The sequence below is a fragment of the Oceanimonas sp. CAM02 genome (assembly GCF_032842915.1).
GTDB lineage: Bacteria > Pseudomonadota > Gammaproteobacteria > Enterobacterales > Aeromonadaceae > Oceanimonas > Oceanimonas smirnovii.
The window spans coordinates 57,672-171,707 of sequence record NZ_JAWJBK010000021.1 but is presented as its reverse complement, the minus strand read 5'-3'; the positions used below and the strand labels follow the sequence as shown (position 1 = coordinate 171,707).

Here is a 114,036-nt window from a genome sequence, read left to right as displayed (position 1 = left end):
GCCCCGGCCGCCCTGATATTACGGCGGCCTTTCTGGCCTTTATGGAAACGGAAGCATCGAAGGCCGATGCCCTTTATGTGCTGGGGGATCTGTTTGAATTCTGGGTGGGCGACGACGAACCCAGCGAGCTGAACCGGCAAGTGGCGGCGGCGTTCAGGGCCTGCCGTGCTCCTGTGTATTACATTCACGGCAACCGGGACTTTATGATAGGCCGGCGCTTTGCCGCCGAGGCCAACATGACGCTGCTGCCCGAGCACAAGGTGATTGATCTCTACGGCACGGCCACCCTGATTATGCACGGCGACACCCTGTGCATTGATGACGCCGGCTATCAGCGTTACCGCCGCATTACCCGGCTTCGCTGGCTGCAATGGCTGTTTTTGCGCCTGCCGCTGACAAAGCGACTGGGCATTGCCGACGGCATTCGCGGCAAAAGTGCCGAGGCCAAGCAGGATAAAAGCATCACCATTATGGATGTGAACCAGGGCGAGGTGGAGCGGCAAATGCGCAAGGCCGGGGTGCAGCGGCTGATCCACGGTCATACCCACAGGCCCGCCATTCACAATCTTGAGCTGAACGGCCGGCCGGCCCGGCGCATTGTGCTGGGCGACTGGTATACCCAGGGCAGCGTGCTGCGGGTAACGCCCGAGCGTGTTGAGCTGCAGAGCCGTGAGCTGGAGGAAAGCAAATGACAGTTCCGTTCCAACCTTTTGAGCAGGATATTATTGCCTTAATCAGTCAGGCCAGGCAACGTGCCGCTGTTGCCGTGAATAGCGAACTTACCTTGCTCTATTGGCATGTGGGTAAGCGTATTAACCAAGAGGTTCTGGAAGGCGAGCGTGCCGAATATGGCAAGCAGGTGATAAGTCAGCTGGCCAAACGGTTGACCACACAATTTGGCAGAGGCTGGAGCAAGCAACAACTTCGTCATTGCATGAAGTTTGCCGACAGCATCAAGGATGCCGATATTGTCTCTGCACTGCGGAGACAATTGAGCTGGACCCATATTAAGGCATTGATTTATATAGATGATCCCTTGAAGCGTGACTTTTACGCTCAAATGGCCATTACCGAAGGTTGGTCAACCCGCACTTTGGATCAGCGTATTGGCTCCATGTTGTTTGAGCGTACCGCCATTTCAAAGAAGCCAGATGAAACTATCAGGGCTGAGCTGAGCACCTTACGTGGTCAAGGTAAGCTCAACGAAAGCTTGTTATTGAAAGACCCCTATTTACTTGATTTTCTTGATCTGAACGATCGCTATCTGGAAAAAGATCTTGAAGATGCGATTTTAAGAGACATTGAAAACTTTTTGCTGGAAATGGGGGCTGGTTTCACTTTTGTTGCCAGGCAAAAGCGTATTCAGATTGATGAAGATGACTTTTACATTGACCTGCTTTTTTATAACCGCAAATTGAAACGGCTGGTTGCCATCGACTTGAAAACAGAAAAGTTCAAACATGCCCACAAAAGCCAAATGGAGCTTTACCTTCGCTGGCTGCAGAAATACGAGCAGGAAGAAGGTGAGCTGCCACCACTTGGCATTATCCTTTGCAGCAGCAAGAAGCAGGAGCAAATTGAACTATTGGAGCTGGATAAGTCGGGCATTCATGTGGCTGAATATCTCACAGTGTTACCACCGCTTGAAGTACTAAAGCAGAAACTACATCAGGCTACCGAAGTAGCAAGGCTGCGACTGGCTCAGGATTCCTAAGGAAATGATATGAAACCGGGCAAAACCGGATTGACACGGATCATCGCGGCCCTGGGCTATTCCCGCCAGGGGCTGGTGAGTGCTTATAAAAACGAGGCGGCCTTTCGTCAGGAAGTGTGGATTGCGCTGGTGCTGGTGCCCTTTGCCTTCTGGCTGGAGCTGCCGCTGGCTCATACCCTCTGGCTGGTAGCAAGCCTTGCCATGGTGTTGGTGGTGGAGCTGCTCAATTCTGCCATTGAGGCCGTGGTCGACCGCATCGGCCCCGAGCATCACGAGCTGTCCGGCCGGGCCAAGGATACCGCCTCGGCGGCGGTGCTGATCACATTGTTGCTGGCCATATTGGTGTGGATCTTGGTGCTGACTCATCATTTTTTGTGAGGAAGATCGGGTTTAGCGGTATTGGTAGTGGCACACCGGTAAAATTAATAACAAAGCATTAACAATGCAAATGGCCGGATTTGAACTATTCATTTCTGTTATGGCCGCTTTCTTTCTAGCATCAGGGTCATGCGCTCATCAGCCAGTTTCGGTGCGCAGTTAACCACTCTGTTACCAAGCCAGAAGGAAGGAACCTTATCATGCAGATGCCCAACACCCTGACCATTCCCAACGGTGAAAAAGTCCGCGGCATGTTTTCCGAGGCGGAAATGCGTTCCCGCCAGCAAAAGTTGCGCCAGTACATGGCCGGCAACGATGTAGACGCCGTACTGTTCACCTCTTATCACAACATCAACTATTTCAGTGATTTTGTGTACTGCCGGTTTGGCCGGGACTATGGTCTGGCGGTGACCCAGGACATTCACACCACCATTACCGCTAACATAGACGGCGGTCAGCCTTACCGGCGCAACGCCCTGGGTGACAACCTGGTATATACCGACTGGCAGAAAGACAACTTCTTTCGTGGTGTGCAACAGTTGATTGGCGGTGCCCGCCGGGTGGGGGTGGAATTTGACCACCTGAGCCTGCAGAACCTCGACAAGCTCAAGGCCGCCATGCCGGACGCCGAGTTCGTGGACATTGGCCTGCCCACCATGAAGATGCGCATGATCAAGTCGGCGGAAGAAATTGCGCTTATCAAGCAGGGTGCCCGGGTAGCCGATGTGGGCGGTGCCGCCATTCGTGACGCCATTGGCGTGGGCGTGCCGGAATACGAAGTGGCGCTGGCCGGCACTCAGGCCATGGTGCGCGAAATTGCCCGCACCTTCCCCCATGCCGAGCTGATGGACACCTGGGTGTGGTTCCAGTCAGGCATTAACACAGACGGTGCCCACAACCCGGTGACCAGCCGCAGAATTGAAGCCGGCGATATTCTCAGCCTGAACACCTTCCCCATGATCGGTGGCTACTACACGGCGCTGGAGCGGACCCTGTTCAGCGAGCACGTTTCCGACCGTCATCTGGAGCTGTGGGAAATCAACTGCAAGGTGCACCGTCGCGGGTTAGAGCTGATCAAGGCCGGCAACCGCTGCTGCGACATTGCCGCCGAGCTGAACGAAATCTTTGCCGAGCACGATGTGCTGCAGTACCGCACCTTTGGTTACGGCCACTCTTTTGGCACCCTGAGTCACTACTACGGCCGCGAGGCAGGCCTGGAGCTGCGTGAAGACATTGAAACCGTGCTGGAGCCGGGGCATGTGGTCTCCATGGAGCCGATGATCATGCTGCCGGAAGGCCTGCCCGGTGCCGGTGGCTATCGTGAACACGATATTCTGGTGATCAGTGAAAGCGGAGTAGAGAACATCACTCGTTTCCCCTTCGGCCCCGAACACAACATCATCAAGGGCTGATGAACAGCAGGCTCGCTCGCAAGGGTGGGCCTGCTTTGTTTTAGGAGGTAGAAATTATGTTGATTGAATCCTGGACCATGGAGTGGTTTGCCTTTCTTAACGCCATCATTCTTGCCTGGGCCGCCCTGGCCTATGTCTACCGGGAATATGTGCGCAAGCCCTGCCGCTAATCCGTAAAACATCAAAGGGAATTTGTGATGGAAAACTATTCATTTTTAAACTGGGCCCTGTTGCTGGGCTCATTCGGTGTTTTGATCCTGATCGGCTGGCTGTCCAGCCGGGTAGTTAAAGACAGCGATGAAACCGGCTTTCTGGTGGCTGGCCGCAGCCTGGGCCCCTTTGTGGGGGCGGGCACCATAGTGGCCACCGGCTTCAGTGGCTGGGGCTTTATGGGATCGCCCGGCGTGGCCTATGAGTTTGGCTCGGTGGAAGTGCTGGGCAATTTCTTTTTTGCGCCGGCCATGGTGATTGCCGTGCTCTATTTTGCTCATTTTCTGCGCCGGCGCGCCGATGAGCTGGGCAGCTGCACCATTCCGGAATATGTGTCTCAGGTGCATGGCGGCGGCCAGAAACTGGAGCGGCTGGTAAAAGGTGTGGCTGCGGTGATCACCATAGTGCTGCTGCTGGTGTTTCTTACCAGTCAGATCAAGGCGGTAGGGCTGCTGGGGGCGTCCTGGCTGGGCATTACCCTGACCGAAAGCGCATTGCTGATGATCTCGGTGATCATCCTTTACACCATGCTCGGTGGCCTGGCTGCCGTGGCCTGGACCGACACCCTGATGGTGGCGGGCATGGGCATAGGTGCCCTGGTGATGATGGTGCAGATTTTTACCGACATCAGCCTTACCGACATGATAGACAGGCTCAATGCCATTGATCCGGAGCTGCTCAACCCCACCACCTCGGATCCCTACGGCGACAGCAAGGGCTCGGTATTTCTGGTGCTGCCCTATGCCTTCCTGTTTACCGCCGTGCTGCCTTACATGGCGGTGCGTTTTCTGGCGTTCAAGCCGACGGTAAAAATGCACCATGTGGCCATTTGGGTGGCACCCATGGGTTGCTTGCTGAGTCTGGTGCCCATAGTGGGTATGTATGTGCGGGTGGCGCATCCTGAGCTGGCGGAAGCGGATCAGGCCATGCCGGTGTATCTGGCCAAGTTTCTGCATCCGGCGCTGGCGGGCATTATTACCCTGTTTATTCTGTTCGCCATGAAGTCCACCGCCAACTCGCTGCTGCACACCGTATCGAGTGCGGCGTCTCACGATCTGCGCACTGCGCTGTTTCCCGAGAGCAAGGCCTCCGGTGCCCGTATTTTGTGGATAAACCGCATCTGGGTGGCCATTCTGGGCTTGGTGGGCTTTTTAATGATGCTGTATGCACCGCCCTTTATGCTGTCCTGGCTGGGCATTCTCGGCTCCGGCACCCTGCTGGCGGTGATGATAGGCCCAGTGTTTATCTCGTCCTTCTGGCAGGGCAACGGCTATGGTGCCCTGGCGGCCATGTTCACCGGCCTGGTCACCAGCGGCAGCTTTTTGCTGTTTACCGAGGTGGGCTGGGTGGAAGGGCCGCTTTATGGTTGTCTGGCGTCTTCTGTCATCTATATCACAGTGAGCAAGCTGACCCAGTCTGCCCCGGCAGGAGCCATGGCCCGCAGTTGCTGAGTGGTTTGCAGGCCGGGGTTATTCCCGGCCTACAAGGTGTTCAGCCCCTGCTTCAGATAATCCAGCAGCATTTGGCCTGCCGGGCTGAGGCTGCTGTTGTTATAGCAAAAACCGATGGAAACCGTGCCCAGATCCGGGCAGTGAGCAAAGCGGGATGAGGCTTCCAGCCCCTCGGGCACGGTACTTTTAGACAGCACACTAATGCCAAGACCTGCCTTTATGGCCGACTGAATGCCCAGCAAGCTGGACGAGCTGTATACCACCCGCCAGGGCAGGTTGGCTTTGTTCAGTGCATTAATAATGGTACGCCGGTACAAACACCCCTTTGGGTAAAGAATAAGGGGCAGTGGCTGGTCAGCCGAGAGCAGGATATTGCTGTTGCGCACCCATACCAGCGGCTCGGTAATGTAGTCGGTCAGCTGATGCTGCTCGGGCCGGCTTTCTTCAATGGCCATGACCAGGTCATAGGCCCCTTTTTTATAATCACTGAGCAGGTTGGCACTGATATCACTGCTTACATCCAGCGTTACCCCCGGATAAGACTGCGCAAAGCGCCCAAGGGTGGTAGCCAGAAACGACACCTCAAAATCATTGGGAATGCCAAGGCGCACGGCACCACTGACTCTGGGCGTGCTCAGGCGGGAAATCAGCGTATCATTCAAATCCAGCATACGCTGAGCACAGGTCAGCAGCAGTTGGCCTTCTTCGGTCAGTTGCAGGCCCTGACCACGGTTGAACAGTTTTACGCCCAGCAGCTCTTCCAGCCTCTTCATCTGCAGACTGACTGCCGGCTGAGAGCGGCCCAGCCGTTCACCGGCGGGAGTAAAGCCGCCCAGCTGATTAATGGTAACAAAGGTGCGCAGCAAATCCGTTGGCAGGTTCTTCATGCTTGAAGTTACGCGATTAAGAAAACTAATAACGCTGTTTTTAACATTTATTTAATAAATAAAAAAGGGCCGGCACTTGTTAACGTACCGGCCCGTTTAGCTGTTAGCCTGAGTTATTCCTGTTCAGGTTTTGCTTTCTTGCGCTTGAGCGGTGCTGTGCCATCAGCAGATCCCAGGCCTTCGCCACCAATAAAGCCGGCCGGGCGCTTGGGGGTAGCCGGCTTGGCCGGTCCTTTACCTTTTTTACCTTTATAGGGAGCCGGCGTTTTATTGCCGGGCTTGCTCTGTGCCTTGCGTACCGGCCGCAGCCCCTTGAACTTGCCTTGCAGGCCTTCAATGTGGCTGAAGCTGATATTCCGCTGCAAAAAGGCTTCTACCCGTTTAAAGGCGTCCCAGTCGCGGGGGCCCACCAGCGAGATGGCAGCGCCGCTGGCGCCGGCCCGGCCGGTGCGGCCGATGCGGTGCACATATTCTTCCGGCTGCTTGGGCATATCGAAGTTAATCACCAGCGATACCTGCAGCAAGTCCAGTCCGCGAGAGGCCACGTCTGTGGTGATCAGCAGCTTGTACTGGCCCTTGGCAAAGGCATCCATAATGCGGTTGCGCTCGGCCTGGCTCATCTCACCGTGCAGCGCCGCCGTGGCCAGCTCCTGTTGTTGCAGGCGTTCGGCCAGCCGCTCGGTATCGGCCCGGGTGGCGGTAAAGATAATGGCCTGCTGATAGGTCTCGCTGGCCAGCAGGTGATCCAGCAGTGCCTGCTTGTGATCCAGATGATCGCCCAGCATAAAACGCTGCTCTATGTCTTTGTGTTCGGCATGAGCCTCACCAATGGCCACCCGTTTGGGCGCGTTCAGCAGCTTGGCAGCCATGGCGTTGGTCTCGGCATGGTCCAGGGTGGCGGAAAACATCAGGGTCTGGCGGCGGCGGTGATCCGCGGCCTGATGAATACGCTCCAGTTCAGGCGCAAAGCCCAGATCCAGCATGCGGTCGGCTTCGTCCAGGATCAGCAGCTCCAGGCCGTTCAGCATCAGCGAGCGGGCGTTCAGATGATTGGCCAGCCGCCCCGGGGTGGCCACAATCACATCGGGCTGGCGGCGCAGTGCCTTGAGCTGATCATTGAAGTTTTCACCGCCCAGCAGCAGGGCAATATTGAAATGGCTGCCGCACAGGGAGCGCAGCTGCACATATACCTGACGGGCCAGCTCCCGGGTGGGTGCCAGAATAAGTGCGCGCGGATCGCGCTTGCTCAGAGCCCGGCTTTTCATCAGCCGCTGCAGTGCCGGCAGCAAATAGGCCAGGGTTTTGCCCGAGCCGGTTTTGGAAGAGGCCAGCAGATCAAATCCGGCCATTACCACCGGCATGGCCTCTTGCTGAATGTCGGTGGGGTGTTCCAGCCCCTGATGGTCCAGTGCCCGGATCAGTCGAATATCCAGTCCAAAATCACGAAAAGTGTCGTTATGTTGCGCCAAGTAGCTGCTCCGCAAAGTTCGGGAAAAGTTCGGAAAAAGAAGTGTCCGGCAGGCGGCCGGCATGATTGCCGCATATTGTATAAGAAAGCGGAGCGCTTGTATTGTTGATGCGCCCACACAGCCAGCGCATACACTGAAAGGAGTATGCTGACTGAGCAGGAGTCGTTAATGGAGCAGAACCAGATATTATGGACACCGCCGGCACCGCTGCTGCAGCACAGCCAGATGGCCAAATACATGCGCTGGCTGAGCGGCCGGGGGCTGGGCAAATTTACTGACTATCAGGCTCTGCATGCCTGGTCGGTGCGCGAGCCCGAGGCCTTCTGGCAGTCGGTGTGGGACTTTTGCGGCCTGCGTTATGATCAGCCGGCCGAGCGGGTGCTGGGCCGGCGCAGCATGCCTGGGGCCGAATGGTTTGCGGGCATGCGCATGAACTTTGCCGGCAATCTGCTGCGCCATGGTACGGGGGCGCTGGCTAATGAAGAGGCCGTGGTATGCCACCGCGAACACGGCCCGCCGCAGCGTTATGACTTTGCCGATTTGCGCCGTGACACGGGCGCACTGGAAGCCTGGCTGCGGGCCCGGGGCGTAAAGCCCGGCGACAGAGTGGCCGGCGTGGTCACTCACGGTTACGAGGCACTGGTGACCATGCTGGCAGCTACCAGTATGGGAGCAATATGGAGCTCGGCCTCGCCGGACTTTGGTGCCGACGCCATTATCGACCGCTTTGGTCAGATAGAGCCGGCGGTGCTGCTGCTGGTAAACGGCTATCACTACAACGGCAAGCAGTATGACCGGCGGGACGAATTTGCCCGTGTGGTGCAGGGGCTGCCCAGTGTAAAGGCGGTGCTTGGCATTAACAGCCTGCCGAACACCGGCAGCCTGAATGTGCCCAACCTGACCAACTGGTCTGTGGCGCTGGCCGAAGGGCAGGGCAGTGAGCCTTCTTTCACGTCGCTGCCGGCGGATCATCCTGTTTATATTCTTTATTCCTCGGGCACCACCGGCAAACCCAAATGCATAGTGCACGGCGCGGCGGGCATGCTGGTAAACCACGCCAAGGAGCTGGTACTGCACGGCGACATGAGTGCCGGCGACCGGCTGATGTATTACACCACCTGCGGCTGGATGATGTGGAACTGGCAGGCCTCGGCGCTGCTGGCCGGGGTCACGCTTGTTACCGTGGACGGAGCCGCCGCCCACCCGGACATGAACCGGCTGTGGGCGCTGGCAGAGCAGGAGCGGGTCACTCACTTCGGCACCAGTGCGCGCTTTCTGGCGGAATGCCGCAAGGCGCAGCTGCAACCCGGTGAGCGTTTTGATTTAACAGCGATGCGAGTGTTGTTTTCCACCGGCTCGCCGCTGCTGCCGGAAGACTACGACTGGGTGTACAGTACACTGCCCGGACAGGTGCTGCTGGGCTCCATTGCCGGCGGCACCGATATTTGCGGCTGCTTTGTGGGTTGCTGCCCTCTGTTGCCGTTGCGCCGGGGAGAAATTCAGTGCCGCTTTCTGGGCGTGGACGTGGTGGCCATGAACGAGCAGGGCGAGGTGACCGACGGCCGGGGCGAGCTGGTATGCCGCCAGCCGCTGCCCTGCATGCCGGTAGGCTTCTGGCAGGATAACAACAACGAGCGCTACCGCGCCGCCTATTTTGACACCTTTCCCGGAGTATGGGCCCACGGTGACTTTGTGGCCTTTACCGAACAGGGCGGGGCTGTGATTTACGGCCGCTCCGACGCCACCCTTAATCCGGGCGGCGTGCGCATCGGCACCGCCGAAATTTACCGTCAGGTAGAGCTGGCCCCCAACATTAAAGACAGCCTGGTGGCGGGCCGGCAGATAAACGGTGACGTGGAAGTGGTGCTGCTGGTGGTGGCGGATCACAGGCTCTCGGAAGAAGAATGCAAGCTGCTGTGCCAGCGCATTCGCACCGGTGCCAGCCCCCGGCACATGCCCCGCCACATAGTGCAGGTGCCGGACATTCCCTACACCCGCAGCGGCAAAAAGGTAGAGCTGGCAGTGGCTCGCATGCTCAATGGCGGCAGCAGCAGCGACAACCGCGACGCCCTGGCCAATCCGGGTGCCCTGGATGCCATTCGCCAATGCCTGCAACAGGCCGGCCTGCTGGCCTGAGCTTGTCCGGCAAGCTCGGTGCTGACTGGCAGCGAGCAGACAACGCCGATGTTGCATGAAGCAGCAGTGGGAATTGCCGGAGCCGACCGTCAAATGCCATGGATGGCATTTGCCGAGCGCCCCATGGATGGGCTCGAAGCATGTCGGCGGAGTGCAACCGCACTGATGCTTCACGCTGCTACCTCAGCTGGCTGTCTTTACTGGCGCGGCGGTTAATGCCGCTGCTGCTACGATGCTTTTCCTGCTTGCTCTGGCACTCAATGCACAGCCGCACACCGGGCACCGCCTTGCGCCTGGCCTCGGGAATGGGCGCATCGCACTCTTCACAATGGCTCAGGCTGTCGCCGGCATTCAGCCGGCTGCGCGCATCCTGCACCGCGTCTTCCACACAGGCGTCTATCTGATCCTGCACGGCTCCATCCCGTGACCATCCACCTGCCATGATGACCTCCTGTGATGTAGTTATGCTCACCATAACCATAATGGCACCGAACACGAAATCGCGCCGTGCGCCGGGCGGCAAAACGCTTGGCTCAATATGGCATGCAGAGCAGGCCACTCCGGCTGCGACATAAGGTGTCCGTATGAAACCGTTTTACATGGCAAACAGCTGGTGTGCAGTTGCTTAATGGCTGCCCTAAGGCTTAACTTGAAAAGCTAATCAAAGGAGGCCACATGGATCTGATTCGAATTCTTATTGCCATTTTACTGCCGCCACTGGGCGTGTTTCTGCAGGTAGGGTTGGGCAAGCACTTCTGGATTAACATACTGCTGACCCTGCTCGGCTACATTCCCGGCATAGTGCATGCGGTGTGGGTGATTGCCAAAAAATAATGGGCGGGAACACCCAGCAAACCCGCGCAAAACTAGACCGCTGGCCTGGCTGCTGGACAGCACCATACGCCTGCCCGGCGGTTTTCGAATTGGCCTGGACGGCATTATCGGCCTGGTGCCCGGGGTAGGGGACCAGGCCGGAGCGGCTTTCTCGGGCTACATATTGCTGAAGGCTGCCCGCATGAAACTGCCATTCACCCTGCTGGCGCGCATGGGCTTTAACATACTGCTGGAAGTGCTGATCGGCAGCATTCCCCTGCTGGGGGATCTGTTCGACTTTGCCTTTAAAGCCAACAAGCGTAATGTGCGGCTGATAAGAAAGCACTTTGAGTCTATCTGAATATACTTAAATTGAGCTCAACCGCATCACCCAGCCAGTAAGCATGAGTCGTATGATCCGCCAGATCATCGCCGGTATCCGCATGCACCAGCACGCTCAGCTCGCCCCGGTGCTGATCCAGCCAAGGAATAAACCGATCAAAGTCGGCATGAGTGAACTTCACTTGACAGCTCCACAGAGTGTGCGGCCCCACCGGCTTTTGATGAATGCGGCCCACTTCCAGTGAAAACTCCTTGGCAATACGCTGGCACAGGGCAGTGGCAAACGCCAGTGTGCTTGCATCGAAATAGATATGGGCGTGGTAGGCGTCGTGATTATTTATTGGGCGTTTGGGGTTGATCATATGAGTTTCACTCTGGCAGGCTTATCCTCTTATTGAGGAAGGAGTAACGCCTCAAACACCGGCATGGTAAAGTTGGCGACTTTTTTGGAACAAAAAAGGTGACCGCTTTACCATGTCCGAGTGCTTTGACTTGTTACATTTATCATTTCTTAGGGGCCGAATCCCAGTCATCGATTAGACCAATTGGAAGCCCATTGATACCGTTAGATCTATAGTGGGCTATTTCAAAACCTTTGTTTTCGTACGCAACATCCCGAGGCATGTCATTATCTACCAATATAATCTGACAGAGCTTACCTTTATCATCGAACTCTTCAGCAACTGCTACTAATGCATTGAATAGATTTCTGTATTTCTCTGGATCTGCCACACCATCAACATCAATTTCGCTGTCGATTTGACTGTCATCGGAATCTTCAGGGGTTTTCCCCAGAAATTTTCCTACGGTATCGATCATTAATAATCCCGGAATATTAGTATCTTTACGCAGCTTCTGCAGTAAGATCGATGCCAAGTATCCGATAGAAACAATTGTTCTAAGTCCGCCTGAGTTGATTTTTCTGTATTCAATATTTCTGACTTTTGGGAAAAATGTTTTTTCGTCTATTCCTACGCCGTGATGGTTTTTAATCTTTACCTGCTGAATAAATTTGTTGATATCAGCTCCTAGATCCTTCAAAACATTATCAAGTGACGGGGCGTCCTTTTTGAGTTCATCGAGTTTAATCTTTAGCTTCTCGATTGTTCCTTCTAGGCGGCCTATTTGGTCAGCAAGTGCGGCCTGCTTGTTCCTTACTCGCAGGGAGTGAACTGCCTTTTCTCGACGTTCGTCAAGTTGCGCTAATTCTTTGACAATTGCGTCTCGCTCGGCTAGATACGGTGAAATAGAATTTGAAAGCTCTTCGTCCATTATTTCTCTGGCTTTAGTTTTCTCCAGATAGAGTTCTGCCAGGATGGAGTTGGCGGAATTTAAATCTAATCTGTTATCAGATATCAACTGTTTGAGATCTTTTGACCTCCTTTTGATCGATGTCAGCTCGCTTTTTAAGCGTGTGTCACTTGGGATGTCAAATTTATCGGATATATCACCAATTTCGATAATGGTTTCGCAGATAGGGCAGCTTGTTTTCTCCTGAATATCTCTACCTATAAACTCTTTGGCTGACAGGCTGGATTCAATTTTATCAATATCATTTTGGTAATCGTTGAGGAGTCGGCTAAATCTTTCAATGCTTCGCAAAGATTTGCTCTTTGTTTCTTCTTGCTGCGCTATGTTCAAATTAATTGTGTTTAGGGCATCTTTGAGGCCTTCATATAGTTCATTGTCGCTCGTCATTCGCTTGTTTAAATCTGAAAGCCGAGAGTTCACTTCAATTTTTATGTTGTCTATGTTGCTTATTTCTTCGTCTAAATCTTCAGCGCTTTTAAATTCAGTCTGAGCCAAAAAATGGCTTATAGCGGAGTACTGGTTTGAAAGCTGTGTCTTCTCTTGTGTTTTACTTGAAATATCTACCTCTATCTCCGATATTCCAGTGTCGAGAACATTAAATATGTACTTAAAGACTTCCCTGTTTTTTGTTTCAAGCACATGGTTTCCAATGTTTAGCATGTGAGTGCTGCCAACATCGTCTTGATCCAAGTAAATAAATTTGAACAAGTCTAGGAAACTAAGCCTGGCTGTTTCGGATGAATCTTTTGTTGGGGCCTGCTTTAGTCGAACAGCGGGAAGTTCTAGCGCCTCAAGAATAAATTCGGAAAGACTCTTATTTTGATCGTCTCCTTTGGTAATGCTGGATTTGTACTTTTCAGGAAAGGAGTTTGATATTTCAGAGTACTTACAAGAATATACGTCAATATCTCTGGCTGGATTGAAAATATCTCTGCTGATGCAGTAGGGTGTTCCATTTACGGCTATTTCAAGGACTGCATACTTCACTGATGAAGAAATTTCTTCGTCTATTTTGATTTGCTTCCCGCCAAGAAGATAGTAAACAAGTCTGAGTATGCTTGACTTTCCTGTATCGGCATCGCCATAAATTATGTTTATTCCGGGATGAAATTTAACTCGATAATCTTTTCGATGCCCGTGCAGTATTAAATTTTTTATAAGTAAACCTTGAGAGAGATCCATTATATTCCCTGTTTTAATACCGTGTTTATATACCCATTAAGTTTGCTAGGGCTCTGCGATTGAAGTGATGAAAGTTGTTCGATAAACAGTTTGATTTTTCGGAAGTAGCCGCTCTCCAACTTGTTTGCGATAGATTTTCCAGCATCTGTCAGGTCAAACAAGAAGCCTTCTGAGTTGGAATATTCAGGCGACAAGTATTTTTTAGATGAAAGTATTTTTATCATGGTCAAAAGTCGATCTCGATCAAAGAGCTCGTCGACATTTATAGAAAGTGTGTCCACCGTGTAGTAGTCGACATCATCAATGGCGATTTGACGCTTGTTTGCCAGCATTAGAACTTTATTCAAGAAGGCTGGCTTAGTGACGAGAAAGTAGAACGATTGTATCTTGTCAATAGTTAGTACTTTCTTTTTCCTGGAAGTTTGTGCAAGGCTCCCGAGTATCAAGAGAAGTATGCCTAAGCTATAGTGCAGCTCGCGTTCTGGCTGGATATATGGAAGTTTATTCACCTTTACCCTCCGCCAAGAGGCCTCTCAGTGAATCTATTGTCCCATCTTTTACCCACCAAATATTTTCATCTTTTGAATTAGCGAGTTGGTGGAGCATTCCCTGCTTGTGGATGGCGTTTATAAACAGAATAAACGTTTCTAAAAATTTCTTATCTTCTTTGATGATTGTTTCATGTACATCCGCTAACAGTAATCCAGAATTTGGGATGCCATCATGAATATACTTTGTGTAGCTGTTCTGATAAACCTTGCGTATTTTTGCATATAATTCAGCTAGCCGCTTTTGATCCGAAGAGCTACTGAATATTTTTCTTATATACTCTGCATTTAAAAATGCTTCTTTGGCCTCTCTTATTGTCGTGTTGTGTATATCGGCAGTGATTAATTTTAAGACAAACAGCTCATCATCAAATTCCGTTTCATCTTCAAGCTGTTTGAGTTCGAGCGTTGATATGCCGGGATCATTCTTTTCAAAATCTAAGATTATTTTTTTGACAGCCATGACTATTGTGCTGTCGGGGTTCTCGGGTTTCGTAATGCTGGTGTGATCTTCATCTACTGATATTGCATCAGATTTTTCCTTATCTATCGGGACGGCGCTTGTTTTTTTGACAACCGAATCATGCACACCGTAAAAATACTTTGTGGCTGGTCTTAAGCTGGTTTTTAGCCATTCATCATTTATCTTGTGAATAAAATCATTGAGTGGTGAAAGTCCTTCTATCTGAAGGTTGTCACTTATCAACTTTCCGAAAGTTGCCGCTTCTGCTCCTTGATGAGGTACAGCCAAAGAGATAAAGAGCTTAATCTTTGATGGTGCCTTCTCTTCAATATCTTTTGTAATAGCACTTTTGGTTACCAATCCGCCCATACTATGAGCAACAACGATAATATTGTCGTATGTTTGCAGTTTGAATCGGATTTCAGTTCTAAGTAAGTTTCCGATTTCCTCAATGCTTATATTGTTGGCCAGTTTTCCGTGTGAAGTTCCGAACATACGCTTAACAAGCGTAGAAACCTTACCCGCCTTGGCGAAAAGGTTAAGTAACTTGGTGAAGTATGAAAAGTGGGCTATGTCATAATTTTCTGATATTTCTAAATCATCGGAAAATAATTCAGGGAAGGAGCGTGCCTCCCCATTCCGCCAGGTCGCCTCTCCTCCGCAAAATCCATGAACAAATAGGATTAGGTTCTTTTTATTTTGCTGAGAAATGAATTCAATCATTTGGCTTTCCCTTTATATGAACCACTAACATCTTTTCGCCTTACTCCCTTTGGAAACTCTGCCAAAACCTACAGTGAAATGTAACGTCAGCCAGCATGCGCGGCTGCGAAATGGAGGCGAAGCCGCAATGTAGTAGGCGTCGCGTGCCTGGCCTTGTTAAATAATCTCGAACTCATGATCGCCATAGGCGCCCAAGAGAACGTCCTCTTTAGTCTCTTCCATTTCGTTATCGAAGTAGCCCCAATGGGTGAAGCCCAGCTTCCCAGCAATCGATAAGACTTCTCGTACAGCCTGGCGGGAGACTCTCCGATCAATTGCAACGCTTCTGCGCTCGGGGACATTGTCTGACCCGAAACTTGTGCATGCAATCACTCCGAGACTGGCGAGTTCACTCGTAATTCTTCCATAGTCCCCAAAATTCTTGTTAACGCCGAATGCTAACTCTGGAAGCAAATCTCCTTTGCTCTCTGTGTCAGCCGGCAACACTTTATTCTCTAGTTCGTTGAGCTTTTGAAAAACCTCAGCGAGTTGCGCTTCACTCTTGAGGACTTTGACCTTTTCGTTAGTCTTCTGACTCAGGTAGGTTGAATAGTAGTGGTCTTCCTGAAGTTCTGGTCTGAACTTTGTCTGGAGTAGGAAAACTGAAAAAAGAAACACCGGAACATTCACAATTGCCGCTACAACAAGAGCGATTGACTCAAAAGATCCGCGCTCCATGTTCGTCGCTGCAATGAGAAACCCGCCGTTGACAGTGAAAAGGCCCGCCAGCCAGGCGCCTAGCAGATGAATTGGCTTTTTTATTTTCTCTGGCACTATTTTCGAGCCCGACATACGATCCCTTATTTAACGCTTCACATCACCTGCAACCAAAAGCAGAGCGAGGAACGAGCGGCGCTTTTGGTTGTCCGAGTGTATGTGATTGTTATGTGATATTCATGATTCCTCTGCATTGAGGAAACATTGTACAACCCCAGAATTTCTTACCGATATTTTGACCTTTCTTGGTTTCTCGCAGAACCATTTCACTACCGCATTTTGGGCAACTCGGGACATTTCTATTTTCTTTTTCGGACACGATATTCTTTACGTGTCTAACATGCTCGCGATTTGTTCTAAATGATGGAGTAAGCCTTCCCTGTTCTATTTGTTTCACGATTTCTATTACTTGTGATTCGCTTAGAACTGGCGTTTTCTTTGATTTGATATACCTCGCATAGCCTCCGCCATAGGTCACATTTTCAGGCATTTCTGTTTTAAATGTGCTGTCACCTACAAAAACAATCACCGAATGTACTTGCTGCTCATTTAGGCCCAACAATGACTCAAGGGTTTTTACATGCTTATAGTTCTGACGCAATGGATTCTGAAATTTGTTTGAATGTTTATAAATCTTCTGAGTCCATGTTTTCTGGTTGGGGCCCCCAAATATCCAGCCTTTCATATTTTTTGTTTCAACAACGAAAACGCCAAATTCAGAAACGATGATGTGATCTATCTGTGTGCTTCCATCTTCTGTTGGCAGGGTTACGTTCTTGATCAGTTGGTATTTTTCTTTATCCAGTAAAAACTTTGCTGATAAATTGACGATAAACTCGCCAACAACGCCTTTGAACCAAGGTGATTTAAGAACTCCAGCGAGAATCGCAATTGGTATAAGATACCAAAGCGCACTGACTATTTGATTGACGATTGGTGAAAAATCCATTCTACGATCTCGCTTTATTCACATAACATTTTAATAACGAGCATGCTCATATTTGTTCTTTGATGATTTAGTGAGCATGCACTTCAAGTAACTGATTTTATTACTTAAATAACGAATTTTAAACTTTATAGGAGTGTGAAAAATGAGCATGCTCATTTACGCTCAGGCGTTGCTCACTATCTCCGAATGTGAAACGAATAACCTTTTGATCTAACATGTATTTTTATCGAGCAGCCGTTATTTTTGAGCATGCTGGCGCAGCAATATGAGCATGACTGGCTGGATGTGAAAAATGCACTGTACAAAAATCAGGCTTTTTACCAGAGCCGGCCAACGCTACCGCCCATCACTGTTGCTGAGGCGTAAGCGCATGCCTGAAACCCTTGTTGAAGCTTGGTATTTTGTCGTATGAGTCTGAAAAAGCAATGCGGGAATGCTGTTTTGCGAAAGGTGGGCGTGAAATGATGGCTTTTCTGAGTGTTTGCCTGGGTTTTTGCCTTTACAGGAGTGACTGGCAGGGTAGTAAAAAGCCGGCCAATGTGGCCGGCTCTGATATTGCTTAGCGGGAGAACCGCTCGGCGCGTTTGCCGCGCAGTTTCTTTTTCTTGGGGCCGGCTTTTTGCTGGCCGGTTTTTTTCAGCAGCACCTGGCTGGGGTTGCGTTTTTTGCTGCTGTCGGTGCGGTTGCTTTTGGGCGTGTTGTGGCCGTCGTTACTGCCTTCCAGCTCTATGGTAGTGGCGGTGCTTTTGTTGGCGCGGCCGGAGAGTACTTTGCGGGAGATCTTTTTCAGCAGCACGTCCCGGTTGGAGACTTCATAGCCGGCTTTGTTAATGCGCTTGATGGGCGCGCCAATGAGTTTTTCAATGCGGGCCAGGGTTTGTTCTTCTTCCCGGCTTACAAAGGAAATGGCTTTGCCCGGTGCGCCGGCACGGCCGGTGCGGCCAATGCGGTGCACATAGTCTTCCGGCAGGTAGGGCAGGTTAAAGTTCACCACCTGCTCCAGGCCCTGAATGTCCAGGCCGCGGGCGGCCACTTCAGTGGCAATCAGCACCTGCAGCTTGCCGGATTTAAAGTCGGCAATGGCGCGGCGGCGGCTGCCCTGGCTTTTGTCGCCATGGCATACGGCGGCTTCCACCTTGCGTTTTTTCAGGCCGGCCTGCAGGCGGTCGGCCTGCTCCCGGGTACTGGTAAACACCAGCACCTGAAACCAGTTCTGCTCGTCCAGCAGCTGTTCAAACAGCTCAATTTTGCGGTTTTCTTCCACCGGATATACCGCATGGCGCACGGTATCGGCGGTGCTGTTTACCCGGGTTACGCGAATTTGCTGGTGGTTGTGCAGCACCTTGTGGGCCAGCTCGTTTACCGCCGGCGAGGTGGTGGCGGAAAACAGCAAAGTTTGGCGCTTGGGTGCGGTCAGCTGCATCAGCTTGAGCACATCGGTAATAAAGCCCATGTCGAGCATGCGGTCGGCTTCGTCCAGCACCACAAACTCCACGTCGGTCAGGGCCACGTTGCCCAGGGTAATGTGCTCCATGAGCCGGCCAGGGGTGGAGATCACCACATCGGTACCGGCGCGCAGCTTGTTGGCCTGGCCGCCCATTTTTACGCCGCCATACAGCGCAGTCACGCTCAGAGGCAGATATTTGGCATAGGCGGTAATGTTGTCTGCCAGCTGCTCGGCCAGCTCCCGGGTGGGAGTAAGGATCAGCGCGCGGGGGCGGCGCTCCACTGTAGCCCTGGGGTTGTCTGTCATGCGCTGCAGCACGGGCAGGGCAAAAGCGGCGGTTTTGCCGGTGCCGGTTTGCGCCGTTACCTGCAGATCCTTGCCGCGGCGGGCGGGCACCACGGCCTGGGTTTGAACCGGAGTCATTTCGCTGTAGCCACAGTCTGCGAGTGCCTGTTGCAGCTCGGGGGCCAGATCCAGAGATGAAAATTGCATAAGAGTTCCTCTGTAGTGTCGCTACAGTCAAAAAATCGAGGCTGGAATATACGTTATTTTGCCCTCGGGGGAGAGGGTTAATTGTGATCTTTGCTTGTTTTTTGCGCTTTTTGACTGTTCGTGAGCGGTGAACTGCATTTGGAGTGAAGCAGAAATGGTAACCAGTTCAATGATGAGGGCTTTTGCAGGAAAGATATCCCGGTTTGCCGGGTCTTCTCGTCGGCACACCGGCCAGCTGCTTCACGCTTGTTTTTCAGGCATTAACGCCAGTTTTTGATGTTTATCAATGGCACCTGCCTTTGACAGCGGATAAGCTTACCCGGTTTCGGCACATTTGAATCCATTGGTGCTGTACACGGAAAACGACCGAACAGTGATGAGGTATAGGGTGTCGGGCATGATAGTAAGCACGGAAGCAGGTTACCTGGTCAGTCCGTATCTGGCCTGGAGTGCAGTGGTCGCACTGCTGGTGCTGGCCGGGGGCTGTGCGTGGTCTCTTTGGCGTCATCGGCGGGCGGCAAGCCGTCATGATGGCGTGGAGCAGAATGTACGCGAGCGGGCAGACTCCTTTCGCTACCTGGTAGAAACCGCCCATGAGGGCATAGTGGTGGTGCAGAGCCGGCGGCTGGTTTACCTGAACCCGCGCATGTGCGAGATGACCGGCTACAGCGAGGCCGAGTTGCGTGCGCTGCCCACCTTTATGCCGCTGATCGACCCTTCGGCCCGTGAGGTGATGCTGGCAAACCACCTGCGCCGGCTGGCGGGCGAGCCATCCCCCCAGCGCTACGAAAGCCTGTTTCTGAAAAAGGATGGCACCAGTTATCCCATTGAGCTGAGCGGGGTCGCCATTGTCTGGCAGGGCGAGCCGGCCACCCTGAACATGGTGACCGATATTTCGGGGCGCAAGGCGGCCGAAGAGAAAATGCAGTATCTGGCCCATCACGACAGCCTCACCGGCCTGCCCAACCGCTATATGCTGCACGAACGCCTGAAACAGGCCATAGCCCTGGCACAACGCACCGGGGTGCCGCTGGCCGTGCTGTTTATCGAGCTTAATGGCTTCAAGAAGGTCAACGACGACCATGGCCACGAGGCGGGAGACTGCCTGCTGCAGCAGGTGGCCGGGCGCATTCAGCCCCTGTTGCGGGATTCAGACACCCTGGCGCGCATGGGCGGAGACGAGTTTGTGATTTTGCTGACCCAGATAGCGCAGCCGAAGGATGTGGCGCAAGCCACTGCGCGCATTGAGGCGGCCATGGCACCTGCGTTTGCAATTAACGACCAGGCGCTGCGCTGCGGCTTCAGCATGGGGGCGGCGCTGTACCCGCAAGACGGCACCACGGCGCAGGCTCTGCTGAACCTGGCCGATCACCAGATGTACGCCCACAAGCACCGCCATTATCAGCGCGAGGCGCTACCCCAGAGCTGAAGTCGGAAGCACGCTTGCGGGCATAGTGGCTGTCGCGCTATTCGCCATTCCAATAAATTCCATAACGCCGGGGTGCAGATTGAAAGCCGGGACGACAACGGCCGCCGCTGATAGCTATGTCGGGGGTTCCCTCATTACCCTGCTGCCGTTTCTGCTGATGGGAGTGGGGGCTTTTATTTCTCCGCAGTTACTCAACTTCGGGTCAGATAAGTGTCGGTTGAGACGACGGTGGCGTAGCCGAACTCGAACGCCGCCATCATGGCGGCGTGAACCTGGGCCGCAGGCACGGTCACGCCATTGAATTCCAGGTCAAGCGTGGCGCAGGCATCGTGCACCACGGTGACCGGGTAGCCCATGTCGGCTGCGGCGCGCACGCCGGCATCCACGCACATGTGGCTCATGGCACCAATAATGACCACCTCTTCAATCTCACGGGCCTCGAGCTGTTGCTTGAGATCGGTGTCGCGGAACGAATTGACGTAATTCTTGACGATAACCGGTTCGTTTTCGGCCGGTGTTACGTCAGACATGATGTTCACGCCGTCGGTGCCGGGCACGAAAACAGGGGCTTCGCCGTTGGCGAACTCATGCCGAATATGAAACACCGGTATGCCTTGCTCGCGGGCATCGGCAATTACCCTGACGGCATTCGCCGCTGCCGCTTCAATCCCGGTCAGGGGCAGCTTGCCGGTGGGCAGGTATTCATTTTGCAGATCGATCACGATCAGTCCGCGTTGCTTCATGGTGCAGTCTCCTGATGAATGGAGAGGTTATTGTGCTTGTCTGCGGATGAGGAGGACAGTGTCGCTGGCGACAATTTGCGGGGTGATAACGACATTCAGTCAATCAGTGCCGTCTTGTTTCCCGCAGGCCTGCCCGGTACCAAAACGGCGGCGATATTCGCCGGGGGCCAGGCCCACGAGACGGGTGAACACCTTGCGAAAGGCACCGGTGTCGCCGTAGCCTACTTCCCAAGCCACCCGCTCTATGGTGGTACCGCCAACCTGTAGCAACTCCCGTGCCCGGCCTACCCGCAGGCGCTGGCAATATTCGGTGGTGGTCATGCCGGTGGCTTTCTGAAACCGGCGTAACAGGGTGCGCTCTCCCAGCCCGGCCCGGGCGGCCAGGGTTGTCAGGGCCATATCTTTGGCACCGGTGGCCTGCAGCCAGTGTTGTAGTTTGAGCACGGCGGCATCGCCATGAGTGAGACGAGGAGAAAATACGCTGTAGTAACGTTGTTCGCGGCCGGGCGGGTCTACCAGCAGCATGCGGGCCGTTTCCAGCATCACGCCGGGGCCGAGCAGGCGATCCACCAGCCGCAGGCCCAGATCGGTCCAGGACATCAGGCCCCCGGCGGTAAGGATATCGCCGTCGTCGATGAGCATTTGGTCGGCATCTACCCGCACCTTTGGAAAGCGCTGTTGCAGTGTCTCGGCATAGGTCCAGTGGGTGGTGATCCGTCGGCCGTCCACTCGGCCGGTGGCGGCCAGCACAAAGGCCCCGGCGCACACCGAGCCGAGGATAGCTCCCCCGGCATGCTGGTCGCGCAGCCAGCGTGCCAGTGGGGCGGATGTTTCCGCGGTCATCGGCTCGCCCAAGGTCGGCGGCAGGATCAGCGCCGTCGGGGTGACCGGCAGTGTACCCGGGCTGCTGTCAAACACTCGGTGCGGCGCGGCGGCTGCGGCCTCCGCCTGCCAGTGGCTGATACGCAATATCGGCGCATTGTTTTGGCCGTGGCCGGTGGCTATGCGGTTGGCCATGCCGAACAAATCGGTCAGCCCCAGCACGGCCGACAGCTGAGCCCCTGAATACAGAATGAGTCCAATCTCGGTCTGGTGTGTTTTGCTCATGGGTGACGGGATTGCTGATGGCCGGCCTGCCGGCGCAGGCAAAACGTGCGCCGGTAATCCGACGGAGAGGTGCCCAGCTGAGCACTGAATTGCTGGCGCAAAGACAGGGGCGTGCCAAAGCCGACTTCCGCGGCAATGCATTCGATGGGCAGTTCGGTGGTTTCCAGCAGTTGTTGCGCCTGGGCCACCCGCTCAGTGTTGAGCCACTTGACGACGGTGGTGCCGGTGGCTTCCCGAAAACGCCGGGTAAAGGTGCGCCGGCTCATCATGGCCACCCCGGCCAGCTGGTCGACCGAAAGCGGCTCGGCCAGATGTGCGCGGGCCCATTCCAGTACGCCGGGCAGGCGGTTTTCGCTGTGGAGCTGGGGAATCGGCCGTTCAATGTATTGTGCCTGGCCGCCCTGACGGTGCGGCGGGGTGACCAGCAGCCGGGCCATGCGGTTGGCCGCGTCGGCACCATGGCGCTCACGCACCAGTTGCAGGCAGCAGTCGATGGCGGCCACAGTACCTGCCGAGGTCACTACATTAGCGTCCGCAACATACAGCACGTCTGGCCGGAACAGGGTGTGGGGAAAACGCTGGGCAAACAGCTCTCTCGTCATCCAGTGGGTGGTGGCTTCGCGGCCGTCGAGCAGTCCGGCATCGCCGAGTACAAAGGCACCCAGGCAAAGCCCCACTATCAGGGCACCCCGCTGGTGGGCCCGCCGCAAGGCCAGCGTCAGCTCGGCCGGGGCCGGGGTTTCCGGCTGGTCCCAGGCGGGCACTATGATGATGTCGGCCTCGTCCATTGCCTCCAGCCCGTCCGGCACCTGGACAACCAGCCCCTGATCACTGCGGACCGCGCCGGGCTGCCGAGCACAGTAGCGCACCTCATAACGGGGAAAGTCTTCCGGCCCGTTGACGGCACCGAAGGCCATTGCCGGGATGGAGAGCTGAAACAGGCTGACCCCTTCAAAGGCGAGCACGGCAATGCGGGTGGCAGGCATGGATTTCCTCGTGGGGGGCGAATGGCCCAAAAATATCTCACATTGTCATTCAGGTCAATGGTGCGCCCTGGCGTCTCCCGGCACACTGGCTGTGTTCAAATTGCTTCCCGGTACCGCCGGGAGCAAATCACCATTACAGGAGTCGTATCATGCACATCAAAACGTTAGTCACATCTATCGCCCTGGCCCTGGGGCTTGCCGGCCAGGGTGCCTTTGCCCATGAATCCGTCGCCATGAGGGCACAAGACGGTGAGGTAAAGGTACAGCTCATTCGCAACGCCACGGTGAAAATCACCTATGCCGACACGATCTTTCTGATCGATCCCATGCTGGCGAAAAAGGGAGCCTACCCGGGGTTTGAAGGCACCTATCGCAGCCACCTGCGCAATCCGCTGGTTGAGTTGCCGATGCCGGCGGAAGCGGTCTTTGGCGACGTGGACGCCATCATCGTGACCCACACCCATCTGGATCACTGGGATGACGCGGCTCAGGCGCTGTTGCCCAAGAATATTCCGTTGTTTACTCAGCATGAGGCCGATGCCGAGCTAATCCGCTCCCAGGGATTTACCGACGTACGCATTCTTGCTGACACCGCCGAGTTCGGTGGCGTGACCCTCAGCCGGACCGGTGGCCAGCACGGCACCGATGAGATGTTTGCCAGCCCCGAGCTGGCCGGTTTCCTTGGCGATGCCATGGGGGTGGTCTTTGAAGCACCGGAGCACGAAACACTGTATCTGGTGGGGGATACCATCTGGCGTAATGAGGTCGGCCAGGCACTGGCCGAGTACCACCCGCAGGTGGTGGTGGCGAATGCCGGCTATGCGCGTCTTAACGGCTATGACGGTGCCATTATCATGGGCAAGGAAGACGTGGTGCGTCTGGCCGAGCAAGCGCCCGAGGCGACCGTGGTGGCGGTGCATATGGATGCCATCAACCATATGGGCCAGTCCCGCGACGAGCTTAGCGGTTATGTTCGGGAGCAGGAGCTGGAGCAGCGGATTGAGATCCCGACAGACGGCGAAACGCTGATATTTTAATCTGAAGGGAGCCGCCCACTTGATTGCTATTGCCGGCTCTGCAGAGCAGTGTTGTGTATTAGCTTGTCATATGCACTGAGTGCCCGCCTTCGCGGGCATAACGTTATGGGTATCCATTGGTAACTATTTACTTACGCTCCAGCCGCTGGCACAGCACCACCAGGGTTTTGCGGGTGTCCCGAATCACCCGCTCCAGGGCGGTGATCGGCAGCTGCTGGAAGGGTATCTGGGCTTTGGCGGCCTGCTCCAGCTCATTCAGGGCCTGGGCCAGCCGGTCTTGCGCCAGCATGCCGGCGGTGCCGCCGAGGCGGTGGGCCAGCCGGGCCAGCTCGTGATGATCTTCGTCTTCTATGGCGCGGTGCAGCTCGGCGGTTCTGGCGGGCAGCTCGCTTGAGAAGCTTTTTACCATGGCCAGCAGCCGGCCCCGGCCCAGCACCCGCAGGTGCTCCTGCAGCAGGGGCTGATCCAGCGCCAGCTCCGGCTGCAGTTTTATGTCCATGGCCCTGGCCAGCGCCTGAGTGAGCCGTGGCCATTGTACCGGCTTGGCCACCACGGCTTTCAGGCCCGCATCCAGATAGCGGCGTATGTCTTCCGGAGTCACGCTGGCGGTGAGGGCAATTACGGGCGTGTCCTGATTCAGGCCGGTAATTTGTTCCCGCAGCTGACGGCTGGTTTCCAGGCCATCCATGCCCGGCAGGTGCATGTCCATTAAAATGGCATCAAAGGCCTGCATGCGCGCCATTTCCAGCGCCTGCTCGCCGCTTTCTGCCTGGCTGACAATATGGTGATGCTGCTCCAGCAGCGCAGTGAGAATGCCTCTGTTAATGGCCACGTCTTCCACCAGCAGCAGGCTGAGGCTGGGCAGGGCAGCCAGCTCGGTGTGCTGGGCTTGTGACAGGGGAGCCACCCTGGTGAGCGGCAGGGTAAAGCTGAACCGGCTGCCCTGACCGGGCGCGCTGTCCAGGTTCAGAGTGCCGCCCATGGCTTCAATCAGCCGGCGGGAAATGGCCAGCCCCAGGCCAGTGCCGCCATAGCGCCGGCTGATGCTCTCATCGGCCTGAGTAAAGCGGTCAAAAATGCGGTGTTGCTGTTCGCTGGCAATGCCAATGCCGTTGTCTTCCACCACAAACTGCCAGCCCTTGCCTACCGGGCGCACCGCCAGCCGTACCTGGCCGCCTTCTTCGGTAAACTTGATGGCGTTGGAGAGCAGGTTAATCAGCACCTGACGTACCCGGCCGGCATGGCCCAGGAGCCAGGGCAAGGAATCGGGGGCATTGAGCCGCAGCCGAATTTGTTTGGCACCGGCATAGCCCTGCATCATGGCAATGGTACTTTCCAGCAGCTCGCTCAGGGCAAAGGGCGCAGGATCTTCCTGCAGCGGGCCTTGTTCCAGTGCGGCATAGTCGAGCACGTCGTTCAGCAGCATCAGCAGGTGATCTGCCGAGTGTTGCAGCGTATCTATCAGGCCTTTTTCGGCGCGGTGTTCCATGGCCGGCTTAAGCAGGGTAAGGGTGCCCAGAATGCCGTTCATGGGGGTGCGAAGCTCGTGAGTCATATTGGCAATAAAGCGGGATTTGGCACTGTCGGCGGCTTCTGCCTCTTCCTTGGCCTGACGCAGGTTCTGTGTGCGTTTGTCGACCAGGGCTTCGAGTTTTTTCTTGTCGTGTTGCAGCTCGCTCTGGCGACGCTCCACCGACTGGCGCATGGTGTTGATGGCACCGACCAGGGTGTCGAGTTCATCGGGCAGCTCCCCCCGGCTGCGGGCCAGGTTAAGGGGCGCGGCATCGGGGCGGCCCTCACCAATCTGCTCCACATAGCGGGCCATGCGCTCCAGATGACGGGTGACCCGCCGGCGAAATACCAGCATCAGGCTCAGTGCAATCAGCAGCACGGTTAACGACTGACCCAGCAAAATGGTACGGGCCCGCAAAAACAGCTGATGACGAATGCTTTGCTTGCTGAATGCCACTTCCAGCTGGCCCACCTGCTGCGGCCCAAGGGCCGGGCTGGGATAAATCAGCTCAAAGCGGTGGCGGTTAACACTGTCATTACTCAGGCGCTGGCCAAGCGTAAGCGGCTGCGCCAGACCATCTCCGGTCACGGTAAGGCTGGCCATATGAGGCATGTCGAGCATACTGTCGAGCTGCAGCATGGCCTGAGGCAAATTGAGATCCCACAGGCTCTGAGACAGTCCTTCCAGATAGCTGTCTTCAATCAGTGCCAGGCGCTCGTTCATGTCCTGGCTGATTTTACGGTGATCCAGCCATACCTGAACCGTGGTGGAGAGCAGGGTAAAGCACAGGCTCACTCCTATCACCAGCCAGAACAGGCGAAAACTCAAGGTGCGCCGGCGGGAGCGGGGCAGCATGCTCAGCAAGGTACTCATCAGGGGGCATCCAGGTATTTGCGTTCATAAAAAGGCGTAATACGCGCTATATAGTGTTCTTCGGCCAGTTCCTGCAGCCGGGCCGACAGCACCGGCAACAAGGGCTCAAGCACTGAGCCTTTGGGCACGGCCAGATGATAATACTCCAGTGTGAGCAACGCCGGCAGGGGCTGCACTCTGTCTGCCAGCGCCAGCTTTTGTGCCTGCAACCGGCCGGTAATCAGGCCAATGGGCATGTAGTCGATACGGCCCATCGCCAGCTTGTGAAAATTTTGCTTGCCGGTAGACACCCGTTCCACATGAGGATGACGGCGGACTTTTTGATCAAAGTCGTCGCCAAAGCTGTCACCGAATAACATGCCTAGGGTGTTGCTGCCGAGATCCCAAGGGCTGCGGCTGCCGTTGCCGAAATGAGTAAACAGTACCACAGGATCCGCCACTATGGGGGTGTGGCTGAAGACAAAGTTGCGCTCCCGGGCGTGCGTTTTATAGGCAGCAACCAGCAGGTCTACCTGGCCCCGGCGGGCTGCCAGCTGGCAGCGCTTCCAGTTGCCAAATACACGCATATTAAGGTGATAGCCCTGCTCTGAGAGCAGCTTGCGAACCAGGTGAGGAGCAATGCCGGTCAGCTCGTTGTCTTGCTCCCAGGAAACGGGTGGTGTTTCCGGGTGGCCGCAGGCGGTGATCACCGCGGGTTGGGCAAGGGCCAGTGCCGGAATAAACAGTAACAGCGAGAAAAACATCAACATCACAATACCGCTCTGACACAGCCGTTCACGTCATATCCTTTCCTGTTTTGCATACTGATATTCATTTATCTTTCCGTGGTGATGACAGGGGTCAGGCCCGGTGGCGTAATTGTCTGGCCTGGCTGGGCGACACGCCAAAAAAGTCCTTGAAGCAATGGCTGAAGTGAGTGGAGCTGACAAAGCCGCAGGCCACCGCTATGTTGGCAATGCTGGCATCGCTTTGCAGCAGCAGCCGCCGCGCCTGGGTAATGCGCAGCTCCAGATAATAACGGGACGGGGTGGTTTGCAGGTGAGTCTGAAACAGCCGCTCCACCCGACGGCGCGACAGCTGCACATAACCCGCCAGCTCCGCTATGCCAAGTGGCTCTTCTATGTTGCTGTTCATCAGTCGCAGCAAATTACGTAATACCTCGGGCAGGGCAGTGTCATGCTCGGCCAGCGCCAGCCGGGTTTCACTGCTGTCTGCAAGGCGGTCACTGCTTAATATTTCATGAATGGCACGCACCGTATCCCGGCCATGCAGCCGCTCTATCAGCATCAGCATCATTTCCAGGGCGCTGCTGGGGCCGGCGCTGGTCAGAATGCGTTCATCCACCACCATGGCCTGACTGGATACCTTCACCTGCGGAAAGCGCTCTCTGGCGTAGCTGTGGTTGTCCGGGTGAATGGCGCAGCTGTGCTGATTAAGGGTGCCGGCATGGGCCAGGGCCACGGCACCGTTCCACAGGCCTGCCAGTACTTTTTCCCGCCGGTTGGCCAGCTTCAGCTTGCGGGTCAGCAGCAGTTGTTCCGACAGGTCGCAACGAAAACCGCCACATACCACCAGCACGTCCAGCGCCTCGTCACCGTCCAGAGGCAGATCGGCCAGGGCGTGGCTGGTGGCAATATCAATGGCCAGATCACTGGTAACGGCGGTGCCATGCAGGCCATAGCTGGATACGCTGAACAGGGGGGTGGACTGCACCAGGTTGGCAGTAACCAGTGCATCCACGGCGGCAGTAAAGGCCATCATGGAAAAATGTGGCTGCAGCACAAAACCCACCCGCACCGGTGCGCTGCCCGGCGAACGAGCCGGCAGAAAGGCGCTGTTGGTATCACGCAGCCGATGGCTGAAGTGACGTTTTTCACTGGCTTGAGACATGTTTTTATTTGATTGCGCGCTTCGGTGGCAAGCGTCTGCGTATTTTTAACTGCGTATTAACCGAATATTACCCCGCCGGGGCGGCCATTGCACCTTTTAGCCTCGCCATGGTAGCAAAGCGGAGCTGTATCACGATTGTTGCGGAAGTGTGTCTTTTTGTCGCAAATACACAGCTTTGCGCCGCAGGCAGGCAGCTTCGGTTTATTGGCGGGCAGTAGTATGTCGTTAACGCAACAGCTGCAGGTACAAGGAGGTTTTAACATGTTCAGCAAACATACCCGCATTCAGGAGATGGACCCGGCACTGTGGGCCGCCATGGAAGAAGAAGCCAACCGTCAGGAGCAGCACATTGAGCTGATTGCCTCGGAAAACTATACCAGCCCGGCGGTAATGGAAGCGCAAGGCTCTGTGCTCACCAACAAATATGCGGAAGGCTATCCGGGCAAGCGCTATTACGGCGGTTGTGAAGCGGTAGACAAGGTGGAGCTGCTGGCCATAGACAGAGCCAAACAGCTGTTTGGGGCAGGTTATGCCAACGTACAGCCCCATTCCGGCTCTCAGGCCAACGCCGCCGTTTACATGGCGCTGTGCAAGCCCGGCGACACTATTCTGGGCATGAGCCTGGCCCACGGCGGCCACCTGACTCACGGTGCCAGTGTCAGCTTTTCCGGCAAAATCTATAACGCCGTTCAGTATGGCCTGAACGAGGCCACCGGCGAGGTGGATTACGACCAGGTTGAGCAGCTGGCGCTGGAGCACAAGCCCACCATGATTGTGGCCGGTTTCTCCGCTTATTCTCAGGTCATGGATTGGGCCCGGTTCCGTGCCATTGCCGACAAGGTGGGTGCGTATCTGTTTGTGGACATGGCCCACGTGGCCGGCTTGGTGGCCGCTGGTGTTTATCCCAACCCGGTACCTTTTGCCGATGTGGTGACCACCACCACGCATAAAACCCTGCGCGGCCCTCGTGGCGGCCTGATCCTGGCCCGGGAAAATCCCGAGCTGGAAAAGAAGCTGAACAGCGCCGTGTTCCCCGGTGGCCAGGGCGGCCCGCTGATGCATGCCATTGCTGCAAAGGCGGTGGCCTTTGCCGAGGCGCTCCAACCGGAATTTCGCGAATACCAGCAGGCGGTGGTGGAAAACGCCCAGGCCATGGTGGACGTGTTTCAGAGCCGCGGTTTTGATGTGGTGTCGAACGGCACTGAAAATCACCTGTTCCTGCTGGATTTGTCTGCCCAGGGCATTACCGGCAAAGACGCAGACCGGGTGCTGGGTGAAGCCAACATTACCGTGAACAAGAATGCCGTGCCCAACGATCCCCAGCCACCTTTTGTTACTTCGGGTTTGCGTATCGGCACGCCGGCGGTTACCACTCGCGGCTTCAAGGCTGAGCACTGCCGCCAGCTGGCAGGCTGGATCTGCGACATTCTGGAGCACATGGATGACCCGGATGTGATCATTTCGGTGAAGGATCAGGTGGCCAGCCTGTGCAGTTATTTTCCGGTATATCGCTCATTCAACTAACAGGTGAACCCCATGCAGAAATATTCAGGATTTGGCCTGCTCAAGCACGCTCTTACTCACCACGAGAACTGGCAGAAGGTATGGCAGAACCCCACGCCCAAGCACGAAGGTTACGATGTCATCATCGTAGGCGGCGGCGGCCACGGCCTGGCCACGGCCTATTATCTGGCCAAGGAGCACGGCATTACCAATGTGGCGGTAATTGAAAAAGGGTATCTGGGTGGCGGCAACACCGCCCGCAACACCACCATAGTGCGCTCCAACTACCTGTGGGACGAAGCGTCCTGGCTCTATGAGCACTCCATGAAGCTGTGGGAAGGGCTGGCTCAGGAGCTTAACTATAACCTGATGTTCAGCCAGCGGGGCGTGCTCAACCTGGGGCATACCCTGCAGGACATGCGCGACATCGAGCGCCGAGTGAACGCCAACCGGCTGAACGGCATCGACAGTGAAGTGCTCTATACCAAGGATGTGCAGGATCTGGTGCCGATTCTGGATTGCTCCAAAAATGCCCGTTACCCGGTACTGGGTGCGTCCTGGCAGCCCCGTGGCGGCACCGCCCGGCACGACGCCGTGGCCTGGGGCTTTGCCCGCGCCGCCGACGCCATGGGCGTGCATCTGATCCAGCAGACCGAAGTCACCGGCATTCGCCGGGAAAACGGTGCCGTCACCGGCGTAGACACCAGCCGCGGCTTTATTCGGGCACCCAAGGTGGCCTGCGTGACCGCCGGCAACTCAGGCGTGATGGCCAATATGGTGGGCATGAAGCTGCCGCTGGAGTCTCACCCGCTGCAGGCCATGGTCTCCGAGCCGGTGAAACCCATTCTCGACACAGTAGTGATGTCCAACCACGTGCACGGCTATGTGTCTCAGTCCGACAAGGGGGATCTGGTGATCGGTGCCGGCATCGACAGCTACCTGGGTTACGGCCAGCGCGGCTCCTTCCCGGTGGTGGAAGAAACCATGGCGGCCATTGTGGAAATGTTCCCCATTTTCAGCCGGGTACGTCTGAACCGCACCTGGGGCGGCATTGTGGACACCTGCCCCGATGCCTGTCCGATTATTTCCAAGACCCATATCAAGGGCCTCTATTTCAACTGCGGCTGGGGCACGGGCGGCTTCAAGGCCACCCCGGGCTCGGGCAACGTGTTCGCTCACACCATTGCCAATGACGAGCCCCACGAACTGGCCAAACCCTTTAACGTGGACCGTTTTACCACCGGCCATCTGATTGACGAACACGGCGCAGCCGGCGTTGCCCACTAGTTGCCGAACATAGGAGAGAGACAATGTTCAATATTTATTGTCCGCACTGCGGCGAACACCGGGAAGAAGCCGAGTTTCACTACGGCGGCGAGGCGCATATTGCCCGCCCCGCGGATCCCAATGCGCTGAATGACAAAGAATGGGCCGAGTATCTGTTTTTGCGCAAGAACCCCCGTGGCCTGCATCAGGAGATGTGGTACCACGCCGCCGGTTGCCGCAAATTCTTTAACGCCACCCGGCATACCGTGACCTATGAATTCAAGGAAACCTACAAGATAGGTGAGCAAGGAGGCCAGTCATGAGCCAGCAAAACCGCATTCAGGGCAGAGGCCGGGTAGATGCCGGCAAGCCGTTCCACTTTATTTTCAACGGCAAGCGCTATGAAGGCCTGGCCGGAGACACCATTGCCTCGGCCCTGCTGGCCAACGGCGTTGACGTGGTAGGCCGTTCGTTCAAATATTCCCGCCCGCGGGGCATTATGGCGGCCGGCTCCGATGAGCCGAACTGCATTTTGCAGGTGGGCAGCAGTGAAGCCACCATGATCCCCAACGTGCGCGGCACGCAGGCTGAACTCTACGACGGCCTGACTGCCGCCAGCACCAACGGCTGGCCCAATGTGGAAAAGGATCTGATGGGCATGGTGGGCAAGCTCGGCGGCAGCATGATGCCCCCCGGCTTCTATTACAAAACCTTTATGTATCCCCAGTCCATGTGGCCCAAATATGAGCACCTGATCCGCAAGGCCGCGGGCCTGGGCCGGGTGCCGAAAGAGCGGGATCCGGACACCTACGACAAGCTCAACCATCACTGCAATGTGCTGGTGGTGGGCGGCGGTGCCGCCGGCCTGACCGCGGCCCTGGCGGCCGGTCGCCGAGGGGCGCGGGTGATTCTGGTAGACGAGCAGAACGAATTCGGCGGCCACCTGCTGCACAGCACGCAGCAAATTAACGGTCAGGCTCCGGCGGCCTGGGCAGAAGCGGCGGTAAAGGAGCTGGAAAATCTGCCCGATGTGACCCTGCTGCCCCGCGGCACCGCTGCCGGTTATTACGATCAGAACTTTGTGACCGTGATGGAGCGGCGCACCGATCATCTGGGTGAGCGGGTATCCGGCAAGACCCGTCAGCGACTGCACCGCATTCGTGCCGGCCGCGTTATTCTGGCCACCGGTGCCCAGGAGCGGCCGCTGGTGTTTGCCAACAACGATCTGCCCGGCTGCTATGTGGCCAGCGCGTTGTCCACTTATGTCAACCGCTACGGCGTGGCACCGGGCAAGCAACTGGTGCTGATGACCTGTAACGATTACGGCTATCAGGCCGCCCTCGACTGGCTGGACGCCGGCCGTGAGCTGGTGGCGGTGGTAGACAGCCGCGCCAACCCGAGCGGCGACCGCTATCAGCAGCTCAAGGCCCGGGGTGTAAAGATTTATACCGGCCATGGTCTGATTGAAGCCACCGGCAAAAAGCGGGTGAACGGGGCCAAAGTCGCGCCCATCACCAGCGACGGCAGCCGCGTTGCCGGCAGTGCCTTGCAGCTTAATTGTGACACCATTGCCACTTCCGGCGGCTGGAGCCCGGTGGTGCACCTGACGGCTCACACCGGATCCCGTCCGGTGTGGAACGCCGATATTATTGGCTTTGTGCCCGGCGACACCGTGCAGAAGCAACTGCTGGCAGGGGGCGTGCAGGGTACTTATGGTTTGTCTGCCGTGCTGGCCGAGGGCCTGAAGGCAGGCCGTGAGGCCGCCGTGGCCACTGGTTACGGTGAGATTTCTGCCAAGGTGACCGATGCTGATATTAACACCACGGATCCCCGGGAAGACAGGGCTCAGGCGCTGTTCCTGGTGCCTCACAGCCGTGCTAACAGCCGTGCGCCCAAGCAGTTTGTGGATTATCAGAACGACGTGACCGCCGCCGGCATTGAGCTTGCTGTGCGCGAAGGCTTTGAGTCCATCGAGCATATCAAGCGTTACACCGCCATGGGTTTTGGTACCGATCAGGGCAAGCTGGGCAATATCAACGGCATGGCCATTGCCGCCAATGCTATGGGCAAGAGCATTCCGGAAACCGGCACCACCGTATTCCGTCCCAACTACACCCCGATCACCATGGGGGCCTTTGCCGGACGCAATGCGGGTCACCTGTTCGATCCGGCCCGGTTCAGCGCCATGCATGCCTGGCATGTGAAAAACGGTGCCGAGTTTGAGGATGTGGGCCAGTGGAAGCGCCCCTGGTACTTCCCCAGGGCGGGCGAAGACATGCACCAGGCGGTGAACCGCGAGTGTGTGGCCACCCGGACCAGCGTGGGCATTCTCGATGCCTCCACCCTGGGCAAGATCGACATTCAGGGCAAGGACGCGCGGGAGTTTCTGCAGCGCATCTACACCAACGCCTGGGCCAAGCTCAATCCCGGTTTCTGCCGCTATGGTCTGATGTGTAAAGAAGACGGCATGGTGTTTGACGATGGGGTGACCTCCTGCATCAGCGATGAGCACTTTGTGATGACCACCACCACCGGCGGTGCCGCTGGTGTGCTGCAGTGGCTGGAGCTGTGGCACCAGACCGAATGGCCGGAGCTGGAAGTGTATTTCACCTCGGTCACCGATCACTGGGCCACCATGACGGTATCCGGCCCCAACAGCCGCAGAGTGCTGGAAAAGGTGTGTGAAGACGTGGATTTGAGCCGCGACGCCTTTCCCTTTATGACCTGGCGCGATGCCACCATTGCCGGCGTGAAAGGACGTATTTTCCGCATCTCCTTTACCGGTGAGCTGAGCTTTGAGGTGAACGTGCAGGCCAACTACGGCATGCATGTGTGGGAGGCGCTGATGGAGGCGGGGGCCGAGTTCAATATTACCCCTTACGGCACCGAAACCATGCACGTGCTGCGGGCCGAAAAGGGCTTCATTATCGTGGGGCAGGACACCGACGGATCGGTCACGCCGCAGGATCTGAACATGGACTGGTGCGTGGGCAAGAACAAGCCATTCCCCTTTATCGGCCAGCGTTCCTGGGCGCGGGAAGACACGGCCCGCACCGATCGCAAGCAGCTGGTGGGCCTGAAGTGTAAGGAAGCCAGCATAGTAATTCCGGAAGGTGCCCAGATAGTGCTGGACCCCAACCATGCCATTCCCATGCCCATGGTGGGCCATGTGTCATCCAGTTATTACAGTGCCAATCTGGGCCACAACATTGCCATGGGCGTGGTCAAGGACGGCCTGAACCGAATGGGCGACACCGTATATTGCCCGTTGGCGGACGGCCGCGTGCTGGAAGCCGAAATCACCAGCACTGTTTTCTATGATCCCAAAGGAGAGCGTCAGCATGTTGAATAACACCGCCAAAATCACTGATACCCAACAGCAGGTGCGGGTAGAGTCCCCGCTGTATCATGCCAATCTCGACGCCCTGGCCAGTCAGGATCAGCAAGGCGAGGTGGTGCTGCGTGAAAAGGCCTTTATGGGACACCTGGTATTGCGGGGCAATGCAGGCAACGAGCTGTTTGCCCGCACCGTGGAAAAAGTGCTGGGTGTGGCGCTGCCCACTCAGGCCTGCCAGTCTGCCGAGAGCAGCAAGGCACTGGTGCAGTGGCTGTCGCCCGACGAATGGTTGATCATCACCGAAGGCGGGCAGGAAGGCCCGCTGCAGCAGGCGCTGCGTGAGCAACTGTCGGGTCACTATGCCATTACCGACGTCAGCGGCGGCCAGACCGTGATAGCGCTGTCCGGCCCCAAGGCGGAAATGGTGATTCGCAAGTCGTGCCCCTACGACATTCATCCGTCCAGGTTCCCCACCGGCAAGTGCGTGGGCACGGTATTTGCCAAGAGCTCGGCGCTGCTGCGCCGCACCGGCGCCGACAGCTTTGAGCTGGTGATCCGCCGCAGTTTTGCTGATTATGTGTGGATGTGGTTGCAGGATGCCAGCCGGGAATACGGCCTGGTGATCGAGAAGTAACTGTTCTGACTCAGGGAGGAGCAAGATGAAGCAGCACGACACGCTTATTCTTACTGCCAGCTGTGAAAGCCGGCTGGGCACAGTGGATGCGGTAACCGGTTATCTGTATGAGCAACAATGTTATGTGGCGGACATGCAGACCTTTGACGATGCCCGCGCCGGTTACTTTTTTATTCGGGTGGAGTTTCGCAGGCCCGAGCAGGGCGAGTTTAATGAAGCCGCCTTTCGCGACGGCTTTGCCGTCCGAGCACAAAAGTATGCCATGGACTGGGAACTGAGCGAGCGCAGCCACAGGCCCAATGTGGTGATCATGGTGTCGAAATTTGATCACTGCCTGAACGACTTGCTCTATCGCTATCGTACCGGGCAGCTGGCCATTGAAATTCCGGCGATCATTTCCAATCATCCGGATCTGCAGCGGCTGGCCGACTGGCATCATATTCCCTATTACCACCTGCCCATTACGCCTGATACCAAGGCGGAACAGGAGGCGCAGCTGTGGAGAATTGTGCAGGAGTCCAATGCCGAGCTGGTGGTGCTGGCACGCTACATGCAGGTATTAAGCCCGGATTTGTGTAACAAGCTGGCGGGCCGCGCCATCAATATTCATCACTCTCTGCTGCCCGGCTTCAAGGGCGCTCAGCCTTATCATCAGGCCTATGCCAAGGGAGTGAAGCTGGTAGGGGCCACGGCCCATTACATCAATAACGAGCTGGATGAAGGCCCCATTATTACTCAGGGGGTGCAGGCGGTGGATCACAGCCACTATCCGGAAGAGCTGGTAGCCAAGGGCCGCGACATAGAATGCGTGACCCTGGCCCGGGCCATTCAGTATCACATCGAAAAACGGGTGTTTATGTACCGGGGCAAGACGGTGGTACTGGGCAGCTGACACTAACCGGCCTGCATCAGCAGGCCGGTTTGCTTATTGTGCTATTACACACGTCATTTCCGGAGCCTTGTATCCCCAGCGGACGGTGGCTTCCCCCTGATGCTCCCAGAAGCTTTCGTTACGGCCTTCATAGCGGCTGCCGCTGGCGCTGGGCTGCACATACATGAGTGATACGCTGTCGCCGTATTCTGCGATGAGTGTCGCGGGCTCGGTGTCAAAATGGGTGATAACCACCTCATTGGCCGGATTGCCGTTGCAACTGAAGGCAAAAGGCCCGCGGGCCGGTACCAGCCGGTAGCGGGCCTGCAGCTCAGCAGTGCGCAGCTGATATTGCTCCCGCACACAGGTACGCTGGTCTGCACTTTTCCAGCATTCATTGCGGCCCTTGATCCAGCCGCGCTGGCTGGCTTTCAGGGTAGGCGGGTGTTCATCGGCCGCCTTGGCCTGCGCCTGCTCATAGACCTCTGCCAGCTGCCGGTCCTGCGTTGCCAGGCCGGCGTCGTTGCAGATCATTTCTTCCGTGCTGCCGGGCGTAACCGCCTCACAGGAGAAGGACGGTCCTTGTTTAACTATGTCGTCAATATATTCACACCAGGCCTGAGTATCGCGCCCGGGCACACTGGCCTTGCCACGAATATTCAGCCGGAATTCCACCACCGACTTCCATTCATCGGAGCCGATATCCGGGCCATGGCCCTGACCGTCGCTGGTCTGCACTCGTTGCTCCACCCATTGAGCCCATTCGGGCGAGCACAATGGGGCTGCAGGCCGGGCTGCCTGCTGGGCGCAGGCCGACAGGGCCGGTATCGCCAGTAGTAATAAAATGAATTTCATCATGACTCCGTGAACCGTTATTTTTTATGCTTGCCTATTCCATAGTCTCTGAGCTTGTTGGCCACTGCAGTATGGGAGATGCCCAGGCGTTTGGCCAGCAGCCTGCTGGACGGATATTCCGGATACAGCCGCTCCAGCAGCAGGCGCTCAAACCCTTTCATGGCGTCATCCAGGGAGCCGTCACAAAGGGCATGCAGCTCCGGCAGGCTGTTATGCTCGGGCAGGGACAAGTCGCCCACATCCAGCTCGTCTCCTTCCAGCAGGCAAATGGCCCGGTACAAACAGTTACCCAGCTGACGCACGTTGCCGGGCCAGGGATAGTGCTGCAGATAGTCGGCCAGCTTTGGGGTTATTCTGGGCTGAGAACGCTCCAGTGCGGCGGCATAGCGGGTGCACAGGTGCCGGGCCATGGGCAATATGTCTTTTTGCCGCTCCCGCAGTGAGGGCACCCGCAGGTTGAGCACGTTGAGCCGGTAGAACAGATCCTGACGGAACTGACCGTTTTCCACCAGAGCCGCCAGGTCCTGCTGGCTGGTGCAGATCACTCGAATATCCACCTTCACTTCCTGCTCATCGCCCAGCCGCCGGAATACGCCGTCCTGCAGCACACGCAGCAGCTTGCGTTGCTGTAACGGTGACATTTCACCAATCTCATCCAGCAGCAGAGTACCGCCGTTGGCCTGCTCCAGCACACCACGCTTGCCTTTGGTGTTATTGCCAAAGGCACCGGGCGCATAACCGAACAGCTCGTTTTCGGCAGCGTCATCGGGAATGGCAGCACAGTTGAGCAAAATAAAGGGGCCCTCGCCGCGCAGGCTGGCCTTGTGGCAGGCGCGGGCCAGCTGCTCCTTGCCGGTGCCGGTTTCCCCCAAGATCAGCAGGGGGGCGTCCAGCACCGCCAGCCGGCGGGCTTCGTTTAACAGTTCACTCATGGCCGGGCTGTGCGCAATAAAATCGTCAAAGTGACCGGTTTCACGGTGGCGCATGGCCTTGAAGTGCTGACCGATGCGCCAGGCAGATTTGAACACCACCACAGCACCGGCCAGACTTTGCCCGCCAGATTCTTCCTTCACCCAAATGGGCAGAAAATCTGCCAGCCAGGGTTCACCGTCAATGGTGACCCGCTCACTCAGGGGCAGAGGCTTGTCCTGCTCCAGCCAGCGGCTGACAAAAACGCCTTTCAGACGCGGCCCCAGGGGTTGCTGCAACAGCTCGGCCTGGGGGGCGTTGAGCAAAGTGCAGGCGGCGTCGTTGGCCAGGGTAATACGACCCTTGATATCCACCGCCACCACGGCATCGGGCAGCACTTTAAGCAGGGCAGAAATGGCATTGTGCTCCTGCTCTGAAGGCATGCAGGTAATGGTCTGCACATCGTGCACCCCGGGCAGACGCCGAATGGCCGGCATCAAATGTTGCAGCTCGGCAAAGTCGAGAGCGGGAAAGTTAAGATAGATGATGCCACTGATGTCTATTTCGATGCCGCGCAAATCAATGCGGTGCTCCACCAGAATATTCAGCAGCTCCCGGGTCAGGCCCAGGCGGTCTTCACAGTTTACTTTCAGGCGCATGCGTTATACCGGTAAAGAGGCAATAGGTGTAAATAATACCTTACACTTGTTGTTGCAAGCGACTAAAGTCGTAGTAAAACGTGATTAATCCGTTTTTTAGCGGCTTGTGTGGTTTACCTGAGGGGCTGGCTCGTCCATGCTTGCCATCCTGCGCGCCGGTGGCACGTATTCTTAATAAAAAACAGTCAGTATGTCAGGTGAAGTAATGAGTGAAGCGGTTTTTTCTACGGTCAAGTCGTCCCAGGTGATCCTCAAGGAGTTGATGGTGCCTTCTTACGCCAACTTTGGCGGCAAGGTTCACGGAGGCATTATTCTGTCACTGATGGACAAAATCGCCTATACCTGTGCTGCCAGCCATGCCAAGGGCTATTGCGTGACGGCCTCGGTCGACTCGGTGGACTTTTTAAATCCGGTGGAAGTGGGCGAGTTACTGACGCTGTATGCCTCGGTTAACTATGTGGGCAAAAGCTCGATGGAAGTGGGCATCAAGGTCGTATCGGAAGACTTTAAGCAGGGTATCGTCAAGCATACCAACACCTCTTATTTCACCATGGTGGCGCTGGATGAAAAGACCCGCAAGCCCAGTGCTGTGCCGGGCCTGGTGCTGGAAGACGAGCAGGAAATACGTCGCTTTGTGATGGGTAAACTGCGTAAAAAACTGCGCCGTGCCCATCAGCAGGAAGTGGCTGATTTGCGCCAGTCGCTAAGTCTGGATCAGGAAATGGCTGAGCTGGAAGGTGAAAACTGCCGGCTGGCGCTGTGAAGTGACCAGCAAGTACCGCCGTCTTGCCCGGCAGTTGCAGGGACAGATTGAAAACGGCGTCTGGCAGCCCGGTGATAAGCTGCCGTCGCTCAGGGAGACAGTGAAGCAATCCGGCTTCAGTCTGATGACGGTATTAAATGCGTATCAGCTGCTGGAAAGTCAGGGCTGGATCCTGGCGCAGCCCCAGTCCGGTTACCGGGTTGCTCCGTGCCAGCACAGCCCTGCCAACCTGGCCCGTCCGGCGCTGCATGCCGCCGAGGCGGTGGATGTTAATGCTTTCATTTTCAATGTCTTACAATCCGGCCAACGACCGGACTGTGTGGCCTTTGGTTCGGCGTTTCCCGATGCGTCACTGTTTCCTCAGGAGCAGCTGGCCCGCTCTCTCGGCCGGGTTGCCCGGCATCTGACACCGGATCAGCAATTGGTGCTGCCGCCGGGTTGTGCTGAACTGCGCCGGGCCATTGCGCGCCGCTATGCCGCCCGTGGCATGGAGGTAACGCCGGAAGAGATAGTGATTACGTCCGGTGCGCTGGAAGCGCTGAACCTCAGCCTGCAGACACTCACCCGGCCGGGAGACTGGGTGGTGGTAGAAGCACCGGCCTTTTATGGTGCTCTGCAGGCCATTGAGCGTTTGCAGCTGAAGGCGCTGGCGGTGCCGGCAGACGTGACTGCCGGCCTGGATCTTGATGCCCTTGCCGATGCCCTTGGCCGTTATCCGGTAAAAGCCTGCTGGCTGATGAGCCATTGTCAGAATCCGCTGGGTGTCAGTCTGGGGGTACAATCCCGCTCCCGGCTGCTGGCACTGCTGCGTGAGCATCAGGTGCCGCTGATTGAAGATGATGTATATATGGAGCTCTATGATGGCGAGCGAGCACCATTACCCCTGCGGGCGCAGGACCCGGGTGTGCTGCACTGCTCTTCGTTTTCCAAGACCCTTGCCACGGGGCTGCGTATTGGCTGGGTATCGGCAGGAAAACGGGCTCCGGATATTCAGCGGCTGCAACTGATGAGTACCCTGTCTACCAGCGCGCCCATGCAGCTGGCTCTGGCTGACTATCTTGCATCCCACCATTACGACCGGCATCTGCGTACGTTACGCAGAGTGCTGCAACAGCGTAAGCAACGGTTTTATGAGGCCCTGTGTCAGCTGCTGCCGGCGCAGGTCAGAGTAGATCCCGGCACTGGCGGCTACTTTTTATGGCTGAGCCTGCCGGAGAGTATGGATGCAACCCGTCTTTATCACCTTGCCCTGGCGGAAGGGATTACCATTGCTCCCGGCCGTATGTTCGCCGCCGGTGAGCAGTTCCGGCATTGTTTCAGGCTGAATGTGTCGCTGCCCTGGAACTCCCGTACAGAAGCGGCCGTTGGCCGTTTGTCTGTCTTGATCAGAGCGCTTATTTCAGGCTGCTGACCGCATACTGTTATGGTTTTGGCCGGTTGCCCGGCATGAACTGTTATCGTTTTTGTGGCTGTGACTGTTTATGTCAGGCATCTGTCAGCCATGTTTTACTGCGTTATTGACCGGCCGCATCAGGGCCGTAAACCACAACGCAAGTGAGCTTTATGAACGACACTTCCTCTTCCCGCATTGACGTCAGAGTATGTACCGAAACGCCTCGTCCTCGTCCTCGTGATCAGGGCCATATTTATGTGCGCGCGCAGCAGGGCCGCTGGCAGCGATTGCGGCGTCGGCTTGGCTGGGGCCTGATGTTACTGTTTTTGCTCGGCCCCTGGTTACAATGGAATGGTCAGCAGGCCATATTGCTTGACTGGGAAGCCCAGCGTTTTTATCTGTTCGCCATGACCATCTGGCCACAGGATCTGACATTGCTGGCGCTGCTGCTGATGGTGGCAGCCTTTGCCTTATTTTTTGTGACGGCCTGGCTGGGCCGGGTATGGTGTGGTTTCCTGTGCCCGCAAACGGTCTGGACGTTCTGGTTTATATGGGTGGAAGAAAAACTGGAAGGCAGTGCCAATCAGCGCCGGCACCGGGATCAGCAGCCGGCCACGCTTGATTCATGTTTGCGTAAAGGCAGCAAACATCTTGTCTGGCTGCTGATTGCATTTCTGAGTGGTTTTACCTTTGTGGCGTACTTCACGCCTGCCGGTGAACTCGCAAAAGGGCTGCTGACGCTGTCAGCCGCGCCCTGGCCGGTATTCTGGGTGACCTTGTTTGCGCTCTGTACTTACCTTAATGCAGGGTGGATGCGAACCATAATGTGCACTCATATGTGCCCTTATTCGCGCTTTCAGTCTGCCATGTTCGATGCCGATACGCTGACGGCAAGCTATCACGCTGCGCGGGGAGAGCAGCGGGGACCCCGTGCGCGCAAAAGTGATCACCGGGCGCAGGGGCTGGGTGACTGCATTGATTGCGGCTTGTGTGTGCAGGTGTGTCCGGCCGGTATCGATATTCGTGACGGCCTGCAATATGAGTGTATTAATTGCGGTGCCTGTATTGATGCCTGCGATCAGACCATGACCAGAATGGGGTATGAACCCGGACTGGTCGGATATGCCAGCGAGAATGAGCTGGCAGGACGCAAAGCCGCACGCTCCCGGCTCAAAATACTGGGATATGGTGCGTTTACGGTGGCATTACTGGCGCTGCTGGTACTGACAGTGGCCAGCCGCACGCCCCTGGCTCTGGAGGTGGTTCGTGACCGGCAGCAGCTCTATCGTGAAGCACTGGATGGCCGTATTGAAAATACCTTTACGCTGAAACTTGCCAACAAGAGTCAGTATGAGCAGCAGGTGGTACTGGCGGTGGAAGGGCTGAATAATCCGGTCTGGCACGGCCCCCAGCGGGTGACTCTGGTTCCGGGAAACGTCATGGAAATCCCGATCACCCTGTCTCTGGCGGCACCTGTGCCGAGTATACCTGCACGCACTCTGGTGTTTGTGGCTTCCACTGAGCGGTATCAGGTGCGTACCGACAGCCGCTTTCTTGCTCCCTGAGGCAGCAGCTCAGACGGTTCTTAATCTGGGGCGTGTGCCGGCCGGGTGCCGGGTGTGGCTTGCAGGTGTTAATGCCCGCTCCAGCTCAGTGTTCAGCTGCTGGCACAACTGACACAGTTGCTGAAGCTGCTCTGATGCCTGCTGCGTATGACCGGCCTGATGAGTTGCATGCAGCCGGCCGGCCAGTTCGTGCACTTGTTGGTGCAGCTCCTCAAGGTAACTCAGCGGCTGCTGCTCTGCCGCTGAGCATTGCCGGTACCAGGCTGCAAAACGACATTGCTCTGCTGACAGCGTTGGCCATGGAGTACCTGGCTGGTGTAATGCGATACGAATATTTTCAATCCATGCGGTGTGTTCAATGCTGGCGTAGAGCAGAGGCAGCCGGTTTCTGTCGGTTCCGGGAAGGTTAGCCCAGTGTGAAGGCGGCTGCCAGCTGTTTACCCAGGCGGCAAGTCCGGCGGCAGGCATGGGACGGGCAATACCATAGCCCTGTGCCAGATCACAGCCAATGCGCAATAACATGTCGCCATGTTGTATGGTTTCCACGCCCTCGGCAATCACGTCGCGATTAAAGGCCCGGGCCAGACTGATAACACCATCGAGAATGGTCAGGTCTTCCGGATCTTCAAGAATATCACGTACAAAACTCTGATCTATTTTGACCATGCCCGCCGGCAGCTGTTTGAGGTAGGTCAGTGAAGAGTAACCGGTCCCAAAGTCATCCAGTGATATACCAATGCCAAGCCGGCGGCACTGATGCAGCCGTTCCGATATCTGTGCCAGATCGCCCAGGGCACTGGTTTCCAGTATCTCCAGCTCCAGCAAGGCCGGATTTATATCGGGATAGTGTCCCAGCAGATTTTGCAGTTGATCTACAAAGTGGCTTTGTCGCAGCTGACGGGCGCTGATATTAACACTGACAGGCAGAGTCAGCCCCTGATTAATCCATTCCCTGATTTGCTGCAACGCGGCATCAATGACCCAGTTGCCCAGTTCAATGGCCAGCGGATGTTCTTCAATGGCTGGCAAAAAGTGTGCCGGAGACAAGAGCCCTCTGGCAGGATGCTGCCAGCGAATCAGGGCTTCAACGCCCACTACGGTACCATTGCGCATGTTGACCTTGGGCTGGTAATAGAGCACAAACTCGCCATGGTGAAGTGCATGGCGCACATGATCCAGGTTTTCGTGATGGGTGCGCATGTCTCTGTCTTGTTCGGTATCAAAGAGATAATAGCGGTTTTTACCCGACAGCTTGGCCTGATACATGGCCTGGTCAGCCTGACGTAACAGTTGCTCTGGTTCCAGCTCCTCAGGTTGTGGATAAAAAGTGACCCCCAGACTGGCGGTGACGTTCAGCTCCAGCCCGTTCATGTTGACGGGTGTGGCTGCCGCCTGCAGCAGGCGGTTAAGCTGGGGCTTGCAGTGGTGAGAGTCCTTGAGATCGAGCAGAATGGCCACAAACTCATCACCTCCAACCCGGGCCAGCGTGTCGCCTTCCCGAATTACCTCTTTCATACGCGCCGCCACTGTCATCAGCAGATGGTCGCCGGCATCGTGGCCATGGGTATCATTAATGGCCTTGAAACCATCGAGATCCAGGTAGGCAATGGCCAGGCATTGCTGATGCCGGCGTGCCTGGCTCATGGCCTGACTCAGCCGGTCCGACAGCAATACGCGGTTGTGCAGTTTGGTGAGCGGATCAAAGTGGGCCAGCTGTCGCAGCTGTTGCTCGCTGTTTTTCAGCAGGGTGATATCGGTGCGAATGCCAATAAGGCCAATGATCTCTTTTTGGTTTATATCGTCATAGATGGGCGTTTTGACGTCCATATACACAATGTGCCGGCCATCTTTACCGGTGACTTCTACTTCTTCCGAGATCGACTCACCGGCCAGCACCCGGTTGTCGGACTCACGCAGCAGCTGTGCCATCTCAGCCGAAAAGAACTGATCATCCTGACCGCCAAGCAGCGTGTTATTGTTGCAGCCAAACTGCTCCAGCGCCGCTCGGTTGGCATAAATATAGCGAAAGCGGCTGTCTTTCATATAGATAAATGAAGAGACATGCTCCAGCGCCTCACGAAAGTGGCGGCTTTGATTGTTAGCAGCCTTAAGTGCCAGCTCTGCTTCTTTGCGATAACTGATATCGGTGATCACGCCACACCAACTGGTGCCACCGTTTGCTTCACGCTGGGGCAGGGCGTCACCCTGTAACCAGCGGATGCGTCCGTCCTTGTTTTTAATTCTGAATTCGTGACGCCAGGGAGTGAGTGTGCTGGCAGACGCATGCATGCTGCTGGCCATTTTTTCAACATCATCAGGGTGAATGGCATCAAAGACAGGGCCGGCATTCTTTTCTGCTTGTTCAGGGTGCACCCCGAAGAGCTCGCGAATACCATCGCTGGCATAGGGAAAACGGGTATGGCCGTTGTGCAGGCTGAACTCAAAGATCATGCCGGGAACACGGCTGGCAATGGTGTTAAGGCGGTTTTCCAGTTTGCTGAACCTGACTTCGCGATGCCGAATATCCTTTGACAGCTGCTCTGCCAGCTCGGTGGCCTGCAAGCGGCTGTTGAGCGAAGAGCGCAGCAACAGGACCAGTAGCAGGGTTAATGTCAGGCCGGCAGCCAGTGTGATGATGGCTGCAAGATAGTTGCCGGCAGCCACTGGCCCTTGCTGCTCCAGTATCAACAGCCACTGATGTCCGTGCAGGTCGATAACGCGCTGTTGCTGTAACAAAGCCTCAGGTGCTGATACTTCACCTTGCTGATAAATCAGCGATGCAGGGGATGCCGAGTTGCCATCATACAGCTGCAGCCTTAACCATCGGGTGTCTTCAGCGGTCAGGGAATCCATGATGTTGCTGATCAAACTACTGATATTAATGGTCGCAAAAGCCCAGCCATACAAACCTGCAGCGGGAGAGGATGCTTTATTAAAAACCGCATCGGTCAGCATAATGGCGGCATTGTTGCCAAACGGGCTGGAAAGAATGGTTTTTCCCGTATCTGCTGCCCGCTCCATGGCCAGCCGCAGCGGCACCTTAGTCAGCAGATCCTGGCCTGCCCTGAACTGCTGCAGGTTATCCAGCTGACTTTGATAGAGCACATAGCCATAGTGATTTCGCCTGCCAGCGGGTGTGATGGAGACGTTGGTAATATCAGGATCTTTATCCTGAATAAAGCGTGCAAACCCCAGTGTATTGATGCCATCAAGTGACTTGCCAGATTGTAACCGGCTGGTAAATTGCTGCCAGTCTGCAGGTGTTACCCTGGTTGAGGCGTGAAACAGAGCCGCGCTGCTGCGGGTTACGACAGCAACGCTTTCTATGCGTTTTTGCAGCTCCAGGGTAATGTGACCGGCCAGTGCGGAAAATGCCTGTCTGGTATTTTCATCCTGATGCTGTTTCAGGTTAAGGGCCACGACAGAGGTAAAAGCCAGCCCTGCGGCCAGTACAAGCCATGAAAGGGAATGCAGTGCAAAGGTGCTGAGTCGTGACATGGTCGCTGCTGGTGATTGATTTATGAATGTTTCTAAAGATTAGCAAGCGGCAGCAAAAGAGGCGCAGGGCGGGCGTAATAATTTTATGCCGGCAGGTGGCCTCAGGTTACCTGCCGGTCTGATGGCTCAGGGGGCCGGATTGGGGTATTGCTGATGAATATCGGCAATGCCCTGTCGCAACTCATCGGTAAGCTCGACGTGAACGCTGTCGATATTTTCCTTGAGCTGCTCCAGGCTGGTGGCACCAATCAGATTGCTGGTAACAAAGGGCCGGGTATTCACAAAAGCCTGAGCCAGCTGTGTGGGGGTAAGGCCATGTTCTTTGGCCAGGGCCACATAGGCACTGGTGGCGGCCCGTGAGCTGGCACCGTTGTAGCGCTGAAAGCGGCTGTAACGGGTCAGCCGGGCTCCTTCGGGCTGAGCACCGTGTTCATATTTTCCGGTGAGCATGCCAAAGGCCAGCGGCGAGTAAGCCAGCAGTCCTACCTGCTCACGCAGGGAAAACTCCGACAGGCCCACTTCATAGGTGCGGTTAAGCAGGTTGTAGGGATTCTGAATGCCCTGAATGCGCGGATAACCGTGGCGCTCGGCTTCCAGCAGAAACCGATGCACGCCCCAGGGCGTTTCGTTAGAGAGGCCGATATGGCGGATTTTGCCCGCTTTTACCAGCTCATCCAGCACCGCCAGAGTCTCGGCAATGGGCACGGTATCGGCATCACTTTCACTCAGCTGCTCAAAGCCGAGCTGACCAAACATATTGGTCTGACGGTCGGGCCAGTGCAGCTGATAGAAGTCGATATAATCGGTTTGCAGCCGGCGCAGGCTGTCGTCTAGGGCACTGACAATATTGGCCCGGTCAAGCATGGGCTTGCCGTCACGAAAGTAGGATGGGCGCTTGGGATCGTGGGCCCGGCCCACCACCTTGGTGGCCAGCACCACCTTGTCGCGGTTGCCCCGGGCGGCCAGCCAGTTTCCTATCATGGTTTCGGTGGCGCCCTGGGTGTGTTCACGGGGCGGAATGGGATAGAGCTCGGCGGTGTCGATAAGATTGACGCCATGATCCAGTGCCATGTCGAGCTGAGCATGCGCCTCGGGCTCATTGTTCTGTTCGCCCCAGGTCATGGTGCCCAGGCCAATCAGGCTGACATCAATATCGGTGTTACCCAGTTTTCTGTACTGCATTGCGCTCCCCACAGTTTGCTTCTGTTTTGGCAACAGGATACCAGCAAAATGTGCGGAAGATCACGGCCCCCCTTCGGGGAGCGAATTGCCCGGGATAAACCCGGGCCTGCAAACTACCTGCTTTCAGACGGTACCAGTGTTGCTCGAAGCAGCAGTGGGGATTGCCGGAGCCGACCGTCAAATGTCATGGATGACATTTGCCGAGCGTCACATGGATGTGCTTGAAGCGTGTCGGCGGAGTGCAACCGCACTGATGCTTCCTGCTTCCCAGTCCCTATTCCCTTGCTCTTAAGCCCCAATAACACCGCCGTCTTCGCGGGTGATGACCATCACGCTGGAGCGGGGAGTGCGGTTACCGCCAAAGGGGAAGTGCGATTTGGCCAGCTTTTCACCCGGGTGCTGTACGCCCACAAACAGGGTGCGCTGATCCGGAGTAAAGGCCAGGCCGGTGATCTCGCAGGCCACCGGGCCGGTAAGAAAGCGCCGGATTTCGCCGGTGTCGGGGTCGGCGCACAGCATCTGGTTATTGCCCTGACCGGCAAAATCACCGCTGTTGGAGTAGTTGCCGTCTGTCTGGATCCACAGCCGGCCGCCTTTATCAAAGCCGATGCCGTCTGGGCTGTTGAACATATTGTCGGCGGTAATATTGGCCGAGCCGGCATAGAGGTTGCCCTGGTGTACTGTGGGATTGCCCGCCAGCACAAACAGATCCCAGTCAAAGCCGGCAGCGGTGTGCTGGCCGTTTTCCGGACGCCAGCGCACTATCTGGCCATAGTGGTTTTCGGCACGGGGGTTGGGGCCGTCAACCGGCTGATTGTCTTTGATACCGCGGTTCTTGTTGTTGGTCAGAGTACAGAACACCACCGGCTCGCTGGGGTGAGCAGCCACCCACCTGAGTGGCAGCCAGGCGGGCATGGATCAGCACCTCGGCCTGGCTGGCAAAGCCGTTTTCCGGCGTCAGACCGTTTTTGCCAAAGCTCAGCTCAAGCCACTCGCCTTTGCCCTTGAGCTCACCGCCTTCACCTTCATGAAATTTGGCCACATACAGGGTGCCTTCATCCAGCAGATTGCGGTTGGCCGCCATATCGTCAGGGTTATATTTGCCTTTGCTGACAAAACGGTACAGGTGCTCGCCGCGCTCATCATCGCCCATATACACCACCAGGTGGCCGCTGTCGGCCACCACCAGCTCGGCGTTTTCGTGCTTGAAACGGCCCAGAGCGGTGCGCTTCACCGGCATGGATTCGGGATTGTGCGGATCAATTTCCACTATCCAGCCAAAGCGGTTGGGCTCATTGGGATTTTCGGCCAGATCAAAGCGGGCATCGTGCTGATGCCACTGCCAGCGGCCACCCTCGGCACTGATGCCGTAGCGGGCCATGGCGGCCGGAATCTCGCCGTTGCCGGTATGGCCGAAATAGCCGTGAAAGTTTTCTTCACAGGTGAGGTAGGTGCCCCAGGGGGTCATGCCGTTGGCACAGTTGTTAAAGGTGCCCAGAGCCTGCTTGCCCTTGGCATCGGCGGCGGTTTTCAGCAGCGCGTGGCCGCTGGCAGGGCCACTGATGGCCATGGGCGTGTTGGCATCGATACGGCGGTTGTATTTGCCGTCTTTTACCAGCTGCCAGCGGCCGTCTTCTTTTTTCAGGGTCAGCACAGACACGCCATGGGCCGCCTGAGCATACTTAACATCTTCGGCGCTCATGTTGTCGCCCTGATGGGGGAACATGATTTCGTAATTACAGTATTCGTTATTTACCGCCAGAATGGCGTTGTTATCGTCGATGGCAAAGAAGCTCATGCCGTCGTTGTTGTCACCAAACTGACCGGTCTGGGCCTGAGCGTTATTATCGCTATCGCTGAACTCGGGCACAGAGCCAAACAGGGTGTCACCCCAGGAGATCAGTCGTTCTGCCTTATAGCCTTTGGGCACAATAAAGGCGTCTTCGGTGCTGGCGGCAACCGGCTCAAAGCCCATCAGGGGGCTGCTTTGAGTAGCGGCGGCGACCGCCCGGGACAAGGGCGAGACGGTAAAGAAGGCGGCGGCACTCAACGCCGCGGCACCGCCCAGAAAGCGACGGCGGCTCAGGCTTTTTTCTACCAGTTGAGTAAATTCGGGTGTTTGCTCACGGGAGTGACTCGACATTGTATTTTTCCTTTGCTCACAGCAGGTTAATAATATTACCGAGTATGCTGACGAGCCGTGGTGACAGTGTGATAACAATAATATGACAGTGTGGTGACGTGTAATGCAAAAAGGGCTGCCGAATGGCAGCCCTTTGCGTGTGCTTAATCGTCCCAGTCATCGTCATCCCAGTCACGGCGGTGCTTGCGCTTATGCTTATAGTAGTGCTTGCGCTTGCCATGATAGTGATGATGCACCTCGCGGTGGCCGTCACCGGAGCGGGCACCCAGAGCCGAGCCTGCCGCACCGCCTACACCGGCACCGATCAGCTGGCCGCTGTCACCACCGACATTTTTACCAAGAGCGGCACCACCAAGGGCACCCACGGCACCGCCCAGGGCGGCTTCGTTCTTGTTGCCCCGGTTGGCAGTGGCGGCACCGCCGGCAGCCCCACCCAATGCAGCACCCACCAGGGCACCGGTGTCACCACCCATCTGTTTGCCCAGCAGGGCACCAGCTACACCGCCGGCACCACCACCAATAATGGTATTGAGCGACTCGCCGGCCGTGGCCGTATTGATGCCAATCAGCATCGGCAACATCATGATTGCACAGGTCTTTTTAAGCATGGCTGTCTCACTCAGCAGTTAAAACTGATAAGCAAGATAGCGGCTTTTTGTAGGAAGGGAAGGTGTGCCGGCAAGACCGGGGCTGGTATCGTTTGAGTTTTATTTCTGTTTAAGTATTTGTATTTATTAGCTATTTTTGTATTTTTCTGCTGAGGTGGCGACCAAAGCTGACCGACAGGTCCTGACCCATGCTTACCGGTTGGCTACCCACACCAGGGCGCGCAGGGCGTTCTGACCGTAGCGGGCCAGCCTGTCAAAGCGGGTGCGGGCAATGGGCAGATATTGTTTGTCTACCGGACTTTCACCGGCGGATTCGTCAATATCCGGGTCGTGAATATAAACAAACTCTTTGTCCATGTCGCACACCAGCACCCAGTGCGGTGCCTTGCGCCCGTCCAGATGATAGGTGCTGATCAGCACCAGCGGCAGCCGGCCCTCACTCAGGCCCTGCTCCAGCTGCTCAATAGTAAAGTGCTCATAGCGGGGCGCAATGCCTGCTTCGGCCAGATTGGCCAGAAACTGCCGGTGCACCCGCTCCAGCACCTGTTTTTTCTCGAGGCTGCGCACACTGTTGACGAACAGGGGGCCGTCCTGGTTCAGCATCAGCTCCACCGCAAAGCCACGTTTGTGGGCCGCCAGCGCCAGACCGTGAGGGCCGCAGCCGCCGTGACCCTGAGTCATGAAAATGGTGGTGGCCTCGCGCCACAGTTGTAACTCCAGATCCGGCTCTGCCTTATGGCTCGGATCCAGACTGCTCAGTGCCATCATCAGGGAGGCGGGCCCGCAGGTGAATTCCGTGGTCTGGCGGTAATAGGGCACGGTGCGGCTGCCCGTCAGCGGGTGGTAATGGTGAATGCGCTTCTGGTAACGCAGAGCGCTTTCATGATCTTCGTAATAGTCGTGATAAATGCCGAACTGCCGGTAGCCCAGCTGCTGATAGAGGTTCTGCGCTGCTGTGTTGTCGGTACGCACTTCCAGCCGCATAAAGACGGCCCTGTGTTCACGGGCAGCAACTTCGGCAGCGTCAAGCAGGGCACGGCCCAGCCCCATGCCTCTGGCATCGGGAGAGACGGCAATGGAGTAGATGCGCGCCAGCTGAGTGTTGCGGCGAAACAGCACCAGTACATAGCCCAGCAGGGCAGTGTCTTGCTCGGCGACCAGCAGCACATCTTGCGGGTGGTCGATAAAGCGTAAAAAGCTGCGCCGGCTCACTTTGTCCTGCTCAAAACAACGGGATTCAAGAGCCAGCAGAGCGGTGAGATCGGAACGCAGGGCAGGGCGAATAACAGGCGCAGACATAAGGCACTCGGAGCAGGAGAGGCGTGCTTCAACATACGATAATTTTTGGCTCGCGGCGAGAAAATTTCACTGCATTCACGGCCGATTGAACTTAGAGTAGGACGCATAACAACGGTTTGTAGAGCAAGGGAATTTTCAATGACACAACTGGTTCTGGTGGTAGACGAACTGAGCGCCTGGGCACCTTATTTTCCCAGTGAAAACCTGGTGGATTTTCAGACCTACCTGAAACAGCCGCCGGTAAAAAATGCGCCGCGAACCCGGGTAATTAATCTGTGCCGCACCGGCAAGTATCTGTCCAACGGGTATTACTGCTCGCTGCTGGCGGAAGCCCGGGGGCAGCATGTGATCCCTTCTGTGTCTACCCTGAATAACCTGCGTAACAAGGGGCTGTTTGCCTTTGGCTTTAACGGTGTGTCGGAAGCGCTGGATGCGCATTATGGTGAGCCCGGCACCGGCACAAAAATAAAGGTAAAAAGCTGTTTTGGTCAAAGCGCCGTGCCCGGGCTGGAAGGCCTGTGCCGGGAGCTGTTTGAGCGGCTGCCCTGTCCTATTTTGGAGCTGACCTTCAAGCGTCGCAGCCGCTGGGAGCTGAGCGGTCTGGCGACCCTGTCACCGGCAGAGCTGAGCGGGCAGGAAGAAGATCAGTTTGCCGATGCCCTCGACAAGTATTCCCGCATTATCTGGCGCAAGCCCCGCTCTGCCAAACGCTATCGCTATGATCTGGCGGTGCTGGTGAACCCCAATGAAGCCCTGCCGCCCTCCGATGCCGGCGCACTCAAGCGCTTTGAGCGGGCCGGCGAGCGGGCCGGTGTGAATGTGGAGCTGATCACCCGCAAAGACTATCAGCGGCTGGCGGAATATGACGGCCTCTTTATTCGCGAGACCACCGCCATCGATCATCATACCTTTCGCTTTGCCCAGAAGGCGGAGCACGAAGGTCTGGTGGTGATTGACTCGCCTACCTCCATATTGCGCTGTGCCAACAAGATTTTTCTGGCGGAAAGCTTTGCCAAGCACGGGGTGCCCACGCCCAAAACCCTGATGGTAAACCCGAAGCAGAAAGACGCCGCCCAGTGGCTTGAAAGTGAGCTGGGGTATCCTTTGGTACTGAAAATTCCCGACGGGGCGTTTTCACGGGGCGTGTACCGGGTGGCGGATCGGGAGCAACTGGCCGAAACCCTGACCAAGCTGCGTAATGCTTCTGCGCTGGTGCTGGCTCAGGAGTATTTCTTTACCGAGTTTGACTGGCGCATTGGCGTGCTTAACCATCAGCCCATTTTTGCCTGCAAGTATTTTATGGTGAAAGGGCACTGGCAAATCTACCGTCATAACGACGGCAAGGAAGCCGACTCCGGCGGCTTTGTCACTCTGCCCACCCATGAGGCACCGCCCATGGTAATTAACGCCGCCCTCAAGGCGGTCAAGCCCATTGGCGATGGTCTTTATGGCGTGGACATCAAGGAAGGCAAGGGCCGGGTGGCGGTAATAGAGGTAAACGACAACCCCAATATTGACCATGGGGTGGAAGACGTGTTTCTGAAAGACCGGCTCTACGACATGGTAATAGAAGATTTTGTGCGCCGGTTTGAAAAAGACAGAGAGGCCGTCGCGGCCCGAAAAAGCCGGCGCGACGGCCGTTAGGCTTATAAAAAGCTGGTTTCGCCCCGCCTGAGCGGATCCGGCTTGGGCTCGCCGTTGGCACTAAAGTCCAGTGAGGCGGAGTTCAGGCAATAGCGCAGCCCGGTGGGCGGCGGGCCGTCGGGGAACACATGACCCAGATGGCTGTCGCAGCGGGCGCAGCGGATCTCTACCCGGCGCATGCCGTGGCTCATGTCGGCCAGCTCGCGAATATGATCCGGATGGTAGGGCGCATAAAAGCTGGGCCAGCCGGATCCCGACTCGAACTTGCAGGCGGAAGAAAACAGCGGCAGGGCACACAGCCGGCAGAAATAGCTGCCTTCTTCATGATTATCGAGCAGGCCGCCGCAAAAGGGCGGCTCTGTGCCCTGGCTCAGCAGAATGCGGCGCTCTTCAGGGCTGAGCTGCTCCGCCAGCGCCTGCAGCTGGGTTTCGCTCGGCGGAGAAAGATCATAAGGGCTGGGAGTCTGGGCCATGGTCAGATGTCCTTTTTCAACCTGTGTTTGTAGTAATGATGCACCTTGGCCACCTTGGGCTGAGCCACGGCGGCAATGTAGGGCTGATTGGGGTTGCGGGCGGCATAGTCCTGATGATGGTCTTCTGCCGGATAGAAAATATCCAATGGCTCCAGGCTGGTAACAATGGGCTGGTTAAAAGCGCCCGCCTGCTCCAGCTGCGCAATATAGACTTCTGCCAGATCCCGCTCCTGCTCGTCCTGCCAGAAAATGGCCGAACGATACTGAGTGCCGGTGTCGTTGCCCTGGCGGTTAAGCTGGGTGGGGTCGTGGGCGATGCCAAAGAAGACCTTCAGCAGGGTGCCCGGACCGATAAGGGCGCTGTCATAACTGATTTTAATGGCTTCGGCATGCTTGGTGGTGCCGGTGCAGACAGCGTCATAGTTGGCGTCTTGCGCCTCACCGCCGGCATAGCCGGAGAGCACATCAATCACGCCGTCGAGCTGGCGGTAAACGGCCTCTGTGCACCAGAAACAGCCGCCGGCCAGCGTAATGCTGCGCTCGCCGGTGTTGCGAAAGGCGCTGTCGTCAATATCGGGAAAATCGCTGGGCAGCAGACCCAGAACCTCGTTACTCATGGGGTTCTCCTTGTTGAACTGTCGTCTACGTTACCATAGCCAAAGGTCGGGGCAAGGCTCACTGTTGCGTGAGCGCGCATCCTGTTAATCTTGGCACCTTTATTGTTTTGAGTCCTGCATATCATGGAACTGGATTTACTGACCCTGGGGCTGCTGGCGCTGGCAGCGCTGCTGGCAGGCTTTATTGATGCTATTGCCGGTGGCGGCGGCCTGATTACCGTGCCGGCGCTGCTGGCCACCGGCATGCCGCCCACCATGGCACTGGCCACCAACAAGCTGCAGAGCTGCTTTGGCTCCTTTTCGGCCTCGTTTTACTATTTTCGCCGCGGCCTGATTGACTGGGGCAATATGAAGTGGGCCATTGGCTGTACCTTTGTAGGCAGCATGCTGGGCACCCTGCTGGTGCAGCGCATAGATGCCTCCATACTGGAAAAGATATTGCCGTTTTTGCTGGCGGCCTTTGCCCTGTATTTTCTGTTTTCACCCAGCGTCGGCGATGAAGACCGAAGCCGCCGCCTGAGCATTATTCCCTTTGCCCTGATAGTGGGCACAGGTGTGGGCTTTTATGACGGCTTTTTCGGCCCGGGCACCGGCTCCTTTTTTGCACTGGGCTTTATCGCTCTGGCGGGTTACAGCATGGGCAAGGCCACGGCGCACACCAAGGTGCTGAACTTCACCTCCAATATTGCCTCGCTGCTGTTTTTTATACTGGGCGGCCAGGTGGTGTGGATTGCCGGTCTGGCCATGGCCGGCGGCCAGTTTCTGGGTGCCCGTCTTGGCTCCAATATGGTGGTGACCAAAGGCACCCGCATTATTCGCCCCATGCTGGTGACGGTATCACTGATCATGTCGGCGCGGCTGCTGTGGCAGCAATATCCGCAGCTGTTCAGCTGGGTGGGCTGAGGTGAGCAAAGCGCTGCAGGGACTGCTGGGCCGCCAGCAGCTTCGCTACCGGCGCTGGCTGCTGGCTCTGGTGCTGGTGCTGCTGGGAGCCGTGTTGCTCAGTTTGCAGTCCGGCGCCGTGGGCGTGGGGCTGGATGTGCTGTGGCGGCCGGTGTCGGCGCTGGAGCAGCAGGTGTTCTGGCAGTTGCGCCTGCCGCGCACCCTGCTGGCGGTGCTGGTAGGGGCCAGTCTGGCGCTGTGCGGTGCGGTGCTGCAGGTGTTGCTGCATAACCCGCTGGCGGAGCCGGGCCTGATTGGCATTTCCAGCGGTGCCAGTCTGGCGGCAGTGTTAACCCTGTCGCTGGCGGGCTGGCTGGGCTGGCAGCTGCCCCACTGGGGGGTATCGCTGGCGGCCTTTGCCGGGGCTCTGGTGGTGACTGTGCTGCTGTTGCTGCTGGCCCGCCGCCGGCTGGGCCAGAGTGGCCTGTTGCTGTTTGGTGTGGCGGTGGGCATTTTTGCCAATGCCATTCTCACCTGGCTTCTGTATCTGGCCGACGACGCTTCCATGCGTACCTTTCTGTTCTGGATGATGGGCAGCCTGGGTTATGGTCAGCGGCTGTCCTGGGGCTGGTGGATCCCGGCTATTGTGGCGCTGCTGTGGCTGGTGCGTCAGGGCCGGCGGCTGGATCTGCTGGCGCTGGGTGAACAGCAGGCCCGTTTGCTGGGGCTGAATGCTCAAGCTTTGCGGCCAAAACTGGTACTGGCGGTGTGCCTGCTCACCGCCTTCAGTGTGGCCATGGCGGGGGTGATTGGCTTTGTGGGGCTGGTGGTGCCGCATTTGCTGCGCTTGCTGGCCGGTGGCCGCCAGCGCTTTTTGCTGCCGGCCTCGGCCCTGGCCGGCGCGGCCCTGCTGGTGCTGGCGGATGTGCTGGCGCGCCAGACGCTGATCACCGGTGAGCTGCCCATCGGGGCCGTGACCTCCACGCTGGGAGCACCTGTCTTTGTCTGGTTACTGGTAAAACGCCATGCTGACGCTTGATAAATTAACCGTTGAACACAGAGTCGGGCCGGTGAGCGGACGGCTGGCGGCCGGTCGCCTGACCTTGCTGGTGGGGCCCAATGGCAGCGGCAAGTCCAGCCTGTTGCTGGCCGCCGCCGGCCTTGTTACCGCTGAAGGTCATGTGCGGCTGAATGGCGAACTGCTGGACACACTGGATCTGGCGGAGCTGGCGCGGCGGCGGGCCATGCTGGTGCAGCACTCTGTGCTGCCGGCAGGATTAAAAGGTTATGAGCTGCTGGCGCTGGGGGTGCAGGGCGAAGTGAGCGAGGCCGCCTGTGAAGAAATGGCGCGGCTGAGTGCTTATCTCAAGCTGGACACTCTGTATGGTCGTTCTTTGCTGGCGCTGTCCGGCGGTGAGCAGCAACGCCTGCTGATCGCCAAAACCCTGCTGCAGGTGTCGCCGGCGCTGAATCCGGAGGCGCAGTTGTTATTGCTGGATGAGCCGCTGGCGGGCCTGGACTGGCAGCACCAGCTGGCCACCCTGCGGCTGTTGCGCCACTATGCGGAGCAGGGCCTGACGGTGGTGGCTTCCATTCACGATATCAACCTGGCCGCCCAGTTTGGCGACGATATCTGGTGCCTGCACAAGGGCCAACTGGTCGCCAGCGGTGGCCCCGAGGTGCTCACCCCAACGCTGGTAGCCGAAGTGTTTGAGGTGAAAGTTAGGTTGCTGGAGCAGGACGGGCAACGGTTGCTTTTACCTGAAATGACAGGGATTGGGGACTCGGGAATAGGGACTGGATAACCACCGCGCTTTCCGTGCATTTTGCGTTGGGATTCGCGTTGCTCATCCCAACCTACGGGCACTTCAAGCATCCAGCTTTTCGCTTCCCGCTTTCAGCTCTCCGCAGGGGTCGCCTGATACAGCCGCTCCAGCACTTGCTCGCTGTCGTTCCAGCCGAGGCAGGCGTCGGTAATGCTTTGGCCGAATACCAACGGCTGGCCTGGCTCTGCGTTCTGCTTGCCTGCTTCAATAAAGCTTTCAATCATGACACCGGCAATATGGCGGCTGCCGTTTTCCAGCTGGCGGGCGATGTTTTCTGCAACCTCTATCTGGCGCTGATGCTGCTTTTGGCTGTTGCCATGGCTTAAGTCCACCACCAGCCTGGGGGGCAGACCCAGAGCACTGAGCTGGCTTGCGGCGTCATTGATGCTCTGAGCATCATAGTTGGGCGTTTTGCCGCCCCGCAAAATCACATGGCCGTAGGGGTTGCCGTCAGTCTGGTAGATGCTCATTTGGCCGTGCTTGTCGGGAGAGCCGAAAATATGGCCATGAGCTGCAGCGCGCACCGCATCCAGGGCAATCTGAATATTGCCGTCTGTGCCGTTTTTGAACCCCACCGGGCAGGATAGCGCCGAGGCCATTTCACGGTGCACCTGAGACTCTGTGGTGCGCGCGCCTATGGCCCCCCAGCTGATCAGATCGGCAATATACTGGCCGGTCACCATATCCAGAAACTCGGTGGCGGTGGGCAGGCCCAGGGCGTTAATGTCGCACAGCAGCTTGCGCGCCAGCGCCAGGCCGGTGTTCACATCAAAGCTGCCGTCAAGATTTGGGTCGTTAATCAGGCCTTTCCAGCCCACTATGGTGCGTGGCTTTTCAAAATAAGTACGCATCACAATGCACAGTTTGTCGGCGTAGCGGGCGTTAAGCCCGGCCAGCCGCTCGGCGTAAGCCAGCGCCGCCGCCGGGTCGTGAATGGAGCAGGGGCCGACAATCACCAGCAGCTTGTGGCTTTGGCCGGTAAGAATGGCTTCAATCTCGGCGCGGGCTCGAGTGACCGTATTGGCCATGGCATCGGTCAGCGGGTAACGTTCGCTCAGCTGGTGCGGAGTGATCAGCGTGGACAGCGGGCGGCTGCGCAGTTCGTCGGTAGGAGTGGGCATGGTAGGGCCTGCTTGAATAATCGCGTGCAACAGCACAATGCCCTTAACATAACCAAAAGCCGTGGCAGGGAAAACCACGGCTTTAAAATTTTATGCGATTAATGGGTTTTCCGGGCTTAGCTGAAACGCTGACCTGAGATAGCCGGATGGTAAATAGGCTGGATCACATTGCCGGCAGGATCGGTAATATGAAAGCTGCGGGCACCGTCTCTGTGATCGTGGGGCTGATCCAGCATGGTCACGCCCTTGGCCTTGAAGAACTTGAACCATTGTTCCAGCTCTTCCTTGGTGTCGACGATAAAGCCGAAGTGATCCATGCTCTGCACGCCGCTGGCGGGCAGGTCGGAACGGCCGAGAGACAGATTGTCGTTGCCGCAGGTGAGGTACACCAGGTTATCGCTGGCGCGGTTCAGGATCTCCATGCCCATGATCTCGGTGTAGAACTGGACGCACTCTTCCAGATTGGGCATGGTAAAAGCGATATGGCGCATGCCGTTAAAACGACCGGGTCTTTCCATTGCTGGGCTCCTTGGAACTCGTACTGATATTTGTGTACTATTTGTTGAATTTACTTAAACAATTGGAGTTTACAATGTATTCAATTATTGTCAAAACCAAGCTGAAACCGGGCACCACTCAGGCTTTTCTTGACGCCATGCTGCCCAACGCCGCTGCGTCCGTGCGCGACGAGCCCGGCTGCCATACCTTTGATGTGCTGCAGGACAGAGCCGATCCCGAGCTGTTCTGGCTCTATGAAATCTATCAGGACGAAGCGGCCCTGGCGGCCCACAAGGAAACCCCGCACTACAAGGCCAGCCGCGCCGTAGTGACCGATCTGATTGCCGAGCAGTCGGTGATCCGTGCCGACGTGCTGGCGGTGAACCCGGAGCGTTAAGTGCATGGGTATCATGGCCCGGCTGGCGGACTGGCACATTACCCCGCCGCTGATTGAACACCCGCCGCTGCACACCTGTGACGATGCCGACCGCCTGCTGGTGAACCGGCCCGGCACCCGGCTGAAAAACCTGTTTCTGCGGGACAATTATGGTCGTAAACACGCGCTTTTGCTGACCCCGCCTGACAAGCAGGTGGATCTCAAGGCGCTGTCTCGCCAGCAGGGCTGGTCGCGGCTGGGGTTTGCCTCGGCCGAGCGGCTGGACCGTTATCTGGGCGTGGCCCCTGGCCATGTATCCGTGCTGGCGCTGGTGAATGATGCGCAGCAGCAGGTGGAGCTGTGGCTGGATGAAGACTTGCGAGACGGCGACGACTTTCACTGCCATCCGTTGCGCAACACCGCCACCGTGCTGCTGAGCCGCAGCGATTTATTGCACTTTACCGAACAAACCGGCCACACTCCGCTCTGGCTGCCGGTGCCTTGTTTGTAAGAGACTGGGGAACAGGGATTGGCGGTGTTGCCTGTAGGCCCCAATTTATTGGGGCAAACCGTGCATTATGTGGCACTGCTGCCCGGTTAAAACCGGGCCTACAGGTGGCTTGAAACAGTCAACGCCGGCGTTGCCCGAAGCAGCAGTGGGGATTGTGAAGCCGACCATAAAATGCCATGGCCGAAAAGTTGCTCCTGCATATTCGGCATTCCCGCCATCCATGGCGGTCAGATGCATTTTCGAGCGTACATGGGGCGAGCTTGCTCGCCGTGACGAACCAGTAAAGTCTGACCGAACATCCAGTGAATGTTCGCAGCAGGCTTTACTGGTGAGTGGCATTCACCGAAGCGTGTCGGGGTAGTGCAACCCCACTGATGCTTCGTTACGCACGGCTTCCGGTTCCCGCCTGGTTTAAATCGCTTCTATTTTCGCCGGCAGGCCCTGGCGCACGGCGGCACCGCTAGTCCAGTCGAGCCAGACGTTGGCCACTTCCTTGCGGGTGGGATCCATCAGCCCTAGGGCGTTCTGGTTCACGCCGGCACCCAGCCGTGGATTAACCGGCGTGGCCTCGCCGTCAATCACATGGGCCCGGGCACCCAGCTCGGTGTGGCCATAGCCGTGCTCAATGGCGATGGCCCCTTCCATAATGCCGTCGCGCACCAGCGCAATGCCTTCCACACTGCCCCCCGGCGTGCTCACCCGCACCCCCTGACCGTGCACAATGCCGGCGCGCTCGGCATCCTTGCGATGAATGCTGATGGGGTTTTCCGGGTGGATCATGCGCAGCCGCTCGGCCCCTATACTGGAAGAGCTCATCAGGTGCGATTTGTAAGAGGTCACCAGCAGCGGCCACTCGGCTTCGGAATAGTGTTCCCGCATGGGGCTGCCGTCGGCAAAGCGCGGCTCATACAGGGCGGCACAGCCCGACAGCCGTTCGCCGGTCATGGAATGAATGCTGGTGCCGATGGTGGGGTTCCAGATGCACAAACTGTCTTTGGTGCGCTTGTTCATCAGCTCGCCCTGCCAGCCCGACTCAAAGGGGGCAAAACGGCCGCCCCGGCTGAACACAAAGCCCACCTTGCGCCGCTCTTCCGGTGCCAGGGTATTGTCTATCAGTGGCATTAACCGAGCGGCGTTGGTCAGTACCAGATCGTCGGCACTGGCATCGGGCACCGGCGTGCCGGCAAAGGCCAGGTTGGCGGCGGCGCGCAGGTAAAAATCCGCACCGGTATGCAGGCCGTGCAGCTTGCCCTGGTGGTCGCGAATGGCATTGTCACCATAACCCGGCAGCCCCATGGTTTTGCCGAGATTAATAATAAAGGCTTCCAGCCCCAGAACATCGCCGTTGGCCAGTTTCGGGGTGGCCGGGGTTACCACCGGCCAGCGTGCCGTGGTGGCGGCCTGGGGTACACCGCTCCAGGGTTTGGTAAAGCCCCAGCTCTCATAGGTGAGGGTGTCGGGCACTATGTAATCTGCCAGCGCCGTTGTTTCGTTAATAAAACCGTCCACGGCAATAAACAGCGGCAGGTTTTTCGGGTCTTTCAGTTTTTCACCCAAAAATGCCTGGCCGCCGCCGATGCCATAGAGCGGGTTGGTCATATGGCTGATCCAGGCCTTGAGCTTATAAGGGTAGCCCGCAAAGGCCGCCGCCAGATGTTCGGTGAGCAAAGGCGAGGAAAACGAAAACCAGGGCGCTCTGGACGGATAAGGTGCTTCACCGGCGGCCAGCTTGCGCTGATATTCGCTGCTGTTTTCATAGGCAAAGCGGTTGCGGGACAAAAACAGCCCTTTGGGGGCCATCATGCCGTCAAACTCGGCCAGATTATAGCGGGGGCCGTTTTCCACTGCCGCCACCCCGCCGGCACCCAGCGCCAGACCGCCCTTGGCGTTCACATTACCCAGCAGGGTGTTCAGGGTCATCACCGCCATGGCGGTATAAAAAGCGTTGCCGCTCATCATGCCGCCGTGAGCATCAATTACCGCCCTGGGGCCGTGGCGTTTCAGCTCCTGGCCCAGCCCTTCAATAATGTTGACCGGCACGCCGCAGCGGGCACTGTAGTCTTCAATGGAATGGGCAAAAGCGGATTCCTTCAGGCACTGCAGCGCCGATTTTACCCGCACCGGCTCGCCGTTGATGTGCACTTCCCGATCCACCCACAGGGCCGCAGGACGACCGCTGGAGTGAGCCATCAGTTCACCGTTGTCGGCATTCACCACCAGCAGCGTCTCGGCATCGCCCATGTTCAGATCGGCGGCGGTGAGAAAGCGGCCGGCCTGTGGGTGAGGTGCCTGCAGCACCAGATGGGTGGCATTGCTGTGGCTGGGTTGACCGGCTTTAGCCTGGGCTTCGGGACCGGGCTGCGCCAGATAGTCAATATTTATACCGTCGTTTTCCATCAGCCAGCGCATCAGCGCCAGGGCCAGGGCATCGTCGGTGGCGGGCTTGATGGGCACCCAGCGGCCCCGGCCGTCATTCAGCCGGCTGATGCTGTTGGGCAGGGTGGGGGCCACCACCACATAGTCCAGGCCGCCGTCGCTGCGGGCCGCGGCCAGCTGCCGGCCCTGACGCTTAAAAGGGTTGCCGGCCTGCGCCGGCGAGGTGCCGATGCACAGTACAAAGTCGGTGTGATCCCAGTCGGGCTTGCCGTGGGCGAACTTTTTCAGATCGTTGAACACGGCCCCGGCGCCGGCACGAAAACCAAAGCCGCAGTAGCCGCCGTGGTGGCCAAAGTTGCGGGTGCCAAAGCTGTTAAAGGCAAAGCGCTTGAGAAAGCTGTCCCGGCCTTCGTCGCCGGCGTTGGTCACCAGCAGCTGGTTGGCCTTGGGGCCAAACTCGGGGTTGGCCCCATCTACCGGGGTGTCGAGATCGCGAATGGCATTCAGGCCGTCCACATGGCCTTCACCAAAGAGATCGCCGCCTTGTGTTACTTCCTGCAGCAGCTGCTCAAAGGAAATGGTCTGCCATTTGCCTTCGCCGCGTTTGCCGGCCCGCTTGAGTATTTGAGTGACCCGGTAGGGGCTTTGCAGCTGCTCGGCCAGGGCCGCGCCCCGGGCGCAGGCGGTGGAGCGCTGCTCGAGGCCGGCTTCTCCGGCAAGGCCGGTATACACCTCACGCACCGGCGTCTCCTGCGCCGGCGGTCTGGGGTTGGACAACGGATGATAGGGGTTGCCGGCAATGCGCAGCACGCGGTTATTGGCGGTATCGACCCGGGCACGCAGGCCGCACTGGGTCCAGCAGCCAAAGCACTGCACCGGGCTCACCACCTGATGCTCGGCCATCACCAGCTCACCGGCGGAGTCGATCATAAATTCCGGGGCTAGGGCATTGCCGGCAATCCGGTCGTTGGTGGGCACACCGCTGGTGCCGTTAACCAGCCCCTTTACCGCCTTGCTCACCGGAGTGGCATAGCCAAGGGCAAAGGCACCGGTGCCACCGGCAATCATGCCCGCCTGTAACAGGGCGCGTCGTTTTTTATCCATGGCGGACTCCTGAATTATCCAGCAGGGCCCAGACTGCGCCGGCCAGCGCCAGCCACAGGCCCAGAGTGCCGGCCACAATCACGCCGGCGGAAGAAAGCAGTTGAGGGTCGAGGTGATACAGGCCGGCCCCGTATTTGGGTACTGTCTGCACGTTCATCAGCACCACCCAGCGAAAGCCCCAGGCACACAGCATGGCCAGACTTGCGGGCAGCAGGTCAAAAACAGACAGCGGACGGTTCAGGCGCAGGGCGGCAAGCCCCCAAAGCAGTATGCCGCCGGCCACCGACAGCAGCATCAGATGCCGCCAGAACGGGAAGTTGGCAAACAGTCGCTGTGCTTCTCGCCAGGAGTCGCCGTTTTGCCACTGACCGGTGAGGGCCCACAGCAATACGGTGACGGTGAGGGCGGCCAGCACGGCGACCAAGGCCCGGCGCAACAGGGCAGCGTCTTGCCCGCGCGGAAACAGACACTCCAGCAGCATCAGCAGGCCGGTGAGCGCCAGCAGCGCGGTCAGCAGCAGGTTCACCGGCAGCCAGGCGGTATGCCACAGCGTCCTGGAGCGCACCACCATGATCTCCATACCGGTGTAGAGCAGAATGCCCAGTGCCGAGATGGCACATAGCCAGGCCAGTGCGGTCAGCACCCGGCCTTGTGGCCAGAGCGGCAGGTTCAGCCAGCGGTTGATCCAGGGCTGTTTAAACTCAAGATGCGTGCGCAGCAGGCTGACGGTGACTACCAGTGCGAGCGTCACAAACACCGGCAAAATCAGCGCGCCCAGCCACATCCAGGAGCTGGGAGTCAGTTGCGTGTAAAAGTGCCAGAAACGGGCGGGCTGGTGCAAGTCTGCCAGCAGCGCCACCGGCCCTGTGAGCGCACTGATGCCCAGCACCAGTGCCAGCCGGTCGCGCCAGGGATGCCAGACGCTGTTGGCGTTCATGGCCAGTGGCAGCAGCAGGGCGGCACTGGCGGCAATGCCGATAAAAAAGAAATACTGCACGGCCCAGGGCAGCCAGGGCGCTTCGGCATGGGTGGTTAACAGTTCAATCATGGTGAGCCCCTTATGGTCAGGCGTGAGCCGGAGACCAGAGCCCCGGCTGACCGTCGATGCGGTCCAGAAACTCGTCACCCAGGCCGATGTAATACACCTGTGGGCTGGTGCCCTGCTCGGGCTTGAGCACCTTGATATCGTCTGCGTGCCCGGCCATCAGCTGGCGGGCCTGACTGTGCGGGTTGTTCAGATCACCAATCACCCGGGCACCGCCCACACAGGACTCCACACAGGCGGGCAGCAGGCCCACTTCCAGCCGGTGCACGCAAAAGGTGCATTTGTCGGCGGTCTGGGTATCGTGGTTAATAAAGCGGGCGTCGTAGGGGCAGGCCTGCACACAGTAGGCGCAGCCCACACACTGCTGGTTGTCTACCACTACAATGCCGTCGTCGCGCTGATAAGTAGCCTGAGTAGGGCACACCGGAATGCAGGGCGGATTGGCGCAGTGGTTGCAGAGCCTGGGCAGCATCACCTGAGTGGGAGTATCGCGGTTTTCGATCTCCACCTCGTATTGCTGTACCGTGGTACGAAACTGGCCCACCGGCGGCAGGTTCTCCATACTGCAACTGACGGTACAGGCCTGGCAGCCAATACATTTGCGCAGGTCAATGACCATGCCATAGCGTTTGCCATTGCCAGCCGGTGTGGCCTGTACCTGAGTAACAGGAATAAGGCTGGCACCGGCGGTGAGGCCGGTTAACTGTTTAAGAAACTGTCGTTTGCTGGCGTCCATCACAGACTCCCTTGAATCAGGAATTAAGGCTATTGTCTTGCTGAGGGGGGCAATGGCTCTATTGTGGTTTTCCACAATAACGGCATGGTCTTGATCCAGGACAAGTTATATTTGATACGAAACCAGGTAATGGCCCGAATGAGACATTTTTTTCAGGGAGTCAGTCTGTTGCTGGCCGGACTTGTGCTGTGTTTTCCGCTCAGGGCAGACGATTATCGTATCGGCTTTCTGGCCTACCGGGGTGAAGCCAGAGCGGCCGCAGAATGGCAGCCTGTGCTTGACAGTCTGAACCGGGCTCTGCCGGCGCACCGTTTTACCGGCGTGTTTCTGACCCAGCAGCAGCTGAATGATGAGCTGATACAAGGAGCACTTGATTTTGTGGTGACCAACCCGGCTCACTATGTGCTGAACCGCAGCCAGGGGCTGAACTGGCTGGCGTCTTATCTGGATCCGCGCTTTGGCTCGGCCCGGGAAAGCGTGGCGTCTGCCCTGCTGGTGCGCGCCGGCAGTGATATCGGCTCCGTGCACCAATTGGCTGGTCAGCGCGTGGGGGCGGTGCATGAGCAGGCCTTTGGGGGCTATTTGCTGGCGGCCGAGCAACTGCGCCGTCAGGGGGTGGCGCTGTCGGCTCTGAACCTGCAGTTTCGCGGCTACCCAGTAGATGCGCTTATATATTTGCTGCGTGATGGTGCCCTGGATGCGGCCATGGTGCCGGCCTGCACACTGGAACAAATGGCGCAGGAAGGATTGGTGAACACCGATGATTTTCGCGTCCTGATGTTACAGGCAAGCTCGCCCTGCGCGCGCTCCACGCCGCTGTATCCGGGCTGGAGCTTTGCTGCTGTGAATGTGACCGACGAGCAGCTGCTGCGTGATATAACGCAGACACTGCTGAGTTTGCAGCACAACCAGCAGGCCCTGTGGGGAGCCCCCATTCGGCTGGACGAGGTAGAACAATTGCTGCGCGGCTGGCAGCTGGGGCAAAGCAGCGATCCGCCCTGGCACACGCTGCGCCATGTGCTGCTGGGCTACTGGCAATGGCTGGCGGGGCTGATGCTGATATTGCTGGTGATTGCGCTGCACCATGTGCGGGTAACCCGCTTGCTGATCAAACGCACTGATGAGCGAGACCGGCTGCACCGTCTTATTCAGAGCAGAGAGCAGGAGCTGGCCCGGGCCCGTCAGGCCACCTTGCTGGGAGAAATGGCCACGGGGCTGGCCCATGAGCTGAATCAGCCGCTGTCGGCCATTCAGGCTTATGCCCAGGCAGGGGAGCTGATGACCGCCGAGCAAAACAGCCGGGAGGTATTTAACCATATTGTTGAAGAAACCGAGCGCGGAGCCGATATCATTCGGCGTTTTCGTCAGTGGGCCAGTCAGCCGTTGCCCGGTCCGGAAGCCTTTGCGCCCGATGCACTGTGCCGGGAGCTGGCCGAGCGTATTACTCCCAGAGCCGGTGCCGCCGGCGTTCGCATTGACATCAGCGCAGAGCCCGGACAGCTGCTGAGCGTTCAGCCGGCGGTGGAGCAGATATTGTCCAACCTGCTGGGTAACAGTCTGGATGCGTTTGAGCGTCGGCAACAGGGCGGTTGGCTGCGGCTGCAGGCCAGCGCTGAAGAAGACGGCTGGCAGTTTGTGGTGCAGGATAACGCCGGCGGTGTTTCTTCTGTGGTCATTGATGCACTGGGTCATACCTTGCCCGCCAGTCGTATTCATGGCATGGGCATTGGCCTGATGGTGAGTTACCGGCTGGCTCGCCGGCTGGGCGGCAGACTGATACTGGCCAATCAGGCCCAGGGCACTCGGGCCGAACTGTTTTTGCCAAAGGAGCAATAATGCGCATTTATTTGCTGGATGATGATCCCAAGGTATTGGCTGCCAACGGTTTTCTGTTAAAGGCCATGGGCCATGACAGCCAGGGCTGGACCGAGCCGGCATGCTTTCTGGAAGAGCTGGATGACAATACAGAGGCGGTATTGTTGCTGGATTTGGCCATGCCGGAGATGGATGGGCTGGAGGTACTGGCTGAGCTGAATCGTCGCCGGAGTCCGGTGGCAGTGGTATTACTTACCGGTCATGGTGATGTGCCTCAGGCGGTGAAAGCCATGAAGCTGGGCGCGGTGGACTTTCTGGAAAAACCGGTGGATGCGCGCCGTCTGGCGGAGGTGCTGGCCCGGGCCTGCAAGTGCGCCGCCGATCTGAGTGCCGAGGCTGAAGCCCGGCAGCGCGTGGCGCGATTGTCGGCCCGGGAGCATGAGGTGGTGAGCCTGGTGGCACAGGGGCTCACCAACAAGGCCATCGCCGAAAGCCTGTGCGTGGCCGTGCGCACGGTAGAAGTGCACAGAGCCGCCGCCATGACCAAACTGGAAGCGGCCAATATGGCCGAGCTGCTCTACTGCTGGCAGCTGGCGCAAGGCCGGGAATAGGCGAGGGCAGAGAATAGTGACCAGGGATGAGGGAATGGTAGGCCGCGTTTTATACGCGGCAAATAAATCTGGGTTGCCGAGCATAAAGCTCGGCCTACAAACCAAATCTGCAGACGCCTGTGTGTTTAAGGCCTGTTACACAGGCCCTGCCGGCTAAAGCGGCAGCTACTTACAGCTGAAAGCTTATGGCTTGCCTGTCATCCAGGATTCCAGAATTAATTGGGCCGAGACCGCATCCACGGCGTCTTTGCCCAGGGCCTTGTAGCCGCCGGCTTCAAACAGGCGGGCACGGGCGTCGGTGGTGGTCAGGCGCTCGTCCTGTAATTCCACCGGCAGGCCAAAGCGGCCGTGCAGCCGGTTGGCGAACTTGCGCGCGCGCCGGCTGATGTCCTGCTCGGTGCCGTCCATGTTCAGCGGCAGCCCCACCACCAGCAGCGCCGGTTGCCATTCCTTCAGCAGGTTTTCAATCTGCTGCCAGTTGGGTACACCATCACTGGCCTTCAGTGCCAGCAAAGGACGGGCGCTGGCGGTCAGCTCCTGACCCACCGCCACGCCGATGCTTTTCAGGCCATAGTCAAAGCCCAGCAGAGTCCGGCTCATGCGTGGCCCACCTGAGAAGACAGCTGGCGCGAGTCGATGCCGAGGCGGCCAATGGCCTGATGCCAGCGCTGGCCGAGGGGAGTATCAAAAATCAGGCTGCTGTCGGCGGGCACCGTCAGCCAGCTGTTTTCTACCAGCTCCTGCTCCAGCTGGCCCGGGGTCCAGCCGGCATACCCCAGGGTCACCAGATATTTCTCCGGTGCATCGTCGGTGCCCAGGGTTTCCAGTACATCCCGTGACGTGGTGACCATCAGGTCGTCGGCCAGCATTTGACTGGAATTAAACCCTTCCACCGGCGTATGCAGCACAAAGCCCCGGTCAGCAGCCACAGGACCGCCCTGCAATACAGGCTGATCCAGTTCGGGTATATCCTCGGGCGTCAGCTCCAGCTGATGCAGCAACTCGTGCAGCTGCATATCAACCGGAATATTTATCACCAGCCCCATGGCACCTTCTTCATTGTGCTCGCAAACATAAGTGACCGAGCCGGCAAAAAAAGGATCCCTGAGGCTGGGCATGGCAATCAGAAAATGGTGTTCCAGTGAATCCATGATCTCTCTGTTTGGTTCAGGCCGAAGCGGTTACCTGCCTCGGCGCAGTGAGTGTTACTGTCAGGATAGCCGTTTTTCAATGGCGTCCATCAGCATGCCGGTAATGTTGACCGGATAAGCGGCCTCTATCTCCCGTACACAGGTGGGGCTGGTGACGTTCACCTCGGTGAGCTTGTCGCCGATAATATCAAGCCCCACAAAGATAAGCCCTTTGGCCTTGAGTACCGGGCCCAGCGCCTCGGCAATGCGACGGTCGCTGTCACTTAAGGGGCGGGCTTCGCCCCGGCCGCCAGCGGCCAGGTTGCCACGGGTCTCGCCGCCCTGCGGAATGCGCGCCAGGCAATAGGGCACCGGCTCGCCATCCACCACCAGTACCCGTTTGTCGCCGTCTTTAATGGCGGGCAGGTAGGTCTGCACCATGCAATAGCGGCTGCCGTGCTCGGTGAGGGTTTCAATGATCACGCCCAGGTTGGGATCGTCTTGTTTTACGCGAAAGATGGAGGCACCGCCCATGCCGTCGAGGGGCTTCATGATGATGTCTTTGTGCTCGGCGTGAAAGACGCGAATGTCGGCAGCACTGCGGGTGACCAAGGTGCTGGGCGTGTGCTCGGCAAACCAGGCGGTGTAGAGCTTTTCATTGGCGTCACGCAGGCTCTGGGGCTTGTTGACGATAAGCGTTCCTTCGCTTTCTGCCCGCTCCAGCAGATAGGTGGCGTAGATAAACTCGGTATCAAAGGGCGGATCCTTGCGCATCAGGATCACATCCAGGCTGTGCAGCGGGGCCAGTGTGGGCGCTTCCAGGGTGTACCACTGACTGGCATCTTCTTTTACGGTAAGCGGTGCCATACGGCCATAGGCTTCGCCGTCGCGCAGACTGAGATCGCTCATTTCCATATACCAGAGTTCATAGCCCCGGCGCTGGGCCTCCAGTAACATGGCAAAGCTGGTGTCTTTTTTGATGGTAATGGACTGGATAGGGTCCATCACGATTCCCAGTTTAATGGTCATGCGAGATCTCCAAATCGGCATTGCAGGGCAGTAATGGCAGTGAGTGCGGCAGTTTCGGTGCGCAGCACCCGGGGGCCAAGGAGTATATCAATAAAGTGGTGATCGCGGGCGGCGACAATTTCTTCGTCCGACAGCCCGCCTTCTGGGCCAATCAGCAGGCGCACACCGTGCTCGGGAGCGGGCAGGGTGTTGACGCTGTATTCGGCACGCGGATGCAGGTTGAGCTTGAGCTCATCAGTATTTTCTGCCAGCCAGTGTTCCAGCGCCATGGCCGGGCGTATGACGGGAATGCGGTTGCGGCCGCACTGTTCGCAGGCAGCAATGGCGATTTTTTGCCATTGCTGAATTTTCTTTTCAAGACGTTCGCCGCCCAGTTTGACACCACAGCGGCTGGAAAACAGCGGCGTGATCACATTCACGCCCAGCTCCACTGACTTCTGAATGGTGAATTCCATTTTGTCACCGCGGCTGATCACCTGACCCAGATGAAAATGCAGCGGCGATTCCACGTCGTCGGCGCTGAACTCACCAATGCGCACTCGCACGGTTTTTTTACCGGCCTCGATAATCTCGGCGGCATACTGGCCACCTTGCCCGTTGAACAGCACCAGTGCCTGGCCGGGCTGCATACGCAGTACCCGGCCCACATGGTTGGCACCGTCTTCAGACAGGCTCAGCTCTCGTCCGCTGACAAGCTCACCCGGCTCATGGATTCGGGGTATACGCATAGTGTTTGCATTGCTCCTGAACAAAGGGATTATGGTTGCCCTGAACCCGGTTAATACGGTGATCCCGTTCACATTCCCAGTTGCTGGCGGGATATTGCCGGTTCCAGGCTTCAAACAGCTTAAGCTGCTGCGAAGCAATTTTCAGCCGGTATTGCTGCTGCATATAGAGATAGGTGCGGGCAATGGCACCGCGGCTTTCACCGGGCGGCGGTTGTACTTTGCGCCCCTTGAAGTCTACCAGCATTTGGCAGCGGCCATATTGCACCGGCTTGCCGTTCCATTCAGAAAAGCGGTAGTTGGAGCGATCACCGTTCACTTCACCGATGGCCGGCACCAGATTATGCAGATCGCCTTCCATTTGCTTGAACAGCTCATCCTTGCGGGTGCAGTTTTTGCGACCGCCCTGCTGCCAGCACTGACGCTGATGGCCAAATTCCCAGGCGGGCACCACGTGCTCCCACTCAATGCGGTTGGCCCGGCGCTCCTGTTTACGTACCTGATAGCCGCAGCTGGCCAGATCCGGCACCAGTTTTTTGCCTTGTGTTTGAATGTTGCACCCGCAGTAAAAGGTGGTGGGGTGATCCTTGTATATTTCCGGTGCCACTTTTTTGGCCTGGCGAAACGACAAGGCTTCGCCATAAGCCAGTGAGGAGCACAGGCTCAGAAACAGAATAAAATAGCGCACGACTCAGTATTGTTATGTTGTTTGTGCGCGCAAGCTTACCACCGGCGGCGGGGCCGGGAAAAGGGGATTAAACCAGCCTGAGCATGGCGTCGGCGGAAGAGACGTCGAGCTTGCCGGGGGCTTCCACGCACACTTGGGTGACTACGCCGTTCTCCGCCAGCAGGGCAAAGCGCTGGGCGCGCAGGCCGCCAAAGCCGCCGGTGTCTTTGGCAAGACCCAGCGCTTGCGTAAAGGCACCGTCGCCGTCCGCCAGCATGGTGATAGCTTCTGCGTTCTGGCTTTGTTGCCAGGCGCGCATCACAAAGGCATCGTTCACCGACAGGCAGAGCAGCGCCACGCCTCTGGCCTGAAATTCATCTGCCAGAGTAACATAGCCCGGTAAGTGAGCCTGCGAGCAGGTGGGGGTGAAGGCCCCGGGCACGGCAAAGATGACCGCTTTTTTATTTGCCAGCAGAGCGTGCAGACTGGTGGTGCTTTTGCCGCTGTCGGTAACGAAAGTGAAGTCGTGATCGGGCAGGGTATCGCCGGGTTTAATCATGGGATTTTCCTTTTACTTTTGATGTCACAGGGGCCAGCGGCTGGTTGCAGTGAATGCACTGATAGCGTTTTTGGCCGCGTCTGACACTATTGTGCCGGCGCAAACTGAGCTTGTGAATGCGGCAGCTGCATTGGTAGGTAAAAACCGGTGAAGCTTTTTCAGTATTAAGCTTGTGCCGGGTGCGGGGTTCCAGGCCAAACACGTTGGTCATGATGCCTTGCCATTCCCGGCCATGGGGCTTCACCTTGCCGTGCAGGGCAAAGGCCACCAGGTGAGCCACCTCGTGGGGCACGATTTCCGCGAGAAACGCCTCGGCGTTGTCGGCCAGTAATACCGGATTAAAACGCAGCTCCCAGCGCTCCAGCCAGGCGGATCCGGCAATACGGCCGCGCTGATTGAATCTCACCTGTGGCGGATCAAATTCCCGGCCGGTGTGGCGGGCGGCCAGGGTCAGGCACTCGGTGACTTTGTCTTGAACTTGCTGAAAAAGAGAATCGTCGAGTTTCATATTTGTATAACAGTAAGCCATAAATTGGCTCCGAGCTTACACACGTTGCCAAAAGGGATCGCACTGCGAAACATCAGCGAGGTTGCGCTCCGCCGACACGCTTCAAGTACCTCCATGTAACGCTCGAAAATGCCATCCATGGCATTTTATGGTCGGCTACGGCAATCCCCACTGCTGCTTCGTGCAACATCGGCGCTGTCTGTTTACAGTCAGTTAGCTCCGAGTGAAGATAGGAGGGCAAAGGGTGTCTGCTTCGCCGTGCCCTTTGCGCCATGGATGGCGCAACGGAGCCTACATGGAGGTATTCACGGCGTGCCGGCGAAGCAGTGCGCTTTGACCGACGATGGTGCATGGCTCTGCAAGCGAATAAAAAAGGGGAAGCGAATGCTTCCCCTTGATGCTTACTTCAGGCCGGCGGCGTCGCGCAGCAGGGCGGCCTTGTCGGTGGCTTCCCAGGGGAACTCGTCCCGGCCGAAGTGACCGTAGGCGGCGGTGGCCTGGTAGATGGGACGGTTCAGGTCCAGCATCTGAATCAGACCGTAGGGGCGCAGGTCGAAGTGTTCGCGCACCAGCGCGTCCAGCACCTCTTCCGATACCTTGCCGGTGCCGAAGGTTTCCACGCTGATGGAGGTAGGCTCGGCCACGCCGATGGCGTAAGACACCTGAATTTCACAGCGGTCGGCCAGGCCGGCAGCGACGATGTTTTTGGCCACATAGCGGGCAGCGTAGGCGGCAGAACGGTCTACCTTGGACGGATCCTTGCCGGAGAAGGCTCCGCCACCGTGACGGGCCATGCCGCCGTAGGTGTCCACGATGATCTTGCGACCGGTCAGACCACAGTCACCCATGGGGCCGCCGATAATGAACTGGCCGGTGGGGTTGATGTGATACTTGGTGTCCTTGCTCAGCCACTCGGCGGGCAGCACCGGCTTGATAATCAGCTCCATCACGGCTTCGCGCAGGGTGGCCTGATCAATGTCCGGGCTGTGCTGGGTAGACAGCACCACTGTGTCTATGCCTACGGGCTTGCCGTCGTCATAGATAAAGGTGACCTGAGACTTGGCGTCAGGGCGCAGCCAGGGCAGCTCCTTGGCCTTGCGCACATGTGCCTGGCGCTTAACCAGACGGTGAGCGTAGGTGACCGGGGCGGGCATCAGCACATCGGTTTCGTTGGAAGCGTAGCCAAACATCAGGCCCTGGTCGCCGGCACCCTGAGCGTAGGGGTCCTTGTCTTCCCGATCCACGCCCATGGCGATGTCGGGAGATTGTTTGCCAATGGCGTTGAGCACGGCACAGCTTTCGCCGTCAAAGCCCATTTCCGAGCTGGTGTAGCCAATATCGCGCACGGTGCGGCGCACCAGCTCTTCAATATCAACCCAGGCGCTGGTGGAGATTTCACCACCCACAATCACCATGCCGGTTTTGACAAACGTTTCGCAGGCCACGCGGGCTTTGGGATCCTGCTTGATGATGGCGTCGAGGACCGCATCGGAGATCTGGTCGGCAATCTTGTCGGGATGACCTTCGGACACGGACTCGGAGGTAAACAGTCTGGCCATGTTACTTCGCTTCCTGAAAATATAATGAATTGGGTGCTGCCAATAGCCGCACAAATGGCGGTATTAACATCTGGACGGCTATTCTAGATAGGCGAGGGCATGATTGCCAGAAAAATGTGCCGGCTGTCGGTGGCGGGAGAATAATTTGCGCCCTTTCCCCGTCTTTGGGACAATGGCCGCCGTTTTATTCATCCTTCCAATAAAGAACTTCTCAGGAGATGTCGATGCCTTCTCGTCAAGTGCTGGCCAATGCCGTGCGCGCACTCAGTATGGATGCCGTACAAAAAGCCAATTCCGGTCACCCTGGTGCTCCCATGGGCATGGCGGATATCGCCGAAGTGTTGTGGCGTGATTATCTGAAACACAACCCGGCCAACCCCAGCTGGGCTGACCGCGACCGCTTTATTCTGTCCAACGGCCACGGCTCCATGCTGCTGTATTCTCTGCTGCACCTGTCCGGCTACGAGCTGTCCATCGACGATCTCAAGCAGTTCCGTCAGCTGCACTCCAAGACTCCGGGTCACCCCGAGTATGGTTATGCGCCGGGCGTGGAAACCACAACCGGTCCGCTGGGTCAGGGTATTACCAATGCCGTGGGCATGGCGATTGCTGAAAAAGCACTGGCGGCTCAGTTCAACAAGCCCGGCCATGACGTAGTGGATCACTTCACCTACACCTTCCTGGGCGACGGCTGCCTGATGGAAGGCATTTCTCACGAAGCCTGCTCTCTGGCCGGTACCCTGGGATTGGGCAAACTGATTGCCTTCTGGGATGACAACGGCATCTCCATTGACGGTGACGTGGACGGCTGGTTCAGCGACGATACTCCCAAACGCTTTGAAGCCTACGGCTGGCAGGTCATTCCTGCCGTAGACGGCCATGACAGCGCCGCCGTGGCTGCCGCCATTGAGGCCGGCCGTGCTGATACTTCCCGTCCGACCCTGATCTGCTGCAAAACCGTGATCGGCTTTGGTTCTCCCAACAAGGGCGGCAGCCACGACTGCCACGGTGCTCCCCTGGGTGAAGATGAAATCGCCGCCACCCGCAAGCAGCTGGGCTGGACCCATGCTCCCTTTGAAATCCCTGCCGAGGTATATGGCGAGTGGGATGCCAAGGCCAAAGGTGCCGAGCTGGAAGCAGGCTGGAATGCTAAATTTGATGCCTACGCTTCCGAGTTCCCGGAGCTTGCCGCCGAGCTCAAGCGCCGTCTGAACGGCGAGCTGCCCGCCGACTGGGCCCAGCAGAGCGCTGACTTTATCAAGGGTCTGCAGGCTGCACCGGCCAAGATCGCCACCCGTAAAGCGTCCCAGAACGCCCTTGACGCCTTTGGTGCCATTTTGCCTGAACTGCTGGGCGGCAGCGCCGATCTGGCACCCAGCAACCTGACCATGCACAAGGGTTCCAGGGCCATCAGCGCCGAAGACGCTTCCGGTAACTACCTGCACTACGGTGTGCGTGAGTTCGGCATGAGCGCCATTATGAACGGCATTGCACTGCATGGCGGTTTTGTGCCCTACGGCGGTACTTTCCTGATGTTTGTGGAATACGCCCGTAACGCGGTGCGCATGGCCGCCCTGATGAAGCAGCGCTCCATCTTTGTATATACCCACGACTCCATCGGTCTGGGTGAAGACGGCCCCACTCACCAGCCGGTAGAGCAAATTGCTTCTCTGCGTCTGACTCCCAACATGAGCACCTGGCGTCCTTGTGACCAGGTGGAGTCTGCCGTGGCCTGGAAACACGCCATCGAGCGTAAAGATGGCCCTACCTCGCTGATTTTCTCCCGTCAGGGCCTGGGTCAGATGGAGCGTACCGATGCCCAGCTGGCCGACGTGGCCAAAGGTGGCTATGTGCTGCGCGACTGCGCCGGCACGCCGGAACTGATCCTGATTGCTACCGGCTCTGAAGTAGAGCTGGCCATGTCCGCTGCCGAGCAGCTGACTGCCAAGGGCCGCGCCGTGCGCGTGGTGTCCATGCCGTCTACCGACGTGTTTGACGCCCAAAGTGCCGAATACCGCGAAAGCGTGCTGCCCGCCGCCGTCACCAAACGGGTGGCGGTGGAAGCCGGCATTCGCGACTTCTGGTTCAAGTATGTGGGCTTTGGCGGTGACATTATCGGCATGACCAGCTTTGGTGAGTCGGCCCCGGCCGGTGAGCTGTTCAAGCTGTTTGGCTTCACCGTGGAAAACGTGGTGGAGAAGGCCGAGACCCTGTTGGGTTAAGCACTGACAATAAATAAAAAAACCGGCGAGAGCCGGTTTTTTTATGCTCGTTATTGCGCCAGCCAGTGCATCATGTCTGCTTCTTCCATGGGGCAGGCCAGCAAAAAGCCCTGACAGGACGGACAATTCATGGCCAGCAGCTGGTTGTGCTGGGATTCGGTTTCTACCCCTTCTGCCACCACTGTCATGTCCAGCTCGCGAGCCAGCTCCAGAATGCAGGTAATAATGGCCCTGTCTCGCTGGCTGCTGTCTACATTGCGAATAAAGGATCTGTCCAGTTTCAGCTCGTCCACCGGCAGCTCTTTGAGGTAGGCAAACGAAGAGTAACCGGTACCAAAGTCGTCAATGGATAAATTCAGCCCCAGCTGTTTCAGCCTTATCATACGAGTACGGCTTTCGCTCAGGCTTTCCAGTATCACTCCTTCAGTGACTTCCAGGGTGAGTCTGTTACGACAGGCCGGATATTGCTGCAGCAGGCCTTCCAGCCGGGCGACAAAATCCGGGCTGTGAAAATGCCGGGCACTGATATTTACCGACAGATGCTCCGGGCCCTGCTTGCGTTCATGCCAGTGCTGCAGCCGCTCACAGGCCTGTTGCAATACCCAGTTGCCAATATCGCAAATCAGTGAGGTTTCTTCTGCCACCGGAATAAAGTGCCCTGGTGGCACCAGCGGCTTGCCCGGCGGTTGCCAGCGCAGCAGGGCTTCGGCCCCCACCACAGCCTGATCCGTCAGTTGCACCTGAGGCTGAAAGTGCAGCACCAGCTCGTTATTGACTAGCGCCTGCTGCAGATCGTTGGTCAGCCGCAGCCGCTCCTGTACCTCTTCTGCCATTTCCGGACTGAAAAACACATGGCTGCCCTTGGCAATGCGTTTGGCCATGTGAGTGGCAGTGTCGGCCTGGCGCAGATATTCCTCCAGCCCTACACCGGTGGCCGGAAACAGACTGATACCGGCACTGATGCTGACATGCAGGCGCAGCCCGTTCAGCTCAAAGGGAATGGCAAACAGCTCCTGCAGGGCATTGGCCAGCTGCTCGGCCCGGGTTTTGGTGGCAGAAAAGCCATGGCCCAGCCGGGGCAGCAACAGCACAAACTCGTCGCTGGCCATGCGCGCCAGGCTGACATCGTCATATTTTTCACTGAAGCCTTGTAGTCGCTCGGCCACCCTGAGCAACAACTGATCGCCAATCAGGTAGCCGAGTGAGTCATTGATGTTCTTGAAATCATCAATATCCAGCAGTAGTAGGGCACCTCGGCTGGACTCGTGCTCGGCCAGTGCCACGGTATGGCTGATGTGCTCAACCATAAAGCGCCGGTTATGCAGGCCGGTCAGTTCATCGAAATAGGCCATTTTTTCAATGCGGTCGCGGTTGGCTTTTTGCTCGGAAATATCATCAATGTGACAGACATAATGGGTAATGCCGAGGCCGTCCTGCATTTGGCAAATGCGCAGAATAACCGGCAATGAGTGGCCGTCGGTACGTGCCAGACATTGCTCACCCTGCCACCAGCCCTGGCTGCGCAGTGTCTCCATAATGATGCTGGTATCGGTCATGCCCGGAGTGTTGTGACGCAACGACAGCACAGGAGTGCCTACCAGGCTTTCCGGCTCGGTGCCGCACATACGGCCAAACGCCTGATTGGCCTGTTGTACCAGCATATTGGCACTGGCAATAAAAATGCCTTCCCGGGTTTCAAAAGCAGCCGCAGCCACCATCAGGTTTTCCTGATCCCTGCGGTGGCGAAACTCGGCGGTAATACGGGGTTTGAGCCGGGTGAGCAGGGCATTCAGCCAGTCTTGATCCTGCAGGGGCTGCTCAAACAACAGCACCAGAATGCCCAGAGGCTGAGTATGCTGATCGCTGACCGACAGGCCGGCATAAGCCTCCAGCCCCAGCTCGGCAAGCATTTTGTCTTCGGGAAAGCGCTGCGCCACGTCTTTGGTATAAATGCAGATATCATCGCCGCCCCGGCGGCTGAAGGCGCAGGGAGTGCCCTCAAGTTTGTAATGAAAGGCCGGCTGCAGTTGCTTCTGGCGATAACAGGCAATGGCATGCACCCGCTCGGCGGCAGGGTGCTGCAAGCCGGCCAGCACCATGCCGGCACCGGTCAGGCTGGCCAGCTGCAGCATCAGCTGGTTGAAAAAGTCCTGACCCGTATATTGGCACAGCAGCGGCATCAGCCGGGTCATGATGTCATCGGCACAGGCGGCTGAGGCAGGCAGGGCGAGGCTTTGTTCCAGCACGGCGGCAATGCGTCCGGCAAGAGCCGCTACAAACTGCATGGTGGCGGCGGGAATACCGGCATGGGGCTGAGTGAACTCCAGGCTGAGCAGGCCGCCGGGACCAGACTGAAAGGGCAGGGGCACATCCAGCCGGTGGCGAATGCCGTCGGTGGCCAGATAATCAAAAGCGCCCAGCAGTGGCTGTTCGGCGCAGTTGCTGAAACTGAGGCCGCCGCGCTGGTGCAGGGTGCGCCAGTAACGGCGATCGGCCCGCACCGGCTGCAGAGCAAAGGGCAGGCCCTGGCTGTAGAGCGGGCGCAGCAGCTCTTCTGCTTCGTAATGACGCCATAAAATAATGCGGTCAGGCTGCAGCTCGCCGGTAAGCAGTTCCAGCAGCTCGGGCAGTTGCTCTATGGCTCCATCCTGAGTGGTGCGCCACTGATGCTGCAGCTGCCACTCCAGCACGCCCAACCGGTCTGCTTGTTCTGCCTGAGTCATGCTGACACTGAGCAGCCAGTGTTCGGTATCAACGGGTGCCAGATGACACAGCCAGCGTTGCCCTGACACGGTGAGCGTGAGCCGGCTTGCCTGTCTCTGAGTCAGTATGTGCTGCAGCCGTCTGGCATCCTGCTGGTTCAGCTGCTCTGCCAGCGAAGCCGCAGAATGCCAGCGCAATCCGGCCGGAAGAGGAGAAAGCGGATAGAGCTGACAGCGAGCGTCCAGCCTGAAAAAGCACGAGTCGTGCTGGGCCTGAGGTAACGCAGGCAATGGCATGGTATTGCGTCCTTGTACGAAAAAGCCGGCGAGAAGCCTTTATGGTGTAACCGATTGAAATAATTGTAAAGCATTACTCAAACAGCACTTTCTTATATTAAATAAGGCTTTGCTAATTTAACGGGTTCTTGTATTATCGGGCTTATGTTGAACATCGGGAAAGTGTCATGACCATTGTCAATTTTACGCCCTTCAGTGCCTTGGCGGGTGGTTTGTTAATCGGTGCGGCAGCGCTGATATTGCTGCTGGTGGGCGGACGCATTGCCGGCATCAGTGGCATCGTGGCCGGCATTGGATCACAGCCCGATAAAGGCTGGCGGCTGGCCTTTGTAGCCGGCCTGATTGCAGCGCCTTTGCTGGTATTTGGTGTTGATTTGGCCGAGGCCTACTCACTGCAGGAATATTCTCCCTGGCGACTGCTGCTGGCGGGCTTGCTGGTGGGCATTGGCACTCGTCTGGGGAATGGCTGCACCAGTGGCCATGGCATTTGTGGCATGGGCCGGTTATCACCCCGCTCTGTGGTTGCCACTCTGGTATTTATGGCCGCGGGCATTGCTACCGTGACCCTGCTTGGTCTGGGAGGATAAATATGTTGCATCTGGTTGCATTGCTGTCGGGCGCGCTGTTTGGTGCGGGTTTGTTGTTATCGGGCATGATGAACCCGGACAAGGTGCTGGGCTTTCTGAATGTGTTCGGCCAGTGGGATCCCAGCCTGGCACTGGTGATGGGCGGAGCCCTGGCGGTATTTGCGCCCGGCTACTGGTGGTGGCGAAAGCAGGGCCGCACTGAGTGTGTGCTGGGCGAGCCACTGCCCAAAGTGCCGGCGGCGCGTTTTGATTTCAAACTGGTGCTGGGCGCACTCTTGTTTGGCATTGGCTGGGGAGTGGCCGGCATTTGCCCGGGGCCTGCCATGGGCATGCTCGGCAGCCTGCAATGGCAAGCTGGCCTGTTTGTTGCTGCCATGATTGCCGGCTTCTTTATTGTTGGCCGGCTGCAACCTTCGGCAAGGGGTTAACCGACGATTCATTTGCCGAGCTTGGTTTTGTAGGCCGGAATTTATTTCCGGCAGCGGTGTTGAATGTGATGCCGTTGCCGCGCGTAAAGCGCGGCCTACAGGTGTTTCAGGTGCTCCAGTACCACCTCGTGGTGATCCTTGGTTTTGAACTTGTTGAACACCCTGGCCACGGTGCCGGTTTCATCAATTAAAAAGCTGATGCGGTGAATACCATCATATTCCTTGCCCATAAACTTCTTGGGCCCCCAGACGCCAAAGGCGTCGGCCACGGCGTGATCTTCATCAGACAGCAGAGTAAAGTTAAGCTCGTCCTTTTCTTCAAACTTCTTCAGCCGGGCCACCGGATCGGGGCTGATGCCCAGTACCACCACGCCCAGCTTCTCAAGCTCGGCACGGCTGTCGCGCAGGCCGCAAGCCTGCACCTTGCAGCCCGGCGTCATGGCTTTAGGATAAAAATACACCAGAACTTTCTTGCCACTGAAATCGCTCAGGCTTACGTTCTGGCCGTTTTGATCACAAAGGGTAAAGGCCGGTGCCTGCGAGCCTTCCTGCAGATAAGTCATTTGCTGCTTCCTGTGGTTGGTTTGCGTTTTAAACGAAAACTGTGCTGCTTGCATTCCAGCTCTGTGCACAGCGAGTTGAAAGTCGTGGTGGCCTGTTCATCATTCAGCTGCTCTGGCAGATTGAGCTGAAAATGGGCCTGAAACAGGCCGCTTAGCTCTCCGGTAAGTGTTCGGTTCTGCATGGCCTGAATATCCCAGCCGATATCACTGAAAAACTGAGTACAGCGATTCACTATGCCCGGACGATCGGCCAGCATGATTTCAGCATCGGCGCTCAGTACATAACTGGGCTGGCTCAGCACCTGAGTACGTTTCATCATGGTGATCAGCTGCTGGCTCTGCCCAAACAGCGGCAATGTGGTTTCTAGCCGGGTGATCTCATTCCAGCTGCCCGACAGCAGCAGAATAAAGGTAAACTCATTGCCGAAGATACCCAGCCGGCTGTCTACGATATTACAGCCACAATCGGAAACATGGCGGGCCACTTCATTAACAATGCCTGCTCTGTTTTCGCCTATGGCGGTCACCACAAGATGATGGGTCATCGGCTGTCCGGGAATCATGAGAATGGTAAGATTCGGCATGTTAGCATAAAAGCCGGTTGGCTCCAGTGCCCGTCTTGTATTAGGGTAGGGCCGAACCAAGTAAACTTAAGGGCATGGATCAAGCGTGAAAGCACCAACAATGATGATAAGCCTGCTGGCCGTAACCGTGCTGGCCGGCTGCAGTAACCCGGAAACCCGCAGCCAGGCTAACCGTGACTTTGATTATGAAAGCGAGACCTTACGCAGTGCTCCGTTAATGATTCCTCAGGGGCTGGAAGCGCCACGCTTCAATACCGAATATGTGATTCCCGAAAACGGCACCTCCGGCGCCACCGGCAAGAGCCTGGATATACGTCCCCCCACTCAGGTGCTGCCGCTGGTGAGAGGCTCTGAAATCATGGCAGACGGCACAGGCCTCTGGTTTTATCAGCAGCAGCTGGATCAGCCGCTGGAGCAGCAGCTCAGTCAGGCGCTGGCCGACTTTTTTGATGCCACCGATGCTAAACACAGCCGCGTGAACAATGGCTTTACCAGCAGTGGTAAGGTGATAGGTGCACCCGAGCAGCAATTCAGCTGGCAGCTGATGCCGGATCCGGTGCGCCGGGCCGTGGCCGTGCAGGTGCAGGCCACCGAGGGTGCCGATGCGTTGTTACAAGACCGTCAGCGTGCCGAGGCCTCCATGCTCAATGCCTTCTCGCTGTCTTATCAGCAGTCATTGAGCCGCCAGCAGGAGCTGCTGGATCAAAGCCCCATCAGCCTGACTCTGGACAGTGAGCAGCAGCGCCTGGTGTCGGTGCAGAGCTACGACCGTACCTGGAAGCGACTGATAGTACTGCTGCCCAAGCTGGGTTTTGATATCAGTAACCGCCAGCAGGCGCTGGGTTATGTGGATGTGGAGTTTGACGGTCTGAGCAAGGGAGACTGGCAGGATCTTAACCTGCCGGCCCTGAATATTCCTGAACAGGAATACCGCATTCAGCTGGGGGATCTGGGTAACCGCACCAGCCTGAGCCTGAGTAACAAAGATCGCGAGCCGGTCGCTGCCGAGGTGCTGAGCGAGCTGGCTGCCACGCTGATGCCCGCCTTTGAACGGGCGGATCTGGCACGATAACCCCTTCGGGGAGCTGTCAGCCGTAAGCTGTCAGCTGTAAGTGGTGTTGCCTGAAAGCCAAGGCTTAAAAAACGGGCAGCGGTGTTGAATGTGATGCCGCTGTTCTCCCATTCCCCAGTCACTATTCCCCAATCCCTCAACAGAATGAACCCCATTAAGCAAGGCTTTGTGCTGACCCGCCACAGTCGGGATCGCCATGGCCATACCGAACTTTACTACTGGCTGTGCACACCAGACGGGCCGGCACGGCTGACGGTGCGTGGCGAGCGGGCGTTGCTGATGGTGCCGGTAGCGGAACGGAATCAAGCAGAAACGGCACTGGCAGGGGTTGAGTATGAATGGGCTGAACCCGGTCTGAAAAACTTTGCCCACCAGCCGCTGGCAGTCCTTTATTTCAATACCATAAGCAGCCAGGCTCAGGCTGTGCAACGGCTGCAGGCCGCCGGCACAGAGGTGCTGGAGTACGATTTCAGGCCTCATGAGCGCTACCTTTTCAGCCGGTTTATTCGCGGCAGTGTGGAATTTACCGGCCAGGTCCGTCAGCATCAGGGCATACAGCAGGTGGATAATGCCCGGCTTCGCGCCGGCAGCTGGCAACCGCGTTTTCGGGTGTTATCGCTGGATGTGGAGTGCTCGGGTAAGGGAGAACTCTATTCCGTGGGCCTGTATGGCGGCGGGCTTGCCCGTGTGATCATGATTGGTGCGTCCGAGCCCGCCACAACCGATACCGGAACCGATATACGCTGGGTACAGGATGAGCGGACCCTGCTGCAGGCCCTTGAAGAGGAGCTGAATCGTTACGATCCCGATATTCTCATCGGCTGGAACCTGGTCGCCTTTGATCTTCGGCTGCTGTTAAAGCGGGCGGCTCTGCATGGCCTTCGGCTCAGGCTGGGGCGGGGCGGAGAAACCGCCTTTGTGCGGGAGCGCGCCCATACCGGTCAGGTATTTATCACTCTGCCGGGCAGGGTGGCCATCGACGGCATAGAAGCCCTTAAAACCGCCTGTTATCAGTTTGACAGCTTCAGTCTGGAGTCGGTAGCGCAAGCCCTGCTGGGTCGTGGCAAGCAAACCGAGAATGTGGCCGACCGCCTTGGCACCATAATGCGTGACTTTCGCCACAACAAGCCCAAACTTGCCGCCTACAACCTGGAAGACTGCCGCCTGGTGTGGGATATTTTTGAACACACGCAAGTGCTCGACTTCTTGCGCCTGCGCAGCCGGCTGACCGGCCTTGAGCTGGACCGCGTCGGTGGCTCGGTGGCGGCCTTTGTGCAGGTGTATCTGCCCCACTTGCACCGGGCCGGTTTTGCCGCCCCCAATCTGCCGGCAGGCGGCGGGCTGGCCAGCCCCGGCGGTTATGTGATGGACTCACACCCCGGACTTTATCGTCATGTGCTGGTGCTCGACTTTAAAAGCCTGTATCCGTCCATTATTCGTACCTTTCGTATTGATCCGCTGGGGCTGATCACCGGTCTGACCGAACACGATGCCATTCCGGGTTTTCGGGGAGCACGCTTTTCCCGTACTCATCATTTTTTGCCCGACATTATTGCCGGTCTATGGCATGAGCGTGATCAGGCCAAACGCAGTAAAGATGAGCCCCGCTCCCAGGCTATTAAAATATTGATGAACTCCTTTTACGGCGTGCTCGGCTCCGGTGGCTGCCGTTTTTATGATACCCGGCTGGCCTCATCCATTACCTTGCGCGGCCATGAGATTATGCAGCAAAGTGCTCACTGCATTGAGCAGCAAGGCCATAAGGTTATATATGGAGATACTGACTCTGTGTTTGTGTGGCTGCAGGGGGACCATGATGAAGCCTCGGCCAGTCGTGAAGGAACACGTCTGGCGGCGCTGGTGAATGCGCACTGGCAGGGCTGGCTGCAACAGGAGCTGCAGCTGGACAGTTATCTGGAGCTGCAGTTTGAAAGTTATTTTTCCCGCTTTTTTATGCCCACCATTCGCGGGCGGGAAGAAGGTTCCAAAAAGCGTTATGCCGGGCTGCGGCTGCAACAGGGTGCAGCGGGACTGGTGTTCAAGGGGCTGGAAACAGTGCGCTCCGACTGGACGCCACTTGCACGGGCGTTTCAGACCGAACTATTCCGGCTGGTATTCAATGATGAAAACCCGGGCGATCTTGTACAACGCACTCTGAGCGAGATACTGAGCGGAGAGCGTGACGAAGAGCTGGTGTATCGCAAGCGGCTGCGCCGGCCCCTGGCGCAGTATGTGAAATCCCAGCCGCCTCAGATACGCGCCGCCCGGCTGGCAGACGAGCATAATGCCAGGCTGGGAAGGCCGTTACGCTATCAGCGTGCGGGTGTGGTGGCTTATGTGATCACGGTTAATGGCCCGGAGCCGGCAGAATACCGGCAGTCGGCCATTGATTATCAGCACTATGTGGACAAACAACTCAAGCCGGTAGCCGATGCCATTCTGCCTTTTGTGGGCCTTAGTTTTGAAGGCATTACCGGCCGCCAGCTGGGGCTGTTCTGAACGTGCAGGGATTAGTCCCCAGTCCCTAGTCCCTGTCTTTTTTATCTTCAGGATGATATTCCCCCGGAGGCACGCCCCAGTCTTCGTCTTGCTCGTCTTCGTCTTTCCATTCGCGCAGTTTCATTTTGTCGCGGTTTTTCTGCACGCTTTTCTCTACCTGTTTGGTGTCCTTGAGGGCGCTGACAAACAGGCCCACCACGAATAGCAGGGGCAGGGTAATCCAGAGCCAGGTGCTCATGGTGAATTCCTCATTGATAAATGTAACGGGCGAAAAGTTCGTCCAGCATATTAAGAATATGCGGCTTGCCCTTGATGGGCTGAGCCGCTAATGCCGGTGCCAGCAGAGCAGGAGTCAGCTGTTGCTGATAACGCTGAGACAACGGTTGATAGCTTAAGTGCCAGGGCTCGGCCCCGATACTGCCGGCCACTGCATAAGGCAGATAAAAGCCAAAACGGTACATATTGGCATTCAGCCATTGGCTGAGGGGATAAAAATAGCCATTCGGCGCATATTCCCAGGGCTCCAGTTGCAGTTTACCGCCGGCAGGCAACAGGGTCGGATCGTAAATATCCAGATCCGTGCCCCAATGATGCCGGCTGGTGCCGGGCAGGGCACTCCAGCGTAAGATAGCATGAATACGCTCAGGCTCTGATAACGCAAGGGCATTGAGCGGGCGGCTGTCTTCATCCAGCAGTGGCCGGCTGCCGTCAAACTTGCCGTTCCAGATGGCAAGCTGGCGCGCAAAGCCACGAAAGCTGGACGCCGGCACCAGGGTAAAGCCGGCACCGGCCGCCGCTGCCTGCATGGCCACAAAGGCGTCTCTGGCTTGCGGTTGCAGCCGGTGGCCCGGCTCGGCAAGGGGCACCAGATGGCTTTCATTCAGGCCCAGCAGGCAGTCGCTGATCATGCCAGCAGGCGCTCCAGAATGCCTTCATACATATCGGTGAGCTGCTCCAGATCGGCAATTTTCACGCATTCGTTGAGCTTGTGAATGGTGGCATTGACCGGACCCAGCTCAATCACCTGCGCGCCGGTCTGGGCAATAAAGCGGCCGTCTGAGGTGCCGCCTGTGGTCAGCAGTGCCGGTGCCTGATGGCGCACTGCCTGCACGGCACCCACGGTGGCGGTGAGCAGATCGCCGGTGTCGGTCAGGAACGGCTTGCCGTTCAGCAACCAGTCAATGTGATAATTCAGGCCATGAGCGTCCAGAATGCTGTGCACCCGCGCCTTGATCTTGTCTTCGTCGAGCTCGGTGCTGAAGCGGAAGTTGAACTGTACCTTCATCTCGCCCGGAATCACATTTGACGCCCCTGTGCCGGCGTGAATGTTGGCAATCTGAAAGCTGGTGGGCGGAAAGTAATCGTTGCCTTTGTCCCACTCAATGGCAGCCAGTTCAGCCAGCGCCGGTGAGCCTTTGTGCACCGGGTTGTCGGCCAGGTGCGGGTAGGCCACATGACCCTGCACCCCTTTAATGGTCAGATCGCCGGTCAGGGAGCCGCGGCGGCCGTTTTTCACCACATCACCCACTTCGTGAGTGGAGGAAGGCTCGCCCACCAGACACCAGGTAATTTTTTCGTTACGGGCTTCCAGGGTGTCTACCACCCGGGTGGTGCCGTTAATAAAGGGGCCTTCTTCATCACTGGTGATCAAAAAGGCAATGGAGCCCTTGTGATCGGGAAAGCGGGCCACAAAGCGCTCGGTAGCCACCACCATGGCGGCCAGTGAGCCTTTCATGTCGGCGGCACCCCGGCCATGCAGATAGCCTTCAATTTCAGTGGCGTCAAAGGGAGGCGTGTGCCACTGATCCAGCGGTCCCGGCGGCACCACATCGGTGTGGCCGGCAAAGCAGAACAGCGGGCCTTCGGTGCCGCGGCGGGCCCACAGGTTGGTGGTGTCTTCAAACACCATGGTTTCCAGATTAAAGCCAAGCTTGACCAGGCGCTCTCCCATCAGTTCCTGGCAGCCTTCGTCTTCAGGCGTGACCGAAGGGCGATTAATCAGATCTTTGGTGAGTGCCAGCACGGCAGAGTCAGTCATGTTTTTCCTTAACGTATTATTGGTTGAACAAGCTGGCATACAGCTCAGGTTTAAAACCAAGATGAAGCTCGCCGTCAATGTTCAGCAGCGGGCGTTTGATCATGGCAGGGTTGGCCAGCAGCAGGGCGGCTGCGGTATCTGGGCCAAGCATGGCTTTTTGTTCATCGCTCAGCGCCCGCCAGGTGGTGCCGCGCTTGTTGACCAGCGCCTCATGACCCAGCACACTCAGCCAGTGGTCCAGTTGTGCCGGATCCAGCCCGTCAGCACGATGGTCTTTAAAGTGGTAGTCTACGCCGGCCTGTTCCAGCCACTTGCGAGCTTTTTTGACGGTATCGCAGTTTTTGATGCCGTAAAGAATCACGGTCATGATGTTGTCTTCCTGAAAGGGTGAACGGAATTTTGTCACTTAACACCCAAGGCTGCAACCGGGCCGGATAATGGTGAAAATCCGCTGGCGCATGGCGGCTGCTTTGGGTAGTGTTAGCGTTTTTTCGAATTCCGTCACCGCCGCTGCAATATCAGTAAGGCTGATATTGTCTTGCATGGCTTTTCATTCGCTTTGCCTTAACAAAAGAGGGGAAAGGCTTGGAACTCAAGGAATACTGGAGCGACAGCTATCACTCCGGTGATTTTAAACTGACGCGTATCGGCTTTGTGGCCATTCGTTTTCGCTGGCTGGTGATGTTATTGATTGGTGGCATTGCCGGCTGGATTGCGGTGGACTGGTGGGTACTGGATTCGGCACACTTTCAGCTGATCTGGAAAATCAGGCTGATCACCGGTGCCATGCTGACCCCTTTGCTGCCCCTCAGCTATTTATGCAAGCTGAACCGGCGCTGGATGTTTGCTTCCCTTTATTTTCTGCTGGGCGTGTTGCTGATTTTTAACTTTGTCAGCTTGTGGAGCTTTCGCGACGGCACGCCCATTCCCATCGGTTATATTGCTTTTCCTTATTTTCTGCTGGCACTGCTGAGTGTGCTGCCGCTGCCGGTCAAGTCCGGTCTGAGAGTGGCACTGATGGTGATTGTCTGTGTACTGGCAACGGATTACTGGCTGGATTCCCGCAGTCTGAATAACGGTGCACTACTGGATCGATTATGGCTGCTGATTTGTTTCAGTCTGGCCATGATCTGGGTGCAGGCCGGCCAGTTACGCATGTTGCTGGATTTATACCGGGAGTCTACCCGGGATCCGCTGACCCGCTTAATGAACCGGCGGCTGTTTCTTCGTCAGCTGGAGCAGGTTCAGCAGGAGCAGCCGGGCAAGCCATTTACGCTTATTCTGTTCGATCTGGATAAATTCAAGCGCATCAACGATGAATATGGCCACCTGATGGGTGATGAAGTGCTGGTAAGAGTAGCCAACACCCTGGGAGATATTTTTGGCTCAGAGGCCATCATGGCCCGCTATGGCGGGGAAGAGTTTATGGTGCTGCTGCCCGATACACCGCTGGAGCAAGGATTACGCCAGGCCGAAACATTACGCCTGGCAGTCGAATCCCAGCCGGTAGAAAATCCGCTGGGTGAGGAAGAAATTACCGTGACTCTCAGTGCCGGTGTGGTGCAGGGCGATCATCACAGTGAACTGCAGCAGTTGCTGAACCGGGCCGATGAGGCGTTGTATGAGGCTAAACGCAGTGGTCGTAACTGTATACAAGCGGCGGCGTGATTAATAAGCCCTTTGAGTGGTGGTTTGTATACGAGGCTTGGCTTATACTGCTTGCCAAGCCCCCGTACTGTAATTACCACTCATGACTTTCCTGCGGAAAAATAACTAAGCGAGATGTCTATGCCCCAAGACCATCAGGACAAACGTGCCCTTTACATCCCCTATGCTGGCCCTGCGCTGCTTGAAACTCCCTTGCTGAACAAGGGCAGTGCGTTCACCAAGGAAGAACGGCTGGCATTTAACCTGGACGGTCTTCTTCCTAATAATATTGAAACCATCGAAGAGCAGGTCGAGCGGGCCTACAAGCAGTACTGCGGGTTTCAGAATAATCTCGATAAACACATCTATCTGCGCAATATTCAGGATACCAACGAAACCCTGTTTTATCGTCTGGTAGAAGATCACCTCACCGAGATGATGCCCATCATCTATACCCCGACTGTGGGTCAGGCCTGTGAGGAGTTCTCCAATATCTATCGTCGCGCCCGGGGTCTGTTTATCTCTTATGCCGATAAAGACCATATCGACGACATTCTGCAAAACGCCACCAAGCGTAACGTTAAGGTGATTGTGGTTACCGATGGCGAGCGCATTCTGGGCCTGGGTGACCAGGGCATTGGCGGCATGGGCATTCCCATTGGCAAGCTGTCTTTGTATGTGGCCTGTGGCGGCATTTCTCCGGCTTATACCCTGCCGGTGGTGCTGGATCCGGGTACCAATAACCCGCAGCTGCTGAAAGATCCCATGTACATGGGCTGGCGCAACCCGCGGGTCACCGGCGAGGAATACGAAGAATTTGTCGATGCCTTTATTCAGGCAGTGAAACGTCGCTGGCCGAACGTACTGCTGCAGTTTGAAGACTTTGCCCAGAAGAACGCCATGCCGGTGCTGAACCGTTATAAAGACGAGCTGTGCTGTTTTAATGATGACATTCAGGGCACTGCCGCCGTGACCCTGGGTTCACTGATTGCTGCCTGTCAGGCCAGCGGCAGCAAACTGTCCGATAAAAAGGTTGCCTTCCTGGGTGCCGGCTCCGCCGGTTGTGGTATTGCCGAGCAGATAGTGGCGCAGATGAAGGCCGAAGGCCTGTCTGATGCCAAGGCCCGTGAGCGGGTCTACATGGTAGATCGTTTTGGTCTGCTCACCGACAACATGCCTAACCTGGTGGACTTTCAGCGCCCGCTGGCCCAGTCTGCGGAGAACTTGCAGGACTGGACCGTGGCCGGTGACAATATCTCGCTGCTGGAAGTGATGCAGAACGCCAAGCCCGATATTCTGATTGGTGTTTCCGGCCAGCCGGGTCTGTTTACCAAGGAAGTGGTGCAGACCATGCACGCCCACTGTGAGCGTCCCATTATCTTCCCGTTGTCCAACCCCACTTCCCGGGTTGAGGCCACGCCGGAAGAGATCATTAACTGGACCGACGGCAAGGCGCTGGTCGCCACCGGCAGTCCCTTTGCACCGGTAGAGTACAAAGGGACTCTGTACGAGATTGCCCAGTGCAATAACTCCTACATCTTCCCCGGCATTGGTCTGGGAGTACTGGCCTGTGGTGCCAAGCGGGTGACCGATGCCATGCTGATGGCATCCAGCCGTGCTCTGGCCGCCTGCTCGCCGCTGGCGAAAAATGGTGAAGGTGCCTTGCTGCCGCCGCTGGGCGAGATTCAGCAGGTAAGCCGCCAGATTGCCAAAATGGTTGCCAAAACCGCTCAGTTGCAGGGCCATGCGCTGCAGATTTCCGATGAGCAGCTGGATAAGGCCATTGAGTTCAACTACTGGACTCCGGAATACCGCCAGTATCGCCGCGTTTCTTTCTGATCACGCCGGCTTATATTGAATAACGGTGAAAAGGCATGCTTCGGCATGCCTTTTTTGTTTACCTCTGGCTCTTATTCATTCTGGATATGGCCAGCATATTGGTGATGTAAACTAGTTGTTTCGTTTATTTTGGAATTTTGTCATGCTATAACCGAATTGAAATCAGGACCACTGAGCCTGTTGCGCTCACTCAAGGAGAGAATCATGACGCTGAAAACATCCCTGCTTGCCCTGTCGCTTGCCACCCTGCCGGCATTGCCTGCTTATGCTGCCGTTGTGCCCGAAGGCACTCAGCTTGCCGATATTCAGCAACTGGTACGAGGCAATGGCTCCGAGCCTGCATCCCTTGACCCGCATAAAGTGGAAGGCGTACCCGAGGCCAATGTACTGAGAGACCTGTTTGAAGCATTGGTCAATTCCGGCCCCAACGGCGAAGTGGTGCCCGGCGTAGCCGAGCGCTGGGAAACCGACGACAACCTGGTATATCTGTTCCATTTGCGCAAGGATGCCAGATGGTCCAACGGTGATGCCGTCACTGCCGCCGACTTTGAATATGCCTTCAAGCGGGCAGTGGATCCCAATACCGCGTCCCCCTATTCCTGGTATCTGGAAAAAGCCACCATTGTTAACGCCACTGAGGTGGTCAACGGCGACAAGCCCGCCAGTGAGCTGGGCGTAAAAGCCTTGGATGAGCACACGCTGCAAATCACCCTGGCCAGTCCGGTGCCTTATTTTGTGTCCATGCTGTCTCACACTTCCACCTATCCGGTGCACAGGGCCACAGTAGAAAAATACGGTGATGAATGGACCCGGGTGGGCAATATGGTATCCAACGGTGCCTACCAGCTGAAAAACTGGGTGGTGAACGAGCGCATAGAGCTGAAGCGCAACCCTCATTACTGGAATAACAACGCCACCGTGGTGGAAGAAGTCACCTTTTTGCCCATCGCGTCCCAGAACGCCGAAATGAACCGGTTTTTGTCCGGCGAGCTGGACATGACCTATGAAATTCCGCTGGAGCACTTCAAGCGGCTGCAGGCCAGCCACCCCGATGCTATTCGCGTGGGCGGCTATGTAGGCACTTACTACTATGTGTTCAATACCCAGAAACCGCCCTTTGATGATGCCCGGGTGCGCAATGCGCTGTCTTATACCATCGACCGTGACATTATTGCCCATAAGGTAATGGGGCAGGGGGAAATTCCCGCCTACACCCTGGCCCCAGAGGTAGTCGACGGTTTTACCCCGCCGGCACTGGACTGGGCCGGCTGGAGCCAGCAACAACGGGATGAAAAAGCCCGTGAGCTGATCGAAGCCGCTGGCTACGGCAAGAGCAATCCGCTGCGCTTTGAATTGCTCTATAACACCAACGACAATCACCGCAAGGTGGCGGTGGCCATTGCTTCCATGTGGAAAAAGCATCTGGGGGTGGAAGTGGAGCTGGTTAATCAGGAGTGGAAAACCTACCTCGACACCAAAACTCAAGGGAACTTTGACGTGGCCCGGGCCGGCTGGATTGCCGACTATAACGAGGCGTCCAGCATGCTGGATCTGATGCAAAGCGGCCATGGCAATAACGACGGCAAATACAGCAGCCCCGCGTTCGACAAGCTAATGTCGGCCTCGCGCCTGGCCACTGATGAAAGCGCCCGCAACGATCTTTATGCTCAGGCCGAGGAAATTCTGGCGGTAGACATGCCCATAGCGCCGGTTTATCAGTATGTAAAAGCGCGGCTAGTGCAGCCCACAGTGGGTGGCTACCCTGATAACCCGCTGGATAACCTCTACAGCAAGGATATGTATATCAAGGCGAAGTAATCGCGCCCTGATGAATCAGGTTGGGACTCGTCCCAACTTACGTTTTCTTCATGCTGCTGGTGCTTCCCTAAAGGTTAACCCATGTTTAAATTCATCCTCAGGCGGGTGCTGGAAGCCATTCCCACCCTGCTGGTGCTGATCACCATCTCCTTTTTTATGATGCGTTTTGCGCCGGGTAATCCGTTCAGCTCGGAACGGGCCCTGCCGCCGGAAGTCATGGCCAATATCGAAGCCAAATACGGCCTCGACAAACCGGTGATGGAGCAGTACTTCACTTATCTGGGCAATCTGGCGCAGGGGGATCTGGGGCCGTCCTTTAAATACCGTGACTTTACCGTAAACGATCTGGTGGCACAGGCGCTGCCGGTATCGGCCCGCATTGGTCTGTTTGCCTTTGCCGGGGCCGTGCTATTTGGTGTGGCAGCCGGCATGACAGCGGCGCTCCGGCAAAACAGCTGGGTGGATTATATGGTGATGTCCGGAGCCATGCTGGGGGTGGTGATCCCTTCCTTTGTGCTGGCACCGCTGCTTATTCTGGCCTTTTCCATCGCGCTTAAGTGGCTGCCCGCGGGTGGCTGGCAGGGCGGTGGCTGGCAATATCTGGTGCTGCCGGTGACCGCCATGATGATGCACTACATAGCCGCCATTGCCCGCATTATGCGCGGTGCCATGATAGAAGTGATGAACGCGCCCTTTATTCGTACCGCCAGGGCAAAAGGGCTGCCCATGTCGCGCATTCTGCTGCGCCATGCCCTGCGGCCGGCGCTGCTGCCGGTGGTGTCCTATCTGGGGCCGGCCTTTGTAGGCATCATTACCGGCTCGGTAGTGATAGAAACCATCTTTGGTCTGCCCGGTATCGGTCAGCTGTTTGTGAACGGCGCACTGAACCGGGACTACTCCATGGTGCTGGGACTCACCATTCTGGTGGGGGCGCTTACCATCACCTTTAATGCGGTGGTCGATATTCTTTACGCCCTGATCGATCCCAAAATCCGTTACTGAGGTATTCATGGTTACCACCAAGGATAAAACCGTGGCCGTGCTCCAGTTTGCCGATGAGCTGGAGGTCAAGGGCCGCTCGCTGTGGGCCGATGCCCGCCGTCGCTTTTTGCAAAACCGGGCGGCGCTGGCCAGCCTGCTTATGCTATTGCTGATGACGGTACTGGTGATCGCCGGACCTGCTTTTTCTGATTATGCCTATGACGACACCGACTGGGGGGCCATGATGGCGGCCCCTGAGCTGGCCAGTGGTCACTATTTCGGGACCGACTCCCTGGGGCGGGATTTATTTGTGCGTACCCTGGTGGGCGGGCGCATCTCGCTGATGGTGGGCCTGCTCGGTGCCCTGGTGGCAGTGGTGATCGGCACCCTTTACGGGGCCACCGCCGGCTTTGTGGGCGGGCGCACCGACAGGGTGATGATGCGCATACTGGAAATTCTGTACTCCTTTCCCTTTATGTTCTTTGTGATCCTGCTGGTGACCTTTTTTGGCCGTAATATCGGGCTTATTTTCTTTGCCATTGGTGCGGTCAGCTGGCTCGATATGGCGCGGATTGTGCGCGGCCAGACCCTGAGCCTGAAACGCCGGGAGTTTATCGAGGCCGCCGAAGTGTGCGGCGTGAGCCGGTTTCGCATTATTGTGCGCCATATCGTGCCCAACGTGCTGGGCATAGTGGTGGTCTACGCCACCCTGCTGGTGCCGGGCATGATTTTGTTTGAGTCGTTTCTCAGCTTTCTGGGGCTGGGAGTACAGGAGCCCATGACCAGCTGGGGGGCTCTGCTGGATGAAGGCGCCAAGTCGATGGAAGTGGCCCCCTGGCAGCTGCTGTTCCCTGCCGGTTTTATGGTGGTGACCCTGTTTTGTTTTAACTTTCTGGGGGATGGCCTGCGTGATGCCCTGGATCCCCGCGACCGCTGACGGAGGCTGGTATGGAACTGCTTAATGTCGATGCTCTGAGGGTGGAGTTTGCTACTCCGGAAGGGCAGGTGGTCGCGGTCAATGATCTGAGTTTTTCACTCAACGCCGGCGAGACCCTGGGAATTGTAGGGGAATCGGGCTCAGGCAAAAGTCAGACTGCCTTTGCCATTATGGGGTTGCTGGCCAAAAACGGCCGCACCAGTGGCAGCCTGCGCTATCAGGGCAAAGAGTTGCTGGGGTTGTCTCAGCGGGCACTGAACCGCATTCGCGCCGAAGAAATTGCCATGATTTTTCAGGACCCCATGACCTCGCTCAATCCCTACATGAAAGTGGGCGAGCAGCTGATGGAAGTGCTGGTGCTGCACAAGGGGATAAGCCGGCAGCAGGCTTTTAACGAGTCGGTGCGCATGCTGGAGGCGGTAAAAATACCCGAAGCGCGGGATCGCATGGGCCGTTATCCTCATGAGTTTTCCGGCGGTATGCGCCAGCGGGTGATGATTGCCATGGCACTCTTGTGCCGGCCAAAACTGCTGATTGCCGATGAACCCACCACGGCGCTGGACGTGACGGTGCAGGCCCAGATTATGAGTCTGCTCAATGAGCTGAAAACCGAGTTCAACACCGCCATTATTCTGATTACTCACGACCTGGGCGTGGTGGCGGGCAGTTGTGATCGAGTACTGGTGATGTATGCGGGTCGCACCATGGAAACCGGAGCGGTGCGGGAGCTCTTTTATCAGCCGGAGCACCCTTACACTCAGGGGCTGCTGCAGGCCATTCCCCGACTGGATGGTAATAGTGAGACATTGCATACCATTGCCGGCAATCCACCCAACCTGCTGCGGCTGCCGCCAGGCTGCCCGTTTCAGCAGCGTTGCCCCCATGTGTTTGCACGCTGCCGTGAGCAGACACCGCCCCTGGTCAATACCGCCGCCGGCCGCCGCTGCGCCTGTTTTCTGGAGGTGAGCCATGACTGAGCCCTTGCTGCAAGTGAATGATCTGAAGGTGCACTTTGCCGTGCGTGCCAACAAATCCTGGCCCTGGCAGGCACCACAGCAATTAAAAGCGGTGGACAGCGTCAGCCTGGAGGTGGCTCCCGGCGAAACCTTAGGGATAGTGGGAGAGTCGGGCTGTGGCAAGTCTACCCTTGCCCGGGCCATTATTGGTCTGGTGCACAGCACAGGCGGCAGTGTGAGCTGGCTGGGGCGGGAGCTGAACGGTATGTCTGACAGTCAGTGGCGTGAAGTGCGCCGGGACATGCAGATGATCTTTCAGGATCCGCTGGCCTCGCTTAATCCGCGCATGACGGTGGGCGACATTATTGCCGAGCCGCTGAATACCTATTATCCCAAACTTGGCAAGGCCGAAGTGCGCCAGCGAGTAGAAGCCATGATGGCGCGGGTGGGGCTGCTGCCCAACCTGATTAACCGCTATCCCCATGAGTTTTCCGGCGGCCAGTGTCAGCGCATTGGCATTGCCCGGGCGCTGATATTAAAGCCCAAACTGATTATCTGTGACGAGCCGGTTTCGGCACTGGATGTGTCGGTGCAGGCCCAGGTCATTAATCTGCTGAAAGATCTGCAGCGGGAAATGGGGCTGGCGCTGATCTTTATTGCTCACGATCTGTCGGTGGTGCGCCATATCTCGACCAGAGTGCTGGTGATGTATCTGGGCCATGGCGTTGAGCTGGCCGACAAGCACGCCCTTTATAAGGCTCCAAAGCATCCTTATACGCAGGCACTGCTCAGCGCCGTGCCGGTGCCGGATCCCGATGCAGAAAGGGCCAAGTCGGTACCGTTGCTGGAAGGGGAATTGCCCTCACCACTCAGTCCGCCGTCGGGTTGTGTGTTCCGCACCCGTTGTCCGCTGGCAGATGAAGCATGCGGGCAGTCCATGCCTCGCCTGATGGGAGCGGCCGAACACAAGGTGGCCTGTTTTAAGGCGACTTGATGGTAAAAAACATGCAAACGCCTTGAAAAGCACCATTTTAGCCCCATATTCCTTGGCCAGGGAGCGTTTTCGTTACTCGACGCTGGCAAACAGCACCGTTATAATGCCGCGTCTGTTTTTAGCGAAGACCGAGTCTTCATCAGGATCCAAGGAGCAGCCCGGGCTGTTTCACATATCACAGGGTCAGCACCGCTGTGCTGAAGAACATTGAGGTAAAAGAATGCAAGTTTCTGTAGAGACGACCCAGGGCCTGGAGCGCCGCCTGACCATTACTGTTCCCGCCGATCAGGTAAGCGGTGAAGTGAACAGCCGTCTGCGTCAGCTGGCCAAAACCCGTCGTATTGACGGCTTCCGTCCCGGTAAAGCCCCGCTGACCGTTATCAAGAAAATGTTTGGTCCGTCCGTTGAAGCCGACGTGGCCGGCGAGCTGATGCAGCGCAACTTCTTTGAAGCCGTAATGAGCGAAAAGCTCAACCCGGCGGGCATGCCCACCATGGAGCCGACGCCGATCAAGACCGGCGAAGACTTCACCTTTACCGCTACCTTTGAAGTGTATCCGGAAGTAGAAGTAAAAGGTCTGGACGCCGTAGCCGTTGAGAAGCCGCAGGCCGAAGTGACCGATGCCGATCTGGACAATATGATCGACACCCTGCGCAAGCAGCACGCCGACTGGACCGAAGCCGACCGTGCCGCCGAAGACGGCGACCGCGTGACCATGAACTTTGTGGGTTCTGTAGACGGTGAAGAGTTTGAAGGCGGCAAGGCCGATGACTTCGTGCTGGTACTGGGCTCCGGCCGCATGATCCCGGGCTTTGAAGACGGTCTGCTGGGCAAGAGAGCCGGCGACGAGTTCACCATTGAAGTGACCTTCCCCGAGGAATATCACGCCGAAAACCTGAAAGGCAAGCCGGCCAGCTTCGCCATCACCCTGACCAAGGTAGAAGCCCAGCAGCTGCCCGAACTGACCGAAGAGTTCGTGAAGCGCTTTGGCATTGCCGACGGCAGCGTTGACGGCCTGAAAGCCGAAGTACGCAAAAACATGGAGCGCGAACTGGCTCAGGCCCTGAAAGCGTCCGTGAAAGAGCAGGTGATTGACGGTCTGCTGGAGCAGAACCAGGTAGAAGTGCCCCAGTCTCTGATCAACAGTGAAGTAGACACGCTGCGCAAGCAGGCCATGCAGCGGTTTGGTGGTCTGGACGCAAAAAATGCGCCCGAGCTGCCTGCTGAACTGTTCAAGGATCAGGCCGAGCGTCGCGTGCGCGTGGGTCTGGTGCTGGGCGAGCTGATCAAGACCAATGAGATCAAGGCTGACGACGCCAAGGTACAGGAAATCATCACCTCCATGGCGTCTGCCTATGAAGATCCGTCTGAAGTGGTGGCTTACTACAACGACAACCCCCAGCTGCTGGAAAACGTGCGCAGCCTGGCGGTAGAAGATCAGGCTATCGAGTTTGTGCTGTCTCAGGCCAAGGTGACCGACAAGCAGGTTTCCTTTGACGAAGTGATGAACAAGCCGGGTATGGGCGCTTAAGATCATTTGACTTAAGCATCAAGCTCTTGCGTATAATGGCCCCAGTGTAAGTGCACTCGGGCCATTTTGTTTTAGGGACACAAATTTTATGTCGAACAACCAGAATCCGATGACGGACGGCCCTCTGGCCGCCCTGATCCCCATGGTGGTGGAGCAGACAGCCAAGGGTGAGCGTTCCTACGATATTTACTCGCGGCTGCTGAAGGAGCGGGTGATATTTCTGACCGGTCAGGTTGAAGATCACATGGCCAACCTGATCTGCGCCCAGCTGCTGTTTCTGGAATCAGAAAATCCGGAAAAAGACATTTATCTGTATATCAATTCGCCGGGTGGCTCCGTGACTGCGGGCATGTCCATCTACGATACCATGCAGTTTATCAAGCCTAACGTCAGCACTGTGTGCATGGGACAGGCCTGCTCCATGGGAGCGTTTTTGCTGGCCGGCGGTGCGCCGGGCAAACGCTTTGCCCTGCCCAACAGCCGGGTGATGATTCACCAGCCCCTGGGTGGCTTTCAGGGGCAGGCGTCGGACATTCAGATCCACGCCAAGGAAATTCTCTATATCAAGGAAAAGCTCAACCGGCTGCTGGCCGAGCATACCGGCCAGGATCTGTCGGTGGTCGAGCGCGATACCGACCGCGACAACTTTATGTCAGCGGAACAGGCCAAAGAATACGGCCTGGTTGACGAGGTGCTTCTCAAGCGCGACTGAGCAAAGCGGGGCGGGGTGCTGTACACTGTGCAGTAGAGGCCCGAACAGGGTGACACCCCGCGCTGCATCCACACGAGGTGACTGAATGACAGACAAACGCAAGGGCGAAGGGGACGGCGGCAAATTGCTGTACTGTTCCTTTTGCGGTAAAAGCCAACATGAAGTGCGCAAGCTGATCGCCGGCCCTTCCGTCTATATTTGTGACGAATGTGTCGAACTGTGCGAAGACATCATTCGGGAAGAGATCAAGGATATTTCACCCAAGCGTGAGGGCGATGCCCTGCCCACGCCTCATGAAATCCGTGCTCATCTGGACGATTATGTCATTGGTCAGGATCATGCCAAAAAAGTGCTGGCGGTAGCGGTATACAACCACTACAAGCGGCTGCGCAATGCCACTGGTGCCGACGGCGTTGAACTGGGCAAGTCCAACATTCTGCTGATTGGTCCTACCGGCTCGGGCAAAACCCTGCTGGCGGAAACCCTGGCCCGTCTGCTGGACGTGCCCTTTACCATGGCCGATGCCACCACCCTGACCGAAGCCGGTTATGTGGGCGAAGATGTCGAGAACATTATTCAGAAGCTGCTGCAAAAGTGCGACTACGATGTGGAAAAAGCCCAGCGTGGCATTGTTTACATCGATGAAATCGACAAGATCTCCCGTAAGTCCGATAACCCGTCCATTACCCGGGACGTGTCGGGCGAGGGCGTGCAGCAGGCATTGCTGAAACTGATTGAAGGCACGGTAGCCTCGGTGCCGCCCCAGGGCGGACGCAAGCATCCGCAGCAGGAATTTTTGCAGGTAGATACTTCCAAAATCCTGTTTGTGTGTGGTGGTGCTTTTGCCGGTCTCGACAAGGTCATTGAGCAGCGCATGGACAAGGGCACCGGCATTGGTTTTGGTGCTGAGGTGAAATCCCGGGATCAGAAATCCAGCCTGAGTGATATCTTCACCCGGGTAGAGCCGGAAGATCTGGTGAAGTATGGCCTGATCCCCGAGTTCATCGGGCGTCTGCCGGTGGTGGCAACCCTCACCGAGCTGGACGAAGAGGCTTTGGTGCAGATCCTGTCTGAGCCTAAAAACGCCCTTACCAAGCAGTATGGTGCCTTGTTCTCTCTGGAGGATGTCGAGCTTGAGTTTCGTGACGACGCCCTGCGTGCGATTGCCCGTAAGGCCATGGAACGCAAGACCGGGGCACGGGGCCTGCGCTCCATTGTAGAGGCTGTACTGCTCGACACCATGTATGATTTGCCGTCCATGGACGACGTTTCCAAGGTGGTGATTGACGAAACCGTGATCAAAGGTGAGTCTGATCCCATTCTCATTTATGAGAAAGGCGACAGCCAGGCTGCTTCCGGCGACTGAATGCGGCTTTTTTGAGCTGAAAAAGGGGCTTTTTGCCCCTTTTTTCGTTTTTGCGGGTGTTGTGATTGAATCTTGCGATCCTGCCCCCATATACTCATCCAAGCGCTAATACTTTGCATTCAAGCCGAGAGGACATTATGACCCTAGAGCGTTCCGAACGCATCGAAACTCCCGTCCTGCCTCTCCGTGACGTGGTGGTTTACCCTCATATGGTGATCCCGCTGTTCGTAGGACGGGAAAAATCCATTCGCTGCCTGGAAGCAGCCATGGAGCAGGACAAGAAGGTACTGCTGGTTGCCCAGAAAGATGCGTCCACCGACGATCCGGGTGCGGATGATGTCTATCAGGTGGGCACTGTGGCCAACGTACTGCAAATGCTCAAGCTGCCCGATGGTACCGTCAAGGTACTGGTAGAAGGGGCCCAGCGGGCTCAGCTCGAGCAGCTGCGGGAAGAAGACGGCTACTTTGTGGCTGAAGCCCAGTATCTGACCACCCAGGCTCTGGACGAGCGCGAGCAGGAAGTGCTGGTGCGCTCTGCCATCACCCAGTTTGAAGGCTACATCAAGCTTAACAAGAAAATTCCGCCCGAGGTGCTGACCTCGCTGTCGGCCATTGAAGATGCTGCCCGTCTGGCGGACACCATGGCTGCCCACATGCCGCTGAAGCTGGAAGACAAGCAGAAGGTACTGGAAATTGTTGAGGTCAGTGAACGCCTCGAGTACCTGATGGCAATGATGGAGTCGGAGATGGATCTGCTGCAGGTGGAGCGCCGCATTCGCGCCCGCGTGAAAAAGCAGATGGAAAAGAGCCAGCGTGAGTATTACCTGAATGAGCAGATGAAGGCCATTCAGAAAGAGCTGGGCGAGCTGGATGATGTGCCCGACGAATTTGAAGCGCTGCAGCAGAAAATTGAAGACGCCGGCATGACCGACGAGGCCAAGCAAAAGGCCGAGGCCGAGCTTGCCAAGCTGAAAATGATGTCACCCATGTCGGCAGAAGCCACGGTTGTGCGTGGTTATATCGACTGGATGGTGTCGGTACCCTGGAAGAAAAAGTCCAAGGTGAAAAAAGACCTGGCCAAGGCCGAGGAAGTGCTCGACGCGGATCACTATGGCCTGGAAAAGGTCAAAGAGCGCATAATTGAATATCTGGCGGTACAGAGCCGGACCAACAAGATTAAAGGCCCCATTTTGTGCCTGGTGGGTCCGCCCGGTGTGGGTAAAACCTCGCTGGGGCAGTCCATTGCCAAATCCACCGGTCGTAAATATGTGCGCATGGCGCTGGGCGGCGTGCGTGACGAGGCGGAAATCCGCGGTCACCGCCGTACCTATATCGGCTCCATGCCCGGCAAGCTGATTCAGAAAATGGCCAAGGTGGGCGTGCGCAACCCGCTGTTCCTGCTTGACGAAATCGACAAAATGTCGTCGGACATGCGTGGTGACCCGTCTTCCGCCCTCCTGGAGGTACTGGATCCGGAGCAGAATCACAGCTTTAACGATCATTATCTGGAAGTGGATTATGACCTTTCCGATGTGATGTTTGTGGCCACCTCCAACTCCATGAACATACCCGGGCCGCTGCTGGACCGAATGGAAGTGATTCGGCTGTCCGGCTACACCGAAGACGAAAAGCTCAATATTGCCAAACGACATTTGCTGTCCAAGCAAATCAGCCGAAATGGCCTGAAAGAAAATGAGCTGGTAGTGGAAGATTCTGCCATTATCGGCATTATTCGCTACTATACCCGGGAAGCCGGGGTGCGTAGTCTGGAGCGGGAAATTTCCAAGCTGTGCCGCAAGGCGGTGAAGGAAATTCTGCTTAATAAAGATATCAAACAGGTCGTGATTAATGGTGACAACCTGAAAAATTATCTGGGCGTTATTCGCTTTGACTATGGCAAGGCAGAAGAAAGCAATCAGATAGGTCAGGTAACCGGACTGGCCTGGACCGAAGTGGGTGGCGACCTGCTGACCATTGAAGTGGCCAACGTGCCGGGCAAGGGCAAGCTGTCTTATACCGGCTCCCTGGGCGATGTGATGCAGGAGTCCATTCAGGCGGCCCTGACGGTGGTACGCTCCCGCGCCGAAAAGTGGCGCATTAACGCCGACTTTTACGAGAAGCGGGATATTCATGTGCACGTGCCCGAAGGTGCCACGCCCAAAGATGGCCCCAGTGCCGGCATTGCCATGTGTACCGCTCTGGTGTCCAGCCTCACCGGCAACCCGGTGCGCGCCGATGTGGCCATGACCGGCGAGATAACCCTGCGCGGCGAAGTGCTGCCCATTGGTGGCCTTAAGGAAAAACTGCTGGCGGCCCACCGTGGTGGCATCAAGCGGGTGGTGATCCCGGCAGAAAATGAGCGTGACCTGGAAGAAATTCCCGATAACGTCAAAGGCGATCTGGACATTTATCCGGTGCGCTGGGTGGAGGAAGTGCTGGAACTGGCCCTGGAACAGCCGCCGGAAGGCTTTACCGTGGCATCTGCCTGAGGTTTTTCGCTCTCGGCTGCGGTTTGAGGCTTGTCAGTAGCCGAGAGTCGCAGTAGCCTTGGAAAGCTTGTGATGACAGGGTCGGGATGAAGCCCTGTCATCAGACTCAAATAACAGGGTTGTGTCATCCGACCAACGCCAAATATAAAATGAAGGGGAATGACCGTGAATAAATCTCAACTGATTGACAGAATCGCCGATGGCGCCGACATCACCAAGGCGTCTGCCGGCCGTGCACTGGATGCTTTCGTGGAAGCGATCACCGAAACTCTGAAAGATGGTGAGTCTGTCTCTCTGGTTGGCTTTGGTACTTTTGAAGTGCGTGAGCGCGCCGCCCGTACCGGCCGCAACCCGCAAACCGGTGCCACCATTCAGATTGCCGCGGCCAAAACACCTGCATTCAAAGCCGGAAAGGCCCTGAAAGACGCCGTTAACTGATATCAGCACGCCGGCAATACTGCCGGCCACACTGACTCCGAACAAGGCGCATCCGGTGGTGCGCTTTTTTTTCGGTACTGGCGGCCTGCCGCCATCGGGAGCAATAACAACTTATGTTTTTTGACAAACTGCGAGAAGGTGCTCAGGGCACTACCTCCAAGATCATTCTGGGTGCCATCATACTGTCTTTTGCCCTGGCGGGGGTGGGCAGCTATGTGACTCAGCCTGCCAGACAGATAGCGGCTGTGGTTAACGGCGATGAGATTTCTGCTCAGGCACTGGAAAATGCCTACAGCAACGAGCGCGCTCGTTTGCAGAGTCAGCTGGGCGAGCAGTTCAGCCAGCTGCTGGCCGATCCTGCCTATGTGGCGCAAATTCGCCGCTCTGTGCTGGAGCAGTTGATTGAGCAGCGCCTGATTGACCAGAAAATTGATGATTTGCAGCTGCGTGCCAGCGATGAGCAGGTGCGCAATGCCATTCGCTCTTTGCCCGAGTTTCAGGTAGACGGCCAGTTTGACAACGAGCGTTATCTGCAGCTGCTAAGCCGTAATAATCTGAGCCCGGAGCAGCTGCGTGACAGCATTCGCCAGGATCTGAACCGCCAGATGTTATTGAATGCGGTGGTAGGCTCTGCCTTTTCGCTGGAAAGCGAAGCCGGTCTGCTGGACCGTCTGACTCACCAGCAGCGCAGCGCTACCCTGGTCCGTTTACCGCTTGAGCAATTCGAGGCCAGTGCTGCCGTCAGTGAAGAAGAAGCAAAAGCCTGGTATGAGGCTCACCCAGAGCGTTTTCAGCGTCCTGAGCAAGTGAAGCTGAACTATGTGCTGCTGGATGCAGGCACAGTGACGGCGGCGGATATTGACGAGCAGGCGATTGAAGATTATTACGCTGCTAACCAGGCCAGTTACACTCAGCCGGAGCAGCGCCGCGTGGCCCATATCATGGTCAATAAAGGTGATGATGCCGCTGAAAAAATCGACGGCATCCTGTCCCGCCTGAACGCCGGTGAAGACTTTGCCGAGCTGGCTGAAACCGAGTCTGATGACACTTTTACCGGTGAAAAAGGCGGCGAGCTGGACTGGATGGAAGCGGGCACTCTGGATCCGGCCTTTGATAATGCCGCTTTTGCTCTGGCAGAAACAGGCGATGTTTCCGGTGTGGTAGAAACCGACTTTGGCCTGCACATTATCAAGCTGCTTGAAGTTCGCCCGGCTCAGGTAAAACCCCTGGACGAAGTGCGAAACAGCATTGCCGAGCGTTTGGCTCAGGAGCAGGCTGGTGACGACTTCTATCAGCGTGAGCAGCGTCTGGCGGAGCTGGCCTTTGAATTCCCCGACTCGCTGGATATTGCGGCTGAAGAACTGGGCCTGACCATAGCGTCTACCGACTTTGTGGCTGCCGGCGAGCTGCCGGAACAGCTGAATGACACCCGGGTGATCAACAAAGCCTTTTCTGTTGAGCTGCGTGAGCAGCGTATGAACTCCGACATTATTGAGCTGGATACCAATCAGGCGGTCGTTATTCGAGTGCTTGACTACCGGCCGGCAGCGGTGCGTGACTTTGCAGAAGTGAAAGCCGAGGCCACCGAGCTTGCGTTGCAGGACAAGGCCGGCGAACTGGCGCAGCAGGCGGCAGCCGAGCTGGAGCAGGCCTGGCGTGAAGGCAGTGCCGACAACTGGCTGAGTGAGCGTGAGCTGAACAGCACCCGGCTTGAGCAGGTTACCCGTGAGAGCGCCCAGGATCCGGCACTGCTCAATGCCCTGTTTGCCATGCCGGCACCTGATGAAGAGCCCAGCCTGAGCACAGTGTCTCTGGTTGGCGGTGACATTGCGGTGCTGCGTCTGGACGAGGTAAATACGCCTGAAACCCCTTCTGACGAGCTGGCACTGGTGCGCCAGGGACAGAGCAGGGTACAAGGACAGCGTGACTACCTGAGCCTTATCAATGCCCTCAAAGCGGCAGCCGACATTGAGTATCGCCAGCTGGACAGCGAAGACGACAGTTTCTTCTGAGCCGGCCAATATCCATGACTAAAAACAGACGCTTCGGCGTCTGTTTTTGTTTTTACTGCGGCCATACTTTATTTGCTTTGTGAGCCGGTGAGTTGCCAAGTTCGCGCCGATTTGATACTTAAGATATTCCAGCAGGCCAATGCCTGCGTTTTTTCGTTATAATGCGAAGCATAGCCAATTGATATATGCTAAGCAGGCCACAAGCAGTCGGAGAACAGCTTTGATAAACGTATTCCTGGTTGATGACCATGAGTTAGTGCGCACAGGGATCCGACGCATTTTAGAAGACGTCAAGGGAATGAAGGTGACCGGCGAGGCCAAAAGTGGCGAAGAAGCCGTGCAGTGGTGTCGCGAGCATCATCCTGACGTGATTTTAATGGACATGAATATGCCCGGTATTGGCGGCCTGGAAGCCACCCGCAAAATTCTGCGTTTTAATCCGGACATCAAAATCATTGTTCTGACCATTCACACTGAAAACCCGTTCCCCACCAAGGTCATGCAGGCAGGTGCCGCCGGCTATCTGACCAAGGGTGCCGGGCCGGAAGAAATGATCAATGCCATTCGGCTGGTGAACAGCGGCCAGCGTTATTTGTCACCGGAAATTGCCCAGCGCATGGCCCTGAGTCAGTTCTCCAATGAGGAAAACCCGTTCAAGGAACTGTCGGAGCGGGAGCTGCAGATCATGCTGATGATCACCCGCGGCCAGCGAGTAACGGATATTTCCGAGCAGTTGAACCTGAGCCCCAAAACCGTGAACAGCTATCGTTACCGGTTGTTCAGTAAACTTAATATTAATGGTGATGTGGAGCTGACCCACCTGGCCATTCGCTACGGTATGCTCGACGCCGAGAAAATCTAGGTTTATGAGTCAGCCCTTTGATGCCAAAGCCTTTCTTAAGGTAGTCACTGATCAGCCCGGTGTTTACATCATGTATGACGCCGGCGGTGTGGTGATCTATGTGGGCAAGGCCAAAAACCTGAAAAAGCGGCTGTCATCCTATTTTCGCACCAATGTGAGTGGCGAGAAAACCCGTGCTCTGGTACGCCAGATTTGTGATGTGCAGGTGACGGTGACCCACACCGAAACCGAAGCGCTGATCCTTGAGCACAACCTGATCAAGCAGTATCTGCCCAAATACAATGTGCTGCTGCGCGACGACAAGTCTTACCCCTATATTCTGATCTCCGATCATGCCCATCCGCGCATCAGCATTCATCGCGGTGCCCGCAAGAAGCGCGGCGAATACTTTGGCCCTTATCCTAACGGTGCTGCCGTACGGGAAAGCCTGCATCTGATGCAAAAGCTGTTTCCGGTGCGCCAGTGTGAAGACACCATGTATGCCAATCGCAGCCGGCCCTGTCTGCTTTATCAGCTCAAGCGCTGTGCCGGCCCCTGTGTAACAGGGCTGGTGAGTGATGAAGAATATGCCCATCAGGTGCAGCTGGCCCGGTTATTTTTGCAGGGCAAGAACCAGCAGGTACTGACGGATCTGGCCGACAGTATGGAGCAGGCCAGCGGTGAGCTGCGTTTTGAAGATGCGGCCCGCTTTCGCGATCAGCTGCAGGCGCTGCGCCGGGTGCAGGAGCAGCAGTTTGTCAGTGGCAATGTGCTTGACGATCTCGATGTCATTGGCCTTGCCGTGGAGCGTAGCCAGGCCTGTGTGCAGGTGCTGTTTATTCGTCAGGGCAAGGTGCTGGGCGGGCGCAGTTATTTTCCGCGCATGGCCCCGGATACCGACGCCGAGGAAATCCTGCAAAGCTTTGTGTTGCAGTTTTATCTTTCCGGCATTAACGGCCGGGAAGCACCGTCAGAAGTACTGCTGGACCGCACTTTGCCCGATGAAACCGTGCTCAGCGATACCCTGACTCAGCACTATGGCCGCCGGGTGCGTTTGCGCAGTGCCGTGCGCAGTGAACGGGCCCGCTTTGTCAAGCTGGCCTGCACCAATGCAGAGACGGCCCTGGCCAGCCGGCTGGCTCACCGCAGCACTCAGCGTCAGCGTCTGGCGCAGCTGCAGGACGTGCTGGCCATGCCCGATATTGCCCGCATGGAGTGTTTCGATATCTCTCATACCATGGGTGAAAAAACCGTGGCGTCCTGTGTAGTATTTGACAAAGACGGCCCGTGCAAAAGCGATTATCGCCGTTTTAACATTACCGGCATTACGCCCGGCGATGACTATGCTGCCATGGAGCAGGCCCTGTATAAACGTTTTGACGGGGCGGATCCCGACACGCTGCCCGATGTGCTCTTTATTGACGGCGGCCTGGGCCAGCTCAGCAAGGCAGAAAGTGTGATGGCTGATGTCCTGGCCGACAGCCCCAGAAAGCCGGTACTGATTGGGGTTGCCAAGGGCGTTACCCGCAAGCCCGGGCTGGAAACCCTGATCATGGGGCAGACGCATGAAGAGCGACATTTGCCGGCCGACTTGCCGGCGCTGCACCTTATTCAGCATATTCGGGATGAATCTCACCGCTTTGCCATTACCGGTCATCGTGCCCAACGGGGCAAGGCCAGAGTCACCAGCAGCCTGGAAACCATTCCCGGTATAGGGGCCAAACGCCGGCAGGCTCTGCTGAAATACATGGGTGGTTTGCAGGAAGTAAAACGGGCCAGTGTGGAAGAACTGGCCAAAGTGCCCGGCATCAGCAAAGCACTGGCAGAAAAGATACACGATGCGTTGCATCACTGAGTCTCATCATGCACCATGTAGCTGCATCTCCCTTGGTTTGAATAACAATGATAAATGTCCCTAATTCTCTGACGTTCTTTCGCATTTTGCTGATCCCCATCTTCATTGTGCTGTTTTATCTGCCCGTTGAGTGGGGATACTTCTGGGCAGCAGTGGTGTTTACCGTGGCTGCCGCGACCGACTGGCTGGACGGCTTTCTGGCCCGCCAGCTCAAGCAAAGCACGCCTTTTGGTGCCTTTCTCGACCCGGTTGCCGACAAGGTAATGGTAGCGGCTGCCCTGGTGCTGATAGTGGATGACTACAGCAGTATTCTGGTAACCATTCCGGCCATGCTGATGATCAGCCGCGAGATTATTATCTCGGCGCTGAGGGAGTGGATGGCTGGCATTGGCGAACGCTCACGGGTGGCGGTAAGCTGGATTGGCAAATGGAAAACGACCATTCAGATGCTGGCGTTGATTGGCCTTATCTGGCAACAGAGCATTTATATGGTGTGGGCCAGCTATGTGCTGCTGTATGTGGCCACCGGTCTGACTCTGTTCTCTGCCTATGATTACTTTAAAGCTGCCTGGGACGACCTGACCCGCAGCGAGTAGCGACGAATTGCCGGTAAAACCGCATTTGCGCATAAAAAGTATGCGAACAGCTGCAAAAAGTGTAAAACCAGTTGACTGGGCGGCAGCGAGCATTAAAATGCTGCCCATATCAAAGACATGCATGGCGCGTTAGCAAAGTGGTTATGCAGCGGATTGCAAATCCGTTTAGTCCGGTTCGATTCCGGAACGCGCCTCCATATTCTATCTCGAAAACGTCTACGCCCGGGTGGTGAAATCGGTAGACACAAGGGATTTAAAATCCCTCGCTCGTAAGGGCGTGCCGGTTCAAGTCCGGCTCCGGGCACCATTCTTCCTCTTTTTATCGCTTTCAGTGATATACGTACTCAGCATTCCTGCAGTTACCACTTCAGCGGCAGAGCCTGTAAAATCGGCATCTTCTCTTCAGCAGGGCAAACAGCTTCCCTGCACTCGAAAACCTCATCTGTTTGAGTCATACTAGGTGGCAATTGGAGCAGTACCCTGTTTGATGTTACTCATTACTGTGTGTGACTGTAAGGGCAGAAGAAGAATGCTGTCATTAACGGGTAGCCTGCTTTTTACATGTTTTATCGCTTCGTATGAATAACGAAGCAACATAAGGAGTATCTGTTTTTTTAAGTTCAAATAAACAATGGATATGTAGTGTTAGTGTGTTAGCAGTTCGAGGTAAATAAATGCCATCTTTAAATTTTGAAAATGCAAAGCAAGAGTTTCGTGATTACTACAACGAAAACTATGACTTGTTAGATGGAGCCATGAATTCATTTGTTACCTTGATTAATTCACTGATAAGAAACTCTAGCGACATAACGATATCTAAAATAGAAGGTCGCGTTAAAGAAAGAAATGAATCTATAAAGAAATTCAGCAGTAAGTACAGAGCTGCCCTGGAAGAAAAAGATCATGAGTACAGAATCATTGACCATATATCAGACCTGATAGGAGTTCGAGTAGTCTGCTTGTATGAAGATGATATTGAGAAGATAAAAGATCTGCTGTGCGCGCACTTTGAAGTAGTTGATATTACAGACAAGATAGCCCAGATTGAAAGCACTGAAAATTACTTCGGGTATAAAGGTCTGCACCTTGATCTGAAGTTGAACGAGCAGAGAAGAACACTCCCCGAGTATTCCAAGTTTTTTGACTTTGGTTTTGAGATCCAAATCAGGACAATAATTCAGGATTCATGGAGCGTGCTTGATCATAAGATTAAGTATAAGAAATCCATTCCCAACTCTCTGAAGAGAAGAATTAATTCGCTGGCAGCATTGTTTGAAGTGGCAGATCGGGAGTTTCGTGAAATTCGTAACGCAACAGAAGCGATACTGCAGGCTGAAGATTTAACTCAAGAACAAATTGCCAAAGAAACTGACCTTGTTCAGGTAGGTGAATCAAACTCTAAAACCAAAACCTACATTCTGAATGCATTCAGTTTCCTGAAAATTGCTAACCACTTTTTCCCGGATTTCTACTTTGAACCACACAAGGTAGACGGGTTTACTGAAGAAATTGTTTCACTAAAGAAAGGCATTACCCGTGGCAAGTTTAATTTCTACTTAAGGGAAAACATAGCCACAGTCAAAAAGTACAAAGAGTTCTTTGAAAATAAAAACACAGGTGAAACGCTAAACCCATACACAATGATCAGACATTGTCTTTATCTGGGTGATAAAGAAGCCTTCTCCCATCTTTTGAGCAGCCATGTAATGGAAGCATTTGAAGAATGGCTGGCAGAAAACGGTTAACTGAGTGGAGATTTATTACTCCCGGCAATACACGCATCCATTTCCTTAAACAGCGCCTCTAGCTGCTGATGCACCAGCTCGGTTTTGCTGCCGCTGGGTGGCAGGGCGGCGTAGTGCTGGCTGTTAATGCCCATGGGATCAAAGCGGGACAGCTCAATGCGGCGAAAATGGTAGGTGGTGCCGGATACCTTTTCCAGCAGGGTCAGCTCATAGCGTATATAGTCCTGCACCGGCAGCACGCCATAAAGCCGGGTGTTGTTGCTTATGATGCCGCTGGCGTTAAGCATGTCGCGGCCGGCATAGCGAATTACCGGCTCGTCACTGCTTTGAGGTTGCATCAGTTGCTCTGCACACTGCATTGCCTGATCCTGGCTATAAGGCGTTTTTGCATAAAAGGTGAGGGCGGCCAGCCTGGGTGGCTTGCTCTGAGTAATGCTGACACCCGGGCTGTTTTCGTTTATCGGTGCGGAGGCGTCTTGCAGCAAAGAGGGCATTTGAGCGCAGCCGGTAAGCAGCAGCAGGGGCCAGATCCGAAGTAATGGTTGCATGTTTAACCTCTGAGTGAGCGGGCACCATAACCCAAGTTTGCTGAATAAGTGTGGCCCCGGCGACGTAGTGAAACAAATTATGCTGTAAAATTGTGCTCACATGGTTACAAGCGGCAGCGGCTCAGGCTATTATTGAAGCAGGAAGTCACCAAGAGTTAACTGTTATTTATGCGCTTTATGTCCACTTTTGTCGCGCCAAGCCTTTTTTTAACCACTTTACTTATGTCTGGTACCGCTTTCAGCTATAACCATGGATCAATAGAAAATGTGGTTGCGTCATATGGGGCGTTGGCTGAGGTTCGCATGAGGCCCTACTTCATGCGTGCCGAAGTCAGCTATCCGCCCAAAGACATAGTACTGCTGGCCACCAAGGAAGAAAAAGCCCTGGAGCTGTGGGCCCGCAATGAGGGTGAAAATTTTACTTTTATTCGCAGCTACCCGGTGCGCAAGGCCAGTGGCGGCCCTGGTCCCAAGCTGCGTGAAGGTGACAAACAGGTGCCCGAGGGCATTTATCGTATTACCCATCTTAACCCCAACAGCCGTTTTCATCTGTCGATGCGGCTTAATTATCCCAATTCTTACGATCTAATGCGCGCCGCCAAGGAAGGGCGAACCGATCCGGGTGGTGATATTTATATTCACGGCAAAGCCGAGTCGGTGGGGTGTCTGGCTGTGGGTGATATTGCCATTGAAGAGCTGTTTGTGCTGGTCAATCAGATTGGCGTGGAAAACACCTCAGTGGTGATTGCGCCTCACGATCCGCGCCGGGAGCCATTAAATGGCTTTGCGGCCAATCTTCCTCGCTGGGCGGTGGAGCTGTATGCGAATATTTCCAAAGAGTTTGCCCGTTTTCCGCGTAATCAGGATATCTGATTTCAGGTGCTAAGCTTTCGGCTATCACACTGGTGACTAAAATAATCTGCTTAATGGCATGTGCATGCTGGTAAGCACCTGCCTGCTATTGCTTAATATGCGGGCAAAAGGACTCAGGAGACAGAATGTTTGCATCAAAAATAAAAAAACGGGTACAGGATCTAGAACAGCAGCTGGCTGCCCAGGTTGCAGAGTATGAAACCCGTATTGCCGCACGGGAAAGCGAGCTGGCCGGACTGCGTGAAGAGCTGGCTCAGGTACAGAGAGAGCAACGCAGCTGCCGTGGTCTGACACAGGCGGCGCTGAAAGGCAGTGATATGTTGCAGGCTATTCGTGCCGGCATGGTCACCAATGCGGAAAGCCTGCTGGAGGAGCGTGAAAAACTGACGGCCATGGAAGGCGTCTTTGAACAAACTTATCAGGCAACGGATGTATTGAAACAGCGTTCAGCTGTGATCCACAGTGAGGTGTCACACAGTGCGGAAAGTGCCGCCATTCTTACCGATACGGCTGGTCAGATCAGTAACTTTGTCTCCGTCATTCAGGAAATTTCCGAACAAACCAATCTGCTGGCGCTGAATGCTGCCATTGAAGCGGCCCGGGCCGGCGAGCAGGGCCGGGGGTTTGCGGTAGTCGCGGATGAAGTGCGCAACCTGGCCAGTAAGGCTCATGAGGCAAGCGGCAACATCAATACGCTGGTGCAAAAAGTGCTGGAACAAAGCCGGGCTATTCATGTGTCGGTCAATGAATCTGTTACCAGTACAAACGAAATTGCTTCTTCAGCACAGCAAATTGATGATGTTACCCGGGAAGTCGTCACTCAGGCCGAAGCCATGCGGCAGGTCATTCAGCGCAATGCTGCAGTGGCATTTCTGGAGGCGGTTAAACTCGATCATGCAGTCTGGAAAAGTGATATTTATCAGCGTATTGAGCAACATCAGTTTGATGATCCGGTGTCCACGCATCATGAATGCCGGCTGGGCAAATGGTATTACGAAGGACGGGGAGCGCGCCTTTACAGCCACCTGTCATCTTTCCGCAGCCTGGAAAGCAGCCATCAGCAGGTGCATCAGCAGGGGGCGCTGGCCCTGCAGGCGTTTGCCGCAGGCAATGTTGAAGAGGGTCTGGCTTGCCTGCAGGAAATGGAATCTGCCAGCCTGCTGGTGACCCGCAGACTGGAAACGCTGGGTGCTGAAGTGATCAGCGCTTTTTGAGCCGGGCGTAAAGCGTGGTGCGGCTGATATTGAGTTGTCGGGCAGCCTCGCTGATGTTGCCGTTGCAGGCGTTCAGCACCTGCTGAATGCGCTGCTCGGTGGTGGTTTTCAGATCCTGGCCGGCCGTTTGGCCCGTGACGTTGACAACCGGCAACTCAGGCAGGTGATGTGTTTCAATCTGCCTGCCATCAGCGAGGATCCCCGCTACCTCCAGCACTTGCCTGAGCTGGCGAATGTTTCCCGGCCAGGGACAGGCATGGAGCTTGTCCATTATGCTCTCAGCCAGCCTGATGTCAGGGCCGTGCAGCTCTCGCAACAGCTGTGCGGTCAGCGCCTCGAAATCGGCTCTGGTATACTCGCGCAGCGGCGTTAGGGTATGCTTGTAGCCGTTTAACCTAAAGTACAAATCTTCCCTGAAACTCCCGTCGGCGACCATGACCTCAAGGTTTTTATGGCTGGCGGCAATCACGCAAAAGTCTACCGGCACCGGCTGATGGCAGCCCAGCGGCACCACGGTTTTTTCCTGTAATACCCGTAACAGCCGGGTTTGTGCCGGCAGCGGCAGCTCGCCAATTTCATCCAGAAATAAAATACCCTGATGTGCTGCTCTGATATAGCCCGGGCGGCCTTCTTTGTGGCTGCCGGTAAAAGCACCGGCGGTGTGCCCGAACAGTTCGGCTTCAATCAAATCGGTGGGTAGGGCACCACAGTTAACGGCAATCAGCGGGCCCTTGGCGCGCTGGCTTTGCTGGTGCAGCCGGCGCACCAGATGATCCTTGCCGGTGCCGGTTTCACCTTGTAGCAACAAGGGCACGCCATGGTTCAGCAACTTAAGAGCGGCATGGTCGGCGGAAGGCGGTGTCACCGGGCGGGGGCGGCCCGGGCTGCTGCGTCTGCTGAGCAGTGCCATGCCATCACCCCAGGGGGTAAGCTCACCCTGGCGCAGCTGACTGAGCAGGGCGGCAGGATCAAGGCGGGGTAACCACTGGCGGGCGCGGCGATTGGCCCCCAGCAGGCGGCCGTCTTCCCGCAGGGCAATCAGCGCCGACCAGGGCTGTTGCAGGCCGGCGGCATCATTGGCCAGGTTCAGCAGCCAGCAGGCATCCTGCTGCTCACTGACCAGGGCATTTTCCATGGTCAGGGCCATCAGCCGGGCGGTCATCAGCATATCGCTGCTGTGTTTGCCGGCCTCACTGGAAATATCAATCACACCCAGCAGCTCGCCGGTGGGGGAAAACACCGGACTGGCACTGCAGCTGATGCTGTGATTGGCCTGCATATAGTGTTGCTCACCCAGAATGGACACTTCCTGCTGCTCCGAGAGTGCGGTGCCAATGGCATTGGTGCCCATGGTCTGCTCGTGCCAGCGGGCACCGGTGGCCAGTGCCAGCCGGCGGGCACGGGTAGAAAAGCGGCTGTCGCCGGTGCTGAGCAAAATGGTGCCGTCGGCATCGGCAAACAGCAGCCGGCAATCCCGGCCTTGCTGCCATTGTTCAAACAAGGGCATGGCCTTTTGTACCAGGCTTAACAAATGCCGGTGGCGTTGTTGTTGCTGGCGCAAATCCGCCGGGCTCAGGCAGTCGGGATCGGCCTGAAAGTGAGGCTGCAGGCCAAAACCCTGGCTGCGTTGCCAGGAGCGGGTCAGCAGCGCGGTGGGCTGCTCGCCAAAAGTCAGATATTGCATGGTCATGATTTTCGCCTGTCCGGAAACTGAACACTTGCACTGAACACCCGTACACTTTTACCACAGTGTGCCGGCATTAAACCGGCTGGCAGTGATAATCAGTGTAACCCGCAATGCCTTCAAGGATAAGGCTTGCCGTTGCTTTTGTTATTAAAATGTAAATTTGGCATTGGCTTTGCAATACAAATAACGACTGAAACTATCAGCAAGGAGAGCAATATGATTTATCAGCAACCTGGCCAGGCCGGTGCCATTGTTAATTTCAAGCCCCGTTATCAGAACTTTATCGGTGGCGAATGGACGGCCCCGGTGAAAGGCCGTTATATGGAAAATACCTCACCGGTTAATGGTGCCGTATTTTGTGAAGTGCCCCGCTCTGACGAAGCCGACGTTGATCTGGCAGTAAAAGCCGCCACACAGGCGTTTGCCAGCTGGGGCAGCACACCGCCGGCGGAGCGGGCCAACCTGATGCTGCGCATTGCCGATCGCATTGAGCAGAACAAAGAGATGCTGGCCGTGGCCGAGACCTGGGATAACGGCAAGGCGGTGCGCGAAACCCTGGCCGCTGATATTCCCCTTGTGGTGGATCATTTCCGTTATTTTGCCGGCGCCATTCGTGCACAGGAAGGCAGCGCCGCCGAGCTGGACGGCACCACGGCTGTGTATCACTTTCGTGAGCCGGTGGGAGTAGTAGGGCAGATTATTCCCTGGAACTTTCCGCTGCTGATGGCAGCCTGGAAGCTGGCCCCGGTGCTGGCGGCAGGTTGCTGCACCGTGCTCAAGCCCGCCGAGCAGACCCCGGCCTCCATTCTGGTATTAATGGAGCTGATTGGCGACCTGTTGCCCCCCGGCGTGATCAACGTGGTCAACGGTCTGGGGCCGGAAGCAGGTGAAGCCATTTTGCGCCACCCCGGCATTGCCAAGCTCGCCTTTACCGGTTCTACCCCTGTGGGTCAGCACATTCTCAAGGCGGCAGCCGAGCGGCTTATTCCGTCCACCGTGGAACTGGGCGGCAAGTCTCCTAACATCTTTTTTGAAGATGTGCTGCGCCATGAGCCCGAGTTTGTGGACAAATGCATTGAGGGCATGCTGCTTACCTTCTTTAACCAGGGGGAAGTGTGTACCTGTCCGTCCCGGGCGCTGGTGCAAGAAAGTATTTATGACGAATTTATGGAGCGGGTGCTGGCCCGGGGCCGTGAAATCAAGCAGGGTAACCCGCTCGACACCGAGACGCAGGTAGGGGCGCAGGCTTCACGGGAGCAGTTCGACAAAATTCTCGGCTACATGGAAATTGGCCGCTCTGAAGGGGCACAAATGCTGCTGGGCGGACAGGCCAACTCCATCAGCGGGCTGGAAAACGGCTTTTATATTCAGCCCACCATTTTCCAGGGCCGCAATAACATGCGGGTG

99 protein-coding genes, 2 tRNA genes and 2 pseudogenes (2 of these 103 running past the window's edge) are annotated in these 114,036 nt (G+C 56.8%); 55 read left to right on the top strand and 48 right to left on the bottom strand.

The features are described from left to right. The 5 genes from lpxH to R0I78_RS06710 form a co-directional block, all read left to right on the top strand. On the top strand, positions 1 to 692 hold the 3' portion of the coding sequence (lpxH, locus tag R0I78_RS06730; protein WP_317074776.1) for a UDP-2,3-diacylglucosamine diphosphatase. It extends 37 nt beyond the left edge of the window; 692 of the gene's 729 nt are visible here — the last part of the coding sequence; the start codon falls outside the window, past its left edge; it ends in the stop codon at positions 690 to 692. After that, a complete protein-coding gene (locus R0I78_RS06725; RefSeq protein ID WP_317074775.1) occupies positions 689 to 1,714 on the top strand; it encodes a YhcG family protein in 1,026 nt (341 codons plus the stop codon). Before lpxH ends, R0I78_RS06725 begins: the two co-directional genes overlap by 4 nt. Positions 1,715 to 1,723: 9 nt before the next feature. Continuing rightward, the gene (locus R0I78_RS06720) at positions 1,724 to 2,092 is read left to right on the top strand and encodes a diacylglycerol kinase (protein ID WP_317074774.1); all 369 of its coding nucleotides are present in this window, start codon (positions 1,724 to 1,726) and stop codon (positions 2,090 to 2,092) included. Positions 2,093 to 2,292: 200 nt separating this feature from the next. Then, positions 2,293 to 3,504 carry a M24 family metallopeptidase gene (locus tag R0I78_RS06715; protein ID WP_019934137.1) on the top strand — a complete coding sequence of 404 codons (1,212 nt, stop codon included), beginning with the start codon at positions 2,293 to 2,295 and terminating at the stop codon, positions 3,502 to 3,504. A gap of 197 nt (positions 3,505 to 3,701) precedes the next feature. Continuing rightward, complete coding sequence (locus R0I78_RS06710) at positions 3,702 to 5,165, top strand: sodium:solute symporter (RefSeq protein WP_019934135.1); 1,464 nt, start codon at positions 3,702 to 3,704, stop codon at positions 5,163 to 5,165. A 29-nt stretch (positions 5,166 to 5,194) separates the two neighbouring features. Here R0I78_RS06710 and R0I78_RS06705 read toward each other — a convergent pair whose 3' ends face one another. Both R0I78_RS06705 and R0I78_RS06700 read right to left on the bottom strand, forming a co-directional pair. Continuing rightward, entirely contained in the window at positions 5,195 to 6,052 is an 858-nt protein-coding gene (locus tag R0I78_RS06705) for a LysR substrate-binding domain-containing protein (RefSeq protein WP_019934134.1), read from the bottom strand. 113 nt (positions 6,053 to 6,165) lie between these two features. Then, on the bottom strand, positions 6,166 to 7,521 hold the full coding sequence (locus R0I78_RS06700) for a DEAD/DEAH box helicase (RefSeq protein ID WP_317074773.1): 1,356 nt from the start codon (positions 7,519 to 7,521) through the stop codon (positions 6,166 to 6,168). A 144-nt stretch (positions 7,522 to 7,665) separates the two neighbouring features. Between R0I78_RS06700 and R0I78_RS06695 the strand changes: the two genes are divergently transcribed. After that, positions 7,666 to 9,657, top strand: a complete 1,992-nt coding sequence (locus R0I78_RS06695; protein WP_317074772.1) for an acetoacetate--CoA ligase — start codon at positions 7,666 to 7,668, stop codon at positions 9,655 to 9,657. 178 nt (positions 9,658 to 9,835) lie between these two features. Here the strand turns inward: R0I78_RS06695 and R0I78_RS06690 are convergent, their stop codons facing one another. Continuing rightward, positions 9,836 to 10,099 (bottom strand): DksA/TraR family C4-type zinc finger protein, encoded by a 264-nt coding sequence (locus R0I78_RS06690; RefSeq protein WP_317074771.1) that lies wholly within the window; start codon positions 10,097 to 10,099, stop codon positions 9,836 to 9,838. Between the two features lie 233 nt (positions 10,100 to 10,332). Between R0I78_RS06690 and R0I78_RS06685 the strand changes: the two genes are divergently transcribed. Continuing rightward, a complete protein-coding gene (locus tag R0I78_RS06685) occupies positions 10,333 to 10,491 on the top strand; it encodes a YqaE/Pmp3 family membrane protein (protein WP_019934131.1) in 159 nt (52 codons plus the stop codon). Further along, positions 10,478 to 10,831 carry a DUF4112 domain-containing protein gene (locus tag R0I78_RS06680; protein WP_317074770.1) on the top strand — a complete coding sequence of 118 codons (354 nt, stop codon included), beginning with the start codon at positions 10,478 to 10,480 and terminating at the stop codon, positions 10,829 to 10,831. Before R0I78_RS06685 ends, R0I78_RS06680 begins: the two co-directional genes overlap by 14 nt. Here R0I78_RS06680 and R0I78_RS06675 read toward each other — a convergent pair. The 7 genes from R0I78_RS06675 to R0I78_RS06645 form a co-directional block, all read right to left on the bottom strand. After that, the gene (locus R0I78_RS06675; protein WP_317074769.1) at positions 10,824 to 11,174 is read right to left on the bottom strand and encodes a DOPA 4,5-dioxygenase family protein; all 351 of its coding nucleotides are present in this window, start codon (positions 11,172 to 11,174) and stop codon (positions 10,824 to 10,826) included. The two genes, R0I78_RS06680 and R0I78_RS06675, sit on opposite strands and share 8 nt — an antisense overlap. Positions 11,175 to 11,316: 142 nt before the next feature. Further along, positions 11,317 to 13,305, bottom strand: coding sequence for a hypothetical protein (locus R0I78_RS06670; RefSeq protein WP_317074768.1), 1,989 nt, complete (start codon positions 13,303 to 13,305; stop codon positions 11,317 to 11,319). After that, complete coding sequence (locus R0I78_RS06665; protein ID WP_317074767.1) at positions 13,305 to 13,814, bottom strand: ABC-three component system middle component 4; 510 nt, start codon at positions 13,812 to 13,814, stop codon at positions 13,305 to 13,307. The genes R0I78_RS06670 and R0I78_RS06665 overlap by 1 nt, the downstream gene beginning before the upstream one ends. After that, positions 13,807 to 15,039 (bottom strand): ABC-three component system protein, encoded by a 1,233-nt coding sequence (locus R0I78_RS06660; RefSeq protein WP_317074766.1) that lies wholly within the window; start codon positions 15,037 to 15,039, stop codon positions 13,807 to 13,809. Before R0I78_RS06660 ends, R0I78_RS06665 begins: the two co-directional genes overlap by 8 nt. Positions 15,040 to 15,195: 156 nt before the next feature. Further along, positions 15,196 to 15,870: a hypothetical protein gene (locus tag R0I78_RS06655; protein WP_317074765.1), complete on the bottom strand. Its 675-nt coding sequence runs from the start codon at positions 15,868 to 15,870 to the stop codon at positions 15,196 to 15,198. Positions 15,871 to 15,961: 91 nt separating this feature from the next. Further along, positions 15,962 to 16,744: a nuclease-related domain-containing protein gene (locus R0I78_RS06650; protein WP_317074764.1), complete on the bottom strand. Its 783-nt coding sequence runs from the start codon at positions 16,742 to 16,744 to the stop codon at positions 15,962 to 15,964. Between the two features lie 559 nt (positions 16,745 to 17,303). After that, positions 17,304 to 18,683 carry a DEAD/DEAH box helicase gene (locus tag R0I78_RS06645; protein ID WP_317074763.1) on the bottom strand — a complete coding sequence of 460 codons (1,380 nt, stop codon included), beginning with the start codon at positions 18,681 to 18,683 and terminating at the stop codon, positions 17,304 to 17,306. Positions 18,684 to 19,080: 397 nt separating this feature from the next. Here R0I78_RS06645 and R0I78_RS06640 point away from each other — a divergent pair, with 397 nt between their 5' ends. Further along, positions 19,081 to 20,112 (top strand): sensor domain-containing diguanylate cyclase, encoded by a 1,032-nt coding sequence (locus R0I78_RS06640; protein WP_317074762.1) that lies wholly within the window; start codon positions 19,081 to 19,083, stop codon positions 20,110 to 20,112. 191 nt (positions 20,113 to 20,303) lie between these two features. On the opposite strand, the gene R0I78_RS06635 is transcribed toward R0I78_RS06640, so the two are convergent. The 3 genes from R0I78_RS06635 to R0I78_RS06625 all read right to left on the bottom strand — a co-directional run bounded on the left by R0I78_RS06635 (position 20,304) and on the right by R0I78_RS06625 (position 22,948). Then, positions 20,304 to 20,855, bottom strand: a complete 552-nt coding sequence (locus R0I78_RS06635) for a cysteine hydrolase family protein (protein WP_317074761.1) — start codon at positions 20,853 to 20,855, stop codon at positions 20,304 to 20,306. A 99-nt stretch (positions 20,856 to 20,954) separates the two neighbouring features. Then, positions 20,955 to 21,962 carry a GlxA family transcriptional regulator gene (locus tag R0I78_RS06630; protein WP_317074760.1) on the bottom strand — a complete coding sequence of 336 codons (1,008 nt, stop codon included), beginning with the start codon at positions 21,960 to 21,962 and terminating at the stop codon, positions 20,955 to 20,957. Further along, complete coding sequence (locus R0I78_RS06625) at positions 21,959 to 22,948, bottom strand: GlxA family transcriptional regulator (protein WP_317074759.1); 990 nt, start codon at positions 22,946 to 22,948, stop codon at positions 21,959 to 21,961. Before R0I78_RS06625 ends, R0I78_RS06630 begins: the two co-directional genes overlap by 4 nt. A 149-nt stretch (positions 22,949 to 23,097) precedes the next feature. Here R0I78_RS06625 and R0I78_RS06620 point away from each other — a divergent pair, with 149 nt between their 5' ends. After that, the gene (locus R0I78_RS06620; protein WP_317074758.1) at positions 23,098 to 23,985 is read left to right on the top strand and encodes an MBL fold metallo-hydrolase; all 888 of its coding nucleotides are present in this window, start codon (positions 23,098 to 23,100) and stop codon (positions 23,983 to 23,985) included. A gap of 127 nt (positions 23,986 to 24,112) precedes the next feature. On the opposite strand, the gene R0I78_RS06615 is transcribed toward R0I78_RS06620, so the two are convergent. The 3 genes from R0I78_RS06615 to R0I78_RS06605 all read right to left on the bottom strand — a co-directional run bounded on the left by R0I78_RS06615 (position 24,113) and on the right by R0I78_RS06605 (position 28,261). Continuing rightward, complete coding sequence (locus R0I78_RS06615; protein WP_317074757.1) at positions 24,113 to 26,371, bottom strand: ATP-binding protein; 2,259 nt, start codon at positions 26,369 to 26,371, stop codon at positions 24,113 to 24,115. After that, entirely contained in the window at positions 26,371 to 27,120 is a 750-nt protein-coding gene (locus R0I78_RS06610) for a substrate-binding periplasmic protein (protein WP_317074756.1), read from the bottom strand. The genes R0I78_RS06615 and R0I78_RS06610 overlap by 1 nt, the downstream gene beginning before the upstream one ends. A 91-nt stretch (positions 27,121 to 27,211) precedes the next feature. Next, positions 27,212 to 28,261 carry a GlxA family transcriptional regulator gene (locus R0I78_RS06605; protein WP_317074755.1) on the bottom strand — a complete coding sequence of 350 codons (1,050 nt, stop codon included), beginning with the start codon at positions 28,259 to 28,261 and terminating at the stop codon, positions 27,212 to 27,214. Positions 28,262 to 28,522: 261 nt separating this feature from the next. Between R0I78_RS06605 and glyA the strand changes: the two genes are divergently transcribed. Genes glyA through purU form a run of 6 tightly spaced genes read left to right on the top strand, consistent with a single transcriptional unit; the run spans position 28,523 to position 35,893 of the window. Continuing rightward, positions 28,523 to 29,785: a serine hydroxymethyltransferase gene (gene glyA / locus R0I78_RS06600; RefSeq protein ID WP_317074754.1), complete on the top strand. Its 1,263-nt coding sequence runs from the start codon at positions 28,523 to 28,525 to the stop codon at positions 29,783 to 29,785. A 12-nt stretch (positions 29,786 to 29,797) separates the two neighbouring features. Continuing rightward, positions 29,798 to 31,051 (top strand): sarcosine oxidase subunit beta family protein, encoded by a 1,254-nt coding sequence (locus tag R0I78_RS06595; protein WP_317074753.1) that lies wholly within the window; start codon positions 29,798 to 29,800, stop codon positions 31,049 to 31,051. Between the two features lie 23 nt (positions 31,052 to 31,074). Next, positions 31,075 to 31,353: a sarcosine oxidase subunit delta gene (locus tag R0I78_RS06590; protein WP_317074752.1), complete on the top strand. Its 279-nt coding sequence runs from the start codon at positions 31,075 to 31,077 to the stop codon at positions 31,351 to 31,353. Continuing rightward, the gene (locus tag R0I78_RS06585) at positions 31,350 to 34,382 is read left to right on the top strand and encodes a sarcosine oxidase subunit alpha family protein (protein ID WP_317074751.1); all 3,033 of its coding nucleotides are present in this window, start codon (positions 31,350 to 31,352) and stop codon (positions 34,380 to 34,382) included. Before R0I78_RS06590 ends, R0I78_RS06585 begins: the two co-directional genes overlap by 4 nt. Beyond that, a complete protein-coding gene (locus R0I78_RS06580; RefSeq protein WP_317074750.1) occupies positions 34,372 to 35,001 on the top strand; it encodes a sarcosine oxidase subunit gamma in 630 nt (209 codons plus the stop codon). The genes R0I78_RS06585 and R0I78_RS06580 overlap by 11 nt, the downstream gene beginning before the upstream one ends. A gap of 25 nt (positions 35,002 to 35,026) precedes the next feature. Then, on the top strand, positions 35,027 to 35,893 hold the full coding sequence (gene purU / locus R0I78_RS06575) for a formyltetrahydrofolate deformylase (RefSeq protein WP_317074749.1): 867 nt from the start codon (positions 35,027 to 35,029) through the stop codon (positions 35,891 to 35,893). A gap of 33 nt (positions 35,894 to 35,926) precedes the next feature. Here purU and R0I78_RS06570 read toward each other — a convergent pair whose 3' ends face one another. Further along, positions 35,927 to 36,730, bottom strand: a complete 804-nt coding sequence (locus tag R0I78_RS06570; protein WP_317074748.1) for an MliC family protein — start codon at positions 36,728 to 36,730, stop codon at positions 35,927 to 35,929. 14 nt (positions 36,731 to 36,744) lie between these two features. Further along, complete coding sequence (gene tyrR, locus R0I78_RS06565; RefSeq protein WP_019934110.1) at positions 36,745 to 38,295, bottom strand: transcriptional regulator TyrR; 1,551 nt, start codon at positions 38,293 to 38,295, stop codon at positions 36,745 to 36,747. Positions 38,296 to 38,500: 205 nt separating this feature from the next. On the opposite strand from tyrR, the gene R0I78_RS06560 reads away from it, so the two are divergent. From R0I78_RS06560 to ccoG, 3 genes are all read left to right on the top strand, one after another. Next, entirely contained in the window at positions 38,501 to 39,058 is a 558-nt protein-coding gene (locus R0I78_RS06560; protein ID WP_026344709.1) for an acyl-CoA thioesterase, read from the top strand. Continuing rightward, on the top strand, positions 39,033 to 40,469 hold the full coding sequence (locus tag R0I78_RS06555) for a PLP-dependent aminotransferase family protein (protein WP_317074747.1): 1,437 nt from the start codon (positions 39,033 to 39,035) through the stop codon (positions 40,467 to 40,469). Before R0I78_RS06560 ends, R0I78_RS06555 begins: the two co-directional genes overlap by 26 nt. 152 nt (positions 40,470 to 40,621) lie before the next feature. Further along, on the top strand, positions 40,622 to 42,016 hold the full coding sequence (ccoG, locus tag R0I78_RS06550; RefSeq protein WP_317074746.1) for a cytochrome c oxidase accessory protein CcoG: 1,395 nt from the start codon (positions 40,622 to 40,624) through the stop codon (positions 42,014 to 42,016). A 9-nt stretch (positions 42,017 to 42,025) separates the two neighbouring features. On the opposite strand, the gene R0I78_RS06545 is transcribed toward ccoG, so the two are convergent. The 5 genes and pseudogenes from R0I78_RS06545 to R0I78_RS06525 form a co-directional block, all read right to left on the bottom strand. Next, the gene (locus R0I78_RS06545) at positions 42,026 to 45,514 is read right to left on the bottom strand and encodes an EAL domain-containing protein (protein WP_317074745.1); all 3,489 of its coding nucleotides are present in this window, start codon (positions 45,512 to 45,514) and stop codon (positions 42,026 to 42,028) included. A 126-nt stretch (positions 45,515 to 45,640) separates the two neighbouring features. Then, complete coding sequence (locus R0I78_RS06540) at positions 45,641 to 46,696, bottom strand: NADP(H)-dependent aldo-keto reductase (RefSeq protein WP_317074744.1); 1,056 nt, start codon at positions 46,694 to 46,696, stop codon at positions 45,641 to 45,643. A 288-nt stretch (positions 46,697 to 46,984) separates the two neighbouring features. Then, positions 46,985 to 48,671 (bottom strand): annotated as a pseudogene (locus tag R0I78_RS06535) (PhoX family protein). Positions 48,672 to 48,982: 311 nt separating this feature from the next. Next, entirely contained in the window at positions 48,983 to 49,447 is a 465-nt protein-coding gene (locus R0I78_RS06530) for a hypothetical protein (protein ID WP_410506570.1), read from the bottom strand. Between the two features lie 192 nt (positions 49,448 to 49,639). Further along, on the bottom strand, positions 49,640 to 50,746 hold the full coding sequence (locus tag R0I78_RS06525; RefSeq protein WP_317074743.1) for a GNAT family N-acetyltransferase/peptidase C39 family protein: 1,107 nt from the start codon (positions 50,744 to 50,746) through the stop codon (positions 49,640 to 49,642). Between the two features lie 138 nt (positions 50,747 to 50,884). On the opposite strand from R0I78_RS06525, the gene R0I78_RS06520 reads away from it, so the two are divergent. Continuing rightward, positions 50,885 to 52,390, top strand: a complete 1,506-nt coding sequence (locus R0I78_RS06520; protein ID WP_317074742.1) for a RimK family protein — start codon at positions 50,885 to 50,887, stop codon at positions 52,388 to 52,390. 2 nt (positions 52,391 to 52,392) lie between these two features. Here R0I78_RS06520 and msrB read toward each other — a convergent pair whose 3' ends face one another. Then, complete coding sequence (gene msrB / locus R0I78_RS06515) at positions 52,393 to 52,863, bottom strand: peptide-methionine (R)-S-oxide reductase MsrB (protein ID WP_317074741.1); 471 nt, start codon at positions 52,861 to 52,863, stop codon at positions 52,393 to 52,395. A 2-nt stretch (positions 52,864 to 52,865) separates the two neighbouring features. Next, positions 52,866 to 53,480: a peptide-methionine (S)-S-oxide reductase MsrA gene (gene msrA, locus R0I78_RS06510; RefSeq protein WP_317074740.1), complete on the bottom strand. Its 615-nt coding sequence runs from the start codon at positions 53,478 to 53,480 to the stop codon at positions 52,866 to 52,868. Between the two features lie 123 nt (positions 53,481 to 53,603). On the opposite strand from msrA, the gene R0I78_RS06505 reads away from it, so the two are divergent. From R0I78_RS06505 to R0I78_RS06495, 3 genes are read left to right on the top strand one after another with little or no spacing between them, the layout of a single operon-like run. Then, positions 53,604 to 54,383, top strand: a complete 780-nt coding sequence (locus R0I78_RS06505) for a TSUP family transporter (RefSeq protein ID WP_317074739.1) — start codon at positions 53,604 to 53,606, stop codon at positions 54,381 to 54,383. Position 54,384: 1 nt separating this feature from the next. Further along, a complete protein-coding gene (gene btuC / locus R0I78_RS06500; RefSeq protein WP_317074738.1) occupies positions 54,385 to 55,401 on the top strand; it encodes a vitamin B12 ABC transporter permease BtuC in 1,017 nt (338 codons plus the stop codon). Then, on the top strand, positions 55,388 to 56,167 hold the full coding sequence (locus R0I78_RS06495; RefSeq protein ID WP_317074737.1) for an ATP-binding cassette domain-containing protein: 780 nt from the start codon (positions 55,388 to 55,390) through the stop codon (positions 56,165 to 56,167). The genes btuC and R0I78_RS06495 overlap by 14 nt, the downstream gene beginning before the upstream one ends. Before the next feature lie 92 nt (positions 56,168 to 56,259). Here R0I78_RS06495 and R0I78_RS06490 read toward each other — a convergent pair whose 3' ends face one another. Beyond that, positions 56,260 to 57,309 carry a 3-deoxy-7-phosphoheptulonate synthase gene (locus R0I78_RS06490; protein WP_317074736.1) on the bottom strand — a complete coding sequence of 350 codons (1,050 nt, stop codon included), beginning with the start codon at positions 57,307 to 57,309 and terminating at the stop codon, positions 56,260 to 56,262. 116 nt (positions 57,310 to 57,425) lie between these two features. Beyond that, entirely contained in the window at positions 57,426 to 57,827 is a 402-nt protein-coding gene (locus R0I78_RS06485; RefSeq protein WP_317074735.1) for a VOC family protein, read from the bottom strand. A 74-nt stretch (positions 57,828 to 57,901) separates the two neighbouring features. Between R0I78_RS06485 and R0I78_RS06480 the strand changes: the two genes are divergently transcribed. Then, positions 57,902 to 58,204, top strand: coding sequence for a putative quinol monooxygenase (locus R0I78_RS06480; RefSeq protein ID WP_019934093.1), 303 nt, complete (start codon positions 57,902 to 57,904; stop codon positions 58,202 to 58,204). Between the two features lie 4 nt (positions 58,205 to 58,208). Beyond that, positions 58,209 to 58,694, top strand: coding sequence for a prolyl-tRNA synthetase associated domain-containing protein (locus R0I78_RS06475; protein ID WP_317074734.1), 486 nt, complete (start codon positions 58,209 to 58,211; stop codon positions 58,692 to 58,694). 411 nt (positions 58,695 to 59,105) lie between these two features. On the opposite strand, the gene R0I78_RS06470 is transcribed toward R0I78_RS06475, so the two are convergent. Genes R0I78_RS06470 through dsrO form a run of 3 tightly spaced genes read right to left on the bottom strand, consistent with a single transcriptional unit; the run spans position 59,106 to position 63,955 of the window. Then, positions 59,106 to 62,174 carry a molybdopterin dinucleotide binding domain-containing protein gene (locus R0I78_RS06470; RefSeq protein WP_317074733.1) on the bottom strand — a complete coding sequence of 1,023 codons (3,069 nt, stop codon included), beginning with the start codon at positions 62,172 to 62,174 and terminating at the stop codon, positions 59,106 to 59,108. Beyond that, on the bottom strand, positions 62,167 to 63,222 hold the full coding sequence (nrfD, locus tag R0I78_RS06465; RefSeq protein ID WP_317074732.1) for an NrfD/PsrC family molybdoenzyme membrane anchor subunit: 1,056 nt from the start codon (positions 63,220 to 63,222) through the stop codon (positions 62,167 to 62,169). Before nrfD ends, R0I78_RS06470 begins: the two co-directional genes overlap by 8 nt. 16 nt (positions 63,223 to 63,238) lie before the next feature. Further along, on the bottom strand, positions 63,239 to 63,955 hold the full coding sequence (gene dsrO, locus R0I78_RS06460; protein ID WP_317074731.1) for a sulfate reduction electron transfer complex DsrMKJOP subunit DsrO: 717 nt from the start codon (positions 63,953 to 63,955) through the stop codon (positions 63,239 to 63,241). 138 nt (positions 63,956 to 64,093) lie between these two features. Here dsrO and R0I78_RS06455 point away from each other — a divergent pair, with 138 nt between their 5' ends. Beyond that, positions 64,094 to 65,791 carry a PhnD/SsuA/transferrin family substrate-binding protein gene (locus R0I78_RS06455; protein ID WP_317074730.1) on the top strand — a complete coding sequence of 566 codons (1,698 nt, stop codon included), beginning with the start codon at positions 64,094 to 64,096 and terminating at the stop codon, positions 65,789 to 65,791. Continuing rightward, positions 65,791 to 66,381 (top strand): response regulator transcription factor, encoded by a 591-nt coding sequence (locus R0I78_RS06450; RefSeq protein WP_317074729.1) that lies wholly within the window; start codon positions 65,791 to 65,793, stop codon positions 66,379 to 66,381. The genes R0I78_RS06455 and R0I78_RS06450 overlap by 1 nt, the downstream gene beginning before the upstream one ends. A gap of 183 nt (positions 66,382 to 66,564) precedes the next feature. Here R0I78_RS06450 and ruvX read toward each other — a convergent pair whose 3' ends face one another. The 8 genes from ruvX to metK form a co-directional block, all read right to left on the bottom strand. Further along, positions 66,565 to 66,981, bottom strand: a complete 417-nt coding sequence (gene ruvX, locus R0I78_RS06445) for a Holliday junction resolvase RuvX (RefSeq protein ID WP_317074728.1) — start codon at positions 66,979 to 66,981, stop codon at positions 66,565 to 66,567. Next, a complete protein-coding gene (locus R0I78_RS06440) occupies positions 66,978 to 67,532 on the bottom strand; it encodes a YqgE/AlgH family protein (RefSeq protein WP_317074727.1) in 555 nt (184 codons plus the stop codon). The genes ruvX and R0I78_RS06440 overlap by 4 nt, the downstream gene beginning before the upstream one ends. A 60-nt stretch (positions 67,533 to 67,592) precedes the next feature. Then, positions 67,593 to 68,540 (bottom strand): glutathione synthase, encoded by a 948-nt coding sequence (gene gshB, locus R0I78_RS06435; protein WP_317074726.1) that lies wholly within the window; start codon positions 68,538 to 68,540, stop codon positions 67,593 to 67,595. Then, positions 68,537 to 69,268: a 16S rRNA (uracil(1498)-N(3))-methyltransferase gene (gene rsmE, locus R0I78_RS06430; protein ID WP_317074725.1), complete on the bottom strand. Its 732-nt coding sequence runs from the start codon at positions 69,266 to 69,268 to the stop codon at positions 68,537 to 68,539. The genes gshB and rsmE overlap by 4 nt, the downstream gene beginning before the upstream one ends. Beyond that, positions 69,246 to 69,953: an endonuclease gene (locus tag R0I78_RS06425; protein WP_317074724.1), complete on the bottom strand. Its 708-nt coding sequence runs from the start codon at positions 69,951 to 69,953 to the stop codon at positions 69,246 to 69,248. Before R0I78_RS06425 ends, rsmE begins: the two co-directional genes overlap by 23 nt. A 67-nt stretch (positions 69,954 to 70,020) precedes the next feature. Further along, the gene (locus R0I78_RS06420) at positions 70,021 to 70,491 is read right to left on the bottom strand and encodes a peroxiredoxin (RefSeq protein ID WP_317074723.1); all 471 of its coding nucleotides are present in this window, start codon (positions 70,489 to 70,491) and stop codon (positions 70,021 to 70,023) included. After that, positions 70,484 to 71,020 (bottom strand): SprT family zinc-dependent metalloprotease, encoded by a 537-nt coding sequence (locus R0I78_RS06415; RefSeq protein ID WP_317074722.1) that lies wholly within the window; start codon positions 71,018 to 71,020, stop codon positions 70,484 to 70,486. The genes R0I78_RS06420 and R0I78_RS06415 overlap by 8 nt, the downstream gene beginning before the upstream one ends. 380 nt (positions 71,021 to 71,400) lie before the next feature. Beyond that, positions 71,401 to 72,558 carry a methionine adenosyltransferase gene (metK, locus tag R0I78_RS06410; RefSeq protein WP_317074721.1) on the bottom strand — a complete coding sequence of 386 codons (1,158 nt, stop codon included), beginning with the start codon at positions 72,556 to 72,558 and terminating at the stop codon, positions 71,401 to 71,403. Between the two features lie 224 nt (positions 72,559 to 72,782). On the opposite strand from metK, the gene tkt reads away from it, so the two are divergent. Beyond that, positions 72,783 to 74,780 carry a transketolase gene (gene tkt / locus R0I78_RS06405; RefSeq protein WP_317074720.1) on the top strand — a complete coding sequence of 666 codons (1,998 nt, stop codon included), beginning with the start codon at positions 72,783 to 72,785 and terminating at the stop codon, positions 74,778 to 74,780. A 50-nt stretch (positions 74,781 to 74,830) separates the two neighbouring features. On the opposite strand, the gene R0I78_RS06400 is transcribed toward tkt, so the two are convergent. Next, positions 74,831 to 77,779: a putative bifunctional diguanylate cyclase/phosphodiesterase gene (locus R0I78_RS06400; protein WP_317074719.1), complete on the bottom strand. Its 2,949-nt coding sequence runs from the start codon at positions 77,777 to 77,779 to the stop codon at positions 74,831 to 74,833. 167 nt (positions 77,780 to 77,946) lie between these two features. On the opposite strand from R0I78_RS06400, the gene R0I78_RS06395 reads away from it, so the two are divergent. Both R0I78_RS06395 and R0I78_RS06390 read left to right on the top strand, forming a co-directional pair. Beyond that, on the top strand, positions 77,947 to 78,366 hold the full coding sequence (locus R0I78_RS06395) for a YeeE/YedE family protein (RefSeq protein WP_317074718.1): 420 nt from the start codon (positions 77,947 to 77,949) through the stop codon (positions 78,364 to 78,366). Between the two features lie 2 nt (positions 78,367 to 78,368). Next, on the top strand, positions 78,369 to 78,794 hold the full coding sequence (locus tag R0I78_RS06390) for a DUF6691 family protein (protein ID WP_317074717.1): 426 nt from the start codon (positions 78,369 to 78,371) through the stop codon (positions 78,792 to 78,794). A gap of 95 nt (positions 78,795 to 78,889) precedes the next feature. Here the strand turns inward: R0I78_RS06390 and bcp are convergent, their stop codons facing one another. After that, on the bottom strand, positions 78,890 to 79,357 hold the full coding sequence (gene bcp / locus R0I78_RS06385; RefSeq protein ID WP_317074716.1) for a thioredoxin-dependent thiol peroxidase: 468 nt from the start codon (positions 79,355 to 79,357) through the stop codon (positions 78,890 to 78,892). Beyond that, positions 79,354 to 79,902 carry a glycine cleavage system protein R gene (locus R0I78_RS06380; protein ID WP_019934074.1) on the bottom strand — a complete coding sequence of 183 codons (549 nt, stop codon included), beginning with the start codon at positions 79,900 to 79,902 and terminating at the stop codon, positions 79,354 to 79,356. Before R0I78_RS06380 ends, bcp begins: the two co-directional genes overlap by 4 nt. A 124-nt stretch (positions 79,903 to 80,026) precedes the next feature. Here R0I78_RS06380 and bamC point away from each other — a divergent pair, with 124 nt between their 5' ends. Together bamC and R0I78_RS06370 are read left to right on the top strand one after the other, a co-directional pair. Then, a complete protein-coding gene (gene bamC, locus R0I78_RS06375) occupies positions 80,027 to 81,013 on the top strand; it encodes an outer membrane protein assembly factor BamC (RefSeq protein ID WP_317074715.1) in 987 nt (328 codons plus the stop codon). A 144-nt stretch (positions 81,014 to 81,157) separates the two neighbouring features. Then, positions 81,158 to 83,512, top strand: a complete 2,355-nt coding sequence (locus R0I78_RS06370; RefSeq protein ID WP_317074714.1) for a DNA polymerase II — start codon at positions 81,158 to 81,160, stop codon at positions 83,510 to 83,512. Between the two features lie 25 nt (positions 83,513 to 83,537). On the opposite strand, the gene R0I78_RS06365 is transcribed toward R0I78_RS06370, so the two are convergent. Genes R0I78_RS06365 through R0I78_RS06345 form a run of 5 tightly spaced genes read right to left on the bottom strand, consistent with a single transcriptional unit; the run spans position 83,538 to position 86,094 of the window. Continuing rightward, a complete protein-coding gene (locus tag R0I78_RS06365) occupies positions 83,538 to 83,750 on the bottom strand; it encodes a hypothetical protein (protein WP_317074713.1) in 213 nt (70 codons plus the stop codon). Positions 83,751 to 83,760: 10 nt separating this feature from the next. Next, the gene (locus tag R0I78_RS06360) at positions 83,761 to 84,420 is read right to left on the bottom strand and encodes a M15 family metallopeptidase (protein ID WP_317074712.1); all 660 of its coding nucleotides are present in this window, start codon (positions 84,418 to 84,420) and stop codon (positions 83,761 to 83,763) included. Then, entirely contained in the window at positions 84,417 to 85,550 is a 1,134-nt protein-coding gene (gene dapE / locus R0I78_RS06355; protein ID WP_317074711.1) for a succinyl-diaminopimelate desuccinylase, read from the bottom strand. The genes R0I78_RS06360 and dapE overlap by 4 nt, the downstream gene beginning before the upstream one ends. Before the next feature lie 16 nt (positions 85,551 to 85,566). Continuing rightward, entirely contained in the window at positions 85,567 to 85,917 is a 351-nt protein-coding gene (locus R0I78_RS06350) for an ArsC family reductase (RefSeq protein WP_317074710.1), read from the bottom strand. 39 nt (positions 85,918 to 85,956) lie between these two features. Beyond that, the gene (locus R0I78_RS06345; RefSeq protein ID WP_019934067.1) at positions 85,957 to 86,094 is read right to left on the bottom strand and encodes a hypothetical protein; all 138 of its coding nucleotides are present in this window, start codon (positions 86,092 to 86,094) and stop codon (positions 85,957 to 85,959) included. Between the two features lie 41 nt (positions 86,095 to 86,135). Here R0I78_RS06345 and R0I78_RS06340 point away from each other — a divergent pair, with 41 nt between their 5' ends. From R0I78_RS06340 to R0I78_RS06250, 19 genes are all read left to right on the top strand, one after another. Continuing rightward, a complete protein-coding gene (locus R0I78_RS06340) occupies positions 86,136 to 87,218 on the top strand; it encodes a GGDEF domain-containing protein (RefSeq protein WP_317074709.1) in 1,083 nt (360 codons plus the stop codon). Positions 87,219 to 87,338: 120 nt separating this feature from the next. Then, positions 87,339 to 89,036 (top strand): NAD-dependent malic enzyme, encoded by a 1,698-nt coding sequence (locus tag R0I78_RS06335; RefSeq protein ID WP_019934065.1) that lies wholly within the window; start codon positions 87,339 to 87,341, stop codon positions 89,034 to 89,036. A gap of 204 nt (positions 89,037 to 89,240) precedes the next feature. Further along, the gene (locus R0I78_RS06330; protein WP_317074708.1) at positions 89,241 to 90,854 is read left to right on the top strand and encodes an ABC transporter substrate-binding protein; all 1,614 of its coding nucleotides are present in this window, start codon (positions 89,241 to 89,243) and stop codon (positions 90,852 to 90,854) included. An 81-nt stretch (positions 90,855 to 90,935) separates the two neighbouring features. Next, positions 90,936 to 91,856 (top strand): oligopeptide ABC transporter permease OppB, encoded by a 921-nt coding sequence (gene oppB, locus R0I78_RS06325; RefSeq protein WP_019934063.1) that lies wholly within the window; start codon positions 90,936 to 90,938, stop codon positions 91,854 to 91,856. Positions 91,857 to 91,863: 7 nt separating this feature from the next. Then, entirely contained in the window at positions 91,864 to 92,772 is a 909-nt protein-coding gene (gene oppC, locus R0I78_RS06320; protein WP_019934062.1) for an oligopeptide ABC transporter permease OppC, read from the top strand. Positions 92,773 to 92,783: 11 nt separating this feature from the next. Then, positions 92,784 to 93,749 carry an oligopeptide ABC transporter ATP-binding protein OppD gene (oppD, locus tag R0I78_RS06315; protein WP_317074707.1) on the top strand — a complete coding sequence of 322 codons (966 nt, stop codon included), beginning with the start codon at positions 92,784 to 92,786 and terminating at the stop codon, positions 93,747 to 93,749. Next, positions 93,742 to 94,722 (top strand): murein tripeptide/oligopeptide ABC transporter ATP binding protein OppF, encoded by a 981-nt coding sequence (gene oppF / locus R0I78_RS06310; RefSeq protein WP_019934060.1) that lies wholly within the window; start codon positions 93,742 to 93,744, stop codon positions 94,720 to 94,722. The genes oppD and oppF overlap by 8 nt, the downstream gene beginning before the upstream one ends. A 220-nt stretch (positions 94,723 to 94,942) precedes the next feature. After that, a complete protein-coding gene (tig, locus tag R0I78_RS06305) occupies positions 94,943 to 96,253 on the top strand; it encodes a trigger factor (protein WP_317074706.1) in 1,311 nt (436 codons plus the stop codon). 88 nt (positions 96,254 to 96,341) lie between these two features. After that, on the top strand, positions 96,342 to 96,965 hold the full coding sequence (gene clpP / locus R0I78_RS06300; protein WP_051089261.1) for an ATP-dependent Clp endopeptidase proteolytic subunit ClpP: 624 nt from the start codon (positions 96,342 to 96,344) through the stop codon (positions 96,963 to 96,965). A gap of 85 nt (positions 96,966 to 97,050) precedes the next feature. Further along, positions 97,051 to 98,331, top strand: coding sequence for an ATP-dependent protease ATP-binding subunit ClpX (clpX, locus tag R0I78_RS06295; protein WP_019934057.1), 1,281 nt, complete (start codon positions 97,051 to 97,053; stop codon positions 98,329 to 98,331). Positions 98,332 to 98,468: 137 nt separating this feature from the next. Next, positions 98,469 to 100,820 (top strand): endopeptidase La, encoded by a 2,352-nt coding sequence (gene lon / locus R0I78_RS06290; protein ID WP_317074705.1) that lies wholly within the window; start codon positions 98,469 to 98,471, stop codon positions 100,818 to 100,820. Positions 100,821 to 100,985: 165 nt separating this feature from the next. After that, positions 100,986 to 101,258 (top strand): HU family DNA-binding protein, encoded by a 273-nt coding sequence (locus R0I78_RS06285; protein ID WP_026344702.1) that lies wholly within the window; start codon positions 100,986 to 100,988, stop codon positions 101,256 to 101,258. A 113-nt stretch (positions 101,259 to 101,371) separates the two neighbouring features. After that, on the top strand, positions 101,372 to 103,270 hold the full coding sequence (locus R0I78_RS06280) for a SurA N-terminal domain-containing protein (protein ID WP_317074704.1): 1,899 nt from the start codon (positions 101,372 to 101,374) through the stop codon (positions 103,268 to 103,270). 220 nt (positions 103,271 to 103,490) lie between these two features. Further along, the gene (gene uvrY / locus R0I78_RS06275) at positions 103,491 to 104,132 is read left to right on the top strand and encodes a UvrY/SirA/GacA family response regulator transcription factor (protein WP_026344701.1); all 642 of its coding nucleotides are present in this window, start codon (positions 103,491 to 103,493) and stop codon (positions 104,130 to 104,132) included. Positions 104,133 to 104,136: 4 nt separating this feature from the next. Continuing rightward, positions 104,137 to 105,966: an excinuclease ABC subunit UvrC gene (uvrC, locus tag R0I78_RS06270; protein ID WP_317074703.1), complete on the top strand. Its 1,830-nt coding sequence runs from the start codon at positions 104,137 to 104,139 to the stop codon at positions 105,964 to 105,966. A gap of 47 nt (positions 105,967 to 106,013) precedes the next feature. Continuing rightward, complete coding sequence (gene pgsA / locus R0I78_RS06265) at positions 106,014 to 106,562, top strand: CDP-diacylglycerol--glycerol-3-phosphate 3-phosphatidyltransferase (RefSeq protein WP_317074702.1); 549 nt, start codon at positions 106,014 to 106,016, stop codon at positions 106,560 to 106,562. Between the two features lie 123 nt (positions 106,563 to 106,685). Beyond that, positions 106,686 to 106,759 (top strand) — tRNA-Cys (locus tag R0I78_RS06260). A gap of 23 nt (positions 106,760 to 106,782) precedes the next feature. Continuing rightward, positions 106,783 to 106,869: transfer RNA gene (locus R0I78_RS06255), tRNA-Leu, on the top strand. Between the two features lie 367 nt (positions 106,870 to 107,236). Next, positions 107,237 to 108,307, top strand: a complete 1,071-nt coding sequence (locus R0I78_RS06250; RefSeq protein WP_019934005.1) for a GTP pyrophosphokinase family protein — start codon at positions 107,237 to 107,239, stop codon at positions 108,305 to 108,307. On the opposite strand, the gene R0I78_RS06245 is transcribed toward R0I78_RS06250, so the two are convergent. Next, complete coding sequence (locus R0I78_RS06245) at positions 108,304 to 108,855, bottom strand: hypothetical protein (RefSeq protein ID WP_317074701.1); 552 nt, start codon at positions 108,853 to 108,855, stop codon at positions 108,304 to 108,306. The genes R0I78_RS06250 and R0I78_RS06245 overlap by 4 nt on opposite strands. A 318-nt stretch (positions 108,856 to 109,173) precedes the next feature. On the opposite strand from R0I78_RS06245, the gene R0I78_RS06240 reads away from it, so the two are divergent. From R0I78_RS06240 to R0I78_RS14910, 3 genes and pseudogenes are all read left to right on the top strand, one after another. Next, positions 109,174 to 109,728, top strand: coding sequence for a murein L,D-transpeptidase family protein (locus R0I78_RS06240; protein WP_019934003.1), 555 nt, complete (start codon positions 109,174 to 109,176; stop codon positions 109,726 to 109,728). A gap of 125 nt (positions 109,729 to 109,853) precedes the next feature. Next, positions 109,854 to 110,525 (top strand): annotated as a pseudogene (locus R0I78_RS14915) (methyl-accepting chemotaxis protein); the annotation flags it as partial. Between the two features lie 36 nt (positions 110,526 to 110,561). Then, the gene (locus R0I78_RS14910) at positions 110,562 to 110,942 is read left to right on the top strand and encodes a CZB domain-containing protein (RefSeq protein ID WP_395536131.1); all 381 of its coding nucleotides are present in this window, start codon (positions 110,562 to 110,564) and stop codon (positions 110,940 to 110,942) included. Here R0I78_RS14910 and R0I78_RS06230 read toward each other — a convergent pair. Further along, the gene (locus R0I78_RS06230; protein WP_317074699.1) at positions 110,929 to 112,632 is read right to left on the bottom strand and encodes a sigma-54-dependent Fis family transcriptional regulator; all 1,704 of its coding nucleotides are present in this window, start codon (positions 112,630 to 112,632) and stop codon (positions 110,929 to 110,931) included. The two genes, R0I78_RS14910 and R0I78_RS06230, sit on opposite strands and share 14 nt — an antisense overlap. Before the next feature lie 213 nt (positions 112,633 to 112,845). On the opposite strand from R0I78_RS06230, the gene R0I78_RS06225 reads away from it, so the two are divergent. Beyond that, positions 112,846 to 114,036, top strand: partial view of an aldehyde dehydrogenase family protein gene (locus R0I78_RS06225; RefSeq protein WP_019934000.1) — the 5' portion only. It continues 327 nt past the right edge of the window; 1,191 of the gene's 1,518 nt are visible here — the first part of the coding sequence; the start codon lies at positions 112,846 to 112,848; its stop codon lies beyond the right edge, outside the window.

What these genes read in the sequence shown, in the direction of transcription:
- bcp (WP_317074716.1), bottom strand. Translation starts at nt 79,357, where the DNA reads ATGACTTATCTGCAGGAAGGCTCGCAGGCACCGGCCTTTACCCTTTGT.
- R0I78_RS06610 (WP_317074756.1), bottom strand. Translation starts at nt 27,120, where the DNA reads ATGTTGATGTTTTTCTCGCTGTTACTGTTTATTCCGGCACTGGCCCTT.
- R0I78_RS06725 (WP_317074775.1), top strand. Translation starts at nt 689, where the DNA reads ATGACAGTTCCGTTCCAACCTTTTGAGCAGGATATTATTGCCTTAATC.
- tyrR (WP_019934110.1), bottom strand. Translation starts at nt 38,295, where the DNA reads ATGCGCCTGAAAGTAAACTGTGAAGACCGCCTGGGCCTGACCCGGGAG.
- R0I78_RS06670 (WP_317074768.1), bottom strand. Translation starts at nt 13,305, where the DNA reads ATGGATCTCTCTCAAGGTTTACTTATAAAAAATTTAATACTGCACGGG.
- R0I78_RS06245 (WP_317074701.1), bottom strand. Translation starts at nt 108,855, where the DNA reads ATGCAACCATTACTTCGGATCTGGCCCCTGCTGCTGCTTACCGGCTGC.
- msrB (WP_317074741.1), bottom strand. Translation starts at nt 52,863, where the DNA reads ATGGCCCAGACTCCCAGCCCTTATGATCTTTCTCCGCCGAGCGAAACC.
- R0I78_RS06350 (WP_317074710.1), bottom strand. Translation starts at nt 85,917, where the DNA reads ATGACCGTGATTCTTTACGGCATCAAAAACTGCGATACCGTCAAAAAA.
- clpP (WP_051089261.1), top strand. Translation starts at nt 96,342, where the DNA reads ATGTCGAACAACCAGAATCCGATGACGGACGGCCCTCTGGCCGCCCTG.
- oppC (WP_019934062.1), top strand. Translation starts at nt 91,864, where the DNA reads ATGGTTACCACCAAGGATAAAACCGTGGCCGTGCTCCAGTTTGCCGAT.
- R0I78_RS06705 (WP_019934134.1), bottom strand. Translation starts at nt 6,052, where the DNA reads ATGAAGAACCTGCCAACGGATTTGCTGCGCACCTTTGTTACCATTAAT.
- R0I78_RS06330 (WP_317074708.1), top strand. Translation starts at nt 89,241, where the DNA reads ATGACGCTGAAAACATCCCTGCTTGCCCTGTCGCTTGCCACCCTGCCG.
- glyA (WP_317074754.1), top strand. Translation starts at nt 28,523, where the DNA reads ATGTTCAGCAAACATACCCGCATTCAGGAGATGGACCCGGCACTGTGG.
- R0I78_RS06490 (WP_317074736.1), bottom strand. Translation starts at nt 57,309, where the DNA reads ATGCCCACTCCTACCGACGAACTGCGCAGCCGCCCGCTGTCCACGCTG.
- R0I78_RS06590 (WP_317074752.1), top strand. Translation starts at nt 31,075, where the DNA reads ATGTTCAATATTTATTGTCCGCACTGCGGCGAACACCGGGAAGAAGCC.
- oppF (WP_019934060.1), top strand. Translation starts at nt 93,742, where the DNA reads ATGACTGAGCCCTTGCTGCAAGTGAATGATCTGAAGGTGCACTTTGCC.
- nrfD (WP_317074732.1), bottom strand. Translation starts at nt 63,222, where the DNA reads ATGATTGAACTGTTAACCACCCATGCCGAAGCGCCCTGGCTGCCCTGG.
- R0I78_RS06630 (WP_317074760.1), bottom strand. Translation starts at nt 21,962, where the DNA reads ATGAGCAAAACACACCAGACCGAGATTGGACTCATTCTGTATTCAGGG.
- R0I78_RS06420 (WP_317074723.1), bottom strand. Translation starts at nt 70,491, where the DNA reads ATGATTAAACCCGGCGATACCCTGCCCGATCACGACTTCACTTTCGTT.
- R0I78_RS14910 (WP_395536131.1), top strand. Translation starts at nt 110,562, where the DNA reads ATGCGGCAGGTCATTCAGCGCAATGCTGCAGTGGCATTTCTGGAGGCG.
- gshB (WP_317074726.1), bottom strand. Translation starts at nt 68,540, where the DNA reads ATGACCATTAAACTGGGAATCGTGATGGACCCTATCCAGTCCATTACC.
- R0I78_RS06440 (WP_317074727.1), bottom strand. Translation starts at nt 67,532, where the DNA reads ATGGATTCACTGGAACACCATTTTCTGATTGCCATGCCCAGCCTCAGG.
- R0I78_RS06650 (WP_317074764.1), bottom strand. Translation starts at nt 16,744, where the DNA reads ATGGATTTTTCACCAATCGTCAATCAAATAGTCAGTGCGCTTTGGTAT.
- R0I78_RS06365 (WP_317074713.1), bottom strand. Translation starts at nt 83,750, where the DNA reads ATGAGCACCTGGCTCTGGATTACCCTGCCCCTGCTATTCGTGGTGGGC.
- lon (WP_317074705.1), top strand. Translation starts at nt 98,469, where the DNA reads ATGACCCTAGAGCGTTCCGAACGCATCGAAACTCCCGTCCTGCCTCTC.
- tkt (WP_317074720.1), top strand. Translation starts at nt 72,783, where the DNA reads ATGCCTTCTCGTCAAGTGCTGGCCAATGCCGTGCGCGCACTCAGTATG.
- R0I78_RS06645 (WP_317074763.1), bottom strand. Translation starts at nt 18,683, where the DNA reads ATGCAATTTTCATCTCTGGATCTGGCCCCCGAGCTGCAACAGGCACTC.
- R0I78_RS06595 (WP_317074753.1), top strand. Translation starts at nt 29,798, where the DNA reads ATGCAGAAATATTCAGGATTTGGCCTGCTCAAGCACGCTCTTACTCAC.
- R0I78_RS06470 (WP_317074733.1), bottom strand. Translation starts at nt 62,174, where the DNA reads ATGGATAAAAAACGACGCGCCCTGTTACAGGCGGGCATGATTGCCGGT.
- ruvX (WP_317074728.1), bottom strand. Translation starts at nt 66,981, where the DNA reads ATGAGCCGGACTCTGCTGGGCTTTGACTATGGCCTGAAAAGCATCGGC.
- R0I78_RS06250 (WP_019934005.1), top strand. Translation starts at nt 107,237, where the DNA reads ATGCCATCTTTAAATTTTGAAAATGCAAAGCAAGAGTTTCGTGATTAC.
- R0I78_RS06530 (WP_410506570.1), bottom strand. Translation starts at nt 49,447, where the DNA reads ATGCTTAAAAAGACCTGTGCAATCATGATGTTGCCGATGCTGATTGGC.
- R0I78_RS06360 (WP_317074712.1), bottom strand. Translation starts at nt 84,420, where the DNA reads ATGATCAGCGACTGCCTGCTGGGCCTGAATGAAAGCCATCTGGTGCCC.
- oppD (WP_317074707.1), top strand. Translation starts at nt 92,784, where the DNA reads ATGGAACTGCTTAATGTCGATGCTCTGAGGGTGGAGTTTGCTACTCCG.
- R0I78_RS06685 (WP_019934131.1), top strand. Translation starts at nt 10,333, where the DNA reads ATGGATCTGATTCGAATTCTTATTGCCATTTTACTGCCGCCACTGGGC.
- R0I78_RS06395 (WP_317074718.1), top strand. Translation starts at nt 77,947, where the DNA reads ATGACCATTGTCAATTTTACGCCCTTCAGTGCCTTGGCGGGTGGTTTG.
- R0I78_RS06335 (WP_019934065.1), top strand. Translation starts at nt 87,339, where the DNA reads ATGCCCCAAGACCATCAGGACAAACGTGCCCTTTACATCCCCTATGCT.
- R0I78_RS06545 (WP_317074745.1), bottom strand. Translation starts at nt 45,514, where the DNA reads ATGTCACGACTCAGCACCTTTGCACTGCATTCCCTTTCATGGCTTGTA.
- R0I78_RS06525 (WP_317074743.1), bottom strand. Translation starts at nt 50,746, where the DNA reads ATGTCTGCGCCTGTTATTCGCCCTGCCCTGCGTTCCGATCTCACCGCT.
- R0I78_RS06615 (WP_317074757.1), bottom strand. Translation starts at nt 26,371, where the DNA reads ATGAGTACCTTGCTGAGCATGCTGCCCCGCTCCCGCCGGCGCACCTTG.
- purU (WP_317074749.1), top strand. Translation starts at nt 35,027, where the DNA reads ATGAAGCAGCACGACACGCTTATTCTTACTGCCAGCTGTGAAAGCCGG.
- rsmE (WP_317074725.1), bottom strand. Translation starts at nt 69,268, where the DNA reads ATGCGTATACCCCGAATCCATGAGCCGGGTGAGCTTGTCAGCGGACGA.
- R0I78_RS06390 (WP_317074717.1), top strand. Translation starts at nt 78,369, where the DNA reads ATGTTGCATCTGGTTGCATTGCTGTCGGGCGCGCTGTTTGGTGCGGGT.
- R0I78_RS06570 (WP_317074748.1), bottom strand. Translation starts at nt 36,730, where the DNA reads ATGATGAAATTCATTTTATTACTACTGGCGATACCGGCCCTGTCGGCC.
- metK (WP_317074721.1), bottom strand. Translation starts at nt 72,558, where the DNA reads ATGGCCAGACTGTTTACCTCCGAGTCCGTGTCCGAAGGTCATCCCGAC.
- R0I78_RS06690 (WP_317074771.1), bottom strand. Translation starts at nt 10,099, where the DNA reads ATGGCAGGTGGATGGTCACGGGATGGAGCCGTGCAGGATCAGATAGAC.
- R0I78_RS06695 (WP_317074772.1), top strand. Translation starts at nt 7,666, where the DNA reads ATGCTGACTGAGCAGGAGTCGTTAATGGAGCAGAACCAGATATTATGG.
- R0I78_RS06495 (WP_317074737.1), top strand. Translation starts at nt 55,388, where the DNA reads ATGCTGACGCTTGATAAATTAACCGTTGAACACAGAGTCGGGCCGGTG.
- R0I78_RS06585 (WP_317074751.1), top strand. Translation starts at nt 31,350, where the DNA reads ATGAGCCAGCAAAACCGCATTCAGGGCAGAGGCCGGGTAGATGCCGGC.
- R0I78_RS06720 (WP_317074774.1), top strand. Translation starts at nt 1,724, where the DNA reads ATGAAACCGGGCAAAACCGGATTGACACGGATCATCGCGGCCCTGGGC.
- tig (WP_317074706.1), top strand. Translation starts at nt 94,943, where the DNA reads ATGCAAGTTTCTGTAGAGACGACCCAGGGCCTGGAGCGCCGCCTGACC.
- R0I78_RS06280 (WP_317074704.1), top strand. Translation starts at nt 101,372, where the DNA reads ATGTTTTTTGACAAACTGCGAGAAGGTGCTCAGGGCACTACCTCCAAG.
- R0I78_RS06560 (WP_026344709.1), top strand. Translation starts at nt 38,501, where the DNA reads ATGAGTGAAGCGGTTTTTTCTACGGTCAAGTCGTCCCAGGTGATCCTC.
- msrA (WP_317074740.1), bottom strand. Translation starts at nt 53,480, where the DNA reads ATGAGTAACGAGGTTCTGGGTCTGCTGCCCAGCGATTTTCCCGATATT.
- R0I78_RS06475 (WP_317074734.1), top strand. Translation starts at nt 58,209, where the DNA reads ATGGGTATCATGGCCCGGCTGGCGGACTGGCACATTACCCCGCCGCTG.
- R0I78_RS06635 (WP_317074761.1), bottom strand. Translation starts at nt 20,855, where the DNA reads ATGAAGCAACGCGGACTGATCGTGATCGATCTGCAAAATGAATACCTG.
- R0I78_RS06450 (WP_317074729.1), top strand. Translation starts at nt 65,791, where the DNA reads ATGCGCATTTATTTGCTGGATGATGATCCCAAGGTATTGGCTGCCAAC.
- R0I78_RS06380 (WP_019934074.1), bottom strand. Translation starts at nt 79,902, where the DNA reads ATGACCCATCATCTTGTGGTGACCGCCATAGGCGAAAACAGAGCAGGC.
- oppB (WP_019934063.1), top strand. Translation starts at nt 90,936, where the DNA reads ATGTTTAAATTCATCCTCAGGCGGGTGCTGGAAGCCATTCCCACCCTG.
- ccoG (WP_317074746.1), top strand. Translation starts at nt 40,622, where the DNA reads ATGAACGACACTTCCTCTTCCCGCATTGACGTCAGAGTATGTACCGAA.
- R0I78_RS06640 (WP_317074762.1), top strand. Translation starts at nt 19,081, where the DNA reads ATGATAGTAAGCACGGAAGCAGGTTACCTGGTCAGTCCGTATCTGGCC.
- R0I78_RS06660 (WP_317074766.1), bottom strand. Translation starts at nt 15,039, where the DNA reads ATGATTGAATTCATTTCTCAGCAAAATAAAAAGAACCTAATCCTATTT.
- R0I78_RS06345 (WP_019934067.1), bottom strand. Translation starts at nt 86,094, where the DNA reads ATGCAAGACAATATCAGCCTTACTGATATTGCAGCGGCGGTGACGGAA.
- R0I78_RS06230 (WP_317074699.1), bottom strand. Translation starts at nt 112,632, where the DNA reads ATGACCATGCAATATCTGACTTTTGGCGAGCAGCCCACCGCGCTGCTG.
- R0I78_RS06520 (WP_317074742.1), top strand. Translation starts at nt 50,885, where the DNA reads ATGACACAACTGGTTCTGGTGGTAGACGAACTGAGCGCCTGGGCACCT.
- R0I78_RS06710 (WP_019934135.1), top strand. Translation starts at nt 3,702, where the DNA reads ATGGAAAACTATTCATTTTTAAACTGGGCCCTGTTGCTGGGCTCATTC.
- R0I78_RS06540 (WP_317074744.1), bottom strand. Translation starts at nt 46,696, where the DNA reads ATGCAGTACAGAAAACTGGGTAACACCGATATTGATGTCAGCCTGATT.
- dsrO (WP_317074731.1), bottom strand. Translation starts at nt 63,955, where the DNA reads ATGGACGCCAGCAAACGACAGTTTCTTAAACAGTTAACCGGCCTCACC.
- pgsA (WP_317074702.1), top strand. Translation starts at nt 106,014, where the DNA reads ATGATAAATGTCCCTAATTCTCTGACGTTCTTTCGCATTTTGCTGATC.
- R0I78_RS06480 (WP_019934093.1), top strand. Translation starts at nt 57,902, where the DNA reads ATGTATTCAATTATTGTCAAAACCAAGCTGAAACCGGGCACCACTCAG.
- R0I78_RS06605 (WP_317074755.1), bottom strand. Translation starts at nt 28,261, where the DNA reads ATGTCTCAAGCCAGTGAAAAACGTCACTTCAGCCATCGGCTGCGTGAT.
- uvrC (WP_317074703.1), top strand. Translation starts at nt 104,137, where the DNA reads ATGAGTCAGCCCTTTGATGCCAAAGCCTTTCTTAAGGTAGTCACTGAT.
- R0I78_RS06505 (WP_317074739.1), top strand. Translation starts at nt 53,604, where the DNA reads ATGGAACTGGATTTACTGACCCTGGGGCTGCTGGCGCTGGCAGCGCTG.
- R0I78_RS06370 (WP_317074714.1), top strand. Translation starts at nt 81,158, where the DNA reads ATGAACCCCATTAAGCAAGGCTTTGTGCTGACCCGCCACAGTCGGGAT.
- R0I78_RS06655 (WP_317074765.1), bottom strand. Translation starts at nt 15,870, where the DNA reads ATGTCGGGCTCGAAAATAGTGCCAGAGAAAATAAAAAAGCCAATTCAT.
- R0I78_RS06485 (WP_317074735.1), bottom strand. Translation starts at nt 57,827, where the DNA reads ATGGAAAGACCCGGTCGTTTTAACGGCATGCGCCATATCGCTTTTACC.
- R0I78_RS06675 (WP_317074769.1), bottom strand. Translation starts at nt 11,174, where the DNA reads ATGATCAACCCCAAACGCCCAATAAATAATCACGACGCCTACCACGCC.
- clpX (WP_019934057.1), top strand. Translation starts at nt 97,051, where the DNA reads ATGACAGACAAACGCAAGGGCGAAGGGGACGGCGGCAAATTGCTGTAC.
- R0I78_RS06400 (WP_317074719.1), bottom strand. Translation starts at nt 77,779, where the DNA reads ATGCCATTGCCTGCGTTACCTCAGGCCCAGCACGACTCGTGCTTTTTC.
- R0I78_RS06240 (WP_019934003.1), top strand. Translation starts at nt 109,174, where the DNA reads ATGCGTGCCGAAGTCAGCTATCCGCCCAAAGACATAGTACTGCTGGCC.
- R0I78_RS06625 (WP_317074759.1), bottom strand. Translation starts at nt 22,948, where the DNA reads ATGCCTGCCACCCGCATTGCCGTGCTCGCCTTTGAAGGGGTCAGCCTG.
- R0I78_RS06580 (WP_317074750.1), top strand. Translation starts at nt 34,372, where the DNA reads ATGTTGAATAACACCGCCAAAATCACTGATACCCAACAGCAGGTGCGG.
- R0I78_RS06620 (WP_317074758.1), top strand. Translation starts at nt 23,098, where the DNA reads ATGCACATCAAAACGTTAGTCACATCTATCGCCCTGGCCCTGGGGCTT.
- R0I78_RS06715 (WP_019934137.1), top strand. Translation starts at nt 2,293, where the DNA reads ATGCAGATGCCCAACACCCTGACCATTCCCAACGGTGAAAAAGTCCGC.
- dapE (WP_317074711.1), bottom strand. Translation starts at nt 85,550, where the DNA reads ATGACTGACTCTGCCGTGCTGGCACTCACCAAAGATCTGATTAATCGC.
- R0I78_RS06415 (WP_317074722.1), bottom strand. Translation starts at nt 71,020, where the DNA reads ATGGCTTACTGTTATACAAATATGAAACTCGACGATTCTCTTTTTCAG.
- R0I78_RS06455 (WP_317074730.1), top strand. Translation starts at nt 64,094, where the DNA reads ATGAGACATTTTTTTCAGGGAGTCAGTCTGTTGCTGGCCGGACTTGTG.